Here is a 115,343-nt window from a genome sequence, read left to right as displayed (position 1 = left end):
ATATTTCTTTAAAGAAATTGCATTTTTAAGTTTTACTACCGGAAAACTAATCAAACTCTATTTCAAAATATACAAGAATGGCTTTATAATTATCCTGAGCATTAAGGCATGTATCCAGCAGGTATTCTTTAATATGCCTCCATTCCTGTAATCCCCTGTAATAAAAAAGCTTGAGATCTTCATCTATGATAAAAGGTACAATATTGTTAGCCAGGCATTCTTTAAACATTATTAACCGTCCGACGCGACCATTTCCATCCTGAAAAGGATGAATAATTTCAAATTTATAGTGGAAATCGATAATATCTTCTAAAGTCTTATTTGCAATGCTGTGGTAATTGGAAAGTAAAGCTGACATTTCTGTGGAAACTGCTTTAGGTGGACAAGTTTCATTCCCACCAACTTCGTTTGGAAGTTTTTTGTATTCCCCAACATTAAACCAATCTTTTCGGCTATCAGATGTTCCTGATTTCAGAAGAAAATGTAATTTCTTAATAAAAGATTCCGTTAGTTTGGATTTTGCTTTATCGATGATTAAGTCAATACATCGAAAATGATTGGTGGTTTCGATAATATCATCAATATTAACAACTTCTTTAGATGCTCCTATGGTATTTGTCTCGAATATGTAGCGTGTCTGATCATGAGTTAACTTGCTCCCCTCTATACGATTTGAATTATAGGTGAGATCAATTTGCGTACGGTGGTAAATTCCACCTTTCAGCTTCATCTCTTTTTGCTCTTTAAAGTGATTGAGTAAGACATTATCACTAAATTTCTTCTTATTTCCCTTCTCAGGTAATAACGAATCTTCCGGAATATTCCATGTTTTACCCGTTAAAAAAGCTCCTTTTATTTTTCCGCTAGCACAATAATTCCGGGCGGTTCTTTCCGGAATATTCCATCTTTTCGCAAACTTTCTTACTGAAATATAGTTCATGCTATTTATTATACACTTGCCGTTATCGGCAAATATACGACAAATAACAGTTTTAATTTTACTATTTCTTGCCGATAAAAATATCTTTGAGAATCTGATTCCTTATGAATTTGCTTAAATTCAACTCATAAATTTCTATATCTGTCAATTGAATTCATGTGATCCCATTATTTTTCCTGAAAACTTTAAAATAAATTAACTAATACTGCGTAATAGCTATTATGTTTGCACGATAAATGATACAAGCGCCATGGCGATCAAAAGAGGCAACAAAGTAAAACGAAAATCAAGCTCCAAAGACCTTAAAAATCAAATCCTTAAGTGGACAGGACGTGTAATAGGCGGATTTTTTGCAATCACCATTTTCTGGGTGATCTGCCTGCGTTTTATAGATCCTCCTGTGACTTATCTGATGATCAAACGTGGCTTTGAGCGTAAGGGAATGGGTAAAGAGTGGAAGCTGGAGAAGGACTGGCTAAACTATGATGACATGTCCAATAATCTGAAGCGTGCCGCTATAGCCGGTGAAGATGCTCATTTTATGGAGCACAACGGATTTGATGTCAAAGCTATTCAGAAAGCAATGGAGAAAAATCAAAACGGCAAAAAGCTCAGGGGAGGAAGTACAATCAGCCAGCAGGTGGCCAAAAATGTATTTCTATGGCCGGAGCGTTCGTGGGTACGCAAGGGTTTTGAAACCTACTTTACTTTTCTCATCGAATTATTCTGGAGTAAAAAACGAATTCTCGAAGTATATCTCAATGTCATTGAAATGGGGCAAGGGGTGTATGGAGCTGAGGCCGCAGCACAATATTACTTCAGCAAGTCAGCCAAAAGTTTAACAAAAAAAGAAGCTGCTCTCATCATTGCTATTCTGCCTAGTCCGCAGAAATGGGATGCCCGCAATCCTTCTACATATGTAAATGGCCGGGCAAACCGTATCGTAAGATACATGAGTCATTACAGTATTCCCGAATAAACACATTATTTACGCCGGTATCCGTATCTTTAACCCCGGATGCCGGCATAATTATTAAAAGATTCTAACAGTCAACGCTGGCTTAAAATTAAAATTCGAGCTCCTGCCCTTGTGAAAGCCATTCATTCATACTACCAAGATAGACCTCTACATCATCAATTCCATTTTTCTTCAGTAAAGAAGCAGCTATTGAAGCTCTGTCTCCGCCCTGACAATAGATAATTTTGGTCTTCTGAGGATCAATAGCCGAAAGATTTTTTCCCAGTTTGCCCCACATCAGTGAAATTGCTCCCTTGATATGTCCTCCCTGATACTCGTTCGTATTACGAACATCAATAAGCTGTATGTCAGGATTATTGATTGCAGACTTTACGGCAGCTAGATCCACTACTTTTGTCATCTCTAATGGTATATCCAAATCATCGATGTTAGTGATGTACCCAATAACGTTATCCAATCCTATACGCATAAGTTTACGTGTCTCCTCCTCAATTTCATGTGCTGCTGCAACCAAAATAAAGGGTTTGTCGTACTGCAAAAGCCAGCCGGCCCAGGTAGCAAAAGATTTTTTATGAGGAATATTTAAGGATTGCGGAATATGTCCTTTTACAAACAACTCCTTTGGTCGTGTATCCACGATGGTAACAGCCTCTTGTCTATACTTTAAAAATTGTTCTTTGTTTAATAATGGAACCTCAGGTACATGCAACAACAATGGGCGGTCCACCTTATTTAGCTTTTTCATCATGGCAAAGTAAGCAGGTGGTTCCGGCTGTCCGTCCAGTAATTCAGTGACAAATGCATCTTCTATCTGTTGTTGTAAAGCCCAGTTACGGATACGCTCATATCCTACTGTACTACTTGGAACAGATCCCAGCGCTTTTCCACAGGATGATCCTGCACCATGCCCCGGCCATAGCTGTACAAAATCCGGTAGTGTAAGAAACTTTTGGATTGATCTGAACATATCTTTTGCTCCAACTTCCTTTGTACCGACTAATCCGGCAGCTTTTTCCAATAAATCAGGACGGCCTACATCACCCACAAATACGAAATCTCCGGTGAATACCATAATCGGCTCATCAGAAGCAGGGTGATCAGTCAGCACAAAACTTATACTTTCCGGCGTGTGTCCCGGTGTATGGATGACAGTCAATGTCAGATTACCAACAACCAGCTTATCCCCTTCTTTTAATCCTTCATGTGGAAATTCATACTGCCAGTCTTCGCCTCCTTCATCCGAAAGATAAAGTGTAGCTCCCGTGAGTGCCGCCAGTTCCCGTGAACCACTCAGAAAATCAGCATGAATATGGGTTTCGGTAATCTGGGTAATTTCCAGATTATTGCGTTTCGCAATTTCAAGATAAGTATCCACATCTCTTTTGGGATCGATAACCAGTGCAACTCCTTTTGCCTGACAACCGATCATATAACTCGCCTGAGCTAAACTCTCATCATATATACGTTCAAAAAACATAACTCCATATTTTCTTTAATAACTAAATATCTAATATCTCTCTTACCAGAATCATAATGCCCATAATCAATACAAACCAACCAAAGGAGGTCTTCAGGTTCGAACCGGAGATTTTTCTGGATAATAAAGTGCCGATCAGAATTCCCATAATGGCCGCTATGGAAAACAAGAATAATAATCGCCAATCTACCTCGTGGCCATCAATCTCTACAAAACCAACAAAGCCAATCAGGGAATTGAATGCAATAATCATCAGAGAAGTCCCTATCGCCCTTTTCATCGGCATACCGGCAAAAATAACAAGGGTAGGTATAATCAAAAATCCACCGCCGGCTCCTACCATTCCAGTAATTATCCCCAGAAAAACACCTTTCAGTATAATGCTTTTGTTATCGTAACGATGCTTTTCGACTACTAGTACTTTTTCTTTGGAACGGATCATAGATACAGAAGCAAACAGCATAATAACCGCAAAAAGTACCATTACAAACATGCCTTTTGTCAATACAAAATCTCCGACTGCACCTATTTCCTCCGGAATATGCGGCATGATATACCCTCTTGTAAACAAGACCATAATGATGGAAGGAATTCCAAACAGCAACACCATCCTATAATCCACCTGTTTGCTGATGGTCTGTGAAATACCACCGGCAAGCGATGTCATCCCCACTATAAATAACGAATATGCAGTGGCCAGGATAGGATTGATATCCAGAATGTAGACCAGGATAGGAACCGTAAGGATAGAGCCTCCACTCCCGATCAGGCCTAAAGATATTCCGATCAACACAGCCAGTAAGTAAGCAAGCAACTCCATATTTATGTATTCATATTATAATACTGTAAAAGTATCTTTTGATATTCGTTCAAACGGTAACTTTTGTTACAGCAACGCAAGTTTTGCTCTGTGATTACCCACTACAATAAATCTATTGTACTTCGGTTGAGCCGGACCTTTCCTTCATTTTCATACACCTTCAGGATGCGGGAGACAACAACACGTGAGGTATTCAGAGCATCTGCTATTTCCTGATGCGATTTATGAATGGAACGTGTACTGTTGATTTTCGCAATCTCTTCCAGATAATGCAGAATCCGCACATCCATCTTATGAAAAGCCAGCTGATCTATTGCTCCTAACATTTCTTCCATACGCCTGTTGTAACTGGAAAACACAAAATTGCGCCAGCTGCTATATTTCGCCAGCCACTCTTCCATCTTACTGACGGGTATCATCGCTACTAATGCATCCGTTTCTGCCACAGCTTTGATTTCACTTTTTTTATCTCCCAGACAGCAAGCCAAAGTCATAGCACAGGTATCTCCCTTTTCAAGAAAATAAAGTAACAGTTCTCCTTCCCACGGATCTTCACGCATAATCCGTATAGCACCTTCTACCAGAAGTGGCATCACCTTGATGTATTGTCCGGCATCCAGGAGCACATCTGCTTTTTTAAAGGAAAGAAAACGGGCTGTTTCCTCAATTTCTGTTATCAGACGAGGTTCAAAAACAGTTCCGTAAGCGACTTGTAATGCTGCAGTATACATAAATAAGCACGTTATTAATGAGGAAGTTTATGCCGGATCAGGCCATACAGCCATGTTCCTGCAACAGCACCAAGGATAACAATCAGAATGGGAAAAACTCCTGCTCCGACCAATACAAACATCGGTAATGGACAAGCTCCCGCCAATGCCCAGCCCAGTCCGAAAATAATCCCTCCGAAAAGGTAACGGCTGAAGGTCTTTTCTTTGGGAGTAATCTGTATCTGATGCCCGTCCATGTCTTTGATTTTACGCCGTTTGATCCATTGAATGGCTCCTATTCCTATAATCAGTGCAGAACCTATAAAGCCATACATATGAAAAGACTGAAAATTAAACATTTCATATATTCTGAACCATGAAGCCGCTTCAGCTTTATACATGGTCAATCCTAAAATCAATCCGATAAGGATGAATACTAATTTTCTCATGTTGTCTGCTTTTTAAAATAATACCGGAAAAATAACATGAACCATCAGCAGCCCGCCGATAAAGAATCCAACTACAGCAATCAGTGAAGGTAATTGTAAATCGCTCAAGCCTGAGATAGCATGTCCCGAAGTACAGCCTCCTGCATAGCGCGAACCAAAACCGACAAAAACCCCACCTGCCAGCAATAATGCCAAAGCTTTCAAATCCAAAGTATCATATAGCTCTGCAGGAGCATAAGCATTACCTGCACTCTGAAACCCCAGTTCATGAAGCTTAGTAATGATATCCGGATGAATAGCCGGAATCTGTCCACCATCAGATAAGATATGTGCTCCTATATAGCCTCCTAAAACAGCTCCGATTAATATCAGTAAGTTCCAGCGCTGTGCTTTCCAGTCAAATTTAAAAAAATCAGAAGTTTTGCCGGCTCCACATGCTGCGCATATGGTTCTGAAATTGGAGGAAACACCAAAATTCTTGCCTGCAAGCAGAAGTGCAATCATACAAAGAGCAACTAAAGGACCTCCTATATACCATGGCCAGGGTTCAAATATCCATTCCATATTATTTATTTTTATACAAAGATCAGCTTTTATATTTCGCCGTTTGGTGACTTATGTTACACAACTGCCATAAGCGGTACATGCTTAATCATCCAGCGATTCCCACCAGTCGTTCTGAAGATCTTCGATTTCTCTCCGATCCCGTTTGGTAGGTCTTCCTGCACCTCTGTCCCTTTGCAATACAGGTGCATGAAACACAGATTTGTAAGCATATGTTTCTTCTTCCGGTGTATGATCTTCATAGAACTGTACTGCGGTCCTGGCATCAACCCGTCTTTCCAGTAAACCTACAACCTTGATCACCCGTCGTTCGAGCCCTTTTTGTACAGCATAAGTTTCCCCGACTTTGACCACATAAGAAGGTTTGATATTTTGTCCGTTCAACTTTACGCGACCTGCTTTACAGGCCTCCGTTGCCAGACTCCTTGTCTTAAAAATGCGGATTGACCACAAGTATTTATCAATTCTGAGTTTATCCTTTTCTCCAGCCATATTTTCTCAAAGTAAAAATTTAAAAGTATAAATGCAAAAAAATTATCTGCAGCAATGATTTACAGTACCAAAGATGATCACGACTCTACTCTTATCCTCCTAGACAAACTATATTTTTGCAGCAGTAGCTCTTGCAGTAACACAAATATCCAAAATCAAGATTAATTCCTCTTGAATTATTTGCCATTCGGCTACATCTATAACGATCTTATATCTAATTATCTGCTAATAATATCAACAAAATTTTCCATCTTTGTTAGTCAAATTATCACAATTAATTTCATGGAATTAGAAAACTTGCAAAAACTGATTGAGGACGCTTGGGAAGACAGGCAGTTGTTAGAATATAAAGAATATTCTGAAGCTATCCGCACGATTATTCTTAAACTGGATAATGGTGAAATTCGTGTAGCAGAACCAATCGGCACAAGATGGCATGTCAATGAGTGGATCAAAAAAGCGGTGATCCTTTATTTCCCTATCCGGGAGATGGTAGAAACAGAGGCCGGACCTTTTGTTTATTATGATAAGATGAAGCTGAAGACCAACTACAAACACTTAGGTGTACGTGTAGTTCCCGGTGCTTCTGCCCGCTTAGGCGCATACCTTGCGAAAGGTGTGATTCTAATGCCATCTTATGTCAATATAGGTGCTTATGTAGGCGAAGGAACAATGGTCGACACGTGGGCTACAGTAGGTTCATGTGCACAGATTGGTAAAAATGTGCACCTGAGTGGTGGTGTAGGTATCGGTGGTGTACTGGAACCTGTACAGGCTTCTCCGGTAATTATTGAGGACAACGTATTTGTCGGATCAAGAGTGATCGTAGTAGAAGGTGTACGTGTAGAATCTGAAGCAGTTTTAGGTGCGAATGTAGTATTAACAGCTTCAACTAAAATTATTGATGTAACCGGTCCTGAGCCTATCGAATATAAAGGTCATGTCCCTGCCCGTTCGGTAGTGATCCCTGGATCTTATACTAAAAAATTCCCTGCAGGAGAATATCAGGTGCCATGTGCGTTGATTATCGGAAAGCGTAAGGAATCTACGGATAAGAAAACTTCACTGAATGACGCTTTACGCGATCATAATGTAGCTGTATAAACAGCTCAACCGAAGTATATTTTTATTAAAATGACTGTAATAGACAGAGAAGATATCAATAAAGCCCTCGAAACATTGAAAAATGGAGGGCTTATTCTATACCCTACCGATACCATCTGGGGTATCGGATGCGATGCGACCAATCCGGAAGCAGTAGACCGCATCATTCAGCTAAAAGGGCGTTCAAAAGAAAAAAGCATGATTGTGCTGCTGCACAACGAGAATCAGCTTGCAGGATATGTCAATGATATTCCGGAAGTAGCGTATCAACTGATAGAATATACAGAACATCCGCTGACCATTGTATATTCCAATGCAAAAAATCTGGCTGCTAATGCCATTGCGGAAGATGGTTCTATCGGTATCCGGATTGTCAATCATCCATTCTGTACTCAACTATTACAACGCTTTCGTAAACCGATCATTTCGACATCTGCCAATATCAGCGGAGAACCTTCAGCAAAAACATTCGGAGATATTGACCAAAAAATAAAAGCCGGAGTAGATTATACCGTTCAGTTTGGGCAGAAAGAGCAGGGTGATGGAAAAGCTTCGACTATTATGAAGCTTGACCCCAGCGGTAAATTTGAATTTATCAGGAAATAGTCTGCAGATGGCAGACCAGGTTATTTGTTTAAGTTCATTTTTAAACAGTAAATATCATCTATATGAAAAAAATCACATTATCGTTGCTGTTAGTCCTTATTGGGCTGAGCTACGGATTTGCACAACAATCCAGTATACCATCAGCAAAATCAGGAGTTCAATATGGCAAAAAGATTGATCAGCATCAGGCTATTTCCGTGAGTAAACTGGAAAAATCTTTTGGAAAAGACAGCACTTACAATGGTAAAGTTGAAGGAGTTGTTGTAGAAGTTTGCAAAAAGAAAGGTTGTTTTATGACGCTGAAGCGGGAAGGAAGTAATGAACCGGTAATGGTTCGTTTTACTGATTACACCTATTTTATGCCTCAGGATATTGTTGGTAAAACAGTAGTAGTTGAAGGTAAAGCTAAATTAAATAAAACTTCTGTTGCCTGGCTAAAGCATTATGCTGAAGACATGGGTAAAAGCAAAGAAGAAATTGCTAAAATCACAAAACCAAAAGAATCGATTACGATTGTTGCCGATGGTGTAATCGTAAAATAAACTCTAAAAGCTGATTCAGAATCGTGTTGCATCAGCTTTTTTTATTTCTCTCCTTTATGAAAATAACGGCACTACTTCTCCTCGCAATGCTCTCCATATCCGGATGTGCAAACCAACAGAAAAAACAAGAACCTGCTTACGCTGAGACATTACCTTCTGTTGTCGATACTACCGGCACGGTCAAATTCAATTCAGACAGTTTGCAGATTTCGGAAATAGACTCTGCAGCCTTTACCTACTTAAAAACTTCCGGTCCAAAACAACATGACAGTCTATTCTATATAAAGGACTTCGGAAAAGTAAAGAAGATGCTGAAAGGTCGGGTAGTGTTTTCAGGTTATAATGAAAATGCAGATCTGGACTCTACTATAGACGGAGAATTTGTGAGCAGTATCCGATTCAAAAACGGGAAACTTCATTATTATAAGACCTATGATTCGGTAGATCGGATAAACAGAGTGACGGATGTAGCTTTCATAGCATACTATCCATCAGAAGATATTTTATTCTGTGAGGGTGGCCATTCTTCGGATTACAGTTTTAATCTGACAACAGGTGAACAAGGCGGAGAAGTGGGGAATCCGGGATATATCCGATACAATCCTTCTAAGAACAGCCGGTTAAATGGTTATTTCCCCGGACAGGAATGCGATGAATATTTTATTCAGAAGAAAACAGGTAAGAATTTCAAAACTATATTTAATCTGAGGGATGCCTTTTCATTTCTCGAAAAAGAAAGCCTGTATTTTTGCTTTATGGCCGATGTTTTCTGGTATGATGATCACACCTTATATTTCAAACATGTGTACTTCCCTAATACAGAACCTGTATCTAAATTTTACCGTATCCATATCCGGAAGATATAACGTATCATAAGTCAGTATTACAAAATATACAGAAATCATTCGTATATAAATTATTGTTCCGTAGCCTAAACAGCATTTAAGAATCATTGGTAAATTTGCCTACTATGAATATGATGCACAGCACCCCTGCTCAGTCTGTTAATGCAAAAGGCAGGCTGATCACTTTTGACTATCCGAGAATAATGGGAATCCTCAATGTAACACCGGATTCTTTCTTTGATGGCGGACAACATCAGCATCTCGACGCTGCATTAAAAAAGGCAGAGCAACTGCTGAAGGAAGGTGCAGACATATTAGATATCGGAGCATATTCTTCGCGTCCCGGAGCACCTCTTATCTCTGTACAGGAAGAACTGGACCGTGCTATTCCGGTGATTGACAAGATCAGCCGTATCTTTCCTCATGCAATACTCTCAATAGACACCTTTCGTGCTGAAGTTGCGGAGCAAAGCATTAAAGCCGGTGCACATATTATCAATGATGTATCCGGCGGAACACTGGATGAACAAATGTTTCAAACAGTAGCTAAATTACAAGTACCTTATATCCTTATGCATATGCGTGGCATGCCGGAAAATATGCAGCAAATGACTATATATGATGATATTGTCACGGATATAGCGACTTTTTTAGGAAGCCGGATTTCTGCACTACGCAGTTTAGGAGTAAAGGATATTATCCTCGATCCTGGCTTCGGTTTCGCCAAAAGCATACAACAGAATTACGAATTACTTCATCGGATTGATGAATTACATTACTTTGGTCTTCCTATTCTGGGGGGTCTTTCCCGTAAATCCATGATTTACAAGAAGCTCAATATTACACCGGAGCATGCTTTAAATGGGACAACAGCATTAAATACAGTACTATTAAGCAAAGGTGTCCAACTTCTTCGGGTACATGATGTAAAAGAAGCCCGCCAGATTGCAGATCTTTTATTTCAATAGGAAGTTTATATATTTGCGGTTCAGTCTTTTAGTAAATACCGTAAACTATCCTCATTTTGAGAAAAATAAGTGACATCACAACTCTGGGCTTTGCCTTATTTGCCATGTTCTTCGGAGCTGGCAATTTACTTCTTCCACCTCTTATTGGTCTTGGTGCCGGGCAGTACTGGGGACTTGCTATTTTAGGATTTGGTCTGACCGGTATTTTGCTACCCTTTTTGGGAGTGCTTTCTGTTGTCAATTCGGGAGAAACATTTGAAGATCTTGCAGGCAGGGTTCATAAAACCGTCGCATTAGTTCTCGGTGCTGTGATTATGCTGGGGATAGGCCCATTGATTGCTATTCCACGTACAGCAGCGACAACCTATGAGGTTGGGCTATTACCGACTTTTCCTTCCTTATCTCCAATCTGGGGATCGGTACTGTTTTTTGTGGTTACGTTTGTGCTTTCCATACGTCCTTCGAAAGTGGTAGATGTGATCGGTAATTTTCTCACGCCTGTCCTCCTCATCTTGTTACTTACGCTGATTACTATCGGCATATTGCATCCTATTTCTGATCCAACCGCTGGTACAGCCACTCCGGTGACAGCATTTACATCCGGCTTTACAGAAGGATATCAGACTCTGGATGTATTGGCTTCTGTCATCTTTGCCGGAATCATCATTACAGCAGCCCGAATGAAAGGTTATACCTCATTAAAAGAGAAAAATCAAATCGTCATCAGTGCAGGTCTTATGGCTGCTGTATTTTTATTATTGATCTATGGCGGACTGGTCATATTGGGCGCTACCTCTGGCTATAATACCGGAAATGATATCAAACGGGCCGAACTTCTACTTTTTATCTCCAACACGATTCTGGGCGGATATGGAACTATCGCAATCTCTCTCAGTATTGCCTTAGCCTGTCTGACAACAGCAATCGCACTGACTTGTGCAGTAGGAACATTTTTCAGTACTTTATTTAAGAATAAGATCAGTTATGAGGTTATCGTCACGATATGTTGTCTCCTCTCCGGTATCCTTTCCATCACAGGAGTAGAATATATTATTGAGGTGGCTTATCCGTTTCTTGCCTTTATCTATCCTATTGTGATTACCCTGGTATTATATGTCATTATCTTCGGCAAAAAGATTTCTTCAAAACTACCCTATATCGGGGCGGTAGCCGGAACAACACTGGTGTCTACTGTATATCTGTTAGCCGGATTCGGAATACACCTGGCCGGAGCAGAACGACTTGTACAGGCTATTCCCTTAGCAGAGTATGAACTTTGGTGGGTACTGCCTTCCCTTATTTTCTTTCTGTTGTTTTGGCTTATTGACAGATTCAAATCGAAAACTACAACAGGTACTGTATAAGAAAAAAAGCCTGTCTCATGGTTACTGAGACAGGCTTTTATATATATTAGTCCAGTCACAGGCAAAGTGCGCAGACTGGCTCTACTTTTAATCTGATTACCGTACCGAACTTCCAGGTTTTATCGTTGTGGAAGGTTGTACAAAATCCAAACGACCATCTGCATCCTCAGCCATCAGTATCATTCCCTGTGAAGTAATTCCTTTAATTTCACGGGGCTCCAGATTCACCAGAATAGAAACCTGTCTGCCCACAATTTCTTCAGGAGCGAAAAACTCCGCAATACCAGAAACTACAGTACGTTGGTCAATACCAGTATCGATGGTCAGTTTAAGCAGTTTTTTCGTTTTCGCTACTTTCTCTGCCGTAAGGATCGTTCCGATACGGATATCCATTTTCATAAACTCATCAAAAGTTACATTCTCCTTAGCTGGTACAGACGGAGTAGCTACTTTTACATTATTCACTTTTGCTGCTGCCAGTTTTTCCAATTGAAAATCAATCTGCTCATCGGTAATCTTATCAAATAACAATTGTACTTCTCCGAGTTCATGACCATCTTTCAACAGATCTTCCTCCCCTGCTCTTTCCCAGTCCTGCTGAGGAAGATTTAGCATTTCAAATAGTTTTAATGCTGTTTTAGGTAAGAATGGCTGTGCCAGAATCGCAAGGTTTGCAGCAATCTGCAAAGATACATTAAGGACAGTTTTTACTCTCTCCTCATCTGTTTTGATCACTTTCCATGGCTCGGCATCTGCCAGATATTTATTCCCCAGACGCGCCACATTCATAAACTGGGCCAGAGCCTCCCGGAAACGGTACTGATTAATACTATGGGTGATCTGCTCCGGATATTTTTTCAGTTCAGCAAATACCTGCTTATCTTCTTCCTGTAAATCTGATCCTGACAGGATTTTACCATCAAAATACTTATGTGAAAGTACCATAACCCGATTGATAAAATTACCTAATATCGCTACCAGTTCATTATTGACCCGTGCCTGAAAATCTTTCCATGTAAACTCGCTGTCTGAAGTTTCCGGAAGAATAGAAGTCAGTACATAACGTAATTCATCCTGCTTGCCCGGGAATTCTTCCAGATATTCATGTAACCACACGGCATGATTTCTGGAGGTAGAAAGCTTATCTCCTTCCAGATTAAGAAATTCATTTGCCGGAATATTTTCCGGTAAAATATAATCACCATGCGCATGCAGAATCGCAGGGAAGATGATACAGTGGAATACAATATTATCTTTACCAATGAAATGAATAAGACATGAGTTATCTTCCGGATCAGGCTGTTCTTTCCAATAGTCTTCCCAGTTTTTGCCGTTATCCAGTGCCCACTGTTTTGTAGCTGATATATATCCTATCGGCGCATCCAGCCAGACATACAACTTTTTACCTTCAGCTTCTTCCAGTGGCACATCCACTCCCCAATCCAGATCACGTGTCATCGAACGCGGTTGCAGACCTGACTTCAGCCAGGACAGGCATTGTCCGTAAACATTGGATTTAAGCTCATCCTTTTTCCCTTCGATAAGCCACTTTTCCAGCCATGGCTGGTATTTGTCCAGAGGAAGATACCAGTGTTTCGTTTCCTTTAAAACCGGAGTTTTACCACTTAATGTAGAGATCGGATTGATAAGATCAGTAGGACTTAGTGAAGTTCCGCATTTCTCACACTGATCACCGTAGGCACCTTCAGAATGACAATTAGGACATGTTCCCACAATGTAGCGGTCTGCCAGAAACTGATGAAATTCCTCATCATAATATTGCTCGGAAAACCTTTCTATAAATTCACCTTTTTGGTATAGATTCAGAAAAAACTCCTGAGACAACTGATGGTGAATAGGCTCTGAAGTGCGGTGATAAATATCAAATGAAATACCGAACTCTTCAAAACTTTCTTTGATCTGCTGATTGTACTTATCAATAATTTCACGGGGTGTGATACCTTCTTTTTTCGCTTTTATCGTAATGGCTGCGCCATGCTCGTCGGATCCGCATACATAGACTACATCTTTCTGATTAAGACGTAAGTAACGAACAAAAATATCTCCCGGAATATAAGCACCGGCCAGGTGGCCGATATGTAGAGGCCCATTAGCATACGGCAAAGCCGATGTAATGGTATAGCGTTTTTTATCTGTAATACTCAATGTTATATTTTAAATTAGCTGTAATCAAATATAAAAAAACAGGAAAAATCTTGTTTCTTTGACAAAGATAACTCAATTTGCGCTATTAAAATATAGATATACGTGAAAATGCCTGAATTTCTTAATGCTGGTGATAAAGTCGCAATTGTGGCTCCGGCAAGTTTTATACGGGGGAATATAGACGAAGCTGTTGCAATCCTACAGGGTTGGGGGCTGGAAGTACAATCGGGAAAATCCGTATCCAGTTCCTACCATCAATTTGCCGGAGATGATGACCTGAGAGCTGCGGATCTGCAGGAAGCCCTGAATGATCCGGAGATCAAAGCTGTATTTGCAGCACGAGGTGGTTACGGAACGGTGCGTATTATTGACAAAATCGATTTTACAGCATTTACCAGGCATCCGAAGTGGGTAATCGGTTTCAGTGATATTACCGTTTTACACAGTCATATACAACAGTCTTTTGGAATACCAACTATACATGGTCAGATGCCAAAGTCATTTGCGGATGGCACATCAGCATCTTTGGAAACCCTTCGGACAGCTTTATTCGGTGAGAATACAGACTTCAAATACAAACAGCATACATTCCCCAACCGTCCCGGAAAAGGAGAAGGAATACTAACGGGTGGAAATCTCGCTATCCTGATTAGTGTACTGGGTTCTGTTTCTGATGTTGATTATGACAACAAGATTTTATTTATTGAAGATGTTGGAGAAGCTTACTACAGTATAGACCGTATGCTTTGGGCGTTAAAGAGAGCCGGCAAGCTGGATAAACTTGCAGGTTTGATTATCGGCGGATTTACTTCAATGAAGGATAGCGAACCTCCGTTTGGCCAGACTGTAGAAGAAATTGTAATGGATAAAGTTCGTGAATTTGATTACCCTGTAGCATTCCATTATCCCGCCGGACATATAGACAATAATCATGCTTTGGTATTTGGAAAAAAAGCCGTGCTGGAAACCAAAAAAACAGAAACTAAACTAACATATATAGATTAACATATGGCGATATTATCATCATTATCAAAACAAAAAGATCTGGGATTATTAATACTGCGTATAGGTGTCGGAGCATTTATGATTTCACACGGACTTCCTAAGCTAATGGGCGGACCTGATATGTGGAATGGCGTAGGTCAGGCCATGGGCAATATGGGTATCAAATTCTTTCCTGCCTTCTGGGGATTTATGGCTGCTGCGACAGAAGCTGTAGGCGGACTATTCTTTTTGATCGGACTATGGTACAGACCTGTTTGTTTACTCTTGGCGTTTACCATGGTTGTGGCCGGAGTACATCACCTGAGTGCGGGAGACGGATGGGGTACAGCCTCTCACGCATTTGAACTGCTATTCGTATTCATCGGACTACTTTTTGTAGGTCCGGGAGCGTATAGCGTAGATAAAAAATAAAAAGCAAAGGGCTGTTGATAATCAACAGCCCTTTGCTTTTATAATGTTTGGATGATCTTAGCTGAATACACGGGCATGCCAGCTATCCTTAAACGGCACTTCCCACTTATTCAATAATTCTTCTTCATTACTAATCATATTATTAAATACAATGGTAGACGAATTGATCTGCCCTGATGTGACCAATTGTTCAAATTCCTGACGACCAACTACAGCTATATCTTCCGTTGTGCGGTAAGCTAACTGAAAGCGGTCAAACAGATCCACACCCAGCTCTTGTTGTAAGCCTTTGAGGAAATGTACAGAACTGTCTATTGAACATCCCGAAGCAGCAACTCTTGATTCATCTACCTTCATAATGATAAACAGACCATGACGTATCTCTACGTCTGCAGCCAGGGATTTACCATGTGTATTCCACACGGAAATAAAAGCAGCCAGTTTATCTGCTGCCAACGCTTGTTCACCGGCAGTCAGCTTACGACTTGCCTGATATACCCATACTCTCATATTGCCTGTCTCTTAAAATTCTAAAACTGCCTGCTTGCACAGACTTAATTCTAATGTGTATAATAAGGAGATATCATCAAGTATACGATTACACCTGTCACAGCTACATATAACCACATCGGGTATGTGATACGTGCCAGCTTCTTATGTCTTTCGTATGCTCCTGCAATCCCTCTTACAAAGGTAACAAGTACAAAGGGAATAATGATAATAGACAGGAGTATATGTGAGATCAGGATGACAAAATAGATATAACGCATAGCTCCTTCTCCTCCATACGGTGTAGAGTCAGAAGTCATATGATACGCTACATACATTCCCAGAAATGCTACTGAACATGCAATACAGAGCTTGATCAACCGCTCATGCAAAGCCTTATTACCTCTTTTGATAGCTGATACAGCCCACACCAGTAATATAGCTGTCAAGCCGTTAATCGTTGCGTATATCGGTGGCAAAAAAGATAAAGGCTGAACATCATAGCCTAATTTCCTCAGGTTAACACCAAATAATATTGCTACCACTACAGGAATAGTGACAGACAGCACTACAATCCATTTATTATATTTCTTTTCTTCTACTGTTTGTTGTCCCATATTAATCTTTCTTTTGAACCTTCATCGGGGTATTACGGTATTCTTCTACTAACTGCAGTTTGACTTCATCTTCCAAGCGTTCCAATTCGGTATTCAGATTCAGATCATAGAAGCCTCTGATCCTGCGGTGAGAATCTAATAAGATATACGAACTACCTATAATAATTTTGGAAGAATCCTGCGGGTCCTTCATAGCATCCAACAGGAGTTGCTCTCTTGCAAACTGCAGAATGTCAACCGAAGGATTGGTCAGAAAGAACCATCTTTTTTCGTCTGGACGATATCCTTTTGTATATGCCTGCAATACTTCAGGGGTATCACTTGCAGGATCTGCAGAAATAGAATAAAATCTGACCTTATGATTTCGCTTCAGATTGGTAGCCACCTTATTTAGCCTGTTGATCATCATTCTGGAAAAAGATTTGTCTTTTGTATAGAAAAGATGAACTACGGACACGGTAGTATCGTTATCAATAAAACTGATCTGCTTTCCATCCATATCTGTGAACTGAATGACCGGAACCTGATGATATAGGGTATCTTTTATTTCTCTTCCCATCTTGCGGCTTACTGTTCCGGCAAGCTGCTTTTCACCATAGATCGGAAGCTTTACGTATTCATTGGATGCCCCCATTCGGTTAACCAATATATACAAAAATCCTGGCACAAGTAAGACCATGGCCAGGATTATTAAAGTTGAAATACCCTTCTTACGAGAAGTATTTTGCATGAATATTATTTATTTGGCCACAATGGGTACTCGTGGAAATGGTGTAATAAGTATCCGCCTTCTGTCAGCATTAATATAATGAAGTAGATGATGAATATAAATACAACACCACAGCATACTATGAAACTTGATTTTTCGAACTTCAAGTGCATAAAGTAAGCCACAATGTAGTAAGCTTTTACCAATGTCAATACGATATAGATTGTATTAACCAATGCACCTTTAGCAAGAATCTGCCAGTGGTGAACAAATCCCAAAGCGATCAAAAACTCTAAACAAGTAAGTGCTAAAAGGACAAAGAATATTCTCCAGATTCCTTTTTTATCCATACCCTCGTGATCATGACCATGACCTTCGTGTGCTGCTGTATTATCGTGATGATTTGACATAATCGATTCGTGTTAAAAGTAATTAAACTAAGTAGAAGAATGTAAATACGAATACCCATACTAAGTCGACAAAGTGCCAGTAAAGACCTACTTTCTCAACCATCAGGTATGAACCTCTGTTCTGAAACGTATTGTTCAATGTCATACACAGAATAATGATATTCAAAATAACACCTATTGATACGTGGAATCCGTGGAAACCTGTAATGGTAAAGAATAAGTTAGAGAACTGTAATGCGGACACATATGAAATGTCTTTCGAGAAATATGGAGCAAGAGCTTCAGGAATAGCATTACCTTCTAGTCCTGTAGCCGGATTTTGTCCGAACCAGAAACCAAGGTGATGTAAGTGCGTCCACTCTGTAGCCTGACAACCCAAGAAAGCCAAACCTCCCAGAATAGTCCAAAGCATCCATTTTACAACTTCGTCTTTTTTATTGCGATGACCCGCATCTACCGCTAACACCATTGTTACGGAACTCATGATCAGAATAAAAGTCATGATACCTACGAACACCAACGGTTGTCCGTGATCCGCAATAAGCGGGATAGATTGGAATACCTTATCAGGATCCGGCCATGTGAAATGCGCAAAACGTTGAGCTCCATAATAGATCAGGAAAGCTGAAAATGTAAATGCGTCTGACACAAGGAAAAACCACATCATGATCTTTCCATACTCTAAGTTCCAAGGGGACTTACCGCCACTCCAAGGGCCGTCCTTTACCTTATCCAATTGCGATACAGTTGTACTCATTGTTTAGTATTATTGATTCAAAAGTAAGAAAACATATATATAAATCCATAAAAGATCGAGAAAATGCCAGAAAATAGTGGCAAGTTCCATGCGGAAGAAATTATTGTCATAAGGGATCGGTTTAGCCGCTCCGGTATAACATCTAATCAATACGATCAGTCCCGCAATAATATGCGCTAAGTGCATGCCTGTAAATACATAAATAAATGACTGGGAGGCATTGATATTCAGGAAATAGATTCCTCTTTCAATAAGGACCTGCCATGCATGTACCTGACATACGAAGAAAAGAATTCCGAGCACCACTGTTGCAAGGAGCAATCCTTTCTGTTTAGCAAATTGCTTTTCCTTGACAGCTTTATAAGAGAGGTGTAATGTAACACTACTCAGCAATATAAGCACTGTACTGTAGATAAAAGCATTAGGAAGCGTAGTTTTGATACCTTTATCCACGCCACTGGCTGTATACACAATGAAACCACTGGACAGCGCAGCAAACATCATAAACATACCAATCATTCCTAGCCAGAGATTAAATTTCTTGGCTTTTCGGGATTGTTGCAATTCCTCTTCCTGTAATTCTGTATTAACCATATCTACTACCATTATTTAAATGGAATAAAATTTAACAATAATACCAGCTGTGTAACCGGTAAATAAATAAATGATGTAAACATCACTTTCTTTGCAGAACCAATGCTCTGCTCTACCAAATGCTTATAACCATACCAGGCAAACATCAATCCGCCCAATAAGGAAACAATCGTAAATATCCATCCGCCAAAACCGAAATACATAGGCAGGAAACCTACCGGAATCATCAGTACTGCGGATATAAACAACATCCATGCAGATACGCGGTCACGCTCTTTCGTTGGCAAAAGTCTGAAACCCGCTTTCCTGTAGTCATCATCCGCTACCCAGGCAATTGCCCAGAAATGTGGAAACTGCCATACAAACTGGATAATAAACAATACCAGCGGAGTAATCACAACTGCTGCTTCACTGATTGCTGCATACTCCAAACCAAATCCTGCCGATTTGAAAGCTGCATAGTAACCAATAAGCGGAGGCAATGCTCCCGGAAATGCACCTACAAAAACAGCAATAGGAGATTTTTGCTTCAGAGGGGTATAGACAAAGGCATATAGAAAAATTGAAAAAACAGAAAGTAAACCTGCTATAAAATTCAATTTGACTAAGATCAGGGTTCCGAAGATTCCCATGAAAAGACTTAAGACCAACGCCTGACCTGTAGTCATACGACCTGCAGGAAGCGGACGATCCTCTGTACGTGTCATGAGCTTATCCAGATCTTTTTCAATGATCTCATTAAAGCCATTAGCTGCACCTGTTACAAAAAAACCTCCAATGGTTAACAGTAACCAGTTAAACCAAATTATTTCACCCTGTTGCGTAGCTCCGATCAAAAATGAGATAGAGGCTGAAAATACAACAGTTAACGTTAATCTTAATTTGACAAGTTTGTTAAAATCAGAAATAAACTGTTTCATCTTACATTCCTCCCTTTCTTATCAGAAGTATGGAAGTGAACTCCACTACACGATCTTATATCTAATATTAACATTACGTCTTCTACTATCTTTTAAATTTTGAAAGCAACAACATCAAATAATATTGTGCTCCGAAAAGCAAACTGGCAATCACCAGATGTGTTGTCTGTGCAAAAGCAGGCACATTAAAGCGTGCTAATACAATCCCCGACCCCATCTGTATAAGAACCAGAATAAACATAATCCATGCGTACTTAGCTTGTTTGGATAGTTTACTAAATCTTGATTTGACCAGAAAAAATAATACCAGTACTAAACCAAAGGTAACATATCCGAGCACCCTATGAATATCAAAGTGCGATCCTATCGAACTGATCCATTCATTGCGTGGAACGCCGGTATCTCCTAAGTGATCTATACGCTCCCTTACTTCTGTTCCGAATACAACCTGCACCAGCATGATAATCAGAGAAAAAGCAGCTAACAGCTTAAATCCTTTAAACTGATGGTTGATCAATATATTCTTATTTCGCAGTGTTGTCGCTTTGTAATAGGTATAAATACTTATTCCGACAATCAAAAGAGCTAAAAGCATATGAACAGTAATCACCCAGGGCATCAGATTGGTGGATACCACAATTGATCCCAGCCAGGCCTGCAGTACGACTACAAAAAGATTAAGAACGCTCCAAAAGACTATGGATTTTTTTGACTTGATATAGGTAAAAGAAAAGATTGCAGAAAATAACAGGAAGAAACCGGAAACAACTCCTACGAGACGATTCACATATTCTGTCCATGTCTTGGCAACATTAAACTCCTCGTGAACAAGAATACTTTTATCTGTACGGATTTGTTCTGCCTTATCCGGAAATCCAAAGAATTCAACCATTTTTGCAAACCGCTGGTTCTTCTTGGCTCTGCCTTCCACATAATGCTGCTCGTAACCTGCTGGTAACTGTGAGACATCAGTGGGTGGAATAATCTGATTAAAGCACTTAGGCCAATCCGGACATCCCATTCCAGATCCGGTACTTCTTACAATTCCTCCAGCTGTGATCACCAAAAACAATACTATGATGGTAATCGCATTTGTTCTAATAAAACGCTTTTCAGCAGCTGGATACATATCTATCTTTTAACCTCTATATATTTAAGAGGGTATAGAGGGTTAAGCTTGTGAGCTTAACCTTCTACAATCTCTCTGTTATTCTCTTTATTCCATTGTTCCTGAATACGAACAGCTTCTTCATTACCTTCAAAATCATGAGGTAAGTTAGAGCTCATTGTTTCAGAGAAAGGAACATTCTGAGGAATGAAATCCTGATCATGACCAGGTTTACTGTAATCATATGGCCAACGGTGTACTGTAGGAATTTCTCCAGGCCAGTTACCATGGATATGCTCAACAGGAGTAGTCCATTCCAATGTGTTAGAGTTCCAAGGATTCTGAGTAGCTTTCTTACCAAAAACGATTGAAGAGAAGAAATTCCATAGGAATGCAATCTGTCCAAGACCCGCAATGATAGCAGCCCATGTGATTAACAAGTTAACAGAAACCCATTTCTCCATGAAAGGAAATTCTGTAAAGGCATAGTAACGACGAGGAACACCATCAATACCCATAAAGTGCATCGGGAAGAATACCAGGTAAGCACCAATGAATGTTAACCAGAAGTGTAAATAACCCAATTTTGGGTTCATCATCTTTCCGAACATCTTAGGATACCAGTGGTACACACCACACAACATACCAAAGATAGAAGCAGATCCCATTACCAGGTGGAAGTGGGCAACTACGAAATAGGTATCGTGTAGGTTGATATCTAAAGCAGCGTTACCTAAGAATAATCCTGTCAAACCACCAGAGATAAAGAATGAAACCATTCCGATTGCAAACATCATAGCTGGAGTGAAACGGATGTTACCTCTCCATAATGTAGCCAGGTAGTTGAAGGCTTTTACCGCTGAAGGAACCGCAATAATCAAAGTTGTGATCATAAATACTCCTCCTAAGAACGGATTCATACCTGTCACAAACATGTGGTGACCCCAAACGATAAATGATAATACAGTAATACCTACCAAAGAGTAAACCATCGCATGGTAACCAAAGATTGGTTTACGTGAGTTCGTAGAAATAACTTCAGATGTCAGACCTAATGCAGGCATAACAACGATATATACCTCAGGGTGACCTAAGAACCAGAATAAGTGCTGGAACAAGATCGGAGAACCACCTTCATTAGGTAATACTTCTCCCTGAACAACTAAATCTGAAAGGTAGAATGATGTACCTGCACTACGGTCAAAAATCAGTAACACTACTGCGGATACCAATACCGGGAAAGATAAAAGACCTACGATAGCTGTTAAGAAGAAAGACCATACTGTCAAAGGCATTTTCCAAAGGTCCATACCTTTTGTACGCATGTTCAATACTGTACTGATATAATTTACACCACCCATTACCTGAGAAGCAATAAACAATGTCATACTTACTAACCATAATGTCATACCTAAGCCCGATCCCGGGATCGCTTTAGGAACTGCAGACAATGGCGGGTATACGGTCCATCCTGAAGATGCAGGTCCGCTTTCGATAAAGAAAGAAGCAACCATAATCACACAAGCTACGAAGAAGAACCAGTATGAAAGCATATTCATAAACGGAGATGCCATATCACGGGCACCAATCTGATAAGGAATCAGTAAGTTACTGAATGTACCGGAAAGACCTGCTGTCAATACGAAGAATACCATCATCGTACCGTGGATGGTTACTAAGGATAAGAAAAACTCAGGACGTATACGACCTCCTTCAGCCCATTTACCTAAGAAAACTTCTAAGATTGGAAACTCTTTATCCGGCCAAGCGAGCTGGATACGGAACAATATCGATAATACCATGGCAAAAACTGCCATAATAATACCAGTGATCAAGAATTGCTTAGCAATCATCTTGTGATCCATGCTAAATACATATTTAGACAGGAACGACTCTTGATGATGGCCGTGCGAATCGTGATGGTCTGCGCTATGCGATATAACTGTACTTGACATATTATTTTTTAAAAATTCTTAATACAAATTATTTCAATGAAGCTGTTTTGATAACTTCTTCTTTACTTTCCTTTGAATCTTTTGCAGCAAATTCTTTCTGCAGATCTTCATTAAAGTATTTATTCTGGGTACTCAACCACTCTTTATACTCTTTCTCTGTCACAACTATCACTTTCTTCTGCATATTGTAGTGACCGGAACCACAGATCTTGTTACAAAGCATCACATAGTCATACTTAGGATCATTCATACGTTCGCGCATTTCAGCAGTAGTCACTGTTGGAGTGAACTGGAAATAGTTCGTCATTCCCGGTACAGCATTGATCTGAACACGGAAATCAGGAATAAAGAACGAGTGAATAATATCTTTGGAAATGATATGGAAACGTACGGATTTATTTACCGGAAGAACGATGTCACTTCCCTGAATATCATCCCATGAATTTTTGTCATTGAAGTCGATACCGTATGGATTTGTCGGTGTCGTCATTTTATAATTACGTTTACCGATCTGGCCGTCAGCTCCAGGGTAACGAACAGACCATAAGAACTGCTCACCTAATACTTCTACCTGCAGAGCAGATTTTTGAAGATCTTCAGGAACATTAGTAATGGTTCTCCATGTGAAGAAACCGAACAATACCAATACAGTTAATACCACAGCTGGAACGATTGTCCAGATTTTCTCAATGGTATTGTTATGCGGATAATAGTAAGCCTGACGCTTAACACGCATTCTGTAGATAAATGGAAATGTCAATAATAAAAGGTGCGTAAGTACCAGTACAATCGTGATGATCACTGTAGTGATGATAAACATGTTATCAATCAGCTTACCGTGCTCCGTCACCGCATCACGCCATGCCCAGCTTCCCCATACACTATATCCGTAATACACTCCCCAAAGGAAGAATACCAGAAATATAAGGAATAGAATAGATTGTAAATTATTACCGGCTAATGGGTTGTATTTACCATTCATCTTTTTCACTAACTCATATAGAGATAGCACCTTTCCAACTACAGCTACCACAGTACATATAGCGAAGAAAAGTAAGATGTAATACGTCAGGTTTTTGTAAACCTGAGGATCAATTTTTTTGACCTCTTCTACTGCCGGCTTACTTGAAGACGTAGAAGAAGAAGATACAGCAGCCCCCGCTGCAGTTGAATCTGCTGCTACAGAAGAAGCAGAGTCTACTTTAGCTGAATCCGCAGGAGCAGCTACCGCAGTAGTCTTTGCTGCCGAATCAGCAGCAGTTGTATCTTGACTTGCAAAGGTAGGAGTCGACAGGGACAATCCTAGTGCAAGCACACAACCCATTATGGATCTGAATCTGTTATGTAATTTGAATTTCATTTCTTATTATAACGTTATAACGTAATATCGTGTTGATTAGAAACCTATATCTGATGATTTAAACTCTCTTCTAAGAATGGATGGTGTTTCGGCACCAAGGCATGCTTGCTCAACTTAGACATTACCAAGAAAGTAAATAAGCCCACAAAACCGATTGCTGTTCCCACTTCGATAATACCGAATCCAGGATGATTGTCAACTGTTCCAGGCATGATCATGATATAATAATCTAACCAATGTCCCAAAAGAAGTACAATACATACGAACAACATACTATTTTGCTTACGCTTAGCATCACGATCCATTAATAATAAAACCGGAGATACAAAGTTAATCAATATATTAAGCCAAAACCAAGGTTTGTACTCTGGTTCCCATCTTTTGTAGAAATAAACGGTCTCCTCAGGAATGTTGGAGTACCAGATCAGCATGAACTGTGCAAACCATACATATGTCCAGAAGATAGAAAATCCGAAGATCAGTTTACCCAAATCGTGTAAATGATTTTCATTAACCCATGCCAGGTATCCTGCTTTCTTTAGAAGAATCAGAATAATAGCAATTGTAGCCAGTCCACTCACCCACATTGCTGCGAAATTGTACCAGCCGAACATAGTTGAAAACCAGTGTGCTTCTAAAGACATGATCGTATCAAACGCCCAGATAGGAGTTGTGAATCCGAATACTACCAAAAAGATAGCAGACAATTTGAATGTCTTTTTGTAAGAATTCAAACTACCTTCTAAATCTTCCTTGTATGATAATTTTGTCAAAATAAAGGCAAAGATACTATATGATCCCATAAAAAGGATCTGACGTACCAAAAATAAAGGCACATTTAAGAATGTAGATTTACCGGCAATCAGTGCATCGTAGTTAGGACTTTCCGGATCAGTCAATCCGTGTCCGGCCCAGTGGTGATACAAAGAGTGTGAGTTTAGACCTGCAGCAATGATGATAAACAATACAAGAGCTGCTATTGGCAAAACACTTCCCATAGCCTGAGGAATACGGATAAGACCTGCAGACCAAGCGGATTGTGTAACACTCTGAAGAGCTACGAAAAAAGCTCCTGCAGCGCATACACAGGTAAAATAATAACCCATCAATAATAGGTTGGCATACGTGCGTTCTGTCGTATGTGAATCACCAGCAAACAAACCATAGGCGATTGCCACTAATCCAATAACGATAGCGATAATGCTAAACACCTTTGCTTTCCCGCCGAAAGCAAATCGTTCGCTAAAATTATAATCGTGATGATGACTGTGAGTTCCCATTTAATATATCGATGTTAGATTATTTTTTCTGTAATTCATGAACATACATTACTACCTTCCAACGCTCATCTGGCGAAAGTTGGGAAGCATGTGAGCCCATAGAGTTGTGTCCATAGTAGATGGTATGATAAATTTTTCCATCTGTCAGATCGCTCATCAAACCACCGCGTGAGGAACTCGCTGCATCTGTTTTATGATAAGATGGCGGATTTGGAAAGTTTTCCAATTTACGTGTTCCACGTGAGTCCGTGATCTCTCTGTCTTTGGTGATAGATCCATCCCCTTTACCTTCCGGTCCGTGACATACAGCACAGTATGTATTGAACAACGCTTGTCCATCTGCCAGATTAGCTTTCGTAACAGCCAATGGATTGGTGACTTCTCTTCCTGCACGTTCGTAATCTTCTAACGTATTAGCGTATTCGAATCTCACGAATCCAACAGGATTGGTGTGAGCCGGAGGAGTCTGAGCAGTTTGTTTGTTTTTAAAATTCTCATTTGGTTGATCCGGATTATAACCGATCGGATCATACATATTACGAGAAAATTCCCAACCTGTACTACGTGTGGTGCCATCTCCACAAGCAGAAGCAACTGCTGCAAAAGCTAAGGCTGCACATACAGTTCCAAGAAAATTCTTCTTATTCATAGCTAACATATTTTCTTTCATTGTATTTAACTTCTACTGCTCCTGCTTCTTTCAATAATGAATCGATCAATGCATGGTCTGCATTTTCATGAGCATCAATAGCAATTATAAAACGATCATCTGTTGCTCTCAGATCCATGACACGCGGAGCACGTCCCGGAAACAAATGGTTGCGGTAGAAAAAAGTAGCTACCATACCAAGAGCACATAATAAAATAGTAACCTCAAATGTTACAGGAACAAAGTTAGGAAGAGGCATAGAAGGCTTTCCCCCAATATTCATAGGCCAATCATAAGCCATTGTGTAATACAATAAGCTAAAACCAAGAATGGTACCTGTAATTCCGAAACAAAATGCTGCGATTGGAAGACGTGATGGACGTACACCCAACTTAGCTTCTATACCGTGAATAGGCATAGGTGTAAAGCAATCGTAAATGCTGATATTATTTTTCTGCAATTTGTCTATCCCGTGCATCATATCGTCCGGGTCAGCAAAACTACCTAGTATATATTTTGTATTGCTCATTGCTATTATTTTTGTAACTCTTTAATATCCTGTTCAGTAACTGAATCGTATTTCTCCAATGACTCTCTGAAGAAAGCAACCTGTTCTTCAGGGAATGCACCTTCTTTAACCAGTTTGGTTTTATGTTGTAAGCTGGAGCTTTTCAGTAATAATTTCACCTCTGCTATCGCAATACCCGGTAAGAAACGTAAGAATAATAAGAACAGGGTGAAGAATAGACCGATCGATCCTACGAAAATACCTACGTCTGTCCATGTCGGGTAAAACATTGCCCAGGAAGAAGGAAGGTAATCACGGTGTAAAGAAGTCACGATAATTACAAAACGCTCAAACCACATACCGATGTTCACAACAATCGAAAGTACCCATGAAATAGGAATACTGGTACGGATCTTCTTAAACCAGAATAACTGAGGAGAGATCACGTTACAAGTCATCATCGACCAGTATGCCCAGGCATAAGGACCTGCGATACGGTTTTCAAATGCGTACATCTCAAACTCTGAACCGGAATACCATGCAATAAATAACTCTGTAAGGTAAGCGATACCTACGATAGAACCCGTGATCATGATAATCTTGTTCATAGCCTCGATGTGGAACATCGTGATATAGTCTTCAAAATTCATAACCTTACGAAGGATCAGCAATAATGTCTGTACCATCGCAAAACCTGAGAAGATCGCACCTGCTACGAAATATGGAGGGAAGATCGTTGTATGCCATCCCGGAATAACCGAAGTTGCAAAGTCCATGGATACAATGGTGTGTACCGAAAGTACAAGTGGAGTAGAGATACCTGCAAGGATCAAAGAAATGATCTCAAATCGCTGCCAGGTTTTTACTGATCCATTCCATCCGAAAGATAATACTTTATAGACTTTTTGTTTCATTCCTGTAGCACGGTCACGTACAGTAGCGATATCCGGTAACAAACCACAGTACCAGAATACTAAGGAAACGGTGAAATATGTAGAGATCGCAAATGCATCCCATACTAGCGGAGAGTTAAAGTTAACCCAAAGTGATCCGAATTGATTTGGTAACGGGAAAATCCAGTATGCTAACCATGGACGTCCCATGTGAGCTACGACATAAGTAGCGGCACAGATAACGGCGAAGATAGTCATCGCCTCTGCAGAACGGTTAATCGAGTTACGCCAGTTCTGACGGAAGATTAACAATACTGCTGAAATCAGCGTACCTGCGTGACCGATACCTACCCACCATACGAAGTCGGTGATATCCCATGCCCAACCTACTGTTTTGTTAAGACCCCATGCACCGATACCGGTCCAGAAGGTATAACTTACACTCACTACCCATAATAAAGCACCAAGGGCTGCAACGGTAAAACCGATCCACCATGCTTTATTAGGTTTATTTTCAACTGGCAGTAGAATATCATCCGTGATCTTAGCATAGGTGATATCACGACCAGTCATTAATGGTTCTCTTAATATTGATTCGTTATGCGATGACATAGTTTTTTTTATTTCAAGTATTGAACAAGATTAAGCCTCAAAAGTGTTTCTAACTTTTGTCATATAACCAATACCTGGTTGTACGTTGATTTCTTCAAGAACATAGTAAACGCGTTCGTTACGTAATGCTTTTGAAACTTCTGACTCTGGATCGTTTGCGTCTCCGAAGATGATAGCATTTGCAGAACAAGCCGCCTGACATGCCATTTTAATATCACCATCTTTAACTTTACGGTTTTCCATTTTCGCATGCAATTTACCTGCCTGTATACGTTGGATACACATTGAACATTTCTCCATTACCCCACGTGAACGGGAAGTAACATCAGGATTCAATACTAATTGTGTAAATTCGTTATTCAGGTAATTGTCGAAACGGGAATCATTCCAGTAGTTGAACCAGTTGAAACGACGTACTTTATAAGGACAGTTGTTCGCACAGTAACGCGTACCGAAACAACGGTTATAAGCCATATGGTTAAGACCTTCAGAAGAGTGAACAGTTGCCAGTACCGGACATACCGTCTCACATGGTGCGTGAGCACAGTGCTGACATAACATCGGCTGGTGTACTACTGTTACATTTTCGAAATCTTTGATATGCGCAATTTCTTTCTCTTTTGTATATTCTTTACCTTCTTCTTCAATCGTGTAATAACGGTCAATACGTAACCAATGCATCTCACGACGACGACGTACCTCGTCACGACCTACAACAGGAATATTATTTTCAACGTTACATGCTACGATACATGAGCCACAACCTGTACATGCATTCAGATCGATCGCCATTACCCATTTGTGACCAGGTTGCTCAAATTTGTTCCACAAATCATATGTTTTGTGATTATCTGAGAATTTACCTGATTCAGAAGCCGGGTTTTTAAGGTATTGTGCAAATGAAGTCTCACGGATAATGTTACGACCTTCAATTGTGTGGTGTGTCTGTGTCTGTGCTAATTCGTACGTACCGGATGCTTTGGTAACTTTTGCTTTAGATACAAACTGTACAGTACCGTTGATCAGGCTAGCAAACGGATAAGCGTTCACTCCTACTCCGTTACCTGCTTTACCTACTTTCTCACGTCCGAAACCTATTGCAACAGATACTGTCTTCATCGCCTGTCCAGGTTGAAGAAGAACAGGAAGATCTACTTTGTAACCGTTTGCTTCTACTGTAACAATTCCATTTTCACCTAAGCCTAACTCTTCTGCATATGCAGGGTTAAGTGCAGCATAGTTATCCCATGTTACTTTAGATACCGGATCCGGTAACTCTAACAGGTAAGCATTATTTCCGTAGCGACCATCACGAACTGTAGTAGGTTCGTATAATTTCAACTCTACATCACCTGCAATATTCTTAGCAGCAGCAGCAATTGCTGAAACAGCAGTATTTACGTTACCAGCAAAAGTTGCGGCACTTCCTGAAGCTGTTCCTTTGAATACGAAACCAGTTTGTAAAACATCTTTCCATGTTTTACCTGATCCCGGAAGGATTGCAGATTCCCATGTTTGTTTTACGAAGTCGTAAATATTTGTAGTATCACCAGCCCAGATCAGCAAACTTTGTTCTGCTTGTCTGGTGTTGAATACCGGATTGATTGTCGGTTGTACGATAGTGTAATATCCTTCTGTAGCAGAAGCATCACCCCATGATTCCAGGAATGTACTGTTAGGAGCAATAGCTTTCAATAAAGAAGCAGTTTCGTCAGCACGATCTGAGAAAGAAAGGCTGAATTCGACTTTTGCCAATGCATCTTTTACATCACCTGCTTTGAAATACGTGTAGGCAGGGTTCGTATCCAGGAAGAAGGCTACTCCTACCTGACCAGATTTAGCATCTGTAAGGAATTGCTGGAAAGCAGCATCAGATCCCTGATGTTGTTTGCTGAAGTTATTAAGATCGATAACAGGTCCGTAAGCGTTAAGAGCCGCATTGATCGCATTGACCAACACCTGTACATTCACGTCATTAGATCCTGAAACGACTACAGAAGCACCTTTGTTAGCTAACAATTCTTTTGAAGCTAATTTAATTGCTGTCTGTGCTTTTTGTACTGTTATACCACCTGCAAGATTTGAACCTGTGATCTCATTATACAGCGAGATCAGAACAGCTCCTTCTTCAGAAGGTTTGATTGCAATACGCACATCGGCATTTGTTCCGGTCATACTTAATCCGGATTCAAACTGGATGTGACGTGACATTTTACCATTTTTCAATGATTTGTAGTCACGGTTTTTCATATAGTCCTGTGTATGTTCTTCACCAGCCAACCAGCTTCCTAAGAAGTCTGCAGCTACTGAAACTACGACCTGTGCTTTATCAAAATGATAAGTCGGGATGACAGCTTTACCAAAGCTTTGGTTATTCGCTTCTGAAATACCGTTGTAAGATACTGCATCTACCTGAACAAGGTTAGCAGTAGGATATTTGCCCGTTAATTTTGCGATTGCGGCTAAAGTAGAAGGACTGTTGATCGTGGAAGCAACAATTGTAATTTTCTTGCCAGCAGCAGCAGCTTTATCCAAAGCAGCTTTTACTGTGCTATCCAATTTAGACCATTCAACGTCTTTACCTCCGATTTGAGGATTCTGAACTTTAGACATGTCGTACAGATCCAACACCGATGCTGATGTTGCAGCGTCTGTACCCTGAGTCAAACCGATAGAATTCGGGTTTGCCTCTAATGAGATCGGACGGCCTTCACGTGTTCTTACTAATACACTCTGTCCGTTGAAAGACGAAGCGTAAAAGTTAGGTATACCTGGAGTTACCTCTTCAGGTTTGATCACATAAGGCACAGCCTTATGCACTGGTGTACGGTTACAAGCTGCTAAAGTTACAGCACCTAAACCAAAGCCCAATGCTTTTAAGAAATCACGGCGAGGAGTTTTAGTACTCAAGCCGGCTTCATTCAATACATCTTCTACAGGAATTGATTCGGCAAACTCTCCCTTGCTGTTTTTTACAAAAGCAGGCGTTTGATGCAATTCTTCCAAACCTTTCCAATATTTCTTGTTGCTATCCATTTAAGCTGTATATATAAGATTGCGTATTCCTAAATAATAATTATTAATAGTGACATTTACCACATTCCAGACCACCAATCATCGCTGCAGTCATCTTCTCACCTTTCTTCAATTTCTCGTGAGCTTCAATTAACTGGTCATAGTATTTATTGTCAGTATTTACTTCTGTTTTTCTGTGACAGTCTACACACCATTTCATGGTTAACTGTGAATACTGGTACACTTCTTCCATATCCTGAATAGGACCGTGACATGTCTGACACTCTACTCCTGCTACCACTACGTGTTGCGAGTGATTGAAGTAAGCAAAGTCTGGAAGATTGTGGATACGGATCCACTGAATCGGACTAGGATTATCGCCATACTGACGTGTATCCGGATTGTAATCCAATGCTTTGTAGATTTTCGCGATTTCCGGAGAGATCTCACCATCGTAGTGCTCAGACGCTGTTACTGTATTGTGACAGTTCATACATACATTCGCAGATGGAATAGAAGCATTCTTCGATTTGAAAGCTCCTCCGTGACAATACTGACATTCGATCTTATTCACACCAGCGTGTAGTTGGTGCGAGAATTTAATTGGCTGTACAGGTTTGTACCCTTCATGCACACCGATATTCCACATTGTTTTCCAACCGGCAACTGATAACACAGCTACGATCATCAACACGGCGAAGAACACCAGTTTCTTGTTTTTGACAAAGCTCTTAGCGAATGCCAGGTAACGGCTATCAGTACCTGTACCAAGATTTGCATCTTCAGCGATCTGATTTTTAGCGATTACCTTCTCTAAGGTTTTAGAAACACGATTCAGCAATACAATCACCACCAATGCCAACAGGATAATACCTGCCATACCCAGAATAGACCAGTTAGAAGCTCCTGTATTTTCTACAGCAGCACCTCCTTTAGCACCTCCTTTATCCGGATTGTCAGCTTTTGCACTTTCAGCATCGATGTATGCCAATACACTTTTGATTTGATCGTCAGACAAATCTGTGAAGGCAGTCATCACCGATTTGTTGTACTCTTCAAAAATGGCTATCGCATCCGGATCACCGGAAGCGATTAACGCTTGCGAGTTTCTAACCCATTTGATCAACCATTCCTGATCTTTGGTTTTTGTAATGTCCTTCAAAGCAGGACCAACTAATTTTCTGTTAATCGCGTGACAAGATGTACATTTAGATTTGAAGATAGCTTCACCTTCCTTAGCATCCTGCGCATGCGACACAGTCGTAACGGCAAATAACAATACCAAACTAACTGATATTGACTTCGCAAGTCTTCCCAAAACGGATGAGATATTTCTCATATTTAGCACTTTATACTATTTATTTATGAATATAAAAATTTTTAATCCGACTATATAAGAAGACACTCCTCCCATATAGTGCCACAAAAGTATAACTTATTAAGCAATCGCTGACAATTTCATGACGTAATTTATCAATTTATAATCATTCTAAACAAATTGGATTTTTCGCCCCTCGTGATTCATGGTAGAACAACTGTTTTTATAGCTCTGTTCAACGGATTTAACGTTATTTTTGTTTTTCTGATGACAAATATACCCCAATATATTAGGATATTTACTGCTGGAAACAGACAAATATCCGGCAAAACCAAAGCCCTGAAAAAGCGAATCGCCGTGTCATCATAAACTAAAGTAATGACAGTCATTTTATGCTAAGAAAATTATTTATATCCCTCTCTGTCCTACTGTCTTTATGGATCATTGGCACCACGTTTGCAACCGGTTCATTGTACTCCGGAGAAAATACAAGCGACACTATAAAAAACACATTAAAGATGGACGATAACAGCAAATACAACGAACTGACTCCTGAAGAAGAATACGTAATCTTACGTAAGGGAACAGAATACCCTTTTACCGGGACTTTATTGGAAAACAAGAAAAAAGGCACTTATATCTGTAAAAGATGCAATGCCCCACTCTATCGCTCAGAAGACAAATTTGAATCTCACTGTGGCTGGCCAAGTTTTGACGATGAGATAAAAGGAGCCGTAAAACATGTCCCTGATGCGGATGGCAGACGTACAGAGATCGTCTGTAACGCTTGTGGCGCACATCTGGGACACGTATTTACAGGTGAACAGTTCACCGCTAAGAATACACGTCACTGTGTCAATTCTATATCCATGAAATTCGTGGAAGATTAAAAAATCTCACTCTGATCAGTTCGCACTGATCAGAGAGGATTCTCTTATTTTGAGTTCACAAGGCAATACAACCTGCTTTAGTTTCTTATTTTTTCCTTGTATCTGTCCCAACAGCGCTGTAATAAGCTCATCTGCAATTTCAGCAATAGGCTGAGACACGACGGTAATGGATGGTTCATATAGCTTGAACAGTGTATGATCATCAAATGCAACCATTGCAGGTAGTTTCCGCTGATTGATTTTCACGGCTTTCAGGCCGTCAATAGCCAGATAATTGGTTGCAAAAACGACAGCATCCAGTCTGTTATCCTCAATGAACTCATCGATCTCACGTACCCGCTCCTCTTCCGGAGCATCCTGCTGTACCTTTTTAATAAAAGCCTGCTTCTTATATTTATCTATACCTTTCATATAACCTTCCAACCGGTCTCTCATCTGTGTCTGATCGGAATACAGCGAGACAAATCCAACACGCTTGAATCCCTGTCCGATCAGATGATCAGTAGCATCATATGCACCTTTGAAATTGTCAGTAATCACATAATTGGTTTCCACATTCGCGAGATAACGATCAAAAAGAATAAGAGGTACATTATTCTGTTGTAATTGTGTGATGGTTTCATCCAATCCTTCAGAAGGAGTGATAATAAATCCGTCAATCTGACGATCGTAAAACATCTGGATAAGCTCCTTGGATTTTGTTTCGTCATTGTCCATACTACAATAGATAATATGGTATCCGCTGGCATAAGCTTTTCCTTCGATCAGTTTAGCAATATTGGAAAAGAAAGGGTTCGAAATATCCTCTACCAGCAAGCCTAAAATTTTAGTTTTCCCGGTGCGCAAACTTTTAGCAAGTTGGTTTGGTTTATATCCGACTTTCTTCACGTGATCAAGCACACGCTTCGTCAGACCATCGCTAATTCGCTTTTCTTTGGCTTTATCATTTAAAATAAAAGAAACGGTGGTGACGGAGATGCCCAAGTCTTTAGCAATATCGCTAATTAAAATTCTTTTCTTCATCCTGTAACTGTATAGGTAAAATTGATTGAATAACGAAGCTAAAAAATTTTTAGCATATAATCTATTATAATTTTTACAAAATTGCTAAAAGGTTTTAATAGGCATATTTAAATATTTTTTGTAATATTATCCTTATTTTAATAACAATCTATAAAACAAATACTGAATGAAAAGTGCAGGAATTAAAGTTTTAATCTCCATAGTTGCCTCAGCAGGCCTTAGTCTTTCATGTGCTCAGGCTCAAAATTTCACCCAATATGTGGATCCTCTGATCGGGTCTGCAGGACATGGCCACGTATTCGTCGGTGCCAATGTTCCGTTGGGAGCCGTACAATTAGGTCCGACCCAGATCGCTCAGACCTGGGACAAATTCAACGGATGGGATTGGGTAAGCGGATATAATTTCAAAAGTAAAGATATACTGGGATTTACACATACACATCTCAGCGGAACCGGTATCGGAGATCTGAATGATATTATGATTGTACCGGCTAACGGTAAGCTGCAACTTCAACCTGCTCAATTTGACAAAATGGATACGGGATATGGCTCTCATTTTGCCAAAGAGAATGAAAAAGCTGTCGCCGGACTATACAGTGTGTATCTTGATGATTACAAGGTAAAGGCTAAACTGACGGCATCTGAGCGTGTAGGATATCATCAATACACGTATGAAAAGACAGACAACGCACATATCCTGATTGATCTTGCATTTAAGATGAACTGGGATAAAACTACAGATACTTACATTAAGCAAATCAATGACAGTACATTCGTAGGTTACCGTTTTTCTACAGGATGGGCCAATGATCAGAAAGTATACTTCGCGCTGAAAACTTCTGTTCCAATCCAGAAAGTCGACTTTTATGATGATAAAACCCCAAAATTTGGAAGTCAGGTTGTAAAGGGACTTGGAATCAAAGCCGCACTATACTTTGACGCTGTTAAAAACAAAACTATTGAACTAAAAGTCGGACTTTCTCCTGTCAGTACAGTCAATGCATTAGCCAATATAGATGCCGAAATACCGGGATGGAATTTTGATAAAACAGCGGCTCTTGCAGATACAAAATGGAATAAAACACTTGGAAAAATTGACTTTCAAGGTGACGCAGATACCAAGAAAATATTCTACACTGCTTTGTACCACACCTATTTTGCCCCGACTATTTTTAATGATGCAAACGGTGACTACTTAGGTACAGATAAACAGGTATACGAAAAACAAGACTTTACAAATCATACGGTCTTCTCACTTTGGGACACCTACCGTGCTCTGCACCCTTTGATGACTATTACTGAAGAACCGCAGGTTGTACGTGATTTTATTAAGTCTATGCTTGCTATCTATGAGCAGCAAGGCAAATTACCGGTATGGCATTTACAGGGGAATGAAACAAACACCATGGTAGGCCTTCCGGCTATTCCGATTATTGCTGATGCAGTACTAAAAGGATTTCTAACGAAAGAAGAAGAAGAAATGGCATGGGAAGCTGTCAAAACAACAGCCATGGGCTATGATAACGGCTTACGTTTTGTGCGTGATCTGACTTACATTCCTATCGACAGCATGGATCACGAATCTGTAGCCTGGGCACTGGAATATGCTATCGCTGATTTTGGAGCATATAAAATAGCAGAGAAATTAGGTAAACAGGAAGATGTAGCCTATTTCCAAAAGCGTTATAAACTGTATGAGAAGTACTTTGATAAAGAAGTAGGACATTTTGTTGGCAGACGTGTCAACGGAGAATTCCGCAGACCATTCAATCCTTTAATGGCTAAACACCGTGAAAACGACTATTGTGAGGGAAATGCATGGCAATACACCTGGTTAGTCCCTCAGGATGTAAAAGGCCTGATCAACTTATTCGGCGGAGAAAATAACTTCCTGAAGAAGCTGGATGAATTCACGACTATGTCATCCCAACTGGGTGACGAAGCTTCTCCTGACATATCAGGACTGATTGGTCAATATGCACAGGGTAATGAACCCAATCACCACATCCCTTACCTGTATGCTTATGCGGGCGAACAATGGAAAGGTGCAGCACTGGCAAGAAAAGCGATGACTGAATTTTACACTTCAGCCCCTGATGGCTTATGCGGAAATGATGATGTGGGACAGATGAGTGCCTGGTATGTATTTTCGGCTATGGGCTTCTACCCTCTTAACCCGATGATCGGAACTTATGTGTTCGGATCACCATTAATGGAAAAAGCAACTATTAATCTGCCTAACGGAAGCAAATTTGTTATTAATGTCAAAAATCAGGGCAAAAACAATACGTACATCAAATCAATCAAACTGGACGGAAAACCGTATCACAAAACCTATATCACACACGGTGACATCAGTAAAGGCGGTCAGCTTGAAATCGAAATGAGCAGTACAGCAAATAAAAATTTCGGTAAGAACAAAGACAGCTGGCCATCAGCTATAGAAAACTAAGAAGAAGGGTTGCTTAATGGATTAAGCAACCCTTCTTTTTTGACTGACAGAATGACATCCAAAACACAAAGGAATAGAATTTGTTAATACTATAACGTAACTAAAAAAGGAGATTAAAATGAGTAATTTGAAAAATATAAATATTCAGGACATCGGTGATGGAAACGATAACCAAAAAGATTTCTACACAACTTTCAAAGAAAGATTACAGGATGTAGAAACTTTTCCAAGTGTTTATACCTTCAAATTTATTTTACCAAAAGACGAAGAGCAATTGAATCAGATCAAATCTATTTTTTCAGGAAAAGATGCTCAATTCTCTGTAAAAGAGTCTAAAACCGGAAAATATAATTCCATAACTGTTAATGTAACGGTAAACGATGCGGATGAAGTTGTACACTACTATCAGGAAGTGGCTAAAATAAAAGGTGTTATCATGCTGTAACGAGCAGAATAAGAAACATCATTCAAAAGGCATTCTGAATTAAATCAGAATGCCTTTTTTAGTTACCCCTTCTTTCCTTGTAGAAATTATATTTCCTCTGTTATCCAGCAAAAAAAGACAATAAAAAAGCCCACCAAAGGTGGGCTGTTCTTTATCTAAAGCTCATGAGGATTACGCCTGAGGCGCATCGTTCTGAGGTGCCTGTTCAGCACTTTTTTGCTCTTGCTGAGGTTTATCTTCTCTCGGAGGACGAGGCAATAACGCTTTACGTGAAAGCTTCATTTTACCTTGTTTATCTACATCCAACAATTTGACCGTAACTTTATCTCCTTCTTTGAAGATTCCGTCCATTGTTTCATAACGTTTCCAATCGATTTCTGAGATATGTAACAATCCGTCTTTACCCGGCATGATTTCTACGAAAGCACCAAATGGCATGATAGATTTCACTTTACCTTCGTATGTAGCACCAATCTCTGGTTTAGCAGCGATCGCTCTGATACGAGCTGTAGCTTCATCGATAGCGGCTTTGTTATCGGCAAAGATCTGTACGATACCTTTGTTATCCACCTCTTCGATTGAGATAGTAGCTCCGGTTTCGCGTTGCATCTCCTGAATAATCTTACCACCTGGCCCGATAACAGCACCGATAAATTCTTTATCGATAATGATCTGAATAATGCGTGGTGCATGTGGTTTGTAATCTTCACGAGGAGCAGAAATAGTTTTAGCCATCTCTCCAAGAATATGAAGACGAGCTTCTTTGGCTTGATCCAAAGCTTGTGTCAACACTTCCCATTTAAGACCATTGATCTTAAGGTCCATCTGACAAGCTACGATACCTTTTGAAGTACCTGTTACTTTAAAGTCCATATCACCCAGGTGATCTTCGTCACCAAGGATATCAGATAAGATTGCATATTTACCTGTTTTCTCATCTGTGATCAGACCCATTGCAATACCAGATACAGGAGCTTTCAGTTTCACACCTGCATCCATTAACGCCAATGTTCCGGCACATACAGTCGCCATTGATGACGAACCGTTAGACTCCAGAATATCGGACACTACACGAATCGTATATGGGTTTTCAGCATCTGCTGGTAATACTTGCTTCAATGAACGCATAGCCAGGTTACCATGACCTACTTCACGACGACCAGGGCCTCTGTTAGGTCTGACCTCACCTGTAGAGAATGCAGGGAAGTTATAGTGCAGGATAAATTTGTTGTATCCATTAATAAATGCACCGTCTATCATCTGCTCATCGTCTTTAGCACCCAGAGTAACTGAAGTCAATGATTGTGTTTCACCACGTGTGAATACAGCAGATCCGTGGGCAGCCGGAAGGTAATTCACTTCTGACCAGATCGGACGTACTGTACGTACATCACGACCATCCAGACGGATTCCTTCATCCAGCACTAAATTACGTACTGCATCGTACTGTACATCGTGAAAATATTTTTTAGCCAGGAATTTTGTATCATCATCGATTTCTTCTCCAAGAGTAACGAAGAATTCTTCACCGATCTCAGAAAATTTCTCTCCACGTTCGTGTTTTGTTGAACCTGATTTTGCGATTGCATATACTTTATCGTATGTAGCAGCAAAAATCGCTTCACGTAACTCAGGGTTTGAAGGTTCGTGATTGTATTCACGTTTCACAGTAGCACCGACAAGATTAGCCAATTCTACCTGTGCAGCGATTTGTTTCTTGATAGCTTCGTGAGCGAAAGCAATTGCTTCAACCATTTCAGTCTCCGAAATTTCATTTGCTTCACCTTCCACCATACCGATATCCTGTGCAGAACCTGCTACGATAAATTCTAAAGTAGCACGTTCCAGATCTGATAATTTCGGGTTGATGACCAACTCGCCGTCGATTTTAGCAACACGAACTTCTGAAATAGGACCATTGAAAGGAATATCTGAAACTGCGATAGCAGCTGATGCAGCAAGACCTGCTAATGCATCAGGCATAATATCTTTATCTGCAGAGATCAGACTGATCATTACTTGTGTATCTGCGTGATAGTTTTCAGGGAATAACGGGCGTAAAGCTCTGTCTACCAAACGAGAGATCAACACCTCATAGTCTGACAATCTGGCTTCACGACGTAGAAAACCACCAGGAATACGGCCTGTAGCCGCATATTTTTCTTGATAATCTACGGATAAAGGTAAAAAGTCTACTCCCGGCTTAGCTTCTCTTGCAGAAACAACTGTAGCCAGCAACATCGTATCACCTTGTTTGACGACTACTGAACCATCAGCTTGTTTAGCTAATTTACCAGTAGACAGTTCGATTTGGGTGCCATTACCCATATCGATAATTGTTTTGATTTCGTTATAACTCATTTTTTGTTCATTGCGACACGCTTTTCATCATTTTGGCAGCGCGTCAATATATTAAAACTTTTAAATTCAGCACAAAGGTAAGATAAAATATCTAAAGTGAAACAGTCCTTACGAGGAGTTATCCACCAAAATACCTTACCGGCAGGCAAGACTTTAACCGGAGGTCGGTATATGTTGCAAATTACAGGAGATATCAAGCTTAAAAGAAAGGCTCTATCCCTTTCCAATTAGATCATTAACCATAAAAAAAGGCTGCTTATCTTTCGATGAACAGCCTTTTCATGTGTTTTACTAAAAGCTTATTTGATAATATCACGTAAACCTAAGCCTTTGATGATCGCACGATATCTTTCGATATCTTTCTTGTAAAGATATGCTAACAAAGAACGACGTTTACCTACTAATTTCTGTAGTGAACGTTGTGTTGCGAAGTCTTTTCTGTTGTTTTTCAAATGCCCAGTTAAGTGAGCAATTCTTTTAGTGAATAATGCCACCTGACCTTCAGTAGATCCTGTGTTTGTAGCTGCTCCGGCAAATTCTGCGAAGATATCAGCTTTGTACTCTTTACTTAAATACATCTCTTGAATAATATTAAAGCGTTAAAAATTCTGTTAATTGGCTGCAAAGATAGGTATTAAAACTTAAAATTACACCTTTATATAAATTTTCTTTTTATCCAGTATATAGCAGATCACCCACATAAAAGCAAGAAAGCATAGAGAATACGCAAAAGATCCGACTTCAGGCGGACCTGGCAATTGTGCACAAACATGAGAATAGAACCAGTTGAGCGCATTGGTATAAACCGGCAGACCATCCTCTCCTACTCCGTCCGGTATCCGCCATAATCCGACTAAACGAGGTAACAAACCACTTAACACAAAGATGAACAAAGGATTTTTTCCGAATACATCAAAAAATCGTGTCAGACTATTTTTAACACCTTGAACCTCTATAAACCAGATCATACCTCCTATCGTCATTATACCCAAACCCGTTGTATACAATACATACGAACTCGTCCATATCTTCTTATTGATCGGAAAACCTAAAGACCATACCCATGCCAGAACAACCAAAATAAAACCGGTCACAAACAATCCGGACAATAATTTAAAGTGTGGTTCATGAGATGCAGGAACTTTTTTCCATAACCAATCTACCTGCCCCTGCTTCTTGATATAAGTACCGGCAAGATACCCCAGTACAACTTGTACAATTGCAGGCAATGTACTCATCAACCCCTCCGGATCAAAAGGAACTCCCTCTCCTTTATACACATGGGCAACTCCTAAAATCTGAATGTCGTATGCGGTACCGAACCAGCCTTGTAAACTGTATGGATCTCCGGATGTTCCCATAAATGCACAGATAGCCCAGTACAACACTAAAATCAAGGCTGAAATCCAGATAATAGCCTTTTCCCTGAAATAGTAAGCAATGATAGAGGCAAAACAATACGCTAATGCTATCCGCTGTAATACACCTAATATACGCACTCCACGCATCGGATCATCTGCATAACTCCATTGCTTAAAGACAAGCGTATCCTGCGCCCATTGCACAAAAGGCCACCAGTTGATAAACAGACCTATTAAAAATATAAGAACTGTTCTCTTCAATACTTTTTGCCAGAAAACAGCAGGTCCAGCCTCCTGTAACCGCGGAATAACAAAAGACATTGCGTTTCCGACTGCAAACAGAAAAAATGGAAAAACAAGATCTGTAGGTGTACAGCCATGCCATTCCGCATGTTTAAGAGGCGCAAACATATGCCCCCATGATCCAGGATTATTAACCATGATCATAAGTGCGACAGTAGCTCCTCTAAATACATCCAGAGAATAATAACGTTGTTTCATGGGACAATGTGTGTGTTCTTATTTTGAAGTAAGAAGTTGTTTGATATAAAATAGGATTACAGGAGCTAATATAGAAAATATTTGAATTGCTCTCGTACAATTTAATAAAAACATATTTTTTGAAGCATTTTTAATACTAAAACACGCACAAAGATGCGCGCACACTTATCCTTCCCGCTAACAGAATACAAACGAGCATTTCTATTAACAACAAGTTAATTTCTAAAAGTAAAGAAAATTTATAAATGTTATTCAAAATTTAATACTGAAAGTAACTTTCAGAATAAAACCTAAAAAAATGAATAAAACAAAATCAAAACTGCAGAAATTCAATAAAAATTAACATAAAGAGATTATTTGTTAATTTCAATAAAAAATACTTTATAATTTTTGTGTAAAATATTTTGAAGTTAAAAAATATTTATATTAACTTTATCTTAATCACAACAAAGTAAACTAACTACATTAACCTAAAATGGACAAATCAAACTTAAGCCACAAAGAGCTTATAATGAATATATTATACTACAATAAAGCTCATTCCATTGCAGAACTGAGTGCTAAGACAAAAAAAAGCATTCCCAGTATAAGTAAAATTATTAACGAACTTTACTATGATCAGTTGATTATAGATGATGGCCTGGCTCCCAGTACAGGAGGGCGCAGACCAACCCGATACAGTATTAATCCGAAACTAAACAAATTCATTCTTTCCGTGGCAGTGGATCAGCATTACATTCGGACTGTAATCTATAATATGTCCAATGAGGAGCAAACCCCCATTCTTACACTTGAAAATAACTTAAACAACCCCGACCTTACTTTTCAAAACATTGTTGAATCAATAGAAAATATACTTAATCAAGGCAATTACAATCAGCATAATATTCTAGGCATCGGAATAAGCATGCCGGGTTTTGTTGATAATATACTTGGCACCAATGGTTCATACGCAGATAAAAATGAGAATTTATTCCATATCAAACGTAATATCGGGCATAAGTTTCAGATACCTACATTTTTAGAAAATGATTCATCGGCAATAGCAATCGCAGAGCAATATTTTGGAAAAGCCAAAGACACGTCACATGCGCTCATTATAAATATTGGTTGGGGTGTAGGATTGGGAATTATTGTTGATAATAAATTATTCAGAGGATACAGCGGGTATGCCGGAGAGTTTAGCCATATTCCATTATCTGACAGCAACAAGCTATGCTCTTGTGGAAAAAGAGGATGCTTAGAAGTCGAAGCGTCCCTGCCCGCTGCAGTGGAATTTGCAGAGGAAAAGCTTAAAAGCGGAGAGAAATCTATATTAGCACATCAACTAACCAATAACAAACCTGGAAATAGTCATCTATTAATTCAATCCTCCCTCGAAGGTGATCAGCTGGCTATTTCCGCACTGGCTAAGTCCGGTTATATGCTTGGCAAAGGAATAGCAACACTTATACATATTTTAAATCCGGAAAAAATTATACTAAGTGGCAGAGGTGCGCAGGCCGGATCTATTCTGATGCCGCAAATCCAAACCGCCATTAATGAATTCTGTATTCCCAAAATAGCACAAAAGACAACCATTATTATATCAAATATGACAGACAGGGCGCAGTTGATAGGCTCAGCTTGCATAGTTCTGGAATACTCACTCGAAAATCTTGTAAACTCACTACTAAATCAATAACTAACATGAAACAGTTCTATCAAACATGTTGCACAATCATGCTACTATCGATCTTCTCGATAACAAGTGTATGTGCACAGCAGATCGTTACAGGAAAAGTAACGAATGCGAATGGAAATTTACCGGGAGTAAACATTGCTGTAAAAGGCACTTCCAGAGGTACCCAATCCGGATCGGATGGAAGTTATTCCATTCAGGCTTCATCAGGAGAAAAATTACGTTTTTCTATGGTAGGATACATTTCTCAGGAAATTTCAGTGGGTTCCACTAAAACGATTAATGTAACCTTAACCGCAGATGAAGGAGCTTTGGAGGAAGTCGTAGTCACAGCGATGGGGATTAAACGCGATCAAAGAAAATTAGGCTATGCCGTCAGTACTGTTAAAGCAGAGGATATACAGGAAGGATCTCCCAGTATTGGTGCCTCTCTGTACGGTAAGGCTCCGGGAGTACGTATACAGACCTCACCCGGCGGTCAGATCGCAGCGAGTGGCATTACTATTCGGGGACAAAACTCTATCAGTTTTGCAAGACAACCTTTAATTATTCTGGATGGGATTCCTATCCGAAACGGAGAAGCCAATACCCAAGGCATGTGGGATGAATCTCGGATTATGGGAAATGGATTGCTTGATGTAAATCCCAACGACATAGAATCTATCTCCATATTAAAAGGAGCTCCTGCCTCCGCACTGTATGGTTCTGAAGCCGTAGGTGGAGTCTTAGTTATTACAACTAAAAAAGGATCACAAAAAACGGGCCTTGGGATTGACTTCAATATGAATATGCAGTCTGAAAGACTTGCCTTTTTGCCTGAATTTCAACATGAATTTGGCCCTGGCTATGGCTGGACTGGTCCCAATGGTTTGTTAACTGCCGGCTCAGATGCAGATGGCTTCTTCAAAACCACCGGAAGAGATGGCAAATCATACATCAGACCTTCAATGGGATCATGGGGCAACTACGGACCTAAGTTTGACAACAGAGATGTCATGTGGTGGGACGGTGAAATCCGGCAATACAGTGCACAACCCAATGGCATGAAGAAGCTGTATGATAATGGGGGTACAAACAACTACAGTTTATCCCTGTCCAATGCCGGAGATCTGGGGTCGTTTCGTTTTTCTTATAACAGAAATGATTTCAAAGGCATATCACCAGGCACCAAACAAAACCGTAACAACTTCAACTTCAATGGAACACTGAATGTTTCCAAAAAGATCACATTTGACCTTACCACTTCCTATATCAATACATATACGCTTAACCGGCCTTATCTCATTAACAACGTGAATGCTTATGGTTACAACCTTGCAGAAAAGGCTGAAGTAGTAAGAAGTAAGTACAAAACTGCCAAAGGATACCAGTTTACTAACAACAAAACCTGGGATCCGGAAGAATATATATTATATGGAACATCTGCAACTCAATACATGCAGAATATTTTATGGAACAACCTGGTAAACAAAGACATGACAAGAGAAAACAGGTTTATCACTTCCGCCACATTAAACTATAAACCCATTGATCCGCTATCCTTTCGTATCAGACTAGGAAATGACCTTACTTCGAATAATAATGAAACAGAGAATCCAAATACGCAAAACGTTGCCTTTGCAAATAGCGGATATTATGGGACAAGAAATGGCAATCAGCGTGTTACTTACGGTGACTTCCTTAGCAGTTACAATAAATCCTTTAATGACTTTGAAGTAGGGATTTCCTTAGGAGCAATGCTAAAGCAAGAAAAAAATCAATACACATCCATAGCTACTGCCGGAGGTTTGGTACAGGAAAACTTTTTCAGTCTCAATAATTCCCTAGACAGAGTTAACACAGGGTTTGGAAGAGGAAAAGTAACACGGACAGGTATTTTCGGAATAGCAACTTTGGGATATAAAAATCTGTTGTTTGGAGAATTTTCTGTAAGAAGGGAAAGCTCATCTACACTTCCTCCCGCAAATAATAGTTTTACATATCCATCTATGAGCCTAAGTTGGATTATATCCGAATCTTTAGCTAATAGACCAGATTGGCTAAACTATTCCAAATTACGTACGGCTTACGGATTTGTAGGTAATGATCTATCTGCCTATGCCGCAAACAATGCCTACAAACAGGAAACAATCAACGGTGTCATTGTCAATTTCTGGCCCACAGTCTATGGGAATGATTATATCAGACCTGAGCGTAAAAGAGAATTTGAAGTCGGCTTGGAATCTAAACTTTTCGACAACAGAATCGGAGTGGACATAACTTACTATAACAATGCAATTAAAGATCAGATAACCTATATTGATGTACCGGGATCTTCAGGTGTGACATCGATGTTGTCAAATCTCGCAAAAATGACAAACTATGGATTAGAGATCGGACTGAATGCTAATCCGGTTAAAAATGAAGTCTGGAATTACAATGTCGGAGTGAACTTTTCCTTTAACCGGAATCGCATTTCTGAATTACCGACCGGAGGACAATACGTGAAATTAGCAGATATAGATAACAATGCCGTAATGGTCGTGGCATCACCAAATGCTGCATATGGAGATATTATGACCTATTCTTACAAGCTTGACCAAAATGGTAATAAACTGGTCGATGATGAAGGATATTATATAAAAGATAATACACCATCAGTAAGAGGAAATGTGACTCCAAAGGGAATTGGGGGAATCACTAACAATATTTCTTTTGATACCGGAAGCGGAAAAATCGGATTAACAGCCTTAATAGATTATCGTATAGGCGGAGATATCTTTTCATTATCCAATTATCAGAATACAGCTTCGGGAAAACTAGCATCCACCCTACAGGGGCGCGACGCTGCTCGTGGAGGAATAAGTTATTATGTGGCTGCTGATGGTAAAAATGTTGCTGTTCAACCTGGAACACCTGTCCCTGGTGATGCCAAATTTGGTGGACGTATCTTTGATGACGGGATTATTTCAGATGGATACAAAGAGGATGGTACCAAGAATAATACAATAATGTTGGCCTCTTATTACTATTTATTTAATAATTACTGGAATTCAGGAATTTACGACAATCAAATCTATGATAATTCATATGTAAAACTTCGTGAGGTTACTCTTTCGTATACCCTTCCAGCCCGACTTGCGACCAGATTAAAAGCCCGCAATGTGACGCTCTCTCTGATCGGCAGAAATCTATTTTACATTTACAAAAACGTACCGAATATAGACCCTGAGTCTGCAATCGGAACAACTCCACGTGAAATGGGATTAGACCGCTATGGAATACCAACTAGCAGATCATACGGATTCTCGCTAAAATTCGGAATTTAAATCACAACTAAAAGCAGATAACATGAAAACGACATTAAAACTATCCTATTTGATAATTGCATTACTTCCCATTTTTATAACAGGATGTAAAGAGCAGTTAAAAGAGGATTACTATAATCCGGACAACAGTCAGACAGCAAGTGTAGAAACACTTTTTGGAAAATTCTCTACATTAAGCAGGTACCATATGCAATATTGGGATCTGACTACCTTACAGAAAAGTACAGTTGGTGTCTACACCCAAATAGTAGGTTATCAAAACGGGCTAAACCGTTACAATCCAACAGACACCTATGTATTGGATCACTGGAACAGATTTTATACTGAAATCCTGCAATTATACAGAGAAATAGAAACTAAATACAATGCATTAGATGAAACAAAAAAAGCCGACTACAAACATATGATGATTGCTTCAGATGCTATACTAATTAACGAATTGGTCAAGAAAACGGATATGTGGGGAGACATTCCTTTTAGTGAAGCAGGCTATATCCGCAGCAGTAATCAGATTGTATTTCCAAAATATGACACACAGCAGGATATATATAATTTTATGCTGACCCGTCTTCGTGAAAACGCAGCATTTCTGGTTACCACGCCTCAACCTACTTCACTGGGCAGCACTATGTTAACCAAATTTGATTTTATCTATGCAGGAAAATCATCTCAATGGCAGAAATTAACAAATTCACTGCGCTTACGTCTTTTAGTAAGGGTAAAAGGAACTCCGGAAATGGGTACTTCGGCAAATCAGGAAATTTCTACTATACTGAATAATCCTGCGCAAAACCCATTGATTGAAAGTAATGCCGATAATGCACTTATTGCCTCAAAGGGACCAAATCTTTTTGCCATCGACAATCAGCATGAAGGAGGACCACGAGGCGGATTCTCCGGAGTAGTAGCAGGAAAGGCCATGCTGGATATTCTAAAAAAAGGTAGTTTTTCAGATCCCAGATTACGTGTCATGTTTGCAAAGAACATAAACGGAAACTATGCAGGAATAAACCCCTTATCAACAGCCACACAGGACGTTTCGGATTCTTTGAACAACAATTTGTATTCCTTCATTGACTCCACAACAATGCGTTTCAATAACTTTTTACCCGGTGTATTGTTTACAGCAGCAGAAACTCAATTTTTGAAAGCAGAAGTTTTACAAGGAGCTGCCGCAGAAACCGCATTCAAAACCGGCATTAAACAATCTATCGATTGGTATTACTATGTAAGAAATCTCAACACTAAAAATAATGGTGTAGAAGTAGGTACTTTAACCCCTCCTACTGATGCTCAGAAAGAAGATGTAGCGAATTACTACTTTACCAATTACTATCAAAATCCCGGTATTGGTAAGGACGAAGCAATCGGAATACAACGCTGGATTCATTTTGGTCCGCTGCAGATGTATGAAGCATGGGCTGATATAAGACGGTACAATCATCCTGTATTACGATATATAGAGGACTCAGGGCAGACTCCAAAACCGTTAGACCGATTCAAATATCCGAGTAAAGAATATGCTGATAATATGAACATGTCTCAGCAGATTAAGGATAACGATAAATTCTATAATAAAGTTTGGTGGGATAAATAGATTTAATCCGATCGTAATTACAATGAACAGAATGGACTTCATGTCTATTCTGTTTTTTTATTTGTACTTCAGGGAAACCTTCCCAAACATTATTAAAAAATTAAAATACTTTTTATTTTTTTTTAAAAAGATTTTGAAGTTACAATTTCTTTATATTAACTTTATTCAAATATTACAAACCAGTTAATAACCCTAAGTCAAAATGGAAAAGACCAATTACGGACTTAAAGAGCTTATTATAAGCTTATTATATTATGAAAAATCGTATTCTATTGCCGATCTAAGTTTATTAATTGGCAAAAGCATTCCGAGTACTACAAAAATTATTAATGAATTAGCGGATTACAACCTCATTATAGAAGATGGTTTAGCTCCTTCTACAGGAGGCCGCAGACCTATAAAATATACCATAAATTCGAATCTAAATAAATTTATACTTTCTGTAGCTATTGACCAGCATTACTCTACTGCTGTAATCTATGATCTCTCCAACGAAGAACGCACACCCGTATTTACTATAGAAAATCATCTGGACAACCACGATGAAGTCTTTGATAATATTGTAGGGCTTATGGAAAAGACGCTGCAACATGGAGAATTTAATCAAAATAATATTCTGGGAATAGGTATCAGTATGCCGGGTTTTGTAGACAACAAACAAGGCACAAATGGCTCTTACAAAGATAAAAGTGCCAAATTGTATCATATTAAGCGCGAAATAGAAAACCGTTTTCAGCTTCCCACTTTTATTGAGAATGACTCCACTGCGATTGCAATAGCCGAACAGAATTTTGGAAAAGCCAGAAATATCTCCCATTCTCTTATCATTAATATTGGATGGGGAGTAGGATTGGGGATAATAGTGGATAATAAACTGTTCAGAGGATACAGCGGGTATGCCGGAGAATTCAGTCATATTCCCCTTTCAGACAGCAACAAACTATGTTCATGTGGAAAGAAAGGCTGCCTGGAAGTAGAAGCATCGTTATCTGCTGCTGTTGAATTTGCAGAAGAGAGACTGCAAAATGGTGAAAAATCCAAATTAGCAAATCATTTGACCAACGATCGGTTAGAGAGCAGTAATTCCCTTATACAATCAGCCCTTAACGGAGACCAGCTTGCTATTTCAGCACTCACCAAATCCGGCTATATGCTTGGAAAAGGGGTAGCCACTCTCATCCACATTATGAATCCGGAAAAGATTATCCTAAGCGGTCGCGGATCTCAGGCTGGTCAGATTCTGATGCCTCAGATACAAACTGCAATCAATGAATTCTGTATACCAAGAATAGCACAAAAAACAAGTGTAGAGATATCCGATCTGAAAAACAAGGCACAATTGATAGGTTCTGCCTGTATCGTATTGGAATATTCACTATCCAAATTTGTAAACCTTAATTAATCATCAATAAAACATGAAACAATTCTATCAAACATGTTGCACAATCATGCTGCTATCGATCTTCTCGATAACAAGCGTATTTGCACAGCAGACCGTTACAGGAAAGGTAACGGATGCAAGTGGAAATGTTCCCGGAGTAACTGTTTCCGTAAAAGGAACTTCCCGAGGAACACAAACAGGTGCGGACGGAAATTACTCCATTCAGGCTGCACAAGGAGAGACCTTACGTTTCTCCATGGTTGGTTACACTTCACAAGAAATTGCAGTGGGATCAACTAAAACGATTAATGTAACTTTGAAAGCAGACGAAGGAGCATTAGAAGAAGTCGTAATTACAGCTATGGGCATCAAAAGAGCTCCAAAAGAGCTTGGTTATGCCATGAGCACAGTTGATTCTAAAGAACTGACTAAAACCGGTTCACCTAACTTTGCAGGAGCCTTATATGGTAAAGCTCCCGGAGTAAGAATCTCTGCAGCACCAGGCGGAGCAACTTCAGGTATCAACATCAACATTCGCGGTACCAACTCTATTACCGGAAATTCTCAGCCTCTGGTTATTATTGACGGGGTGCCGATGCGTCAAACAACTTTTAACAACTCTGACTACTGGGGTGATCAACGCGCAAGAGGTAATGGTTTGGAAGATTTAAACCCTGAAGATATTGAATCTATCAGCGTTCTAAAAGGAGCTTCTGCAGCGGCACTATATGGCTCCGAAGCGATGAACGGGGTAGTATTAGTGACAACAAAGTCAGGCAAAGGCGGTAAAGGTTTTGCGATTGATTTCAACGCAACTTACACGCATGATCAAATTGCATATTTACCACGCTTTCAAGACGTAAGAGGTCCAGGATATACGACCGCATATCAGAACGATGGTCAGGCAGATGATATGTTTTACTATTACCCTAATAGTAGCGCTATCAACGGAGTAAACAGAGGTTTGTTAGCTGCAACAGTAAATTTCGGTCCAAAATTCGACGGAAAAGATGTAATCTCATGGGATGGACAAGTAAGACCTTATGTCGCACAAAATGCGTATAATAAATTATTTAATAATCCGAATAATACAATCTTCAATTTAGCCCTTAGCAACACCACTGAAAACTCTAACACCAGATTTTCCGTTACACGTCAGGATAATCAGATGACTTCCTTAGACTCTTATAATAAGAAAAATATAGCGAATTTAAATTCAACTATTAAGCTTTGGGACAAACTGACTACGGATGTAGTTGTAAACTATGTAAATCAACATACCCATAATAGACCTTTTTTAACGGATCGTCTGATAAACAACTTTACCGGTATGATCTCGACGTTTGATAATCCGGAGTGGTATCTGAATAAGTATCAAACCAGTTTAGGATACAAATATGTTGTACAATCTGCTGATGCACAAAGTTTAACTCCAGATGAAAACATCAGATACAACGGTGCTAAAACAGATGTATTAGATTATATCTGGAATACCAAAGCAAAACAATATGATGAATATTCAAATCGTGTAATTGGTTCCGTCACGAACACTTATCAGATTACCAGTGATTTATCCGTAAGAGCCAGATTTTCTGCTGATATGACCTCTGTAAAAACAGAAGACAAAGAGCCGAATGCTGTTCCACTTCAATTCAATAATAGCGGATATTTCGGGTTGGGCAATCAGAATGCGAACATCTATTACACCGATCTATTGGCAACTTACAACAAACAAATCAATAAAGATATCAAATTGGGTGTGATGGCCGGGTATACTGGAACAAAAAGTCAGGATACCTATGTACAAAGAGAGACCGCAGGCGGTCTTAGTGTACGTAACTGGTATGACATCAATGCTTCAGTAAATACAATTGGCGGTAATACACGTTACAATTACCGCAGAAATATGTTAAGAGATGCTGTATTCGGAACCTTAAACTTCAATCTGAAAGAATTCTGGTTTGTAGAAGGAACATTACGTCGTGAGCGCATTTCCACTATGAATCCTGATAACAATGTATTGTATTATCCATCTGTTAATTCCAGTTTGATCTTAAGTGATGCATTCCAACTTCCTGAAATATTTAATTATGCAAAATTAAGAGGATCATGGGGTATTGTAGGTAATTATCCGGACATCTATAAGAGTGCTTTAAGCTATACTCAACAAAGCTTAGGTGTTCAGATTCCAAATGGTGCTTCCGTAATTTATAATAATGTTCCGACAACAGGATTTGGAAATGAGAACATTAAGCCGGAGAGAAAGAAAGAGATCGAATTTGGTTTAGAAACCCGCTTACTGAACAATCGTTTAGGATTTGACATTACCTATTACAATGGTCTTATTCAAGATCAGATTCTGGATTATACTCTTCCTATTTCTATGGGAGCAAGTTCTATCATTGCAAATGTCGGAACTTTACGTAATAAAGGTTGGGAATTTGCAATAACCGGTACACCTGTTCAACACGAAAACTTCAAATGGAATACAATTTTGAATTTTTCTATGAACAAAAATATAGTTGAAGAATTACCAGGTGGAGTTCAGGAATTACTACACAGAGATTATGACGGTGCTGCTGCACAATTGGTATCTAAAGTAGGTCAACCTATGGGAGATATTATGGTTCACCCTATCAAGACAGATGCTAGTGGCAATAAAATTGTTCAGGAAAATGGTATTTATCAATTAGATGCAGATAAGTGGATTAAAGCAGGAAATGCAATGCCAAAAGCTGTTGGGGGTTTTATTAACACCTTTACGTATAAAAACTTCACTTTAGATGCTTTGATTGACTTTCGTTGGGGTGGTCATGCTATGCCTACCGGTATCAACTGGATGACCAGCAGAGGATTGACAGAAGAAAGTTTAACAGCAATGGATGCAGAAAATGGTGGACTAAGTTACTATAGAGTGGGAACACAAGGTATTGCAACGAACTCTGCAACCGGTCCCAACGGCGAAAAAGTTTATCATGATGGTATGTTGATGGATGGGGTATTAGCTGATGGAAGCCGTAATAATAATATCATTTCTCAAGCTACATACTACAACCAGACTTACAACTGGGGTGGTCCTCAATATTCGAACTCCAGATATGAATTGTATGTGCAGAAAAATAATTATATCAAGATGCGCGAGATATCATTAGGTTATAGAATTCCTGCACATCTGGCATCTAAACTTAGAGCAAAAAATGTACAGATATCAGCTTTCGGACGTAACCTTTTCTTCTTATACAGAAGTATTAAAGACTTAGATCCGGAACAAATGACTGGTGGATCCAACTGGGTGAATAATGTATCAAATGCAGGAACAAGTCCGGCAACTAGAACAATTGGTTTAATGCTACGTGCTAGCTTTTAAAAACAAATAATATGAAACGATATTTTTTAATAATGGGGCTAGGCTTTGCTTCATTAATATATACAAGCTCCTGTAAAAAGAGCGATTTTGATGAACTTTACAGAGATCCGTCTAAAGTGACTGAGATAACTATTGAACGACAGTTTACCGGAATAATATACAGCTATCGTCAATTAGTTGTGCCTGATTACAGAAATCTATTTGTAACCTTGAGACCTACAATCTTCAGGTATTTACATACAACAGGCTGGATCAATGAACAGAATCACCTGTTGCCAGGAGCTGCTGCGATTGAAGACAGATGGACACGCTATTATGAAGGACTTGCGCAGTACAGAGAACTGGAAACAGCTTATAACAAGTCCATAGATGTCGAAAAAGAAGAAAAGAAAATTTTCTTCCTGGCAGCCAAGGTATTATTCTATGATCAAACACAGCAAACTGTAGACTTACATGGAGATATTCCATGGAGTAAGGCAGGGATGTTGAGTACAAATAATAGTGATTATCAAAATTCTTACCCGGCTTATGACAAAGCAGAGGATATCTACAAAACAATGTTAGATGATCTGAAAGTAATAAGCACTTCACTTAATAGTATAACATTAAGTAAATCTATTCAGGAAAAATTCAAAACACAGGATCTTGTAAACAATGGAGATGTAACGCTATGGAAAAAATACTGTAACTCTCTTCGTCTACGCTTACTGACAAGAGTATCCGAAAGCCCGACATTTGCTTCCCGTGCTACTCAGGAAATAGCAGAGATTATTAACGATCAAACTACGTATCCACTTATCTTAACAAATAGTGATAATGCACAGGTTGACATCTTCAATCTAGATGATAATAATATCAACACTAAAGGTATTAAAGATGCATTTGAAGCTACTGGATGGTATGCAAATATGGCGAGTAAGGCAATGATTGATCATATGGTCGGCAAAAGTGACCCGCGTTTACCTTTCTTCTTTGAGGCCGGATCTGATGGTCAATTCAGAGGTTTGGATCAATCATTAACAAGCGGGGCCCAATCTGATTTAGCAAGAGGAGGCACTATCTCCATTTTCAATCGTTCTACGTTTTCACGCAATCAGTATTTCCCTGGAATTTTATTTTCTGCAACTGAAACAAATCTTTTGCTGGCGGAATATTACCAGAAAAATGGAAATTCCGGATCTGCTAAAACTGCGTTTGAAAACAGTGTAAAGGAATCTGTAGATCTTTACCGCGCTATCAGAAGCAAAAGTAATGATAATACAGTAGCAGCTCCAGCCACCCCTACTCCTGCACAGATCAATACGTATATAACAAACCTGAACTGGGATGGTGCAAGTAATAAAATAGAATTAATTGCTACTCAGAAATGGCTACATTTCAATGTTCTTCAGACAGTTCAAGCATGGTCAGAAGCAAGAAGATTTGACTATCCAACATTTAGTTTTGTTGTTCAAAATTCGGATATTCAGAAAACTGTGCCTGTCAAATTTAACCTGCCTCCATCAGAAAGCGTCTACAATTCTGCTAACTATGAGGCTGTAAAAGCTCAGGACAATGTAAACACAAAACTCTTCTGGGACGTTAAGTAACAGATAGTTAATGAATTTTGAAAAGGAGAGCAATTATGCTCTCCTTTTTCTATTATATACTATCCTGCGACCAATCTACTTAATAAAATAGCATATCCTTTTCAAGAAAACATATTAAATCAAAATCTATTTTATAGCAATACTTATTGTTAAATTTTAAAAAGTATTTGAAGTTTATATCTTTTTAACATACCTTTAACGCCAAATCTATATTATTTTAACAATTAATGGATATGGAAAAGACCGTTTTAGGCCTTAAAGAATTGCTTTTGAATCTGCTTTATTTCAATAGTACCTACACTATTGCGGAATTAAGCGGACTGACCAACAAGAGTATTCCCAGTATTTCAAAGATTGTTAATGAATTGCTGGAAGATGGATTACTTGTCGAGGATGGCCTCGCCCCTTCTACCGGAGGACGAAGAGCAATCCATTATGCCCTAAACGCAAAATTAAATTGTTACATTCTTACTGTTGCCATAGATCAACATTATACTTCCGTCATTGTCTACGATCTCCATAATAAAGAAGTAACTCCCGTCCATACAATTGAAAATCATCTTGATCATCCGGAAGCAGCTTTTAGCAACATTGTCAGTCTGATTAATGAGTTGCTCACAAAACATCATTTATCTGCAGACAACATTCTTGGGATTGGTGTAAGTATGCCGGGATTTGTCGATAATGTATCCGGAACAAATGGATCTTTCAAAGATTTTCAACTGTTCAATATTAAGAAAGAGTTTGAACGGGTATTTGCTATCCCCACATTTATAGAGAATGATTCAACAGCTATTGCTATAGCAGAGCAGAATTTTGGAAAAGCAAAAGAAATCTCCCACGCCCTGATTATCAATGTAGGCTGGGGAGTCGGTCTGGGAATCATAGTGGACAACAAACTATTCAGAGGTTTTAGTGGATATGCCGGTGAATTCAGCCATATTCCCTTATCAAAAAGCAATAAAATGTGCTCCTGTGGTAAGACCGGCTGTCTCGAGGTAGAAGCTTCCCTGTCTGCAGCAGTAGCGTATCTCGAAGAGAGACTTACAGCCGGTGAAAAATCCGTACTTCAATACGAGGATTCCCAAAATCAGCTTCAAAAAGCACAACTTCTTATCAATGCTGCACTGAGCGGTGACCAGTTGGCTATATCAGCATTAAACAAGTCGGCATACATGCTAGGTAAAGGAATCGCAACCCTGATCCACATTATGAATCCACAGAAGATAATTATCAGCGGCAGAGGTGCTGAGGCAGGAAAAATTCTGATGCCGCAGATTCAGACTGCAATTCATGAATTCTGTATACCTAAAATATCCAATAAAACAGTTCTGGAGATTTCAGACATGAAAAATGCACAGCTTATCGGCACCGCATCTATCGTATTCGAATATTCACTTACCAAATTTGCAAACCTTAATAAATCATTAATAAAATGAAACAAATCTATCAATCATGTTGCATGATAGTAATGGTCTCGATCCTGTCGGTGACTAATCTATTTGCACAACAAAATGTTACAGGAAAAGTAACAGATGCACAAGGAGCCGTTCCCGGAGTAACCGTATCTGTAAAAGGTACCGCCCGTGGTACACAGACCGGTACAGACGGAAGCTACAGCATTCAGGCCAATGCAGGTGAAACTATTCGTTTCTCTATCGTAGGCTATACTGCACAGGAATTTACGGTATCTGCAGCTAAAACGATTAATGTAATTTTAAAAGAGGATGCCGGAGCATTGGAGGAAGTCGTTGTTACAGCGATGGGTATCAAAAGAGAGGCTAAAGCATTAGGTTACGCTGTTTCCAACATCAAAGCTGATGAAATTACAAAAGCAGGAAATACTAACTTCGGATCAGCACTATATGGTAAAGCTCCGGGTGTGAAAATTACAACCGCTCCGGGTGGTGCCTCAAGTGCTGTAAACGTGCAAATACGTGGTATCAACTCCCTGAATTATCAAAGACAACCGCTGTACGTTGTAGACGGTATCGTAATCAGAAATGATCAGCAAAACGGAAGCTCAGGTGCCAATAATAACAATTACTGGGGTGATCAGCGTATCAGAGGTAACGGTATGCTCGACATCAATCCTGCTGACATCGACAACATCTCTATCTTAAAAGGAGCTGCTGCAAGTGCACTGTATGGATCGGATGCAGCGAGTGGTGTTATTGTTATTACTACGAAGAAAGGAACAAAAGGCAAAGGATTAGGTATTGATTTCAATTACAACGGATCTATCGAAAGAGCGGCTTTCTTACCTAAATTCCAGAATGAATATGGTCCGGGTTATGATGCAGGAACTAACACTGCAAATGGTGCATCAGCGGAAGGATGGATTCCTGCAGCAGATTCTCCATCAGGAAGACGCCCATACTTCCGTGCATACGGTAACTTTGGACCGAAATTCACAGGTGAGGAAGTGATGTGGTGGGATGGACAGGTACGTACCTATTCTGCAAGACCAAACAACTACTATGATGTATTTGATAAAGGTTACAACTCCAATATCAATGTGGGTATCTCTAACCAGACAGACAATATCAATTACAGATTGAGTGCTACCCGTATGGACTATAAGAGTACAAGTCCGGGCAGTAAGCAAAATAAAAACACATTCAACTTAAACAGTTCAATTAAATTAAGTGACAAATTATCTACAGACATTGTAGCTAACTACATTAACACGAACACCCATAACCGTTCTCATTTATTAGGACAGGTTTTGAGTTCATTTGACGGATTCTTTAGCAGAACTGAGGATATGTCTGCATTAAAAAATGCATACGAAACTGCAGACGGATATAAATATTCAAGATTCGGAACAGGAAGACCGGGAGACTTAAAATATACCATCCGTCCATACAATCTGATGGACTACTTCTGGACACAGTACAAAAACAACTACGATGAGACAGAAAACCGTCTCTTAACAAGTGCTACATTAAACTGGGATATCATCAAAAACCTAAGATTCCGTGGAAGAATTGGTAATGACTTAACTTCTGCTACCAGTCGGTACGAACAGTACAATGAGTATCCTACAGCCTATAATTCGACTACAGAAAGTACTGGTGGTTATACTACGACAAAAGGAGTCTATTCTATTCTGTACGGAGATGCCATGTTAACCTATTCCAACAAGATCAACGAAGATTTTGATTACTCTGCCAGCGTGGGTTTCCAATCCCGTTCAGAAAAATATGATGACCAGTCATCTGGCACAAATGCAGGTTTGGTAACTGAAAACTGGTTTAGTCTGAGCAACAGTTATGCAATTCCTAACACTTCTAATTTAAGAAAGGAAATGTTAAAGTATGCATACTTCGGATCATTGAATATTGGCTATAAAGGTTACCTGTACCTGGACGGAACATACAGATCGGAGTATTCCTCTACCCTACCTGTACAGAATAATAATTACAAGTACGGTTCAGTCAGTGGAAGTTTTATCTTTTCGGATGCTTTCAATCTGACAAATGATACATTCAGCTATGGTAAACTAAGAGCTTCATACGGTATCGTAGGTAATGATGCAGGTATTTATCTGGCAAATATTGCTTACAACCAGACGTCATTACAAACTATCAACGGATCCGTTCCTTCTCTGACTTACGGAAATTCATATGGTAACTTAAACCTGAAACCAGAGCGTAAGTACGAAACAGAATTCGGGGTAGAGTTGAAATTCCTGAGAAACAGACTTGGATTGGATGCAAGTTACTACACCAACCGCATCGAGGATCAGATCCTTCCGTTAGCAGCGCCTGCTTCATCCGGAGCAACTTCTCAGGTACTGAACGTCGGAGAAATTGCTAATAACGGGGTTGAGATCTCGCTGTCAGGCACACCTATTCAGAATGAAGTATTTACCTGGACATCCCGTATCAACTACGCTTTCAACCAGTCCAAAGTTAAATCATTGGCAGAAGGGGTAGACGAACTGGTATTCTATGATTCTGATCAAAGTTCATTGAGAATTGTAGCCAGACCTGGTGAAAAATTAGGAAATATCTATGTATATCCTTTGGCAACAGATGCAAACGGTAATAACCTCATCACAGACGAAGGTTATTATGTAGTTGACAAGACACAGTACAAAAATGTAGGCAACATTCTTCCTAAAGCAATAGGCGGATGGACCAATACATTTACATACAAAAACTTTATGCTGGATTTCACAGCGGATTATCGTTTTGGCGGAAAAATGGTTTCTCAGAACCTGAAATACGGTATGAGTGCCGGTCAGTATGAAAACACACTTCCGTACAGAGATGGTGGTGTAACACTTCAGGGAGTAAACGAAAAAACAGGTGCACCTAACACGGTCAACCTGAGTGCGGCCGAGTATTATATGAATACTTTCGGTTGGGGAGCTGATTCATGGAATGAAAAAGGTGCGGTATATGACAACAGCTTTATCAAACTAAGAGAGCTTTCCATCGGATATAAAATTCCGGATGCATTCACAAGCAAGCTTAAAATCAACAATCTTCGTGTGTCTCTGATCGGAAGAAACTTATTCTATTTCTACAGAACATTAGAAAACCTGGATCCGGAATCTCCTGTTGGAAATCAATGGTGGTCACAAGGAGTAGACGTTGGTTCTACAGCAGCTACACGTAGCTTCGGATTCTCTTTGAATGCTAATTTCTAATCAATCAATCCTTTACAAAATGAAAAAATCACTATTATATATTTTATTTTCAGGACTTACCCTTCTATCCTTCACGGGATGTAAGAAAGATCTGGAAGATAAATTTCAGAACCCAGATGCCTCTACACAGCCAAACATTCCGGCTTTTTTCACGGATATGCTCAATAATGACCGGGTAAGACCATCTTACTGGCATTACAGAACATTCATCCTTTCTAATCAGGCAATATATACACAGACTGCATCCTTCTATCCGTCTAATACAATGTATCAGCCAAATGACGGATATGCATATAATTACTGGACAGATTTCTATGCGCCAGGTGTATTAGGTATCTACCGTTCAATGGAAGTGGCCTATGCAAATCTTCCGGAGACAGAAAGAGCAACGAAAGAAGTATTCCTGAATGCAGGTAAAGTTGTTCTATTTGATGAAGCATCAAAAATGATTGATAACTTCGGCGATATTCCTTTCAGTGAAGCGGGTAGTTTACCAACAAACAGTACCATCATCAAACCAAAATTTGATGATCAGAAAGAGTTATACTACTCGTTTATCGACGAACTGAAAGCACTGAACCTTTATTTTGAAAAAGCCAGCACCAATGCCGATTTTTCAAAGTATGACATTCTGAATAGCGGAAACATCCAGAAATGGAGAAAATACACCAATTCATTACGTCTTCGTCTGTTAATGAGAATTTCTAATGTGGATGAAACCAAAGCCAGAACAGAGATTATGGAAATGCTGGGCAATGCGACTCTATATCCGTTAGTTGACGGATCTGCTAATCCAAATTACTCTCCGAAGGCAGATGATATCTTATTGTATCCATTGACCAACAACACAACCAGTCTGAGACAGGCCTTATTAGAAGGACCGAATCACTATGCAACGGACTATATGTTGAATAAAGTGATGCTCCCTTCAAATGACCCGAGAATCCCTGTGTTCTATGATAAATTCGGAAGAACGGTAGACGGAAAATTTGTACAAAACAAAGAGTACAAAGCAATGCCTATTGAGTTTACATCAACAGACATGGAAAACAACTTTCAGGATTATGCAGTGCTGGACTCTGCTACATTCTTTGATAACGTATCCACTCCGGGTATTGTGATCAATGCTTCAGAAGTCAATTTCATCAAAGCGGAGGCGCACCTGAGATGGGGTAACGAGGCAGATGCAAAGACGGCTTACGACCTGGGAGTTAAACAATCCATTACGTTCTATTACTACCTTAATAATCTGAATACTTCCGGATTAAAAACAGAACAAAAACCAACAGAAGAAATTATCTCTGAATTTGTCGATAATTCTGCAGCTGCCTTTACCGGAGATGCAACAAAGAAATTAGAACTTATTATCACGCAAAAATGGTTACATTTCGGTTATTTACAGGCACAGCAAGCCTGGTCTGAATACAGAAGAACTGAACTTCCAAAACTGACATTCCAGACGGCAGGTCTTGTTAACTATGCTAATCCTCCAAAAAGATTAACATATCCAAGTACTGAAGTTTCAAACAACAATGTAAACTATCAGGCTGTTAAAAGTAAAGATACCAGAGACACGAAGATATTCTGGGATATTAAGTAATAAATCTATTTCAATTCATAAAAAAGCTGCCAATTGGCAGCTTTTTTTGTTAAAAATCAGTATTTTTAAAGTTGATAAAAAATCACCCCTAAGCATTTATATGAAATGAAATTACGTACACTATTATTAACCGCTTTCCTGAGCAGTAAATTGCTAAATGGTTTCAGCCAGGAGCATAATGTATCAGCAGGATACCAACAGCCCACAGATCCACAGGTTATCCAGAATCTGGATAGCTGGCAGGACATGAAATTCGGACTTTTTATGCATTGGGGTACCTATAGCCAATGGGGGATTGTAGAGAGCTGGTCTCTATGTCCGGAAGATGAAGGATGGACACAACGTAAACCTGAACACGGATCGTCTTATTACGAATATGTGAAGAATTATGAAAATCTTCAAAAGACGTTTAATCCGACTGCCTTCAATCCTGAAAAGTGGGCCGCAGCAGCTAAAGGTGCAGGTATGAAATATGTGGTGTTTACTACCAAACATCATGACGGATTTGCGATGTTTGATACCAAACAATCCGATTATAAAATCACAGACTCTAAAACTCCATTTTCAAGCAATCCTAAAGCTGATGTAACAAAAGAAATTTTTAACACATTCCGCAAAGACGGATTCAAGATCGGAGCTTATTTTTCTAAACCGGATTGGCATACCGAATACTACTGGTGGTCCTATTTTCCACCGAAAGACAGAAATGTAAATTACGATCCGACCAAATATCCGGAACGTTGGAAACAATACAAAGATTTCACCTTTAATCAGATTAACGAGCTGACGTCTAACTACGGAAAAGTAGATATACTCTGGCTGGACGGAGGATGGGTACGTCCATTCAAAACGATAGATCAATCTGTTGAATGGCAGCGCACGATCAAGGTAGAGCAAGATATTGACATGGATCGGATCGGGACTATGGCTCGTAAAAACCAGCCGGGTATTATCGTAGTGGACCGGACTGTACCGGGAGCCTGGGAAAATTATGTAACGCCGGAACAGGCTATACCTGACCATAAAATGGATATTCCATGGGAGAGCTGTATCACGATGGGGAATTCGTTCAGCTATGTCCCTAATGATCAGTATAAGCCAACCAAAAAGATCGTAGAAACTTTGGTCAAAATTATATCTCGTGGTGGCAATTATTTGCTGAATATAGCACCCGGACCAAACGGTGACTTTGATCAGGCGGCATATGACCGTTTAAAAGACTTATCAGCATGGATGCAGATTAATGAAAGTGCTGTCTTTGCAACCCGTCCGGTTGCACCTTACCATGAGGGAGATTATTATTATACTAAAAGCAAAGACAATAAAACCGTCAATGTATTTCACCTGTCTGACAACACAGCCTATACCATGCCGGAGGAATTTACATTTACACTTCCCGAAAACTTCAATCCCAGATCGGTTGAAATCTTAGGTTATAAAGGCAAATTAAAATGGACGAAAACAGCAGATAAAATCACTATCAAAAAACCAAACAGCAGCCTGAATTATGCGGCCGTTATCCGTTTAGTTTCAAAATAAAAAACCCATAAGCAATTGGGTTGCCCATCTATGCAACCCGTTGCTTTTCACCTATCAACTACTTATGAAAAAACAAACAGTTTTGCTTTCAGCAGCTTTATTACTTCAATCATTTGTAAGCTTCGGACAGCAAAAACCAATTTACAAAGATCCGGCTCAACCTGTCGAAAAAAGGGTACAGGATCTCTTAAGCCGAATGACTCCGGAAGAAAAATTCTGGCAATGCTTTATGATTCCGGGAGATTTAGACCATGTAAGTAAAGATCAGTATAAGCACGGCATCTTCGGTTTTCAGGTGAGTGCCGGTACAAAAGGCGGAGGTGCTTCCGGACAACTGTTACAGTACAACGCCAATGAAGGCGCAGAACAACTAGTACGTAAGATTAATGCTATCCAAAAATATTTCGTAGAACAGTCCCGTCTTGGGATTCCTATTATTCCGTTTGACGAGGCTCTTCACGGACTCATGCGCGAAGGCGCTACAGCTTTTCCGCAGGCCATAGGTCTGGCTTCCACATTTGATCCCGCTCTGATGCATGAGGTAGCAACAGCAATCGCTACCGAATCGCGCCTTCGCGGCATCAGACAGATTCTGACACCCGTTGTCAATCTGGCCAATGATGTAAGATGGGGAAGGACAGAGGAGACTTATGGTGAAGATCCTTATCTCAGCTCATTAATGGGTGTCGCTTTTGTGAGCGCTTTCGAAAAACAGGATATTATTACAACACCTAAACACTTTCTGGCCAATGTCGGAGATGGAGGACGTGACTCCTACCCTATTTTCTGGAATAAACGCTTTTTAGAAGAAACACATCTGGTCCCTTTTAAAAAAGCATTTCAGCAGGGAAAAAGCCGCTCCGTAATGACAGCTTACAACCTGATCGACGGCCGTCCTTCCACAGCAAGTAAGTGGTTATTGACAGATAAACTGAAAGGCGAATGGAAATTTGATGGATTTATTATCTCGGATGCCAGCGCAGTTGGTGGATCTACTGTATTGCATTACACTGCCAAAGATTATCCGGATGCATCAGCACAAGCTATCAATGCAGGATTAGATGTCATTTTCCAGACAGAATACGATCATTACAAACTGTTCATGCCTCCCTTTCTGGACGGAAGAATTTCCAAAACCCGTATTGATGATGCTGTGTCACGCGTATTGAAAGCTAAATTTGAACTGGGTCTTTTTGAACAACCTTATGTCAGCGAAAAAGATATTCAAAAATTAGTACAGCAAATCAACAACAAACCTATTGCACAGCAAGCCGCTGAAGGATCTTTTGTCTTGCTTCAAAATCAGCATCATACGCTTCCTGTTGATGCTTCCTATAAGAAAATCCTGGTTGTGGGAGAAGAGGCGACTGCAGCACGGCTAGGCGGATATAGCGGTCCCGGCAATGGTAAAGTCAGTATACTGCAGGGGATACAGGAGTATGGCAAAGGAAAAGGACTCGATATCCAATATGCCAAAGGTATTACTATGAAACTGCTTTCCACGAGTGTTGTGGCTCCTTCTTACCTGACTTCGGGAAATATTAAAGGACTTAAAGGCGAGTATTTTAACAATGCATCCGTATCAGGAACACCAGCATTCACACGTACAGATGAAAAAATAGACTTTAGCTGGACATTAGGTTCTCCGGATGACAAACAGCTTAAAATGGATCAATACAGCATCCGCTGGACAGGTCAGATCAGTTCTCCTGCATCCGGCACCTATGAAATCGGATTAAAAGGAAATGATGGTTACCGTCTCTATGTGGACAATAAGCTGATCGTGGATAAGTGGGAAAAAGAAAGTTACTCGACCACCACAGCTTCGTTTACATTTGAAAAAGGTAAAAGCTACCCTATCCGCGTAGAGTTTCGCGAAATGCGTGGCAATGCCCATATTGAATTAGTGTGGAGTTACGGATTGCCGGATTACAAAAAAGATTATGACGAAGCATTAGCGAAAGCGAAAGAAGCGGATTATATTATTGTCACCACCGGAATACACGAAGGTGAATTTCAGGATCGTGCTCTTCTAAATCTGGAGGGTAATCAGGAACAATTTATTCAGGAAGTATCTTTATTAAATAAACCGACAACGGTAGTCCTTGTCGGTGGTTCTGCAATTAAAACGACTGCCTGGAAGGATAAAGTAGGTGCTATTCTTAATGTATGGTATCCGGGTGAAGAAGGAGGTCATGCAGTAGCTAATACCTTATTCGGGAAGGTAAGCCCTTCGGGTAAACTACCGATAACATACCCCGTTCATGAAGGTCAGTTGCCGCTGGTATACAATCATCATCCGACAGGACGTGGTGATGATTACCATCACCTGAGCGGTGAGCCTCTGTATCCTTTTGGTTTCGGACTAAGTTACAGTACATTTGACTTTACAAATCTTACTTTGGAAACTCCTGCAGTCTCAAATAAGGAACTTATTCATTTTTCGGTAGATGTAACCAACACCGGGAATATAGATGCTGCTGAAGTAACACAGGTATACGTAAGAGATCTGCTCAGTTCTGTATCCCGGCCGATACTGGAACTCAAAGCATTCAAAAAGGAATTTATAAAAGCCGGAGAAACAAAGAAGATACATTTTACTTTGGACCCTCAGGAACTGGCTTTCTTTGATGAACAGATGAACTGGACAACTGAACCCGGAGAATACCGGATACTTATTGGCAATTCGTCTAAAAATCTTCCTTTAAAAGCTACCGTTTCTATCCGATAAGCTATGAACAGATTTATTTTATACTGTGGAGTTCTCCTGTTATTCGGTTCCCTGTATAGGTATACAGCCGACAGTGGTGAAAACGGGTTTTCTATTTGAAGAAAACAGATATTTTGCGCAATGTCATGCTTCTACTCTTGCAGAAACAGCTTCCGGGGAGATACTAGCCTCCTGGTTCGGAGGCACACACGAAGGAAATAAAGATGTGGTCATCTGGAGTTCAGCATTCGACGGCCAGAAATGGTCCGTTCCTAAACAGATAGCTGATGGAATCAGTAATGACACCGTACAATATGCCTGTTGGAATCCTGTACTATTTAAAGCAAAAGAAGACAATACCCTGTATCTCTATTATAAAGTAGGACCGAATCCACGTGAATGGTGGGGTGCAGTAAAGACTTCAGCAGATAATGGCAAGACGTGGTCATCTGCCAGTCTGTTGCCAAAGGGTATTTTAGGCCCGGTTAAAAATAAGCCATTGGAACTCTCCAATGGCATTATTCTGTCTCCATCCAGTGTAGAGGTCACTGAAGACCGTTGGATAGGTCATGTGGAGCGCAGCGATGATCAGCAGAAGTCATGGTCCAGTTATCCTATTGATCATAACTCGCCGTTCAACATTATTCAACCCAGTATCGTACAGCATGCTGATGGAAGGCTCCAGGTACTTTGCCGCAGCAAGGAAGGGTTTGTTATGACTTCATGGTCTTCGGATGAAGGGAAAAACTGGTCTGCATTATCCAAAACAAATCTGATCAATCCCAATTCAGCTACAGATGCTATCCGCATCAAAAATGGTTTCCTGATTGTTTATAATCCTGACATTCCGGGAAAAGACTGGTGGGAAGGCAGAGCCAAACTCCGGGTTGCCTATTCAAAAGATGGTATCAGCTGGAAAGATATTCTGGTATTGGAAGACGAGGATAAAGGAGAATTCAGTTATCCTACGATTATACAGGATATTAAAGGCCTGGTGCATATTACGTATACATACAACCGTAGGAATATTAAACATATTATCTTAAAAATCTGATATGAATTAACTAAATTTAAATCTTAATCCTAATCCCCGATCTGATGAAAAAACTATTTCTTATCCTTTTCATATTTATAGGCTTATCGTTTAGCTCCTTTGCCCAGCTCAGTCCGGAAAAGCGGACAGAATGGTTCAAGCAGGACCGGTTTGGAATGTTTATTCATTGGGGGCTTTACAGTGCTGCAGAAGGTTTATGGAAGGGAGAAAAACTGCGTTATGTAAATAATTATGCCGAATGGATCCGGTACCGCAACCGAATCTCCAAAGAGGAATATGGTACACTTGCTACCCGGTTTGACTGGGATAAGATCAACCCGGAACAATGGGTATTACTGGCAAAAGAAGCCGGAATGAAGTACATCATTATCACCACCAAACACCACGACGGAGTAGCCATATGGGATACCAAAATAGGTGATTACAGCCTGCCTAAACTTAGTGGAAGCAAGCGCGATGTCATCAAAGAACTGGCAGATGCCTGTCGTAAACATGGCATGAAACTGGGGTTTTATTATTCACACTGGATTGACTGGGAACATCCATATGCCTGGAATCATATGCAGGAATTGACCGGACGTGTTACTGATGCGCAATTCAATCAGTACTGGCAGGAAAAAGCTTTACCTCAGTTAAGAGAGCTACTCACCAATTACGGGGATATCGCGATTATGTGGTTTGACATGTGGATACCGTATCAAAAAACTATTTTCAAAAAAGAGCAGCTGGATCAGGCTATTGCTTTAATACGTGAGCTTCAGCCCGATTGTCTTATCAATTCCCGACTTGGGCTACCTGCTTCTGACCCGAATATTGATTTTGAAACATTGGGAGATAATCAGTTCGGAACAGCCTATACAACTCACCCCTGGGAAACTCCGGGTACTATAGCACATTCCTGGGGATATAATGCACAGGAAAATGAATGGAAATCTACAACGCAGTTGTTCAATTCCCTGATCAGTAATGTCAGTATGAATGGAGATTTCACACTGAATATCGGTCCCCGTGCTGATGGAACAGTTCCTTATGAGAGCATAAGCCGCCTCCGTGATTTAGGAAACTGGCTGACAAAAAACGGAGAAGCATTATATGGCAATACAGGTCTGGAGCTCCGTACAGATCAGCATGACTGGGGCAAACTGACAACCAAAATGGTTAACGGCAAACAAATGGTATATGCTCATGTCTTTAACTGGCCTTTGGATCATATTCTCCGCATCAGTGGCATCAGCTCACCCCCTTCCGGTGTAGAATTGTGGAAAGAAGATGGCAGCAAAGAAAAGTTAGCATTCGATCAGACAGGACCTTTGATCCACGTGAAATTACCTTCTTCTCAAAGTAATCCTTTTGTTTCTGTTGTCGCTTTTGAATTTCCTCAGGCTGTTACATTAGAAAAGGATATTGCTGGTGAGTCGACATTCGGAGGATTTTCATTAAACAGTATCAATACGATCAATAAGGATTTTAAAGTAGTTCGTTATGATGGTCTCAGACCTACTCATCTGATCGTTGATCAACTTAAAGAAATCCGCTGGAAAGTATATATTCCAAAAGCAGGAACGTATTCAGTAGCCGTCTCCGCTCATAACCCGAATAAAGAAAACGTAGAAATTAAAGTGGCTGAAGGCAGCCGTCAACTGGAAGGAAAAATTACCCCAACTGGTAAAATGGTTGCCGAACCAAACGAAAATAACTATGTCGATGAATTTGTAGACAACAATACCGGAACACTTCAATTTTCAAACGCCGGAGCCTATGAAATCCGATTTCAAATCAAAGGAAACAAACCTCTTTGGCTAAACAGAATCTGGCTGGAAGAGAAGTAAAATATCTTATAAAAAAGGCGATGCCCCGAATGTTAACATTCGGGGCATCGCCTTTTTTATATCCTAAATTATCTCAAAATCTCGTTAAGTTAGCGATATACTTTAGCAGTTCGTTTACCCAATAATCCTATATTATAAGATCACGAAACAAGTATATGAAAGCAGCTTTCATATAAAAAGAAGTGCTGGAAGTAATTCTTGTGAGTACTTCTTTTTACAATATCAACACTATTCTATTCACTTACTGAAAAGCATGATAAAATCTTTGTTAAATCTTTATTTATTAACCAAGATTAAATCAAAAAATACATAAACAACACTCATCTTATTATTTTTTTTTAAAAAGATTTGGAAGTTATATATCCATTGTGTTAAATTTATGTAATTATTATTACCTGAAAATAACCTAATTCACATGAAGCAATTCTACACATCATGCTGTATGATAGTCATGGTATCTGTTTTTTCGATATCCAGTCTATTTGCACAACAATCCGTCACAGGGAAAGTGACGAGTACGACCGGGAATGTAGGCGGAGTAACGGTAGCCGTTAAAGGCACCTCCCGCGCAACCCAAACAAAAGAAGATGGTACCTATACCATTCAAGCCCAGAAGGGAGAAACCATACGATTTTCTATTGTAGGTTATATCGCCCAGGAAATCCAAGTGGCCAACAGCAGCACCATCAACGTGACTCTGACTCCTGAAGAAGGGGCTTTGGATGAAGTTGTAGTAACAGGTTTTGCTGAGCGCAAAAGAAGCCAGATCGGTTCAGCTGTTACAACAGTGTCAGGAGAAGACATTCGCAGAACAGGAGCAATTAATCCTATTACAGCATTACAAGGTTTGGTACCGGGACTTCAGGTCCAGCCGGGAGTTGGTGGACCACAATCCACACCTATCTTTCGTATTCGCGGCAGTGCCTCTTTGGATCCTTACAACAACCAACCTTTGATCGTTATTGATAATATTATCATGGATCAGGATATGGTATTACCAAATCGTGGTGGAAATCAAGATTTCGGAAATATCTTAAAAGATCTAAATCCGGATGACATTGAGAATATCACCGTATTAAGAGGTGGTGCAGTTACTGCATTGTATGGTAGCCGGGCGCAAAGTGGTGTTATCTTAATAACAACTAAAACCGGATATGCACAAAGAGGGCTGGGTGTAACAATCACTCAAAACACGCAATGGGATCAAGCATATAAAACGCTGGATTTTCAAAATGAATTTGGCCCGGGTACAACAGGTGGAGACAGAGACTTTGTCCAAACACCAAGCGGTCAACTTCAGGTGCCAGCTACAGCATTCAATTTCGGTCCAAGATTTAATGGACAGACATTATTAGATTATGATGGTCGTGAAATTGTTTTTTCAGCTAAACCTAATAATATGCTGGATGCCTACAGAACAGCTATAAGTAACAATACTACTGTGGGTATTTCCGGTGGTAACGCTCAGGGATCTTTCCGTCTATCCTATTCTAGAAACGGTTCCCAAGGTATTACACCAAACAATGATTTCACTAGAAATAGTGTTAATTTCCGTGGAACTCAGCGTTTATTAGGAAAAGTAATTGTTGATGCAAATGTTTCCTATGTAAAAAGTGAGGCTCGCAATGCGGCTGATGTTGGTGGTGGCAATGCAATGTTATCGGGTAATACATCCGCCGGAAGTGTGTTAGTCAATTTTGTCTCCGGTATTCCTCGTTATTACGATACAAAATATTGGATGGATAACTATAAATCTGCTACAGGAGGTTGGAACAGAGCCGATGAGACAGGTTTTTCTAGTGTACTATACAATTTGTATGAGAATAATCGTGTTACTAATGATGATAACGTTCGTGGTTCCATTGATGTACAAGTTCCTTTTACAGATTATTTGAAATTTCAAGGTTTTGTAAATATAAATTACCTTGGAAGTAACTATGAAAACAGAACCAGAGGTCGTGACTCAGCTTATGCAAATCCGGAATACTCAACCAGCATGAGCAGTAGATTTACTTCACAATTTAGAGGAGCGTTACACTACACCAAAAAAATAAATGATTTTAATGTGATGTTATTGGGAGGTGGAGAATATTATAGTTTCCGATCAAAAGGACAAAACGCTCGTATTGACGGAGCAATCTACCCAGACATCTACCGTCTCAGCAATTCCCGTAATCTTGTAATTGCAGGCGAAGACAAACCAAATGCAAGACATTTAGGATCGCTCTTTTATCAGGCTTCCTTTGACTATCGTGATGATGTAACATTAAATATTTATGGCCGTAATGACTGGAATTCTTCTTTAGTTTACAATGACGGACACGGAACCTATTCCTATTTCTATCCAGGAGCCGATGTTATCTGGAAGTTTAATGAAACATTCAAGGAGAAACTGTCTATATTCAATTATGGTGCACTAAGATTATCGTATGTACAAACTGGTAATGGAACAGGTGCATATACGACAAATACCGGAGCATATTCTACAGGTGGGGCTTACAACGACTACTTAGGAAGATCTGTTCTTAACTATGGTTACCAAAGTAACACATTACCTAATCAAAATTTACGCCCTGAACGCACAACCAAATACGAAGCTGGTCTTGAAGTCAGAATGCTGAACAATAGATTAGGAACAAACATTTCATACTATTCTCAAGATTCAAAAGACCAGATTATCAGTTTCGTCACAGAAACTACATCGGGTGTCAGCGCCGCATTATTAAATGGTGGTAAAGTTCGTAACAAAGGAATTGAGCTCGTCTTATTTGGTATTCCGGTTAAAACAGATAACTTTTCTTGGGATACCCGTTTCAATTATACTCGTAACCGCAATACTATTTTATCTCTTCCTTTCGGATTGGAATACATCGGAGTTGGTGGAGGGGATGGCTATCAAGCTGTTGCTAAAGTAGGAGGAGATTACGGAACTGTTATAGCACCATATGCATATGCAAAATATCAGGCTGTAGATGGAAATGGAAATCCTACAGAAAGTGCGCTTAACGGTAAGCGTGTACTTTCTTCTCCTAACGGAACTTCTACAATATATGAACGCGCAGCTAATTACACTCAAGGAATTGATAAAGCTCCTGTTTTAGGTTCTATTCTTCCTAAATTCTTAGGTAACTGGAGAAATACATTCAACTATAAAACATTCCAATTGGTAGTAGCAGTAGATGCTAAATATGGTGGAATGGTTTATTCTTCAACGAAAGACTTTGGTTCATGGTTGGGAACATTGAAAAGTACACTACCAGGTCGTTCAGAAGAATTCGGAGGTGTAGCATTTACAACAGCAGCAGGTGTTGCAAGAAATGACGGAGTTATTCTTGATGGTATATATAAACAAGGTACTACAGTGAATTTCGGTGGTAAAGTTGTAGACATCTCAGGTATGTCACATCAAGAAGCAGTAGATGCTGGTTATATGCGTCCGGCTAGTGCGGCAGCATATTACAGTAATTCGCACTCTTGGTTTAGTGGTATCCGGGAACGTTCAATGTATGAGTCCTCATGGGTTTCGGTACAACAAGTTAGTTTAAACTATGACCTTCCATCAACATTCGCTAAAAAATTAAAAATGAACGGGTTACGAGTTGGTGTATATGGTAATGATTTATTCTTCATTTACAATAGTGCTCCTGACAATTTTAATCCTTATAGTATTAATGACAGTAGTTCAGGTGCCATGAATGAAGGATCGGCAATGCCTTATGTACGTCGGTTTGGTTTTAGTATCAATGGTAGTTTTTAGTGTGTAGGTAACTAAAATTTAATTTTACAGAAATGAAAAATACAATCAAAATATTAACTCTCTTTTTTGTGATAGCAATCACAGCCTCATGTGGAAGAGATAAATTTTCGGATTTGAATACAGATCCGGATGCTGTACTGAATATTCCACCAGAATATGAACTTCCCACGGGATTGTTATCCATCCATAACAATGGAAGAGAACGTTATTATGATCTTTACTTAGGTATTTACTACTGGTCACAAACATTTTCTATTGGTGCAGGTAATACTGAAGGCTCTTATCAGGCGTCTGGTAATATTGGTGTCCGCTGGAATATGTTTTACAACGGTGTAGGTAACAGATTGTTCGATATCAAAGAAGTTATTAAAAAACTTCCAGCGGATAAACAAGCTTCATATACACACCTTAATGCCATTGTAGATATTCCTCTCGCTTACTTTGCATGGTACACCTCAGATGTATATGGTAGTATAGCTTATTCTGAAGCATTTAGAGCCCGTTATACAACTCCTCCTCTATTAACCCCTAAGTATGATACACAGGAGCAGCTTTATGATATTTTGGATGCACAATTAAAAGCTGCTGTAGAAAAACTGAAGGCTCCTACTTCTGCTCCACAGGCAAATCTGGTCGGCTATGATATCTATTATGATGGAAACGCTACAAAATGGATTAAAGCGGCAAACAGTCTTCGTTTAAAAATAGCTATGCGCTTGATGAAACGTAATCCTGAAAAGCTACGTGCAATCGCAGCAGAAGTGCTGGGCGACCCTGCCGGAGTTATCAGTAATGACAGTGAGTCGTGGAAATTTATTGCCAGAAGTGGATTCACAGGAGCTGAAGATAATCCAACTAACCAACGGACAGTTTCGGGTTCGAAAAATATGGTTGATTTTATGTGGAAAACAAGTGATCCGCGTATAAGAATTTACTACGAACCATCTCACTTTACAAAAGAGCGTTTCGAAGCAGCTCAGGCGCAGGGAAAAATTCCAGCCAGTTTTGTTTGGGATGGACAGTTATATCGCGGACAGTATATCAGTCCTGATGCATCACTTGATCCGGCTAATGCGACATACTTTACAGCAATAACATACAAATTCAATAATCAGGATGTGACAGGAGCAAGATTACCGTCATCTATCCGCTCAAGCTATTTTAATAGTACTCCGAACAATGGAAACATGACATTTCCTATTATCAATTATTCTGATGTATTGTTTATGAGAGCTGAGCTGGCTCAGCGCAATATCTATGGAACACCAGCAGATGTCCAAAGTTTGTATTATCAGGGTATCGATGCTGCATTGGCAGAACATGATAAGGCGGCATCAACCGCAAAAATAACAGGTTATCAGGCATTGACTCCTGCCGAAGTAACAACGTACAAAGCAAGTCCAGGCGTTGTATTCAATCAGGCAAATGCTCTTGAACAAATATGTATTCAGCAATACATCAATTATTTCAAAAATAACAATGAAGCCTGGGCATTGGTGAAACGTACCGGTTACCCTTCTGTCAATGGAAACCTCTTCAAAGCTGAAATCTTTACCAGCTCAGGTTCTGTTTTAGAAATGCCAAGAAGATTCTCTATTGCACGTCCATTCCCGACAAATATGAATGCTGAAAACATCAATAAAGCTATTGATGATATGGCTAGTATTCCTGGATTTGGTACACCAAACGACATTAGAGGTCGTATCTGGTGGGATGTTCAATAGTAAATACGTAAATTAGCTTGATAAAATTGATGAATATAAATATAGCAGGATAAATAAGGTGAGATACATTGTAATAGTAATCTTTCTTCTTTTCGGAAAAAGTTTGACAAGTGCCCAATTAAGTTTGGATTATTCGTCCATAAATTCTGTGAAGACATTACAAGGTAAGGATTATGACTTTTTAAATCTCAGCGATAAACCACATGTCTTTATATTTTATTCAACGGATTGCCCGCTAAGCCAAAAATATACGTTAACAATATCCAATATTTACAATAAATACACCGACAAAATTAATTTTGTCGGTGTATTTCCCGGAAGGGAGCAGCATGTTGAAGAATATAAAAACTTCAAAAAAAAATACAATATCAACTATATGTTGATAAAGGATGAAAAGTTCAGCCTTACCTCGCACCTAAAGGCAACAGTCACTCCGGAGGTGTTTCTCCTTGACAAATCAGGAAAAATCATGTACCACGGAGCTATAGACGACTGGGCAGTCAAACTTGGAAAAACTAAACAACAGCCCACCATCAACTATCTGGAAAATGCTATAGAAAGCTTATTGAACAATAAAAATATTCAATCTGACTATATAAAACCTATTGGATGCTACATCGAACAATGAAACTAAAATTTCCCTACTTTTTAAGCCTTTTCCTCTTAGCTTTACTCTCTGTACAAAATATAAGCGCTCAGACTTATCAGGATGTCAGACAAATTTTAATAACTAAATGTGCTTCCTGCCACAAATCCACCGATAGTGAAGCCCCGTTCTCTCTTGAAACTTATCAGGATGTCAAAAAGAGAACCCGCATGATCAAAGAAGTTATTCAATCTAATTACATGCCTCCATGGATGCCGGATTCACATTATCAGGATTTTGCGAATAACAGACAGTTATCCGGAGAGGAAAAAGATAAAATAATCAAATGGATTGACAAAGGAGCCCCACAAGGAAATAAGAAACAACAAAATACGCTATCAAAAACAACTTCTCCCATTGATAGAAAACCTGACCTGACGCTAAAAATAAGCAAACCTTTTGTTGTCAAAGGTAATAACAAAGAAAGATTTGTCCTTTTTAAAGTTCCATTTGAATTACTGGAAGACAAAAATATTGAAGGAGTAGAATTCTACAGCGATAATAAAAAAGTAGTTCATCACGTCAACTATATGTTCAGCTCAGTTCCAGATATGTCCGTAGATCTGTATCAGGGGGATTCCTATATTGATAATGCAGAAGAAACGGACATGAAAAAGCTTATGCAATATGAGCCCTTTCAAAACAGACCTGTATTTTATACAGGATGGATACCCGGTGCCTCTGTTGAATACTATCCTAAGGATTTTGGATGGACCCTCCCCAAAAGAGGAGTTGTAATTTTTACAGTCCATTATTCTGCTACTGCTGCTGATGAGCAATCAACAATTGGTGTTAATCTGTATTTTAAGAAAACACCTGCTAAAAGACCCGTTCGTATCATAAGTCTGGGTTCCGGAGGAATTGGTGAAAAAGACATTTATCCTCGTTTTGTAATCCCACCTGATCAGGAATCTACCTTTTCATTAAAAATCAGAACACCTGAAGATCAATCCTTATTATATGTATGGCCACACATGCATTATCTGGGGAAAGATTTTAAAGCTTTTGCTGTTACTTTACACAATGACACCATACCACTTATACATATTCCTAAATGGAATTTTGAATGGCAGGAAATGTATAGAATGAAAAAATTGGTTAAAGTACCTGCTGGCTCTACAATTAATATCATTGGTACGTTTGATAACACAGCCAACAATCCACAAAATCCGAATTCACCACCAAAATATGTATACTCTACAGGCAACATGACATCCACCGATGAAATGCTTACATTCCTGCTTATTTATGCTCCTTATCAATCCGGTGATGAAGAAATTTTATTGGAATAAGCTAACCCCAAAAGTTTATTAAATATTTTTATAAATTTTGGTTGATATAATATTAAGTAGATATGAAAATAGAAAAGAATGGAAATCTTTTAGGTCAGATATTTCTATGTATTGTATTAATCTTTGCATTTGCATTTAACCCTCTAATAAGTCATTGGAAGGCTCAATCTTATGTATATTTATTTTTTTTTGCTTCCTTAATATTTTCAGTTCCACTTATTCTTTTACAATTTAAGAAAGCACAAAAACTGAATTCAATAGATATAGCAATACTCGTTTTATTCCTACTTATAAATATAAGTTCAATTACGAATATTAAAGATTATAGAATTAGCATTAATGATTCCACATTATCATTAAGTTTCATTTTACTACTCTATTTTCCTTTAAAATATATGATAAGCAGGGATTACTATTCTGTATCGCAAGTTTTCATTGCTATTTTTGATTTAAATCTCCTTGTTGCCATAGTCCAATGTGCCTATTGCTACTATTACGATTCTGATATTTCATTAGGGATTAAAGGAGGCTTTGGCCATTCAGGCATATATTCAATTTATTTAGCCTCATTTATTCCGATAAGGCTTTATAATACTAAAAAAACAGATAAAAATATCCTATTTAGGGCTCGAACCTACTTTTTACTTTCGCTCATATTGATATTGTTAGTATTAAGTCAATCCCGCACAGGCATTATGTTATATACTTTGTGCTTGATTATAATTTATTATGATTTCATCAAAAGATTTTTTACTCATAATAAATTTAAAAATACACTGCTTTTTCTAACGATTATATTGCTGATAACGATTTGTTCAGCATTAATTTATATAAAATTACCATCTGCAACGGGTAGACTATTTATCTGGAAAAATGGGTTGGACATGTTCATACAAAAACCTATTATGGGATGGGGGTCTGGTGGCTTTGAAAAGCATTATTTAACTCAGCAAGCTATTTACTTTAAAAACCATAATTATTCAAATCTTTATAAAAGCATAGCCGAAGGAGTTACATCCCCTTTTAATGAGTACCTAAGGATACTTATAGAATTTGGTTTGTTAGGCTTTACATTAATAACACTTGCTATTTATGCTCTATACTCTTTTTCAAAAAATAATAAAAAACAGGATTATTCATATTTCCTAACCCTTTTTTTAATATTGTTATCAGCTGTTTTTTATTTTACATTTCAATCTACAGGAATACTATTAGTAATTCTCTTATGTGTAACCTACATATCAACAATAAAAAACAAATTTAAAGTGCACATATCACTGAATTCAAAAACTGCTGGTATAGTTAGAATTTTTATGTTTGCTATATGTTGCTCTTTATTTTATTATAACTTGGAACAGTATACGGCGACTAAACAATGGGAAAAAGCTATAAAGCATGTTGAATCATACCCTGAAATATCTTTAAAAGTTTATAAAGATATTAATATTCAATTAGGTCACAGACCAGCGTTCATTTACAATTATGGGGTCGAGCTTTTTGAAAGTCGTAATTATAAAGATTGCCTTGAAATCTTCAAAAACTTAAAGGACAAAATTATTACTTTAGATGGAATGCTTTATTTAGGCAGATCATATCAAGCTTTAAAGAATTATGAAGAAGCTAAGGTAATTTTTTTAGAAGCTTCGAATATGGTTCCTAATAGATTTTTACCAAAATATCACTTGTATAAACTTTATCTAGAAATGAATAATCATTTACAAGCCGGTATCATTGCCAGAGAAATATTGAGAATGCCAATAAAGGTTCCGTCAACAGAAGTAAATGATATAAAGAAAGAAGCAGAAAGGTTTGTTAATAAAATTAAATAATAATATTTTTAAGAATTAGCAAACCTTAATTTTTAAAAATTATGAAAAGAAAAAACTATCTTTTAAGTTGTACATTTACTTTTGTTGTTTTTGCAATTATTGCTTTCACAGTGGCTTGTCAAAAATCAAATGATCCTTTTGCTGGCTTAAGTGAAAGTGAAGAACTGGTAATAAGTAAAAAGGCTGCAAATTCAACATTTAAAGGATGCCTTGAAACATATGACTTATGGCAGTGGTCTGTATCCTACGCCTGTCCCCAAAATCATGTGGAACTGGAGCTTAATAAATTAGATATTAAAAGAGCAAAACGTATTGACTCTATAATAAAAGCTAACAGTTTTAAGTATCCTACAACTACTCCTGTACAAGTAAATCCCGATACTGGAACTCCAAGTTATCTGATTCCCTTAATGAAGTATGGAACCGCAACAACCAGTATGATTGATGAGGTGGCAGGGACACCGGAAATGGGTGGATCAACAATTACTTTATATGTATTAGAATATGGACCATATGGGGGAGTGATATCATTAGGTATTGAGAGCTCAGGTTATAACAGGGCTGTGGCATTCTATCCTAATACCAACTCTGTTATGAAATACACAAACTATCCAGGGGTATTTACAAATACTGGTGGACTTGCATACACTTATAGTATTTCAAAAACAGCATCTTTTTTAGGACCATTTTTAAATTATCTAACCAACAGACAAACTCCTTGGGTAAATCATTCCTATAGTTATGGCTCATTTGAAGGATACCATCTTTTCAAAGAAGCGGTTAGTAAAATAGGACTTCAACTACCAGTCATCGCTACTGGTGGAGATTTCGCTCATAATTTAGCACAATCAATAAGAACTTGGAATCCTCCAGCAGGTGTTACTGTAAATAAAGAAGGTGGAATTATTCCTATGAGACAAGGAACTGGAGGTGATGGACCTTTATAAAAATTGATAGGGATTAAAATGAAAAAGTATTTATTACTTTAATTTACAATAGTTGCTAATGAAAAGCTGGCTGATAATTTCATAAATATTGTCAGCCAGCTTTTGTTTCAAATCATGTATTAACACATCTTGATATATTCTTTCCGCAAGAAAACAATTTCTCTTTCAAAATGTTCTTTCATAAGAATCAATTTATTAAAACTTAAATATTATGAAAAATCATTTTGTTTTGTATGCAATCTATTATGTATTATCCTTTGTGTTAATCCTTGTAACAGTATCCTGTAAAGAAGACAGTAATATCACTGAAAAAGAAACTCTGCCGCTTAACGCTGCAAAGGCCACTTATCCTCCTGAAGAAATAAACGTATCATGTAGAAATACAGAGCGTAAAATAATGTATGGTTTAGATGATCAGGGCTGTGTCAGTGTTTGGCAAACGTCCTATTGGTATGTAGCAAATTTTAAATGTCCGGGAAACTCCTATTTAATGAACCTTAAAAATAAAGAAACCATTAAATTATATCATGAAAAACTTTTCTGTAAACAGAATAATTCATACCCCGTGGTACAGAGAGGAGTTTACGATCCATATGAATCTGAGCCAGTATTAATTCTTAATGTATTCGGTGTCAATTCCATCTCCAGTTTGGAGAGCGAACTGAGTGTATTTAATCAATATAGTTCTACAAACTTTACAGTATACATCCTGCTGAGTGACGGAGCTAACAGAATGAACGGGGCGTGTTTTTTTGGTTTTGAGAGTAATGGTAAAAGCAGAACAGTTGGTTTTTATCCGGCCAATATACCGATTTATACACATCAGTCTGTTCCTTCCGTATATTTTGACAACAGCGAAATGCTGTATGTCTTAAAAGTGAAGTTTACATTACCGAAACTTATACTGAACAGTGTTATCCACACATTATATAATAACGGAACTCCTCATCAATTTTCAATTGATAATTATAACAGTGCACATTTAACAAAAGACATATTTGAACAATTAGATATCTATTTACCAAATACCATTTCTTCTCCTTACGAACTGGCTACATATATCAGACAATCAGGATTACCTTCAATGATGATTTCACCTGAAATCGACCTAACTCTCGGTACAGCTCCTATAAGAAATTAATAAGATTTGCTTAAATTCTTTAGCAGAAATAATCCGCTCAAGCTGATATAGCTTGAGCGGATTATTTTTTCGACTACTTATTAAACTGATCCAGTCCAGCCTGCAGGAATTTGATATAGTTATCTATGTTATAGTCCGCTCCGGTCGGAGGTATCAATACCTTTCCATTCGGATCGACGATAACATACAAGGGTTGTGAATTACTATTAAATGTGGATGCCTGAAAATCGCTGTTTTTCCCACCAATCGTTTTGATGGATTTACCACTAAATTTAGAAACATATTGTTCTTCTGCAGCCAGTTCTGTTTTATCGTCCACAAAAAGTTCTGCCATTACAAATTCTTCTTTAAGCAACTTTGCAACACGCAGATCCGTCCACACGTTTGCTTCCATTTTCCTGCAATTGACACAGTTCCAACCTGTAAAATCAATTAGTACAGGTTTATTAATCTCTTTTGCTGTTTCTAATGCCTGTGTATAGTCGTAGTAGGGATCAAAACCTTTTGGTGTACCTCTTTCATGAAAGATCTCTGCATATTTCTTGACTTTGCCGTCATGTGCCGCAGCAGAGGTACCGGAAGAAATACCTGTTGTCAGATCAAAATCCTGGGTGGCAGAAGGGGGCAGAAATGCCGAGATCGACTTCAGAGGAGCACCCCATAATCCAGGAACCATATACATCACAAAAGAAAATACGATAACGGCAATCAGCGTTCTGGGAACGGAAAGAAAGCGGAGATCACTGTCATGTGAAAATTTAATCTTTCCGATCAGATATAATCCCATGAGTCCGAAGATCACAATCCACAAGGACAGGAATACTTCTCTGTCAAGCCAGTTCCAGTGATAAGCCAGGTCCACATTTGATAAAAATTTCAGCGCAAAAGCCAGTTCCAAAAATCCCAATACCACCTTGACACTGTTGAGCCAGCCACCTGACTTAGGCATTGATTTTAACAGGGACGGAAACATGGCAAAGAGTGCAAACGGAATAGCCAGAGCAACTGAAAAACCCAACATACCTATAGCCGGGCCAATACGGTCTCCTTTAGACGCTGCGTCTACCAGTAATGTCCCGATGATAGGTCCGGTACAGGAGAAGGAAACTACAGCCAGACTGAATGCCATAAAGAATAGACCTACTAATCCACCTTTATCTGATTTAGCATCAATTTTATTGACAAATGAACTGGGTAATGTTATTTCAAATGCACCCAGGAAAGATGCTGCAAAGACAACCAGCATAAGGAAAAAGAAGAAATTAAATATTCCGTTTGTGGAAAGAGCATTCAGTGCATCCGAACCAAACACGATGGACACTATCATTCCTAATGCTACATAAATGATAATGATAAAAAGTCCATAAAGTAGTGCCTGTGCGATTCCCTTCGCTCTGCTTCCCGACTTTTTGGTAAAGAAACTAACCGTGAGTGGAACCATCGGAAAAATGCAGGGCATCAGGAATGCCGTAAAACCTCCGATCAGTCCGGCGATAAATATACTCCACAATGAGTCTCCAGCCTCTGGAGTCTGAGATAAAGGTAACGTATCTTTGGATTTAGTCGTGTCGGAAGCTGCTACAGAAGTAGTATCAATTGTCGATTCCATTTCCACAAATTCCAGCCCCTCCAGTGATACAGAATCCAGTTCCTGTGCAAGTGAAGCCACAGGTACCAAAAGCATGATCCACATGGTCCATTTAAAAATATTTTTCATTTGTGATGTAATTAAGTTAATAATTTAGGTTGATTATATCAGTTGGTCTATTCATCAGATTCGCTCAGGATGACAATGTCACCCTGAGTTGAATCCTTTAATAAACATTACATATTGTATTCTTTTACCCTGTTACCAAATAGAGGTTTTTCTAAACGGCATACCGGATGAAATCCGGTAAAGCTAAGGTCAGTAGAGAGATATCCTTCTTTAACAGGTTCCTCACGTACCAGATCAGTACTCAGGTATTTCTTGTTATCATCACACAATAGTGTAACTACCGTAGCAGCCTGTCCCATTTCTTCTTTCAGTTTGATTGCGCCGATTACGTTGGCTCCGGAAGAGATACCAACGGCAAGTCCAAGTTCCCGAGCCAACTTCTGAGCCATTATAATTGCATCTCCGTCACAGGCATTAATAACATGGTCTAGATGATTAAGCTTAACAATAGCCGGAATAAATTCATCTGAAATTCCCTGAATGCGGTGTGATCCAACTTTATGGCCTGTAGACAAAGTAGGACTTTCAGCGGGTTCTAAAGGATGTATGCGCACATTGGGATTCTGTACGCGCAGGTAATTCCCTACTCCCATCACCGTACCACCCGTACCAACACCTGCAACAAAAGCATCTGCCACCAGTCCGAGTGATGAGAGTTGCAAAGCAATTTCCTTTCCTGTTGTCAGTTCATGCGCTTCTGCATTAAACTGGTTTTCGAATTGTCTCGGAAGAAATACCCCTCCGCCCGCAGCCAGTTCCTCACTGATACGTATACTACCCAGAAAACCTCCTTCCTCCTTACTCACAAGCTGAATATCCGCACCCATACTCTTTATAATATCAATACGTTCCTTACTTAACCAATTAGGCATAATGATTTTGACCTGATGTCCCAGTGCCTTTCCAATGGCTGAAAATGCAATACCTGTATTCCCACTTGTTGCTTCTACAATCACATCATCCGGACGAATCTGACAATTCATATAGGCCTTATAAAGAATATACAAAGCCATACGATCTTTAATACTACCTGTCAGGTTGTAATTTTCGCACTTTACATAAATCTTGTCCTCTTTTCCTTTATAGGTGTAATGCAATTCCAGCATAGGTGTGTTACCTACCAGGTGCCATAAATGTGTAAATCTACTATCCAGTTCAGGTGAAAGACATTCACTTATTGATTTTAACTTCATTTGCTTTGTATTGTTTAATTTTATTTTACAGACCAACCTTTTTGATTATTAAGGATCGAAAAATCATAATTTATATCAGCATCAGCTGATTTCTAAAACATAAGCAAAATTGAGGTTAAACAATATATTATTCAATAGATAGTATAAAAAACGATAAAATTTAAGGAATATTTAAATAAAATAGTTTTTTATTCAGAAACTATACATATATTGGTGTCAAATCAATAAAAAGAAAAGATGTCAGCTCTTGATGATACCGACCTAAAGCTTCTTCGCATCCTTCAGAAGGACAGCACACTGAGTAATAAGGAATTAGCCTTCCGGCTTCATAAATCCATTCCGGCCATACACGAACGTGTCAAAAAATTAAAAGCACAGGGCTATATAAAGCGAACCGTAGCGATTCTTGACAGACATCGGATCGGGATGGGATTAATTTCTTTTTCACAGGTTTTTCTGAAGGCACATACTGCAGATGTACTCAATGAGTTTGAGCGGGAAGTTGTCAAATTTCCGGAAGTGATGGAGTGTTATCAGATGGCAGGTTCTTATGACTTTATGCTTCGGATAGCGACACGGGACATGGACGCTTATCATCAGTTCTTAAGACATAAACTTTCGGTTCTGCCACATGTCAGCACCGTTCAAACCTACTTTGTGCTTTCAGAAACTAAAAGCGAAACCGCTTATCCGCTTTAGAATAATTGAACCTGATTGTGCTTATGTTGTCTGAATCCGGAACAACATGCTGTAAAATAAAAAAGAAAACCCTGATCCGGGTATGATTTGCCGGATCAGGGTTATTATCGTATAGTAATCTTTATTATCCTTCAGACTATTCAGTTACAAACGTGTATATTCCATTCGCTTTAGTATCAAAATCCAGAAGTGTTGTAGATGGCACCTGTATCCCTTTAAGAGTTGCTTTCTCCGACTTTAAAGGTGATTTGATTTCATTAACAAAATAGTAAGAATTGGTATTTTCACCTTTTGCAGGAATAAGCTTAGCATTCCCGGAGAGATGAGTATCACTATTTAATCTTAGCCGGCAATTACCGCCCAAAGTCGATTTCACCACCAGCTTTTGAATTTTGCTGTCCTTCCATTCCATATCCACTTCAAATCCTCCACGGGCTTTCAATCCGGTTACCTTCCCATTTGCAAGAGCTCGGGGCAAAGCCGGAAGAAGGTAAATATTACCATCGTAAGACTGAAGCAGCATCTCGGCAATACCCGAAGTACAACCAAAATTACCATCAATCTGAAAAGGCGGATGTGCATCCAGCAGATTCGGATATGTACCTCCCGATTGTCCGCTATCTTCCATTGGAGCAGGGCTGAGCTGATCTTTTATCAGCTTATACGCCTGATCACCATCCAGCAGTCTGGCCCACCAGTTGACTTTCCATCCCATAGACCATCCTGTAGATTTATCCCCTCTGTAGATCATGGAGTTTTTGGCGGCTTCCAGCAATTCCGGATTTCGGAAGGGGGATATCTGACCGGAAGGAAACAAACCGTATAGATGAGAAATATGTCTGTGCTTATCTGTAGGTTTATCCAGATCCTGCAACCATTCCTGCAACTGGTTGTGCTGTCCGATCTGCATAGGAGGAAGCCTGTCTAATGCCAATTGTACAGAATCCCTCAAAGCGACGTCTTCCTTCAGAACTGCAGCAGCCTGAATAAAATGATGAAAAACATCAGCCACCAGTTGATTGTCCATTGTAGTCCCTGCGCTTATCCCGACTCCCGGCTGGTAAGAGTTTTCCGGAGACATAGAAGGAGCGACTACCAGCCATTTATGTGTAGGTTCTTCCTGCAAAACATCCAGATAGAATAAGGCTTTCCCTTTCAGTACAGGGTAATACTCCTTTAAAAATGATTTGTCACCTGAATAGAGAAAATGTTGCCAGAGATGCTGACTCATCCACGCGCCGCCCATAGGCCACATACCGTAAAAACCACCGTCTACTACTCCCGTAATACGCCAAAGATCCGTGTTGTGATGAATATTCCATCCTCTGGCATGATAGAGTTTTTTTGCACTTTCCCGGCCTGTCACAGACAGGTCTTTGAGCATCGTAAACAAAGGTTCGTGCAATTCGCCCAGATTTGTCACCTCAGCAGGCCAGTAATTCATTTCTGTATTAATATTAACCGTGTACTTACTATCCCACGGCGGACTGAGCTTGTCATTCCAGATTCCTTGCAGGTTGGCAGGTTGGCCTCCCGGTTGCGAACTACTGATAAGCAGATAACGGCCAAATTGAAAATACAGCGCCACCAACTCGGGATCATCAGTTCCCGCAAATTCCCGGATGCGGATATCTGTCATTTTTTTAGATTGCGGACTTTCACCTAGGTAAAGGCTCACTCTGTTAAAATACTGCTGGTATTTCTGAATATGATCCGCTTTTGCCTTTTCATACTTTCTGGCGGCAGCTTTGTTCAGGATATCCAGTGCCTTTGCAGCTGCATTCCCGCTTATATCGTTGTATTTTTTAAAATTAGTACCTATCGAAATGTACAGGATAACTTCATCGGCATTGGTTATTTCCAGTTGATTATCCTTTTGAATCAATTTTCCCCCTTTGAGTACAGGCCGGACGATACCTTTAAATTGAATCCGACCCGTCTTACCTTCGTGAGAGCCACTAACGCCACTTAATGCCAGTTGGTTGTTTTCAATTTCGGTTTTACTGTTTTGATGCGGACTGCTTAATCCTATGGAAAAGGAAAGACTATTTTTAGCATCAGCACTAAGTTTTACAATAACCACATCATCTTTTAAAGCCGCAAATACTTCTCTGGTAAAGGTAACAGCCCCTACTTTGTAACTTGTCCGGGTAATTGCATCCTGAATATCCAGCTCCCTGCTGTACGAAGTATACTGCTTGTGGTCCGGAAATTTTATCCACAAATCGCCAAATGGCTGATATGGCATGCCGTAGTCAATACCTGAGGGTGCAGGTCTTGGAAAAGTAGCATTGGAAAGTTCCTGTGCTTCTTTGGATTTCCCGGCAAAGAGTAGCTTTCTGATCTCCTGAATCTTATCATAAGCATCTTTAGGTACATTATTCCCGGGTTCACCCGCCCATATTGTTTCTTCATTCAGCTGGATCTGTTCCTGATCAGGCTGTCCGAAAACCATAGCACCCAACCGTCCGTTTCCAATGGGAAGTGCCTCATTCCAGTTTGAGGCAGGTTGATTATACTGTAATCTGTAAGTGTTCTGCGCATGAACAGAAGCAGCAAATCCTATAAAGAGTAACGTTAATAACCGTATATATCTTCTGTAATGGTTCTTTTTCATTTCATTTTTAATGTATAATGATGAACTAATAAAAAGGGAACACCATTGTGTTCCCTTTTCTATTTTATATCTTCAGCTATCTACCAATAGATGGTATAGAGTGCTGCGGTGACCATAATTACAATCAGCGCTCCTACTAGGAAACCTGAATGAACTTTAAACATTTTGGTATCAATCTCCAGTCCTTTCGGAACAATTCCTCTTGCATTTTCAATCTTACTGATGATATACATTCCAATAATACAGATCACAAAAACGAATCCCATACGATCTATAAATGGTATTTCATATACACCGGATGCTTTATTCAGTATCGCAAAATTAGATGCACTTAAGAAAGATAAGTCTGCAAAGTTTGGCAGGAATTTAAAAAAGACAGAGAAGAAGAATCCTCCGATTGTAGCGAAAAGAGCTGCATTGGATGTGGTTTTTTTCCAGAAAAATCCCAGAATAAACATGGCAAATATACCCGGAGATACGAAACCAGTGTATTCCTGAATATATTGAAAACCACCTTTTTTATCAATTCCTAAATGCGGGGCAATAATTACTGCCAGAATCATAGAGACAATGATGGTTATCTTCCCTACACTTATCAGTTTTTTCTCGGAAGCATTCTTATCGAATATCTTTTTATATACATCGAGCGAAAAAATAGTGGCAATACTATTTGCTTTTCCAGCCAGCGACGCCACAACTGCAGCTGTTAATGCCGCAAAAGACAATCCTTTCAAACCGGAAGGAAGCAAATTAAGCAATACCGGATATGCTCTGTCCGGATTCACTTCTCCGCCCTGCATCATTTCATTCTGAAACAACCCGTCTTTCCACATGACATAAGCTGCGATTCCCGGTAATACGACAATTACCGGCATCAGTAACTTCAGGAAAGCAGCAAACAGAATTCCGCTACGTGCTGTTTTAAGATCGGCTCCTAAAGCCCGCTGCGTGATATACTGATTACATCCCCAATAGTTAAGGTTCACAATCCACATCCCGCCTATCAATACCGATAAACCCGGAAGATCAAGATAACTCTCATTGTCAGGTTTCAGCACCATATGAAAATGTTCAGAGGCCTTTGTTGTCATCATATGATAACCGTGTAATATACCCTGACCGTTACCATAATGCTCTGAAACCAGATTTAAGGCCAGATAAGTCGTGGCCAGACCACCCAGAATAAGAAAAAAGACTTGTATAACATCCGTGTAGCCGATTACCTTCATTCCCCCCAATGTGATAATAATCGCAAATACAGCAATGGCATACATACAAAAGGTGATGCTCAATCCTGATATACTACTTACAGCCAGGGCTCCGAGATAGAGGATAGATGTAAGATTTACGACAACATACAGCAGAAGCCAGAAAACAGCCATAATCATGGCTACGGTACTGTTGTAGCGTTGATTCAAAAACTGCGGCATCGTAAATATCTTGTTTTTAAGATAGACCGGAATAAAGAATACCGCAACCACGATCAATGTAATCGCAGCCATCCATTCGTATGTGGCAATGGCAAGCCCCATCTTAAAACCGGAGCCACTCATACCGATAAATTGCTCAGCTGAGATATTAGAAGCAATCAGAGATGCACCTATTGCCCACCATGTTAATGAACCCTCCGCCAGGAAATAATCTTTGGATTCTCCACCTGCCGTCTTAGCCCTTTTCCGGTAAAACACCCAAAGACCGTACGATGCAACGATGATAAAATAAATAAAGAATACAATGTAATCTTTTGTTGATAGTATATTGCTCATAAATTTATAATGGTTTAGATTTAAAAAGCGCAATATCAGATATATCTGTTAATCAGATTTTCCAGATACTCCTGCTTACCTGACCTCACTTCAGGCTCTCCGTTTGCTGCAGCGAAATCGCGTAAATCTTCCAAAGATAGATTTCCTTTTTCAAATTCAGCACCCTTACCTGTATCAAATGACTGATAACGCTCTTTTCGAAGCTGAAGATAAGAAGATTTTTCTAAAATCTTATCCGCGGTTAAGAGTGCTCTTGCAAACAGGTCCATTCCTCCTATATGTGCAAAAAACAAATCTTCTCTATCTGTTGAATTTCTGCGAATCTTCGCATCAAAATTGACACCGCCTCCCTGCAATCCGCCAGCTTCTAAAATAATGAGCATAGACTCTGTCAGTTCATTGATATTATACGGAAACTGATCCGTATCCCATCCATTCTGCTCATCTCCTCTGTTAGCATCTATAGAACCTAATAAACCTGCATCTGCTGCAACCTGCAATTCGTGCTGGAAAGTATGCCCGGCAAGCGTAGCGTGGTTGACCTCAAGATTGAGTTTGAAATCATCAAGCAGGTTATACTGACGTAAGAAACTGATAACAGTAGCGGAGTCATAGTCATATTGATGTTTAGTAGGTTCACAAGGTTTAGGTTCAATAAAGAAGGTACCTTTAAATCCGTTTTTGCGGGCGTAATCTTTCGCCAGATGTAAAAATTTAGCCAGATGCTCCTGCTCTCTCTTCATGTCTGTATTCAAAAGAGACATGTATCCTTCACGCCCACCCCAGAATACATAATTCTGGCCACCCAGAGCAATTGTAGCATCCAGAGCTGCCTTTACCTGAGCAGCACCATGAGCCAGGACATGAAAGTCCGGATTGGTAGCAGCCCCATTCATATAGCGTTCGTGGCTGAACAGATTAGCTGTACCCCACAGTAGTTTGATTCCGCTATCCTGTTGCTTATCCAGAGCATACGCTGTAATAGCCTGCAGTCTTCTTTCATTTTCAGCGATATCATTCGTGTAATCCACCAGATCCACATCGTGAAAGCAGTAATAAGGAAGTTGCATTTTACTCATAAATTCAAATGCTGCATCCATCTTATCTTTCGCACGATCTATAGCGTCTGATTTCTGATCCCATGGGAATACATGTGTAGCTCCCCCAAAAGGATCGGCTCCGTTACCATTGAAAGAGTGCCAGTATGCACAGGCAAATTTTAAGTGTTCAGCCATGCTCTTTCCACGTACGATACGAGTAGGATCATACCAACGGAATGCAAGCGGATTGTCACTTTCCAGACCTTCATATTGTATCTGTCCGATACCTGCGAAAAATTCTTTTTGTCCTTTAATATAGTTCATATTTTTTTTATTTAGATATAATTATTTTTATACGATATTAATGAGAGCAACAAAGCCTCAGTGAATTTATCACCCCTATAAACCTTATCAACTTTATAAACCCTATAAACTTTATAAATCCTATAACCCCACCAGTCTATTCAACAGCATCTTCCATTCCTGATAAAGCTCCTCATATACAGCCGTCTGCACAGGTTCTATGGTCCGGATCTTCTTCATATTCTGAAAAGCTTCCTTAGGTTCCGTATAATATCCCACTCCTATTCCCGCTCCCAGTGCAGCTCCCACACTTCCGTCATTATTGAACAGCTCAACAGGCGTATCCGTTACATTTACAAAGGAATCACAGAATAAAGGACTAAGGAAAAGATTTGCATATCCTGCACGAATAACAGAAGGATGAAGTCCGTTTTCACGTAAGATATCCAGTCCGTAGCGAAAGGCAAAAGCTATTCCCTCCTGACTCGCACGTATCAGCTCGGCTTTGCCGTGTTTATTAAAATCAATATGATGAATATGACTGTGGATGAGCTTATTACCCAGCATTCGTTCAGCACCATTTCCAAAAGGAAGTATTCTTAATCCTTTACTTCCTGCAGGAGCCTGCTGACCTAGTGTATTCAATTCATTATACGACATGTCCGCTCCTATCATTCTCCTGATCCAGCTGTTCTGTATTCCGGTACCATTAATACAAAGCAGAATACCCGTACGGATATCATCAGGTAAGTAGTTGACATGGGCAAATGTATTGATACGGGATTGCGGATCAAATATCAGCTCATCACTGACCGCGTAGATAACCCCGGAAGTACCGGCTGTAGCCGCCACTTCTCCTGCATTCAGCACATTGAGAGAAAGTGCATTATTGGGTTGGTCGCCGGCTTTGTAGGAAACAACCGTATCTGATGAAAGCTTAAGCAATTCTGCAATTTCGGGTTTTAACGTTCCGTGACGACTAAAAACAGGATTTATATCCGGAATCAATTCCCTGTCAAATCCAAAGTAATCAAGTATAGCAGTGGAAACATCATTTTTTTCGAAATTCCAGAATATCCCTTCAGAAAGTGCACTCACCGTTGTATTAATTTCTCCGGTAAGCTTCATGGTCAGAAAATCTCCGGGTAGCAGTATTTTTGCGATCCGACTGTAAAGATCAGGTTCATTATTTTTAATCCAGGCAAGTTTGGAAGCTGTAAAATTGCCTGGTGAGTTAAGATGCTGTCTCAGCGTTTGTGCTTTCCCCATATCTTCCCATGCGCGTTCTCCGATAGCTACACTTCTGCTATCACACCAAATAATAGCATTACGCAACACCTTATCCTCTTTATCGACCACGATGAGACCGTGCATCTGATAAGATAATCCGATTGCTTTGATTTCACGGGGATCGTATTTTTCACTGCTGTGCGCTTTGTGTACAGCCTTAACGGTATACTCCCACCACACATCGGGAGATTGTTCTGCCCAGCCTGCCTGTGGTGAGATGATCTCCGCTTCCTGCTCCGGATAGCTGACCGATACTAATGTCTCCTGTGTATCAGCAGACACAACCGATACTTTTATTGAGGAGGTTCCTAAATCAATTCCTAATAATAACATATAATTTATAACTGGTTAATGCAACCGCTTGCATAAAAGTATTTATATTTTTTTATATTTACAAAAAGAGTTTAATCAAAGTGGAAAAAAAACCTACTATATACGATATAGCCAAGGCGCTTAATATCACGACGTCTACTGTATCAAGAGCCCTGAACAACAGCACATTAATAAGCAAAGAGACTAAAGAAGCTGTTTGGAAATTCGCAAAGAAAATAAACTATCGTCCCAATAAACTTGCTTCCTCTTTAAGTTCGGGAAAGACCCACATTATAGGAGTGGTTATTCCAAGTGCGCAAATTCAATTTTTCTCAGCAGTAATCAATAGTCTGGAACAGACGCTCCAGAAAGAGGGCTATAACATATTATTGTATCAGACCAATGAATCTTATAAATCAGAAATAAGCGGCATCAGCACACTTCTGGAGGCTCAGGTAGATGGCATCATTATTTCGCCTTCACTGGAAACCTATGATTTCACTCATCTGGACAAAGCGCATCAGGAAGGAATGCCTGTTATTTTATTTGACCGTGTACACGATACCTTAGATCTTCCCTCTGTATCCATAGATGATGAAAAAGCCGGCTATATGGCAACAACTCACCTTCTGGAAAATGGCTATAAAAGAATCGGTTATATCTCAACGGATTCCAGTATACAGATTTTCAAAGCTCGTTTTGAAGGCTATAAAAAAGCTTTAAAAGAGCATAACCTACCTTACCTTGAAGAACTTATTATTCTGGATCAGATGTCCATCAAAGGCGGTATGGAAGGCGCCCGAAAAATGATGCAACTAAAACAAAAACCGGATGCTATAATCGGAGGTGATGATTTTACGGCATTAGGAATAATAAAGGAATTATCTCAACTGGGTGTAACTCCCCCAAAAATGGGAGTCATCGGATTTGCAAATCAGACATTCTCCGAATTTATAACGCCTAGCTTATCTACTATAGATCAACAGGCTGTAAATATGGGTAAAGAATGTGCTAATCTGTTTTTAAAAATTGTCCATAAGAAATCTCCTAAAAATAAAATTGAAAAGATTGTGCTTCCGCCTATACTGGTTACAAGAGATTCTTCCCAACCTGCACAAAATAAAAAATAACCGTTTAAACACGCATTAAAAAAAACACACAACTCGTTAAAAAACAAACACATAAACCAAAGTAAAAATTATTTTATACAATTTTCTTTCATCAGTTATTTGGAATCAATATAAATAAGAGTGTACATTTGCCAGCATTAGTATGCATCAGCACTGGGAAAGAATACGGAAGGATGACAGTCAAAGTTTTAAATTGCTCTATGATGAGCTTTATAAAGCTTTGTTCAGCTATGGTATGCATATCCGTCCGGACAGAGAACTGGTAAAAGAATGTCTACATGAATTGTTCTGCGAGCTATGGAGCAACCGCAACCGTCTTCCTGCTGTCACTAATCCGCAATACTATCTTTTCACCTGGCTGAAAAGGATTATCCTCAGAACTGCACACCATCAGGAGCAGCTCTATGTACAGGATCCCTCTCTACCCTCTTTTGCAGACTCGCCTGAAGAGGAACATATCGAATTTGAACAACTTAAGGAGAGAAATCACAGATTGCAACTGGCTCTTGAGAAACTAACACCCACGCAGTCAGAAATCATCAGCCTTCGTTTCTTTGAAAACAAATCGTACGAAGAGATTGCCGAACTTCATCAGTCATCTACACGAACCGTATATAATACGGTTTATGAAGCTATAAAAATACTCAAAAAATATACGCTCACCATCTTAATAGTTATTCTATTTCTATAGATAAAAAAACAAAATACTGACATATAGTCATTTACACAAAATCTTATTTTTAATTAAAATAAATCCGGTAAAAACTACCGAATCTGTACACTATACCTGAAAGTACCCATAAATGAATATCGAAGAGTATACTTTAGAAGATTTTATTGCAGATCCTACATTTGTCAGCTATTGTCTGCACCAAAATCCAACAGATGTTGCCTATTGGACAACTATTATTCAGGCAAATCCCCATAAGTCACAACTAATACAGAATGCAAAGGAACAGATAACGCTTTTATCGCATCAGCTATCAGACCATGAATTAGCAGAAGAAAGAACCAGAACATTCGATCATCTTTTTGAGCGCGAAGAACAAATATCAAAACTTAAAAAATCAACTTTACCTATACGCTGGCTGGCAGCTGCATGTCTGCTGATCATAGCATCTGCAACCTATTTTTTTACAAAGAATCAGCAGAACAACGTCTCTACGTCTACCGCAATGATTACACAAGTAGTTCCTGCACAAAAATTTATGACCATCACATTGAGTGACGGGACTAAAGTACGTCTTGCCCCTGCATCTACCTTTATCTATCCACAGAAATTCACAGGTAATACCCGGGTTGTAGAACTTAACGGAGATGCTTATTTCGAAGTTAGCCACAACCCGGAAAAACCGTTTACTGTCCATACGGCTGATCTGGATGTACAAGTACTCGGAACATCCTTTAATGTAAATGCATTTAAAGAAGACCCGTATACTAAAGTTGCTTTGTTCGAAGGCAAAGTACAGGTATCTACCAATACAGGCAGGCAAGATTTGCGCCCAGGTCAATTATTTACATACAACAAAAAAGAGAACAAGAATGCAGTAAACAAGTTTGATCCGGTAGCAGAAAGGGATCAGATGAAAGGATTGATAACCTTTGATCATGCGTCTTATGATGAATTGCGACTCAAATTATCCCGTAAATACGGCATAGTGACAAAAGCGGATCCTTCTGTCAAATTGCAGTTTACAGGCACAATATTCAATGAATCTCTAGCTGATGTATTAGACAAATTAAGTTTTACGACTGCTTATCATTTCCATCTACAATCAGACAGCCTATTAACCGTCACCTCTAAATAACAAATGAACACACCTATCCATTACCGGCTCAAAAAAGCATTTGCAATCTTGTTTTTTTTGAGTTCCGCGACCTGTATGTATTTTGCTCAGGGGCAGCAAAACATACAACTTCACTTTCAAAATAAGCCTCTGAAAGAAATCTTTTCAGCTATAGAACAACAAACGGATTACAGCTTTCTGTTCGACGTAAATGTGGTTAATATAAATCGCAAGATTAGTATCCGTTCCACCGCAACTATCACAGCTACGCTGAATCAGCTGGAGAATTTGACTTTTCTTGATTTTCAGATTTCAGGCAGAAATATTCTAGTAAAACGTGCAGGTATTGCCCGCCTTAGCGGAAAAGTACTGGATGAAACAGGGGAACCTCTGTCATCCGTTTCCGTTTATCTGAGAGAGTTTAATCAATACTTTTTTACGGATAAAGAAGGACAGTTTACCTTCACCTATCCTGTTTCAAGAGCACAGGAAATAAACCTGAGTTTTACCATGCTTGGCCGTCAGGCGCAAAACAAAAAGGTAACTTTGAGCAATTCAGATATCCGTTTACCGCATATTACCTTACCTGTACTGAGTGTGGGACTGGAAGAGATCGCTATTAATCCAAAGGTCAATCAGAATCTGCAAAGTAATTCGTCCCTGTTTATCAATCGGGAAGTGATCGAACAGTCCGGAGCACTAAGTCTCGGAGATCTACTGAATCTTATCCCGGGTCAGAAAATAGCACCTCCTTCCCTTCAGCAGGTTCAGCAGGCGACATTACGCAGTTCTGTTCTGCAAACCAACTCTGCTTCTACACGTGATCCTTTTTCATTGAACAGCTCGTTTGGAGTTGCCATCATTATGGATGGTATTGCCATCTCCAACAATGCAAATATGCAAACCCGCAATCCCGGAATCTCCGGAATGGGAGAATCGTACGTTAATGGATTTATTTCATCTCTGACGGGAAGTGCGGACCGCCAGAGAAGATATACAGGTGATTATACTTTTGGAGGTACAGATCTCCGGCAGATCGCCACAGATAATATTGAAAGTGTGGAAATTGTTGCCGGTGTACCCTCAGTACGCTACGGAGATATGACAGATGGCGCTATTATCGTTAACCGAATTGCCGGAAATACGCCACTCAATTTCAGTCTGCAACTCCGGGATAATGCAACTTCATATGGTCTATCGAAAGGTTTCAGTACAAAAAAAATAGGTTCGTTTAGTTTTGGAGCCAATTTCATCCGCTCCTTTATGGATAACAGGGATAAGCTAAAATCCTATGACCGCCTGGGGACAAATATGATGTGGAGCACCGCTGCTGGTAAAGAACGTGCTTTTACCAATACCTTTTCACTGGATTACGGACGCAACCTGGACAATATCAGACGTGATGCTGATGACCCTACAGGCACCTTTATTAAATTCAGATCGTACAATTTTTCTGTTGGTAACAGAAGTAACTACCGTGTAGACAACAGTTTTATTACCAATATCGGGCTCAACTTACGTTATAGCCAGAATTATCAAAACACCTATCAGGAACAGGAAAAGAACGAACTTTTCACCATTTACACAGATGCAACAGAACCCGGAATTACACAGGGCACCTACGGTCCGGGGATATACACAGCTGTAACTAACATCGAAGGTAAGCCTATAGATTTTAGCGGAAGGCTGGATCTTACCGGACAAATCAAAACCGGAGCCATTGAGCATCAGATCAATTTCGGGGCCAGCTACAACTATTCCAAGAATAATGGTAAAGGGCAGATTATTGATCCTACCAGACCACGCAACAATACCACCACAGCAAATGGTGACAACCGCTCTGAGCGATATTATGATTTTTCAAGGATTCATGCACAGAATAATTTCGGTCTTTATGCGGAAGATTTCTTCCGTGCAAAGATTGCAGACCGCAATTTAAATGTAAGAGCTGGATTACGTATGGATGTATTTGAAGGATATACAACCTTTTCGCCACGCACAAATGTGAACTATGAAATATTACCAAATCTCCGGTTGGGCGCTGCATTAGGACTAAGCTCAAAGGCTCCGGCCCTTGCCCAGCTTTACCCGGGACCTGTTTTCTACGAAATCCCGCTTTTCCAGAAAACAGCTCTTACTCCAAACGGAAGTATTGACGAAGCCAACAGTCTTTATCTGCTTTACGTAGACAAATATACTCCTGACAATGCAAATCTTAAACCTTCAACATCCCGTCAGTTAGAGTTTTCTTTGCTGTATGAATTAAAAGAGTTCAGCATGTCCATGAACGTATATAAAAAGAATACGGACAGAGGAATTACAACAATTAATGAAGTAGAGCGCATTACGCTTGCACAATATATTAACAATCCGGATCCGAATGCAGACTTACCTTATGTCATCTCCGGAACCAAAAACTACAGTCTGTCCAGAAATCTGTTTGTCAACGGTAACCGTACGGAAAGCAGAGGGGTAGAATTACTCCTAAGCACGCCAAAATGGAAAGCTATACAGACTTCTTTTAATGTACGCGGAGGATATGTAGAAACCAGTTACAATCCCATTCAGAACAGAAGGTCGTTCACAAACACAACTACGAACACCGAATATGCTACAACAGGTGTATATCCTGCAATGAAAAGGATCACTTCTTCGAGCAACGCTGCATTTACAAGTAGTACACATATTCCAAAAGCAAAACTGCTTATCAACTTTATTGCAGAATTCAATCTGCTGCGAAGAACAAATACAGAAGCTTCTGATGGTATCCCTGTAGGCTATTACACAGAAGACGGACGTTACTTTACCATTGAAAACTTCGATGTAACCAATCTTAACTACGGCCACCTTTTGGTGCCGGAAGCAGAGGTAAAAAATGAAAATCAGCCGGGAGTATATACCAATTTTCATTTAAATCTCTCTAAAGAAATCAGTAAACGACTGGTACTGGCATTCAATGTTTACAATGTATTTAATTACAGACCTCAATTCAAACGTGCAGACAATAGTATGGTGATCCCGAATGGCAAACCGACCTATGGCGCACAGCTCAGACTAAAACTCTAACACTATGAAAATCGTTCTTTGTACTACATATCTGCTAATTGCATCCATGGGTCTCGTTTCCTGTCGTAAAGACTGGATTCCGGAAAACCATCCCGTCGATATCGGGATCGATGTAAAGTTTTACAGCACGGAATATGACGAAAAATTATCACCCGCAGGAGCTGAAGTGAAGATCATGAGCATAAAAGGAGATCTTATATTCAGTGGCAAAACGGATCAAAAGGGTCATTTAAGCATACCACAACTGGCCCCGGACAATTACCGTGTACAGGCCACCAAGCTATACAATTTTGCTGAATTCAATACCTTACTGAAGAGAGCAGAGGAATCTGACATTGCTTTCAGCAGTCTGATCACAGACTATACGGTCAATCCAAATAACCCTACCAGTCTGAATCTTTCTTTGCAGGCGGGACAGTATAGTCCATTAGTTATCAAACAGCTTTATTATGCCGGATCCAGCACCACTCAGGGAGCCAGCTTCAGAGATCAGTTTATTGAGATCTATAACAACTCGGCTGAAGTACAATATGCAGATAGTCTGTATATAGGAGAAGCAATGGGGACACTGAATGCAAGCACCACATATGCATACCAGCCTGTTAGTAAACAATACGACTGGAGTAAATCATATGGTATGCCTGCAAATATCAATGCCAATGAGGATTATGTATATGCACGTACGGTGCTGATGATTCCGGGAACAGGAAAACAATATCCTATAAATCCCGGTGAAAGTATCGTGATCGCAGCAACAGCTATCAATCACAAAAGTCCTTATTCAGGTACTGATGGAAAAGAAATTTCTGTTAAAGATCCAAGTCTGACAATCGATCTGAGCAATGCAGATTTTGAAGCACACTACGCACCCTATCTGGGAACTGTACGTCCTCTGGCGTCTGATGTGGATAATCCGAATGTCCCAAATCTGACCGTTTTCAAGTTTAGTGGTACAGATCTTATAATGAGTGTCGCTGCACAGCAGAGTTGGTTTATTTTCAGAAATGGAAATTTAGGTGAATTTGACAAATGGCCTAGCTATGATTATCCGTTTGCGGATGGCCGTGTGAAAACAGGAGTATATTTACAAATTCCGGTGGCAAATATTCTGGATGCAGTAGACTTGCAATCGGCTATTACGAACACTAACTATCCTAAAAAGTTCAATGCTGAAATTGATGCTGGACAAAAATCCGTAACCGGAGGACAGAACTCTTCCAACTCCATTATCCGGAAAACAAAAGAAATCATTAACGGCAGGAAAGTTCTTTCGGATACCAATAACTCTACTGAAGATTTTATAACGATCAAAGCCGAACCGCGGGCTTTTGCTAATTAATTACATCTATAAAATGAAATCCAACATATACATCTATATTCTTTCCTTTGGATTTGTCTTCCTCCCCTATTTCTGTAAAGCACAGCAGCATACATCAGAAATAGATACGGTACAGCAAACCTTACGTTATTTCTCCATTGAGAGTCCTATGTGGCTCCAGGAAATGACGACTCCCCGCTTCACAAAACTTGCCATACAGTATGCCGGAGAACAGGGATCCTATCGGACTGCGCAGGACGCACAAAAAGCAAGAAATATAAACTTTGACAGTGAGGGAACTATCACTTTACAGGATGTACGTCTGTGGGGAAGGTTTGCCTATTCCAATATAGCAGAAGACAGTACCCGGTTTGGGCATCAGACGCGCCGCAATCTTTCTGCTCCTTTATATTTTGCATCTTACGGTTTTAACCATTACGAACGTACCCTCTATACTATTCAGGCCAGAGGCCAGCGTTATTGGTCTGATCGCAAATTCTCCGTATTCGGGGGCTTGGATTATAACGTTGGTGATCATTTCAGCAACAATGATCCACGTGGAAGCATCGATGAAATCCGTCTCGATGCAAGCCTGGGCGGAAGTATCCGGATAGCTAAAGGTTTGGATGCAGGAACAGAAGCCTTATACGGTTACGGACAGGAAAATGTGGAAGTAGCTTTTAAGAACGAAAATTATAACTCAAGTCCTGTTAAATCTCCATATCTCAACTATATCGTCAAAGGGTACGGCTGGCAGGTAAGAGATTACCTGACCAATATGTTCTACCAGAATGATTACCATCATATCGGAGCGAATGCCTATCTCTCCGCACAGACTGCAGCTGGAAAATTTTACGCTAAAAGTGGATACAGATACGACCAGCAGAAGTACAGACAGGTATTGCGAAGTGAACAGCGCACTAATGAGCTGAATAATTATAAACTATACACCTGGTCTAACCAACTCATGTGGTTCCTCGCAAAAGATAACCGCTCATACAGGTTCACACTCCATACTAAAATCACAGATGGTAAAGACTTTGATGTTCAGAATAACATCAATAATTATATATACAGAAGTGAGGATTATACGGCTTCAATGGCTTATAGCATTAGAGGTAAAAAATGGAATCAATACTATGAGCTGACATCAGGATGGAATGCGGAGAAACGTCATGACGGCGGCTCCGGAACGCTTTTGGATTATGGTATTTTCAGCTCTTCTGCTTCCGCAAACTACGCGTACAAACTAGCGGAAAACCAAAGTATAGAACTTGGCCTCACAGGACTATTAAGCCGGCCTACCAGGACAGTATGGGAACTTCCTGAGATCAATGAGAATGTATTCCACGAGTATGTTTTTTACCATGATATCCTTTTCAGAAGTGCCGAAACATGGGGTGGTAGAGCAAGAATAGCCTACAAACATCCTATTTACAAACATTATACAGGTCGTTTGTCATTGGAGGGAGGAATGCGTAAAGCCTCGCATTTTAAAACCATCGACAGAGCAAGTTTATCTATTCCCGGGAACAGAAGAACTGATTTTAAAATAAAAATGGAACTGATTTTCTAATAGACAAAAAAGAGTGAGAAGATACATTACTATTGCTGTTATATTAACAATACCGCTTCTGATAGCGGCATTCGATATACAATATCAACAAAAGGATTACAGTATTGCTGAATTACGGCAACTGTACAGCAGCGGTGATATGACCCGGTGGCCACAGCCTCATATTGACGAGTCTGTCCGGACAGATTTTAAAGATATAGGTGTTTTGCCAAAGATGGTCTATCCCGAACAGAATCCTTACACTAAGGCCAAAGAAACATTGGGAAAGAAACTATTCTTCGACCCCAGAATGTCTGCTTCTATGCAGATCTCCTGCGCCAATTGTCATGAGCCGCAATTAGGATTCGGAGATGGTAAAAGTCTTGCAAACGGCCACGGGAGAAGAATAGGAAAGCGCAATGCCATGACGCTATACAATGTCGGATATTACACTAGTTTTATGTGGGATGGCCGTGCAAAATCGTTGGAAGATCAGGTATTGCTCCCGACTCAGGATCATGTGGAAATGAACACCTCTTTGGAGATCCTGATCAAAAATTTAAAAAATATCAAAGGATATTACCCCCTTTTCAGGGACGCTTTTGGTGACGATCAGATCACACTGGATCGGGTACAGATGGCACTGGCTACTTTTGAGCGAAGTATAGTGAGTTATCCGAGCCGTTTTGACCGCTTCGTATCCGGAGACAGTACGGCTCTGAATGATGCGCAACTGAAAGGACTTCACTTATTCCGGACGAAAGCCCGCTGTATAAATTGTCACAACACACCGCTGTTCTCGGATAATAAATTTCACAATGACGGACAGACATTGTATGGAACTAAACAAGAGGATTTCGGGCACTACCATATCAGCGGAAAACAGGAAGATATTGGTGCTTTCCGGACACCATCTTTGCGGGAAACGAATCTGACAGGTCCATGGATGCACCACGGTAACTTCCCGACCTTAAGGGATGTCGTAGAGTTGTATAATCTTGGTAATCCTGCTCCTATACAACGCAGAGTAGTCGTAGACGAAAAAACACGCCCAATCCATTCTCCTTTATTAAAAAAACTCAACCTTACAAAAGGAGAGGTAGATGAACTGATTGCCTTTTTACAAGCCATCAGCTCCTCTACACAGCGAAGAGTAACCATACCGGAACTTCCGGAATAATGGAAACATTGTCTTTACAATCCCTCTAAAAAAGATAGCCCCAGAACGTTGTTCAGGGGCTATCTTTTTTATTATAAGAAAATTTATCTCTGATAGTATGGACACGCATCAAACACTTGTCCCGATTAAAAATTTCTAAAAAATTGGTTTTCCGTATTTGTCAACACATATAATATGTCGACAACAACCCTAACAGATAATCTTAATATCCGAAGATCTCTTCTAGAGTCAGTTTCTTAACTTCTCCCAATTTCTTTAGATCTTCATCCTTCATACTATCTTCCTGAGCCACTATACAATACACATATGGTTTATGACTCATTTCTTTAGCATGGAAAGCTTTCAGATCCGAATAATTCAGTAAAGGAGCTTTTTCATAAATAGCTTTACGGATATCTGTTGTATTACCCAGGCGCTGAGCAGAAAGGTAACTCATCAGAATACCGGAATTGGTAATGCGATCACTTGCCAGAGATTTCGTCAGACTGACTTTCGCAATTTCCAATGCTTTGGAAGACTCCGGAAGATCATTAAGCAATTCATTCATTCCGATTACAGCTTCATTAAATTTATCAGCTTGTGTACCTACGTAAGCACCCACCATATAATGATTTTCCTTTTTGTAAGGTTGTCCATAATAGGCGTAAGTGGAATAAGCCAATGCTTTCGATTCACGGATCGTCTGGAAGACAATACTACCCATACCGCCACCAAAATAGTTATTAAATAATGCTACAGTCGGTGATAATGCACTGTTGTACAGTTCCGAACTTCTGTGCCAGAATACTTCGGCTTGTTTCATATTGAAATTTGCAAACAGTACCTGATTACGGTCAGTTGGCAGCTCTGTAAATTTGGTTCCTTCCTGCACTTCTGTATATGCTCTGCGGTCCACTTTCAGCGGTTTCAATTCAGCCACCAGACTTGTTGAAGGTTTAGGTCCGAAATACAGAATAGTGTGTCTCATGTTTGCAAAATCATGCAGCAGGCGAACCAGTTCTTCCGCTTTAACAGCATCCAGTTCAGCATCCGTAAAAGTATAGTTAAACGGATTTTTAGCGCCGTATTTAGCGTACGATTTCAGCCCTTCCATAATCGCTCCCTTATTCTCCTTCGCATTAATACGGGATTTCTTTAATCTTGCTATATAAGAATCAAAAGCAGCCTGATCAACGACACAATTTTTCACAAGATCCTGAATCAGAGATACTGTCTTATCAAAATTTGTATTCAATCCGGATATAGAAATATTCGTTTCTTCATTTCCGGAAGACACCGAAAAGCTGGATGCCAACTTGTAGAATTCTTTACTAAAGTCTTCACTGCTTCTGTCTTTCGTGCCCAGAAACTCCAGATAACCAGCAGCAAGAGAGAGGAGTTTATTATTCCATTTCCCTATTTTATACTGATAAGTAAGGCTGAACAACTCATTGTCTTTATTCTGAACTGCTAATACTTCCGTATCAAATAACTTTGCTTTCTGCACATCTTTACTGTAATCCAACCATACAGGCTGAATAGCATTCTCCGGCATCATATCCACTTTTTTCAAAAAATCGGATTGATCTTCTCTGTTTACGGAGACAGGCGTAATTGCAGGTTTCACGACTTTCACTACTTTGTCATCCACACCCTGACGTTTGTAAACGGCAACATAGTTCTGGTCATTCAAATACTTGTTAGCGAAGTCTACAATATCTTTTTTAGTAATCTTCGATAAATTATCCAGATAGCTTACCTCAGAAGTCCAGTCTACATCAGTTACGAAAGCATCCACCAACTCCTCTGCCCGTGCAGTATAATTGTCATTTTGGGATATCTGAGACTTCTTCGCATTGTTGATAATAGAAGTAATCAGATCATCTGAAAAATCACCTTTCTTTAATTTCGTCAATTCCGCCAACACCAGTTGCTTTACATCATCCAGAGACTGGCCCTGAGCAGGATTTGCCTGCAGGATCAACATGGAATAATCCTTCAGGGAATACACAAAAGCTCCGGCTCCCAATAGTTTTTGGGATTTGACAAGGTCTAAGTCGATCAGACCTGCAGAACCGTTTGCCAGAATATCGCCCATCAGATTTAACATCTGCGCATCTTTAGTGGCTGCTCCCGGGAAACGAAAACCCAGCCACAGGAATTCTGCATTTGGCCCCTTCACTTCGCGGATAATCGGCTGTGTAATTGGTTTCTCAGGCGCAAATGTATAAGCCGGCACCTTCTTAGGCTGCATATATCCAAATGTAGCATCTATTTTTTTGACAATATCTGTAGGGTTAAAATCACCAGACATAATCACACCCATGTTATTCGGAACGTAGTAAGTATCGAAATATTCACGTATTGCTGTCAGGGAAGGATTTTTCAGGTGTTCGACTGTACCGATAACGGTCTGCTTGCCATAGTTATTATTGGCAAACATCGCTTCAAACATGGCCTCCATAGTTTTGCGGCCATCGTTGTCAAGCCCTATATTTTTTTCTTCATATACAGCTTCCAGTTCGGTGTGAAAAAGCCGGAATACAGGATTTCGGAATCGTTCTCCCTGCACCGCCAGAAATTTGTCTACGACATTATTCGGAATATCTTCCACGTATACCGTTTGTTCAAATGAAGTGTATGCATTCGTACCGTCAGCCCCCATCCCACTCATCATCTTATCGTATTCATTGGCTATCGCAAACTTTGCAGCTTCTCCTGATACCTGATCAATCTCTTTGTAAATTTCTTTACGTTGGGTTTCATCTGTTGTAGAATTATATTTTTCATACAGCGCACTGATTTTATCCAGCAGTGGTTTTTCCTGAGCCCAATCCTTAGATCCGTACTTATCCGTACCTTTGAAAAGAAGATGTTCCAGATAATGCGCCAATCCGGTATGATCCTTAGGATCTGTTTTGCTTCCGGCTTTCGTAACGACATAGGTTTGTATACGAGGCACTTTCTTACTTGGACTCAGTATAACGGTCAACCCGTTTTTTAAGGTATAAAAACGGGACTGTGTAGGATCGTTTGTTACATAACGGTATTTGTATCCACCTTCTGTATTTTCCTTCCACTGATATTTTTGTGATTGTGCAAAGCCAGCACTGCCGGACAGAGCAACAAACACAACTAGTGTAATTGATTTTAAGGTTTTTATCATGGTTCCTTATTTATTAGTTTGGTCGACACAATAGTTACTTAATGGCTATTTTAAATGCAATTTCTTCCGGAGGAAGACACTGCTTATCATCGCATACCATAAATTCGACCGTACCTTGTACGACAGGTGATTTTGTATTGAGTTTGATTTTCTGTTGAAAAACAACTTCATTTTCAAAATAACTGACAGTCATTTTAAAAGTGTCTTCAAATTTTGCTATTGCCTTTGGTTCAAGTGTCTTTCCGATCAAACTGTATTCTTTGCCTGGCTTGAAAGTAAATTTAGTCTTCACAGGACCTCCCTCGGCCATATTCTGAGAGTAGATATGCCAGCCTTTATCAATTTGGGCTTTCATATACAGCATAGCTTCTTTGTCATTGATTTTTTTGGCAGCATAAGTCCATTTTACAGGATTCAGAATCTGTGCCTCAGCCACTCCTCCCAAAAAGAGAATAGCCAACAAAGTGAAAAATACGTGTTTCATCTTGATTTGTTATTAATGTTAATGTGAGACTTTTGCCGGGTAGGCGTCAAAGTGAGTTTATAATTATTATCAAATATTAAAGCACTAAATTAAAGCAAAGACCTTAATACTCAATAGGATTACAAAATTTCCGTAAAATTTATTGAAATAATGCTTTTTTCAATAAATTTTACAGGCAAAAGCCAGATAAAACACTGTACACCAGTAAATCTTAAATAAACAACAAGCTCCTGCGAAATACAGGAGCTTGTTGTTACCTTCAATTAGATAGCTTTACATTTTTCAGCTAACCATACTTTTTCCTCTTCAGTCAGTCTTGGAGAGACCTGAGCATATACCCATTGGTTATATTGATTCAACCAGTCTACATGCGATTGATCCAGCAAAGATTTTTCGATGAGATCAGTAGCGATATAACAGATGGTTAACGTCTCAAAATTCAGAAAATCTCCAAATTCACTGGACTCCAAACTCTTAGTAAGCACCAGATTTTCTATTCGTATGCCGTGTTTCCCTACTCTGTACAATCCGGGCTCGATAGAAGTAATGGTTCCCGGATCTACTGCTACATCAATATTAGAAGGGTTGAAAGTATGAGGCCCTTCGTGTACATTTAAGAAAAATCCGACCCCATGTCCTGTTCCGTGACCATAATTACGCAACGTTTGCCAGATCGGGCGACGTGTAATCGCATCGATCTGATATCCACGGGTACCAACGGGGAATATGGCTTGTGAACCTTCGATTGTCCCTTTCAATACAATTGTATAATCCTCTTTCTCTTCCTGCGTAATATGTCCCAGAGAGATTACCCGAGTTATATCCGTAGTACCTGTTTTGTATTGACCACCCGAGTCTACAAGTAAAAGCCCTCTTGACTCCAACCTCGAACTGCTTTTTTCCGTTGCGGAATAATGAGGAAGAGCACCATGTTCCAGATATCCGGCTATGGTATTGAAACTCACATCTACAAATCCTTCCTGAGCTTCTCTGAAACCTCTCAGCTTATCTGCAATCGAAAGTTCGGTCAGTGTTCCCGAAGCAACATTCTCTTCTACCCATTTAAAGAATTTTGTCATCGCAACACCGTCATTGATCATGGTCTGGCGGGTATGTACTATTTCCGTATTATTCTTGATCGCTTTGAGAGACGTTGATGGATTCAGTTTTTCGATAATCTTAACCGTATCCGGAATACGATCATAGATTGCAAAACAAGTACGCTTAGGATCAATAAGAATAGTCGTATCTGCCAGAGAATCTATGGCGCTGAATATTTCTTCGTATGGGTTAACTTCAACACCTGACTGTGCCAGAGAAGAGACTGCGTCTTCATTCAGTTTAGATGGTTCAATAAATAAGGTCGCCTTTGAGGCTGATATCAGCGCAAATCCAAGTACTACCGGATTACAAGGCACGTCCTGACCCCGGACATTAAACAGCCATGCCAGATCATCAAGCGAAGAAACCAGATGATATTCAGCTCTGTTTTTCTGCAATACCTTACGTACTTCTTCCAGCTTGGATGCAGTAGACTGCCCGGTGATCCCTTCATCAAGCAAGTAAGCCGGAGCCAGCGGCAAAGAAGGACGATCAGCCCAAAGTGGAGACAGCAAATCGGCATGACCATTCACATGGATTCCTACAGGCGTCAAGGTCTGTTGTACAGCCTGAGCGACCTGCAGAGAGGCCAGATTACCATCAAACGCAACAGTATCCCCGACCATAAGCTTATCAGCCATCCAATCGGCATACTCCGCACTACCTTGTACCTTTAATTTAACAAGTTCAAATCCAGTACCTGACAATTGTTCATTGGCCTGTACAAAATAACGGGAGTCAGTCCACAACCCAGCAAAATCCTGAGTAATCGCTAATGTACCTGCAGAACCGGTAAAACCCGATACCCAGGCGATGCATTTATATCTTTCCGGTAAATATTCGCTGATATGCGGATCAGAAGAAGGAATAATGTAGCCATCAATTCCCTGCTCTTTCATTAGTCCACGGATTGCAGCCAATTTTTCTAGATGATTCATGGTATGTATATTTTAAGGAGGCAAGTTAGGCAATTCAACAATAACTCACGAAACGGGTAATCAAGTTTTGACAATTTAAAAACGAATGAAAATCATACCCATCAATTTTCAATATGCTATATTTGTCTTACATTCTATTGATTTATGAAGAGACTATTTTTTCAAACACTACTACTGACACTCTGTGCAAATACATTCATGATCAATATTTTTGCACAGGATTCGAAGGCAATTCAACAGGCTTACAGCAATTTTGAACAGCAAGCCAATCTCAAATATGGCATAGCATCATTAACGGTACTAGATTCCAAAACAGGAAATGTGCTCTTTTCCAAAAATGGTCAGACCGGACTTCCTACAGCTTCCACGCTCAAAGTCATTACCTCAGCTACTGCTTTAGATCTTTTGGGTCCAAATTTTACCTTTAAAACAAAGCTGTATTATACAGGTGAGATTGACAGCCTGGGCACTTTAAAAGGAAATATAATTATTGAAGGTGGAGGCGATCCTACTCTGGCCAGTTCGAGGTTTGAAGGAATGAACGAAGAGACCTTATTGAATAAATGGGTCTACGCCATCCAGAATGCAGGGATCAAATGCGTAGAAGGAAGTATTATCGGTGATGACCGCTTTTTCAATGGCAATACCGTTCCGGGAGGATGGATATGGACAGACATCGGCAATTACTATGGAGCAGGGGTTTCCGGACTCAACTGGCGAGAGAACAGTATTGGTGTGCAATTTAAAGCGGGAAATACAGCAGGCTCAAAGGCAACACTAACCGCGATGACTGTAGACTCCTCTTACCTGGACATTCACAATGAAACATTAACAGGTGTGAAGGGATCCGGAGATAATGTATATGCCTATTCTGCCCCGTATTCAACCCGGATTTATATCAGAGGAACATATGGTCTGGATCTTAAAAAAACAATCGAAATTGCAGTTCCCGATCCGGCATTCGATGCTGCTTTTCAACTGCAAAAATCTTTGCGAAGAGCCGGCATATTGACAGAAAACGAACCTCTAACCGGCAAACAACTGACAGAAAGAGGCGAAACTATAGCGAAAGACAGAAAAGAACTGGATGTGCACGAATCTCCGAAGATGCAGGATATTGTATACTGGTTCAACCAGAAAAGTATCAATCTCTACGGGGAGACATTATTGAAGACGATCGGTATGTACAGCGGGCAAAAGATCGAAACAGCAGATGCGGCTGATATGGTGAAAAAATTCTGGAAGGCAAAACTGAATATCCCGGAAGGCGAACTTAACATCGTTGACGGTTCGGGTCTGTCTCCGCAAAACAGAGTGACCTCTCTCGCAATGGCAAAAATAATGAACTACGCCCGATCACGTAACTGGTATAATATTTTCTACAAGAGTCTGCCCACATACAATGAGATGAAGATGAAAAGCGGAACTATAGGAGGCGTACTGGGCTATACCGGATATCAGACTTCTAAGGCAGGTCAGGAATATACTTTTACCTTATTAGTCAATAACTACGAGGGGACGGGATCTGCTATGCGCAAGTCTATGTTCGGCTTACTCGACATCCTGAAGTAAAAAATTCGTTCAAATGCCAGATTTTTTGAAGTTTAATACCTTAAAAATATTGTTCTCCGAAAAAGAAGATTACATTTGTAGCCTTAAATAAGTAAATAACTGAAATAAGTATAGTGTATAATGAGTAAAATTAATCGCAAGCAGGAAGCCTTAAACTACCATTCAAAAGGACGTCCGGGCAAGATCGAGGTAGTGCCTACAAAACCTACTAATTCACAGAGAGACCTATCATTAGCATATTCTCCGGGTGTAGCTGAGCCATGTCTGGCTATCGCTGCTAACAAAGAAGATGCGTATAAATATACAGCAAAAGGAAACCTTGTTGCGGTTATCAGCAATGGTACTGCAGTATTAGGTCTGGGAGACATCGGAGCACAAGCCGGAAAACCAGTAATGGAAGGTAAAGGACTGTTGTTCAAGATATTTGCTGACATTGATGTTTTTGACATCGAGCTGGACACCAAAAATGTAGATGAGTTTGTCAATATCGTAAAAGCACTGGAACCTACTTTCGGAGGTATCAATCTGGAAGATATCAAAGCACCTGAATGTTTTGAGATCGAAAGACGCCTGAAAGCAGAAATGTCAATTCCTGTTATGCATGATGATCAACACGGTACAGCCATCATTTCAGGTGCAGCTCTGATCAATGCTTGTGAATTACAGCATAAAGATATTTCAGAAGTAAAAATCGTGGTTAACGGAGCCGGAGCAGCAGCTATCTCTTGTACAGGTATGTATATGTCTGTAGGGGCTAAGAAAGAGAACATCGTGATGCTGGACAGTAAAGGTGTAATCCGCAGCGATCGTGAAAATCTGGATAAAATGAAAGCAGAATTTGCTACAGACCGTGATATCCATACATTAGCAGATGCATTAAAAGATGCGGATGTATTTATCGGTCTTTCTGCAGCAGATGTGATGACAGAAGAAATGCTGTTATCCATGGCAGATAAACCGATCGTATTGGCAATGGCTAACCCGAATCCGGAAATCGCATATGATCTGGCTGTAGCGACACGCTCAGATATTATCATGGGTACAGGCCGTTCGGATTATCCTAATCAGGTAAACAATGTACTTGGATTCCCTTATATCTTCCGTGGCGCACTGGACGTAAGAGCAACAGGCATCAATGAAGCAATGAAAATTGCCGCTGTAAAAGCGATTGCTGATCTGGCAAAACAGTCTGTTCCGGAAGCAGTAAACCAGGCGTACAATGCTAATAATTTGAAATTTGGTATAGACTATATCATTCCAAAACCAAACGATCCGAGATTGATTACAGAAGTTTCGGTAGCTGTGGCAAAAGCAGCAATCGAATCAGGTGTAGCCCGTTTGCCAATCACCGACTGGGATAAATATAAAGAAGATTTGCGTCAGCGCATGGGTAAAGATGACCGCATTATGCGCGATCTGACCATGGTGGCCAAACGTGATGCTAAACGCGTTGTATTTGCTGAAGCAGATAATTACAAAATTCTTCGTGCAGCACAGATCGTCAAAGAAGAAGGTATTGCAATTCCGATCTTATTAGGTAAAAAAGCAAAAATCAACAAATTGATTGATGATTATGCATTGGAACTGGAAGGTGTGGAAATCATAGACCCTGTAGAAGAAATCGAATCGGAGCGTTATCAGAAATTTGCGGATCACCTGTATAAGAAAAGACAACGTCGCGGTCTTTCCAGACTGGATGCTGAAAAAATGTTACTGGATCGCAATTACTTCGGAGCAAGTCTGGTCGAATTTGGAGAAGCAGATACGCTTATCTCGGGTATGACTAAGAATTATGCGAAGACCATCAGACCTGCTCTTCATGTTATTGGTGCACAGCCTGGCAGCAAGATCGCAGGGATGTATATGATGCTGACTGAAAAAGGACCTGTTTTCTTCGGAGATACGACTGTAAATGTAGATCCTTGTGCGGAAGAATTAGTGGATATCACGGTATTACTGGACAAAGCTATCCGTAAGATGGGTATTGAGCCACGTATCGCATTATTATCATACTCTAACTTTGGGTCTAACGATGGCAAAACGCCTCAGAAAGTTCGTAAAGCAGCACAGTTACTTCACGACCAATATCCGTCCATCATCGTAGATGGTGACTTACAGGCCAACTTTGCTATGAATCCGGAAATGCTCACAGCAAATTTCCCGTTCAGCAATTTAAACGGTCATGCAGCTAATACCTTGGTTTTCCCTAATCTGGAATCCGGAAACATCGCTTACAAACTGCTTCAGGAGATTGGAAATGCAGAAGCGGTCGGTCCTATTTTATTAGGAATGAACAAACCAGTACATGTATTACAACTGGACAGTTCTGTCCGTGAGATTGTTAATATGGTGACTATTGCTGTAGTAGATGTACAGTCTTACCAGAAAGGCAGACAATAATATAACAGATGGAGACTGCCTGCTGTGAGGATTTACAAATGGCAGGCAGACTCCATTCCTTTTGAATATGGAAGATTAAAAACATACCTTTAGGTTTTTACTTTTGAATCTTACTTGAATATGTACGAATATTTTAACGGTAAATTAGTTTTTAAAGCCCCTACCCATGTCGTTTTGGACGTAAACGGGATCGGCTACTATATCCATATTTCACTCAACACCTTTTCACTGATCAAAGATCAGGAAAACTGTAAATTATTTATTTCATTCCAGGTACGTGAAGATTCGCAGACCCTTTTTGGTTTTGCAACCGAAGGCGAACGCCAGCTTTTCGAACATCTTATATCCGTATCCGGGATCGGTCCCAATACAGGCCGTATGATCCTCTCCTCTATTACCCCCGAAGAAATTCAGTCTGCCATTATCAACGGACAGGTAGCAGTGATCCAGAAAATAAAAGGAATCGGTCCCAAAACAGCACAACGCCTCATTCTGGAATTACAGGATAAACTCAAAAAACAAGGCCCGGACGCACTTATCTCCCCTGTGATAAGTAAACAATCCGTTCCGGAAGAAGCACTCAGCGCACTCGTTATGCTGGGATTTGTTAAAAACCAGGCAGAGAAGGTTTTAAACACCATTATTAATACTGAACCTGACTTATCCGTCGAGCAACTTATAAAACTTGCCTTAAAGCGTTTGTAGAGCTATCTCTACACTTAATTAAACCCACATACCTATTATTCATTATGTTTCTCATAACTAAGAATATAATGGTTGTTTTGTTATACAAAATAGTTGATATTTGCATAATAGTTATATAACGAAATCAATTAATCTGTTGTGAAAAATTTAACGGCTGCCATTTGAAGACAAACATTTACGCTTTAATCTTTGCTATTTCCCTGATTTTTTTATGCGGGCAAACAAATGGGCAAACCATTCGTCCTGCGCAAAAAGAGCAGGATTCTACTGCTATTCCTTACCGTTTTAAGGACCATCCGTTTTTGAATATTCATAAACAATACAATCCGTTTTCTCTGGAGCATCCCAACAATATCAAAAGGGAAATTATTTATGACACCAAGTCAGGCCAGTATATCATCAAGGAAAATCTGGGAGCCAAACAATATCGTCCCCCACTTTATCTGACATTGCCTGAATTTCGTGATTATGAAGCCAAGCGATCACAGAAAAATTATTGGGAAGAGTTAGCCGATAAGAATCTTGCAGAAGAACGCCGCCGCCGTCTGTTTCCGGTTATCGAAATCGAAAGTCCGGCTTTTGAACGTATTTTCGGAGGAAACAAAATCGATCTTATCCCACGTGGAAGCGCAGATATTACCCTGATGGGGCAATATAATAACAATGCGAATCCCATGTTTGATGAGACAAGACGCAAACAGTGGGGATTTGATTTTGACCAGCAGATCAATATGAACCTTACAGGTCATATCGGTACACGCGTAAAGATCAATGCCAACTTTAACTCAACAGCACAGTTCGACTTTGAAAATCAGATTCGTTTTGACTATGTTGCTAAAGACGATGATATCTTACGCCGGCTGGAAATTGGTAACGTCTCCATGCCCTTGAATTCGACATTGATTCAGGGGGTACAATCCTTATTCGGGGTCAAGGCACAGCTTCAGTTCGGACGCCTCAACTTCACCGGATTACTCTCACAGCAACGTTCCAGACAAAAAGAGATAACCATTACAAACGGTGCACAGGAAAGCGAATATACTTTACAGGCTGACAACTACGAAGCCAATCAGCACTATTTCTTGTCGCAATATTTCAGAGAAAACTATAACCGTACACTGGCGCTTGCTCCTATTATCAATACCAACATCAATATATCACAGGTAGAGGTATGGTTAAGCAACCGTTCCAATTCCTATGAAGATGCCCGTGATGTCATGGCCCTGATGGATTTAGGAGAATATCAACCCTATAACAATCTCATCAGCCCCGGAAGTTCCAGACTTCCCTCCACTGGTATTCCTAATGAAAACAATGCAACCGTATCCAACAACCTGTTGTCTCTTTTAGGCGATAACGGACGTCAATCTAATGGTACATTTGTACAGAGTTTCTTTGCCGGCTCGGGAGCGAACGACAACTATGCCAAGATGACTTACGCCCGTAAGCTGATTGAGAACCGAGACTTTACTATAGACAGAAAACTCGGATACATTTCCTTAAATCTTCCGCTTAATGCCGATCAGGTGCTCTCCGTAGCTTACCGCTATACGGCTAATGGCAGAGAGTATCAGGTGGGTGAATTCAGTACAGATATTCCGGTGACGCCTTCCGATCCCAAGATGCTGTATACAAAACTATTAAAGAATGAGACCTTAAAACCCAAACTGCCTATATGGGATCTGATGATGAAAAACATCTATGCTCTGGGTGCTTACAATGTCTCCAATTCCAACTTTATTCTGCAGATCTACCGTACAGAAGACGAAACCGGAACAGAGCGACCGGCTATATATGAAGGTCAGCGAACCGCTGAAAAAACATGGCTGGAACTGACAGGCCTTGACCGCCTCAATCAGCAGCAGGCACAATCTCCTGACGGATACTTTGATTATCTGGAAAACATTACCATTGAACCTAAAAAAGGAAAACTGATATTTCCGGTGGTCGAACCTTTCGGCAGAGACCTGGCCAGTCAGTTTATTACCGGATCTGAACAAGCCCTGATTGATAAATATACATATCCGGAATTATACGATTCCACCAAGGTCATAGCTCAACAGCAATTCCCGAATAAAAACAGGTACCGTATAAAAGGCAGATACAATTCAGCAATGGGTACCGAATACCAGATCGGAGCCTATAATATTACAAGAGGATCCATTCAGGTCATGGCCGGCGGAGCTCTTCTGCAGGAAGGTGTAGACTATACGATCGATTATGAGATTGGGCGTCTGCGTATTCTGAATGAAGCACTGATGCTTTCGGGTCAACCCATACGGGTGACGGTGGAAGATGATGCCATGTTCAATCTGCAGCAGAAGACACTGATGGGCGGACGGTTTGATTATCTCGTGAATGACCAGCTTCAGGTAGGTGCCACGATTATGAATCTGACGGAAAAACCTTTGACAGAAAAAGTGAATATCGGTGAAGAGCCAATGTCCAACACCATGTTGGGAGCCGATCTGACCTATAATGCACCTTCAAGATGGCTGACCCGAATGGTGGATAAACTCCCATTCCTGAGTACCAAAGAGGAATCAAACATCTCCTTCTACGGGGAATTTGCAAAATTGATACCCGGACATCCGAAAGGGCTTGATACCCAAAACGGAACAACAGGAACTACTTATATAGATGATTTTGAAAACAGTGTATCTTACATTGATCTCAAAAACCAATATAGCTGGCAAATATCCGGAACTCCACGCCTGTTTACAGAATCTAATCTCAGTGATGACCTCCGTTACGGATACAATCGTGCATTACTGGCCGTGTATAATATTGACCCTATTTTTTACCGTAATAATAGTCTGACTCCAACCAATATTACAACGGCAGAACTCAGCGACCACCGTGTACGTGAAGTTGGAGAAAAAGAGGTCTTTCCAAATAAAGATACACGCTCCGGTCAGAATGACTGGTTACAGACTCTGGATTTTGCCTATTATCCTAATCTGAGAGGTCCGTATAACTATACAACTTCAGGGGTAAATGCTGACGGAACATTAGCCAATCCGAAAAGCCGTTGGGGAGGCATGTTCAGAAAGATTGATAATACCGATTTCGAAGCACAGAATATTGAATTCTTGGAAATGTGGATGATGGATCCTGTTCTGACAAACCCGAATAAAGATGGGGGTGACATTTACTTTAACTTAGGAAATATTTCAGAAGATATTCTAAAAGATGGCCGCAAGTCCCTTGAGAATGCGTTATCTCCGGTAGGAGATCTGTCACAGGTAGATCAGACCAACTGGGGACGTGTTACGAAAAATCAGCCGGTTATTCAGGCATTCGACAGCGATAATGAAAGTCGTGAACGTCAGGATGTGGGTCTGGATGGACTGAGTGATGCGGACGAGTCTTCCTTCCATGGCAGTTTCTTATCTCAGCTTCAGGGGGTATTAAATCCTGCTGCTTTAGCGGAGATACAGAATGACCCTTCCAGTGACAACTATATGTACTTCCGCAGCCAGCAAATGGATCAGCAATCGGCAGGTATATTGAAAAGATATCAACGCTACAACGGTGTAGACGGTAACTCCAAAACAAATGAACAGTCACAACGTGACTTTGGCGTGCCTACCTCTGCCAGTACATTACTTCCTGATGGCGAAGATGTAAACCGTGACAACAATATGAATGAGATCGACGAATACTACCAGTACCGTATCTCTATCAGACAACAGGATATGATCGTAGGACAAAATCATATCGTAGATGAACAGACGACAAAAGTAACTCTGGCGAATGGCCAGCAGCAGGATATCAAATGGTATAAATTCCGTATACCCTTGACACAATATGAAAGCAAATTCGGAGATGTACAGGATTTCAAATCAATCCGTTTCATCCGTACTTTCATGACCAATTTTACAGATACCGCGATAGTACGTCTTGCTAAACTACAGTTTGTAAAAGGAGAATGGAGAAGATACAATCCTGAGAATAATCCTTCCAAAGTCATCAGCGATTATTCCATGGGTGTCGTTGCTTCTGATAATTCTATTTTTGATGTGGCGAATATCAATGTCGAAGAAAACGGGAAAAGAGATCCTATTCCTTATATACAGCCTCCGGGAATCAACAGACAAGTCGACTGGAGTAACAATAACTATAATGTAAGATTGAATGAACAGGCACTTAGTTTAGACGTCATCAATCTACGTGACGGATACGGGCGCGGGACATTCAAGACAACTTCTCATGACTTCAGACCATATGGCCGTATTGAGATGTTTATTCATGCGGAAGGAATGAACCTCAAGAATGGAGATGCACGCGCGTTTCTGCGGGTAGGTACTGATGATAAATACAACTATTACGAATACGACATGCCTTTAGCGGTCACTCCATACGGTGCGACCTCTCCGGATCTGATCTGGCCAAATGAAAACCGGATGAACATTCAGATTCGTTTATTTCAGGATGCCAAGATGGCGCGCAGCAAAGCTACGCTAAACGGTCAGCCATGGCCGCTGGATGTTCCATTTGAATATATGGATGGCAACAATCGTATTGTCGTATTGGGAGCTCCGGACATCAGTAAAGTCCGCTATTATATGATGGGGGTACGAAATCCTCTAAAAGGCAGCTCGACCAGTAACTCCGCCGATGATGGAAGCAACATTACAGGATCATTCTGGTTTAATGAACTTCGTCTAACAGACTTTGATGATAAAGGAGGCTGGGCGGCAAC

At 39.8% G+C, this 115,343-nt stretch carries 81 protein-coding genes (1 of these 81 cut by a window edge); 44 read left to right on the top strand and 37 right to left on the bottom strand.

Annotated elements, in window-relative coordinates; translation table 11 throughout:
* Positions 1–46: 46 nt before the first annotated feature.
* On the bottom strand, positions 47–940 hold the full coding sequence (locus I6J02_RS10440; RefSeq protein WP_201681607.1) for a Fic family protein: 894 nt from the start codon (positions 938–940) through the stop codon (positions 47–49).
* Between the two features lie 250 nt (positions 941–1,190).
* Here I6J02_RS10440 and mtgA point away from each other — a divergent pair, with 250 nt between their 5' ends.
* On the top strand, positions 1,191–1,919 hold the full coding sequence (gene mtgA, locus I6J02_RS10435) for a monofunctional biosynthetic peptidoglycan transglycosylase (RefSeq protein WP_201681606.1): 729 nt from the start codon (positions 1,191–1,193) through the stop codon (positions 1,917–1,919).
* A gap of 88 nt (positions 1,920–2,007) precedes the next feature.
* On the opposite strand, the gene I6J02_RS10430 is transcribed toward mtgA, so the two are convergent.
* From I6J02_RS10430 to I6J02_RS10405, 6 genes are all read right to left on the bottom strand, one after another.
* Positions 2,008–3,396 (bottom strand): MBL fold metallo-hydrolase, encoded by a 1,389-nt coding sequence (locus I6J02_RS10430; RefSeq protein ID WP_201681605.1) that lies wholly within the window; start codon positions 3,394–3,396, stop codon positions 2,008–2,010.
* A 22-nt stretch (positions 3,397–3,418) separates the two neighbouring features.
* Positions 3,419–4,216, bottom strand: a complete 798-nt coding sequence (locus I6J02_RS10425; RefSeq protein WP_201681604.1) for a sulfite exporter TauE/SafE family protein — start codon at positions 4,214–4,216, stop codon at positions 3,419–3,421.
* 101 nt (positions 4,217–4,317) lie between these two features.
* The gene (locus I6J02_RS10420; protein ID WP_201681603.1) at positions 4,318–4,947 is read right to left on the bottom strand and encodes a Crp/Fnr family transcriptional regulator; all 630 of its coding nucleotides are present in this window, start codon (positions 4,945–4,947) and stop codon (positions 4,318–4,320) included.
* 14 nt (positions 4,948–4,961) lie between these two features.
* Positions 4,962–5,375 (bottom strand): DUF6691 family protein, encoded by a 414-nt coding sequence (locus tag I6J02_RS10415; RefSeq protein ID WP_201681602.1) that lies wholly within the window; start codon positions 5,373–5,375, stop codon positions 4,962–4,964.
* A 12-nt stretch (positions 5,376–5,387) separates the two neighbouring features.
* Positions 5,388–5,939 (bottom strand): YeeE/YedE family protein, encoded by a 552-nt coding sequence (locus I6J02_RS10410; protein WP_201681601.1) that lies wholly within the window; start codon positions 5,937–5,939, stop codon positions 5,388–5,390.
* Between the two features lie 84 nt (positions 5,940–6,023).
* Positions 6,024–6,431 carry an RNA-binding S4 domain-containing protein gene (locus I6J02_RS10405; protein WP_201681600.1) on the bottom strand — a complete coding sequence of 136 codons (408 nt, stop codon included), beginning with the start codon at positions 6,429–6,431 and terminating at the stop codon, positions 6,024–6,026.
* Between the two features lie 282 nt (positions 6,432–6,713).
* Here I6J02_RS10405 and I6J02_RS10400 point away from each other — a divergent pair, with 282 nt between their 5' ends.
* From I6J02_RS10400 to brnQ, 6 genes are all read left to right on the top strand, one after another.
* Positions 6,714–7,535, top strand: coding sequence for a 2,3,4,5-tetrahydropyridine-2,6-dicarboxylate N-succinyltransferase (locus tag I6J02_RS10400; protein ID WP_201681599.1), 822 nt, complete (start codon positions 6,714–6,716; stop codon positions 7,533–7,535).
* A 30-nt stretch (positions 7,536–7,565) separates the two neighbouring features.
* The gene (locus I6J02_RS10395; protein ID WP_201681598.1) at positions 7,566–8,141 is read left to right on the top strand and encodes an L-threonylcarbamoyladenylate synthase; all 576 of its coding nucleotides are present in this window, start codon (positions 7,566–7,568) and stop codon (positions 8,139–8,141) included.
* Between the two features lie 62 nt (positions 8,142–8,203).
* Positions 8,204–8,683, top strand: a complete 480-nt coding sequence (locus I6J02_RS10390; protein ID WP_201681597.1) for a DUF4920 domain-containing protein — start codon at positions 8,204–8,206, stop codon at positions 8,681–8,683.
* Positions 8,684–8,739: 56 nt separating this feature from the next.
* Entirely contained in the window at positions 8,740–9,549 is an 810-nt protein-coding gene (locus I6J02_RS10385) for a hypothetical protein (RefSeq protein ID WP_201681596.1), read from the top strand.
* Between the two features lie 104 nt (positions 9,550–9,653).
* Complete coding sequence (folP, locus tag I6J02_RS10380; protein WP_201681595.1) at positions 9,654–10,496, top strand: dihydropteroate synthase; 843 nt, start codon at positions 9,654–9,656, stop codon at positions 10,494–10,496.
* Positions 10,497–10,552: 56 nt separating this feature from the next.
* Positions 10,553–11,860 carry a branched-chain amino acid transport system II carrier protein gene (gene brnQ / locus I6J02_RS10375; protein WP_201681594.1) on the top strand — a complete coding sequence of 436 codons (1,308 nt, stop codon included), beginning with the start codon at positions 10,553–10,555 and terminating at the stop codon, positions 11,858–11,860.
* A 96-nt stretch (positions 11,861–11,956) separates the two neighbouring features.
* Here the strand turns inward: brnQ and metG are convergent, their stop codons facing one another.
* Positions 11,957–14,026: a methionine--tRNA ligase gene (gene metG, locus I6J02_RS10370; protein WP_201681593.1), complete on the bottom strand. Its 2,070-nt coding sequence runs from the start codon at positions 14,024–14,026 to the stop codon at positions 11,957–11,959.
* 108 nt (positions 14,027–14,134) lie between these two features.
* Here metG and I6J02_RS10365 point away from each other — a divergent pair, with 108 nt between their 5' ends.
* Both I6J02_RS10365 and I6J02_RS10360 read left to right on the top strand, forming a co-directional pair.
* The gene (locus I6J02_RS10365) at positions 14,135–15,031 is read left to right on the top strand and encodes an LD-carboxypeptidase (protein WP_201681592.1); all 897 of its coding nucleotides are present in this window, start codon (positions 14,135–14,137) and stop codon (positions 15,029–15,031) included.
* Positions 15,032–15,034: 3 nt separating this feature from the next.
* The gene (locus tag I6J02_RS10360; protein WP_201681591.1) at positions 15,035–15,442 is read left to right on the top strand and encodes a DoxX family protein; all 408 of its coding nucleotides are present in this window, start codon (positions 15,035–15,037) and stop codon (positions 15,440–15,442) included.
* Between the two features lie 57 nt (positions 15,443–15,499).
* On the opposite strand, the gene I6J02_RS10355 is transcribed toward I6J02_RS10360, so the two are convergent.
* From I6J02_RS10355 to I6J02_RS10280, 16 genes are all read right to left on the bottom strand, one after another.
* The gene (locus I6J02_RS10355) at positions 15,500–15,952 is read right to left on the bottom strand and encodes an ABC transporter ATPase (RefSeq protein ID WP_201681590.1); all 453 of its coding nucleotides are present in this window, start codon (positions 15,950–15,952) and stop codon (positions 15,500–15,502) included.
* Between the two features lie 50 nt (positions 15,953–16,002).
* Complete coding sequence (locus I6J02_RS10350; protein ID WP_201681589.1) at positions 16,003–16,548, bottom strand: DUF420 domain-containing protein; 546 nt, start codon at positions 16,546–16,548, stop codon at positions 16,003–16,005.
* A gap of 1 nt (position 16,549) precedes the next feature.
* Entirely contained in the window at positions 16,550–17,278 is a 729-nt protein-coding gene (locus I6J02_RS10345; protein ID WP_201681588.1) for an SCO family protein, read from the bottom strand.
* Positions 17,279–17,283: 5 nt separating this feature from the next.
* On the bottom strand, positions 17,284–17,667 hold the full coding sequence (locus I6J02_RS10340; RefSeq protein WP_201681587.1) for a cytochrome C oxidase subunit IV family protein: 384 nt from the start codon (positions 17,665–17,667) through the stop codon (positions 17,284–17,286).
* 22 nt (positions 17,668–17,689) lie between these two features.
* Complete coding sequence (locus tag I6J02_RS10335) at positions 17,690–18,424, bottom strand: cytochrome c oxidase subunit 3 (RefSeq protein ID WP_003008054.1); 735 nt, start codon at positions 18,422–18,424, stop codon at positions 17,690–17,692.
* Positions 18,425–18,433: 9 nt separating this feature from the next.
* Entirely contained in the window at positions 18,434–19,018 is a 585-nt protein-coding gene (locus I6J02_RS10330; protein WP_236582403.1) for a heme-copper oxidase subunit III, read from the bottom strand.
* A gap of 11 nt (positions 19,019–19,029) precedes the next feature.
* Positions 19,030–19,938, bottom strand: coding sequence for a heme o synthase (cyoE, locus tag I6J02_RS10325; protein ID WP_201681585.1), 909 nt, complete (start codon positions 19,936–19,938; stop codon positions 19,030–19,032).
* Between the two features lie 85 nt (positions 19,939–20,023).
* Positions 20,024–21,067 (bottom strand): COX15/CtaA family protein, encoded by a 1,044-nt coding sequence (locus tag I6J02_RS10320; RefSeq protein ID WP_201681584.1) that lies wholly within the window; start codon positions 21,065–21,067, stop codon positions 20,024–20,026.
* A 56-nt stretch (positions 21,068–21,123) separates the two neighbouring features.
* Positions 21,124–22,911 (bottom strand): cbb3-type cytochrome c oxidase subunit I, encoded by a 1,788-nt coding sequence (locus tag I6J02_RS10315; RefSeq protein ID WP_236582413.1) that lies wholly within the window; start codon positions 22,909–22,911, stop codon positions 21,124–21,126.
* A 118-nt stretch (positions 22,912–23,029) separates the two neighbouring features.
* A complete protein-coding gene (locus tag I6J02_RS10310) occupies positions 23,030–24,361 on the bottom strand; it encodes a cytochrome c oxidase subunit II (RefSeq protein WP_232279732.1) in 1,332 nt (443 codons plus the stop codon).
* A gap of 44 nt (positions 24,362–24,405) precedes the next feature.
* Entirely contained in the window at positions 24,406–25,641 is a 1,236-nt protein-coding gene (locus I6J02_RS10305) for a quinol:cytochrome C oxidoreductase (protein ID WP_201681582.1), read from the bottom strand.
* A 19-nt stretch (positions 25,642–25,660) separates the two neighbouring features.
* Positions 25,661–26,311, bottom strand: coding sequence for a c-type cytochrome (locus I6J02_RS10300; RefSeq protein ID WP_002997014.1), 651 nt, complete (start codon positions 26,309–26,311; stop codon positions 25,661–25,663).
* On the bottom strand, positions 26,283–26,819 hold the full coding sequence (locus tag I6J02_RS10295; RefSeq protein ID WP_002997017.1) for a DUF3341 domain-containing protein: 537 nt from the start codon (positions 26,817–26,819) through the stop codon (positions 26,283–26,285). Before I6J02_RS10295 ends, I6J02_RS10300 begins: the two co-directional genes overlap by 29 nt.
* 5 nt (positions 26,820–26,824) lie before the next feature.
* Positions 26,825–28,303, bottom strand: a complete 1,479-nt coding sequence (nrfD, locus tag I6J02_RS10290) for an NrfD/PsrC family molybdoenzyme membrane anchor subunit (protein WP_037460200.1) — start codon at positions 28,301–28,303, stop codon at positions 26,825–26,827.
* A 30-nt stretch (positions 28,304–28,333) separates the two neighbouring features.
* On the bottom strand, positions 28,334–31,339 hold the full coding sequence (locus tag I6J02_RS10285) for a TAT-variant-translocated molybdopterin oxidoreductase (RefSeq protein ID WP_201681581.1): 3,006 nt from the start codon (positions 31,337–31,339) through the stop codon (positions 28,334–28,336).
* Between the two features lie 43 nt (positions 31,340–31,382).
* Complete coding sequence (locus I6J02_RS10280; protein WP_201681580.1) at positions 31,383–32,657, bottom strand: cytochrome c3 family protein; 1,275 nt, start codon at positions 32,655–32,657, stop codon at positions 31,383–31,385.
* 371 nt (positions 32,658–33,028) lie between these two features.
* Here I6J02_RS10280 and I6J02_RS10275 point away from each other — a divergent pair, with 371 nt between their 5' ends.
* Positions 33,029–33,526, top strand: a complete 498-nt coding sequence (locus I6J02_RS10275; protein ID WP_201681579.1) for a methionine-R-sulfoxide reductase — start codon at positions 33,029–33,031, stop codon at positions 33,524–33,526.
* Positions 33,527–33,541: 15 nt separating this feature from the next.
* On the opposite strand, the gene I6J02_RS10270 is transcribed toward I6J02_RS10275, so the two are convergent.
* Positions 33,542–34,549: a LacI family DNA-binding transcriptional regulator gene (locus tag I6J02_RS10270; RefSeq protein ID WP_201681578.1), complete on the bottom strand. Its 1,008-nt coding sequence runs from the start codon at positions 34,547–34,549 to the stop codon at positions 33,542–33,544.
* A 166-nt stretch (positions 34,550–34,715) separates the two neighbouring features.
* Between I6J02_RS10270 and I6J02_RS10265 the strand changes: the two genes are divergently transcribed.
* Positions 34,716–37,001 carry a GH92 family glycosyl hydrolase gene (locus tag I6J02_RS10265; protein ID WP_201681577.1) on the top strand — a complete coding sequence of 762 codons (2,286 nt, stop codon included), beginning with the start codon at positions 34,716–34,718 and terminating at the stop codon, positions 36,999–37,001.
* A gap of 118 nt (positions 37,002–37,119) precedes the next feature.
* Positions 37,120–37,446 carry a DUF493 domain-containing protein gene (locus I6J02_RS10260; protein ID WP_115169861.1) on the top strand — a complete coding sequence of 109 codons (327 nt, stop codon included), beginning with the start codon at positions 37,120–37,122 and terminating at the stop codon, positions 37,444–37,446.
* A gap of 171 nt (positions 37,447–37,617) precedes the next feature.
* Here I6J02_RS10260 and pnp read toward each other — a convergent pair whose 3' ends face one another.
* The 3 genes from pnp to I6J02_RS10245 all read right to left on the bottom strand — a co-directional run bounded on the left by pnp (position 37,618) and on the right by I6J02_RS10245 (position 41,669).
* A complete protein-coding gene (pnp, locus tag I6J02_RS10255) occupies positions 37,618–39,807 on the bottom strand; it encodes a polyribonucleotide nucleotidyltransferase (protein ID WP_201681576.1) in 2,190 nt (729 codons plus the stop codon).
* Positions 39,808–40,106: 299 nt separating this feature from the next.
* Complete coding sequence (gene rpsO / locus I6J02_RS10250; protein WP_003008102.1) at positions 40,107–40,385, bottom strand: 30S ribosomal protein S15; 279 nt, start codon at positions 40,383–40,385, stop codon at positions 40,107–40,109.
* A gap of 69 nt (positions 40,386–40,454) precedes the next feature.
* On the bottom strand, positions 40,455–41,669 hold the full coding sequence (locus I6J02_RS10245) for an acyltransferase family protein (protein WP_201681575.1): 1,215 nt from the start codon (positions 41,667–41,669) through the stop codon (positions 40,455–40,457).
* A gap of 511 nt (positions 41,670–42,180) precedes the next feature.
* On the opposite strand from I6J02_RS10245, the gene I6J02_RS10240 reads away from it, so the two are divergent.
* From I6J02_RS10240 to I6J02_RS10145, 20 genes are all read left to right on the top strand, one after another.
* Entirely contained in the window at positions 42,181–43,353 is a 1,173-nt protein-coding gene (locus tag I6J02_RS10240) for an ROK family protein (RefSeq protein ID WP_236582402.1), read from the top strand.
* 38 nt (positions 43,354–43,391) lie between these two features.
* On the top strand, positions 43,392–46,658 hold the full coding sequence (locus I6J02_RS10235; RefSeq protein WP_201681573.1) for a SusC/RagA family TonB-linked outer membrane protein: 3,267 nt from the start codon (positions 43,392–43,394) through the stop codon (positions 46,656–46,658).
* 22 nt (positions 46,659–46,680) lie between these two features.
* Entirely contained in the window at positions 46,681–48,255 is a 1,575-nt protein-coding gene (locus tag I6J02_RS10230; protein WP_201681572.1) for a SusD/RagB family nutrient-binding outer membrane lipoprotein, read from the top strand.
* A 202-nt stretch (positions 48,256–48,457) separates the two neighbouring features.
* Entirely contained in the window at positions 48,458–49,657 is a 1,200-nt protein-coding gene (locus I6J02_RS10225; RefSeq protein WP_201681571.1) for an ROK family protein, read from the top strand.
* A gap of 13 nt (positions 49,658–49,670) precedes the next feature.
* The gene (locus I6J02_RS10220; protein ID WP_201681570.1) at positions 49,671–53,003 is read left to right on the top strand and encodes a SusC/RagA family TonB-linked outer membrane protein; all 3,333 of its coding nucleotides are present in this window, start codon (positions 49,671–49,673) and stop codon (positions 53,001–53,003) included.
* An 11-nt stretch (positions 53,004–53,014) separates the two neighbouring features.
* On the top strand, positions 53,015–54,592 hold the full coding sequence (locus I6J02_RS10215) for a SusD/RagB family nutrient-binding outer membrane lipoprotein (protein WP_201681569.1): 1,578 nt from the start codon (positions 53,015–53,017) through the stop codon (positions 54,590–54,592).
* Between the two features lie 233 nt (positions 54,593–54,825).
* Positions 54,826–56,031 carry an ROK family protein gene (locus I6J02_RS10210; RefSeq protein ID WP_236582401.1) on the top strand — a complete coding sequence of 402 codons (1,206 nt, stop codon included), beginning with the start codon at positions 54,826–54,828 and terminating at the stop codon, positions 56,029–56,031.
* On the top strand, positions 56,028–59,252 hold the full coding sequence (locus tag I6J02_RS10205) for a SusC/RagA family TonB-linked outer membrane protein (RefSeq protein ID WP_201681567.1): 3,225 nt from the start codon (positions 56,028–56,030) through the stop codon (positions 59,250–59,252). The genes I6J02_RS10210 and I6J02_RS10205 overlap by 4 nt, the downstream gene beginning before the upstream one ends.
* Positions 59,253–59,271: 19 nt before the next feature.
* Positions 59,272–60,852: a SusD/RagB family nutrient-binding outer membrane lipoprotein gene (locus I6J02_RS10200; protein WP_236582400.1), complete on the top strand. Its 1,581-nt coding sequence runs from the start codon at positions 59,272–59,274 to the stop codon at positions 60,850–60,852.
* Positions 60,853–60,957: 105 nt separating this feature from the next.
* A complete protein-coding gene (locus I6J02_RS10195; RefSeq protein ID WP_201681565.1) occupies positions 60,958–62,391 on the top strand; it encodes an alpha-L-fucosidase in 1,434 nt (477 codons plus the stop codon).
* 64 nt (positions 62,392–62,455) lie between these two features.
* Entirely contained in the window at positions 62,456–65,122 is a 2,667-nt protein-coding gene (locus I6J02_RS10190) for a glycoside hydrolase family 3 N-terminal domain-containing protein (protein ID WP_201681564.1), read from the top strand.
* A 25-nt stretch (positions 65,123–65,147) separates the two neighbouring features.
* A complete protein-coding gene (locus tag I6J02_RS10185; protein ID WP_236582399.1) occupies positions 65,148–66,155 on the top strand; it encodes a sialidase family protein in 1,008 nt (335 codons plus the stop codon).
* 44 nt (positions 66,156–66,199) lie between these two features.
* Entirely contained in the window at positions 66,200–67,984 is a 1,785-nt protein-coding gene (locus I6J02_RS10180; RefSeq protein WP_201681562.1) for an alpha-L-fucosidase, read from the top strand.
* Positions 67,985–68,399: 415 nt separating this feature from the next.
* Positions 68,400–71,741: a SusC/RagA family TonB-linked outer membrane protein gene (locus I6J02_RS10175; protein ID WP_236582398.1), complete on the top strand. Its 3,342-nt coding sequence runs from the start codon at positions 68,400–68,402 to the stop codon at positions 71,739–71,741.
* A 32-nt stretch (positions 71,742–71,773) separates the two neighbouring features.
* On the top strand, positions 71,774–73,465 hold the full coding sequence (locus I6J02_RS10170; RefSeq protein WP_201681561.1) for a SusD/RagB family nutrient-binding outer membrane lipoprotein: 1,692 nt from the start codon (positions 71,774–71,776) through the stop codon (positions 73,463–73,465).
* Positions 73,466–73,613: 148 nt separating this feature from the next.
* Entirely contained in the window at positions 73,614–74,093 is a 480-nt protein-coding gene (locus I6J02_RS10165) for a redoxin domain-containing protein (protein WP_236582397.1), read from the top strand.
* Entirely contained in the window at positions 74,090–75,403 is a 1,314-nt protein-coding gene (locus I6J02_RS10160) for a cytochrome c (protein ID WP_201681559.1), read from the top strand. The genes I6J02_RS10165 and I6J02_RS10160 overlap by 4 nt, the downstream gene beginning before the upstream one ends.
* A gap of 62 nt (positions 75,404–75,465) precedes the next feature.
* Positions 75,466–77,232, top strand: a complete 1,767-nt coding sequence (locus tag I6J02_RS10155; RefSeq protein WP_201681558.1) for an O-antigen ligase family protein — start codon at positions 75,466–75,468, stop codon at positions 77,230–77,232.
* A gap of 41 nt (positions 77,233–77,273) precedes the next feature.
* A complete protein-coding gene (locus tag I6J02_RS10150; RefSeq protein WP_201681557.1) occupies positions 77,274–78,179 on the top strand; it encodes a hypothetical protein in 906 nt (301 codons plus the stop codon).
* A 211-nt stretch (positions 78,180–78,390) separates the two neighbouring features.
* The gene (locus tag I6J02_RS10145; RefSeq protein ID WP_201681556.1) at positions 78,391–79,320 is read left to right on the top strand and encodes a hypothetical protein; all 930 of its coding nucleotides are present in this window, start codon (positions 78,391–78,393) and stop codon (positions 79,318–79,320) included.
* Between the two features lie 73 nt (positions 79,321–79,393).
* Here the strand turns inward: I6J02_RS10145 and I6J02_RS10140 are convergent, their stop codons facing one another.
* Both I6J02_RS10140 and I6J02_RS10135 read right to left on the bottom strand, forming a co-directional pair.
* On the bottom strand, positions 79,394–81,037 hold the full coding sequence (locus I6J02_RS10140; RefSeq protein ID WP_201681555.1) for a protein-disulfide reductase DsbD family protein: 1,644 nt from the start codon (positions 81,035–81,037) through the stop codon (positions 79,394–79,396).
* 107 nt (positions 81,038–81,144) lie between these two features.
* Positions 81,145–82,230, bottom strand: a complete 1,086-nt coding sequence (locus I6J02_RS10135) for a PLP-dependent cysteine synthase family protein (protein ID WP_201681554.1) — start codon at positions 82,228–82,230, stop codon at positions 81,145–81,147.
* Positions 82,231–82,467: 237 nt separating this feature from the next.
* Between I6J02_RS10135 and I6J02_RS10130 the strand changes: the two genes are divergently transcribed.
* The gene (locus tag I6J02_RS10130) at positions 82,468–82,929 is read left to right on the top strand and encodes an Lrp/AsnC family transcriptional regulator (protein ID WP_201681553.1); all 462 of its coding nucleotides are present in this window, start codon (positions 82,468–82,470) and stop codon (positions 82,927–82,929) included.
* Positions 82,930–83,065: 136 nt separating this feature from the next.
* On the opposite strand, the gene I6J02_RS10125 is transcribed toward I6J02_RS10130, so the two are convergent.
* The 4 genes from I6J02_RS10125 to I6J02_RS10110 form a co-directional block, all read right to left on the bottom strand.
* Entirely contained in the window at positions 83,066–85,546 is a 2,481-nt protein-coding gene (locus I6J02_RS10125) for a glycosyl hydrolase family 95 catalytic domain-containing protein (RefSeq protein WP_201681552.1), read from the bottom strand.
* Positions 85,547–85,626: 80 nt separating this feature from the next.
* On the bottom strand, positions 85,627–87,312 hold the full coding sequence (locus I6J02_RS10120; RefSeq protein WP_201681551.1) for a sodium/sugar symporter: 1,686 nt from the start codon (positions 87,310–87,312) through the stop codon (positions 85,627–85,629).
* Positions 87,313–87,347: 35 nt separating this feature from the next.
* Complete coding sequence (gene xylA, locus I6J02_RS10115) at positions 87,348–88,676, bottom strand: xylose isomerase (RefSeq protein WP_201681550.1); 1,329 nt, start codon at positions 88,674–88,676, stop codon at positions 87,348–87,350.
* Between the two features lie 120 nt (positions 88,677–88,796).
* Positions 88,797–90,278 (bottom strand): xylulokinase, encoded by a 1,482-nt coding sequence (locus I6J02_RS10110; RefSeq protein ID WP_201681549.1) that lies wholly within the window; start codon positions 90,276–90,278, stop codon positions 88,797–88,799.
* 80 nt (positions 90,279–90,358) lie between these two features.
* Here I6J02_RS10110 and I6J02_RS10105 point away from each other — a divergent pair, with 80 nt between their 5' ends.
* The 7 genes from I6J02_RS10105 to I6J02_RS10075 all read left to right on the top strand — a co-directional run bounded on the left by I6J02_RS10105 (position 90,359) and on the right by I6J02_RS10075 (position 100,293).
* Entirely contained in the window at positions 90,359–91,387 is a 1,029-nt protein-coding gene (locus I6J02_RS10105) for a LacI family DNA-binding transcriptional regulator (protein ID WP_236582396.1), read from the top strand.
* A gap of 142 nt (positions 91,388–91,529) precedes the next feature.
* On the top strand, positions 91,530–92,078 hold the full coding sequence (locus I6J02_RS10100; RefSeq protein ID WP_201681548.1) for an RNA polymerase sigma factor: 549 nt from the start codon (positions 91,530–91,532) through the stop codon (positions 92,076–92,078).
* A 112-nt stretch (positions 92,079–92,190) separates the two neighbouring features.
* Positions 92,191–93,195, top strand: a complete 1,005-nt coding sequence (locus I6J02_RS10095) for a FecR family protein (protein ID WP_201681547.1) — start codon at positions 92,191–92,193, stop codon at positions 93,193–93,195.
* A gap of 3 nt (positions 93,196–93,198) precedes the next feature.
* Complete coding sequence (locus I6J02_RS10090) at positions 93,199–96,240, top strand: TonB-dependent receptor domain-containing protein (protein ID WP_201681546.1); 3,042 nt, start codon at positions 93,199–93,201, stop codon at positions 96,238–96,240.
* A 4-nt stretch (positions 96,241–96,244) separates the two neighbouring features.
* On the top strand, positions 96,245–97,579 hold the full coding sequence (locus I6J02_RS10085; protein WP_201681545.1) for a DUF4876 domain-containing protein: 1,335 nt from the start codon (positions 96,245–96,247) through the stop codon (positions 97,577–97,579).
* Positions 97,580–97,592: 13 nt separating this feature from the next.
* Positions 97,593–99,134 carry a DUF6850 family outer membrane beta-barrel protein gene (locus I6J02_RS10080; protein ID WP_201681544.1) on the top strand — a complete coding sequence of 514 codons (1,542 nt, stop codon included), beginning with the start codon at positions 97,593–97,595 and terminating at the stop codon, positions 99,132–99,134.
* 13 nt (positions 99,135–99,147) lie between these two features.
* A complete protein-coding gene (locus I6J02_RS10075) occupies positions 99,148–100,293 on the top strand; it encodes a cytochrome-c peroxidase (protein ID WP_236582395.1) in 1,146 nt (381 codons plus the stop codon).
* A gap of 202 nt (positions 100,294–100,495) precedes the next feature.
* Here I6J02_RS10075 and I6J02_RS10070 read toward each other — a convergent pair whose 3' ends face one another.
* From I6J02_RS10070 to I6J02_RS10060, 3 genes are all read right to left on the bottom strand, one after another.
* A complete protein-coding gene (locus tag I6J02_RS10070; RefSeq protein ID WP_201681543.1) occupies positions 100,496–103,438 on the bottom strand; it encodes a M16 family metallopeptidase in 2,943 nt (980 codons plus the stop codon).
* Between the two features lie 34 nt (positions 103,439–103,472).
* Positions 103,473–103,922 (bottom strand): protein-disulfide reductase DsbD domain-containing protein, encoded by a 450-nt coding sequence (locus I6J02_RS10065; RefSeq protein WP_201681542.1) that lies wholly within the window; start codon positions 103,920–103,922, stop codon positions 103,473–103,475.
* Positions 103,923–104,185: 263 nt separating this feature from the next.
* Positions 104,186–105,961, bottom strand: coding sequence for an aminopeptidase P family protein (locus I6J02_RS10060; protein ID WP_201681541.1), 1,776 nt, complete (start codon positions 105,959–105,961; stop codon positions 104,186–104,188).
* A 144-nt stretch (positions 105,962–106,105) separates the two neighbouring features.
* Here I6J02_RS10060 and dacB point away from each other — a divergent pair, with 144 nt between their 5' ends.
* The 4 genes from dacB to sprA form a co-directional block, all read left to right on the top strand.
* A complete protein-coding gene (gene dacB, locus I6J02_RS10055) occupies positions 106,106–107,533 on the top strand; it encodes a D-alanyl-D-alanine carboxypeptidase/D-alanyl-D-alanine-endopeptidase (RefSeq protein WP_236582394.1) in 1,428 nt (475 codons plus the stop codon).
* A gap of 120 nt (positions 107,534–107,653) precedes the next feature.
* Positions 107,654–109,933 carry an NADP-dependent malic enzyme gene (locus I6J02_RS10050; RefSeq protein ID WP_201681540.1) on the top strand — a complete coding sequence of 760 codons (2,280 nt, stop codon included), beginning with the start codon at positions 107,654–107,656 and terminating at the stop codon, positions 109,931–109,933.
* A 120-nt stretch (positions 109,934–110,053) separates the two neighbouring features.
* On the top strand, positions 110,054–110,638 hold the full coding sequence (gene ruvA, locus I6J02_RS10045; protein ID WP_201681539.1) for a Holliday junction branch migration protein RuvA: 585 nt from the start codon (positions 110,054–110,056) through the stop codon (positions 110,636–110,638).
* Positions 110,639–110,799: 161 nt separating this feature from the next.
* Positions 110,800–115,343: the 5' portion of a cell surface protein SprA gene (gene sprA, locus I6J02_RS10040; protein ID WP_201681538.1), read on the top strand. 2,482 nt of this gene lie beyond the right edge of the window; the window shows 4,544 of its 7,026 coding nt (coding positions 1–4,544); its start codon is at positions 110,800–110,802; its stop codon lies off the right edge, out of view.

The organism is Sphingobacterium spiritivorum, from assembly GCF_016725325.1.
In the GTDB taxonomy this organism is placed as follows: Bacteria; Bacteroidota; Bacteroidia; order Sphingobacteriales; family Sphingobacteriaceae; genus Sphingobacterium.
This window is presented reverse-complemented; position numbering and strand designations above follow the sequence as displayed.

Coding starts and splice junctions, on each gene's coding strand:
- I6J02_RS10365 (WP_201681592.1), top strand. CDS start 14,135: ATGCCTGAATTTCTTAATGCTGGTGATAAAGTCGCAATTGTGGCTCCG.
- I6J02_RS10340 (WP_201681587.1), bottom strand. CDS start 17,667: ATGTCAAATCATCACGATAATACAGCAGCACACGAAGGTCATGGTCAT.
- I6J02_RS10330 (WP_236582403.1), bottom strand. CDS start 19,018: ATGGTTAATACAGAATTACAGGAAGAGGAATTGCAACAATCCCGAAAA.
- I6J02_RS10265 (WP_201681577.1), top strand. CDS start 34,716: ATGAAAAGTGCAGGAATTAAAGTTTTAATCTCCATAGTTGCCTCAGCA.
- I6J02_RS10070 (WP_201681543.1), bottom strand. CDS start 103,438: ATGATAAAAACCTTAAAATCAATTACACTAGTTGTGTTTGTTGCTCTG.
- I6J02_RS10280 (WP_201681580.1), bottom strand. CDS start 32,657: ATGAGAAATATCTCATCCGTTTTGGGAAGACTTGCGAAGTCAATATCA.
- I6J02_RS10225 (WP_201681571.1), top strand. CDS start 48,458: ATGGAAAAGACCAATTACGGACTTAAAGAGCTTATTATAAGCTTATTA.
- I6J02_RS10360 (WP_201681591.1), top strand. CDS start 15,035: ATGGCGATATTATCATCATTATCAAAACAAAAAGATCTGGGATTATTA.
- I6J02_RS10090 (WP_201681546.1), top strand. CDS start 93,199: ATGAACACACCTATCCATTACCGGCTCAAAAAAGCATTTGCAATCTTG.
- I6J02_RS10420 (WP_201681603.1), bottom strand. CDS start 4,947: ATGTATACTGCAGCATTACAAGTCGCTTACGGAACTGTTTTTGAACCT.
- I6J02_RS10130 (WP_201681553.1), top strand. CDS start 82,468: ATGTCAGCTCTTGATGATACCGACCTAAAGCTTCTTCGCATCCTTCAG.
- I6J02_RS10400 (WP_201681599.1), top strand. CDS start 6,714: ATGGAATTAGAAAACTTGCAAAAACTGATTGAGGACGCTTGGGAAGAC.
- I6J02_RS10145 (WP_201681556.1), top strand. CDS start 78,391: ATGAAAAATCATTTTGTTTTGTATGCAATCTATTATGTATTATCCTTT.
- cyoE (WP_201681585.1), bottom strand. CDS start 19,938: ATGAAACAGTTTATTTCTGATTTTAACAAACTTGTCAAATTAAGATTA.
- mtgA (WP_201681606.1), top strand. CDS start 1,191: ATGGCGATCAAAAGAGGCAACAAAGTAAAACGAAAATCAAGCTCCAAA.
- I6J02_RS10080 (WP_201681544.1), top strand. CDS start 97,593: ATGAAATCCAACATATACATCTATATTCTTTCCTTTGGATTTGTCTTC.
- I6J02_RS10120 (WP_201681551.1), bottom strand. CDS start 87,312: ATGAGCAATATACTATCAACAAAAGATTACATTGTATTCTTTATTTAT.
- I6J02_RS10335 (WP_003008054.1), bottom strand. CDS start 18,424: ATGAGTACAACTGTATCGCAATTGGATAAGGTAAAGGACGGCCCTTGG.
- I6J02_RS10140 (WP_201681555.1), bottom strand. CDS start 81,037: ATGAAAAATATTTTTAAATGGACCATGTGGATCATGCTTTTGGTACCT.
- I6J02_RS10160 (WP_201681559.1), top strand. CDS start 74,090: ATGAAACTAAAATTTCCCTACTTTTTAAGCCTTTTCCTCTTAGCTTTA.
- I6J02_RS10210 (WP_236582401.1), top strand. CDS start 54,826: ATGGAAAAGACCGTTTTAGGCCTTAAAGAATTGCTTTTGAATCTGCTT.
- I6J02_RS10220 (WP_201681570.1), top strand. CDS start 49,671: ATGAAACAATTCTATCAAACATGTTGCACAATCATGCTGCTATCGATC.
- I6J02_RS10390 (WP_201681597.1), top strand. CDS start 8,204: ATGAAAAAAATCACATTATCGTTGCTGTTAGTCCTTATTGGGCTGAGC.
- I6J02_RS10150 (WP_201681557.1), top strand. CDS start 77,274: ATGAAAAGAAAAAACTATCTTTTAAGTTGTACATTTACTTTTGTTGTT.
- I6J02_RS10320 (WP_201681584.1), bottom strand. CDS start 21,067: ATGTATCCAGCTGCTGAAAAGCGTTTTATTAGAACAAATGCGATTACC.
- I6J02_RS10430 (WP_201681605.1), bottom strand. CDS start 3,396: ATGTTTTTTGAACGTATATATGATGAGAGTTTAGCTCAGGCGAGTTAT.
- I6J02_RS10215 (WP_201681569.1), top strand. CDS start 53,015: ATGAAACGATATTTTTTAATAATGGGGCTAGGCTTTGCTTCATTAATA.
- I6J02_RS10295 (WP_002997017.1), bottom strand. CDS start 26,819: ATGAGCAATACAAAATATATACTAGGTAGTTTTGCTGACCCGGACGAT.
- I6J02_RS10095 (WP_201681547.1), top strand. CDS start 92,191: ATGAATATCGAAGAGTATACTTTAGAAGATTTTATTGCAGATCCTACA.
- I6J02_RS10310 (WP_232279732.1), bottom strand. CDS start 24,361: ATGAAATTCAAATTACATAACAGATTCAGATCCATAATGGGTTGTGTG.
- I6J02_RS10175 (WP_236582398.1), top strand. CDS start 68,400: ATGAAGCAATTCTACACATCATGCTGTATGATAGTCATGGTATCTGTT.
- I6J02_RS10100 (WP_201681548.1), top strand. CDS start 91,530: ATGCATCAGCACTGGGAAAGAATACGGAAGGATGACAGTCAAAGTTTT.
- I6J02_RS10300 (WP_002997014.1), bottom strand. CDS start 26,311: ATGAAAGAAAATATGTTAGCTATGAATAAGAAGAATTTTCTTGGAACT.
- folP (WP_201681595.1), top strand. CDS start 9,654: ATGAATATGATGCACAGCACCCCTGCTCAGTCTGTTAATGCAAAAGGC.
- I6J02_RS10285 (WP_201681581.1), bottom strand. CDS start 31,339: ATGGATAGCAACAAGAAATATTGGAAAGGTTTGGAAGAATTGCATCAA.
- nrfD (WP_037460200.1), bottom strand. CDS start 28,303: ATGTCATCGCATAACGAATCAATATTAAGAGAACCATTAATGACTGGT.
- I6J02_RS10125 (WP_201681552.1), bottom strand. CDS start 85,546: ATGAAAAAGAACCATTACAGAAGATATATACGGTTATTAACGTTACTC.
- I6J02_RS10170 (WP_201681561.1), top strand. CDS start 71,774: ATGAAAAATACAATCAAAATATTAACTCTCTTTTTTGTGATAGCAATC.
- xylA (WP_201681550.1), bottom strand. CDS start 88,676: ATGAACTATATTAAAGGACAAAAAGAATTTTTCGCAGGTATCGGACAG.
- I6J02_RS10245 (WP_201681575.1), bottom strand. CDS start 41,669: ATGAAACAACGTTATTATTCTCTGGATGTATTTAGAGGAGCTACTGTC.
- pnp (WP_201681576.1), bottom strand. CDS start 39,807: ATGAGTTATAACGAAATCAAAACAATTATCGATATGGGTAATGGCACC.
- I6J02_RS10155 (WP_201681558.1), top strand. CDS start 75,466: ATGAAAATAGAAAAGAATGGAAATCTTTTAGGTCAGATATTTCTATGT.
- I6J02_RS10410 (WP_201681601.1), bottom strand. CDS start 5,939: ATGGAATGGATATTTGAACCCTGGCCATGGTATATAGGAGGTCCTTTA.
- I6J02_RS10305 (WP_201681582.1), bottom strand. CDS start 25,641: ATGGGAACTCACAGTCATCATCACGATTATAATTTTAGCGAACGATTT.
- I6J02_RS10205 (WP_201681567.1), top strand. CDS start 56,028: ATGAAACAAATCTATCAATCATGTTGCATGATAGTAATGGTCTCGATC.
- I6J02_RS10355 (WP_201681590.1), bottom strand. CDS start 15,952: ATGAGAGTATGGGTATATCAGGCAAGTCGTAAGCTGACTGCCGGTGAA.
- I6J02_RS10060 (WP_201681541.1), bottom strand. CDS start 105,961: ATGAATCATCTAGAAAAATTGGCTGCAATCCGTGGACTAATGAAAGAG.
- I6J02_RS10270 (WP_201681578.1), bottom strand. CDS start 34,549: ATGAAGAAAAGAATTTTAATTAGCGATATTGCTAAAGACTTGGGCATC.
- I6J02_RS10425 (WP_201681604.1), bottom strand. CDS start 4,216: ATGGAGTTGCTTGCTTACTTACTGGCTGTGTTGATCGGAATATCTTTA.
- I6J02_RS10440 (WP_201681607.1), bottom strand. CDS start 940: ATGAACTATATTTCAGTAAGAAAGTTTGCGAAAAGATGGAATATTCCG.
- dacB (WP_236582394.1), top strand. CDS start 106,106: ATGAAGAGACTATTTTTTCAAACACTACTACTGACACTCTGTGCAAAT.
- I6J02_RS10275 (WP_201681579.1), top strand. CDS start 33,029: ATGCTAAGAAAATTATTTATATCCCTCTCTGTCCTACTGTCTTTATGG.
- I6J02_RS10110 (WP_201681549.1), bottom strand. CDS start 90,278: ATGTTATTATTAGGAATTGATTTAGGAACCTCCTCAATAAAAGTATCG.
- I6J02_RS10135 (WP_201681554.1), bottom strand. CDS start 82,230: ATGAAGTTAAAATCAATAAGTGAATGTCTTTCACCTGAACTGGATAGT.
- I6J02_RS10235 (WP_201681573.1), top strand. CDS start 43,392: ATGCTACTATCGATCTTCTCGATAACAAGTGTATGTGCACAGCAGATC.
- I6J02_RS10260 (WP_115169861.1), top strand. CDS start 37,120: ATGAGTAATTTGAAAAATATAAATATTCAGGACATCGGTGATGGAAAC.
- I6J02_RS10405 (WP_201681600.1), bottom strand. CDS start 6,431: ATGGCTGGAGAAAAGGATAAACTCAGAATTGATAAATACTTGTGGTCA.
- I6J02_RS10085 (WP_201681545.1), top strand. CDS start 96,245: ATGAAAATCGTTCTTTGTACTACATATCTGCTAATTGCATCCATGGGT.
- I6J02_RS10315 (WP_236582413.1), bottom strand. CDS start 22,911: ATGGATCACAAGATGATTGCTAAGCAATTCTTGATCACTGGTATTATT.
- I6J02_RS10415 (WP_201681602.1), bottom strand. CDS start 5,375: ATGAGAAAATTAGTATTCATCCTTATCGGATTGATTTTAGGATTGACC.
- I6J02_RS10350 (WP_201681589.1), bottom strand. CDS start 16,548: ATGGGACAACAAACAGTAGAAGAAAAGAAATATAATAAATGGATTGTA.
- I6J02_RS10065 (WP_201681542.1), bottom strand. CDS start 103,922: ATGAAACACGTATTTTTCACTTTGTTGGCTATTCTCTTTTTGGGAGGA.
- I6J02_RS10240 (WP_236582402.1), top strand. CDS start 42,181: ATGAATATATTATACTACAATAAAGCTCATTCCATTGCAGAACTGAGT.
- ruvA (WP_201681539.1), top strand. CDS start 110,054: ATGTACGAATATTTTAACGGTAAATTAGTTTTTAAAGCCCCTACCCAT.
- I6J02_RS10385 (WP_201681596.1), top strand. CDS start 8,740: ATGAAAATAACGGCACTACTTCTCCTCGCAATGCTCTCCATATCCGGA.
- rpsO (WP_003008102.1), bottom strand. CDS start 40,385: ATGTATTTAAGTAAAGAGTACAAAGCTGATATCTTCGCAGAATTTGCC.
- I6J02_RS10180 (WP_201681562.1), top strand. CDS start 66,200: ATGAAAAAACTATTTCTTATCCTTTTCATATTTATAGGCTTATCGTTT.
- I6J02_RS10050 (WP_201681540.1), top strand. CDS start 107,654: ATGAGTAAAATTAATCGCAAGCAGGAAGCCTTAAACTACCATTCAAAA.
- I6J02_RS10200 (WP_236582400.1), top strand. CDS start 59,272: ATGAAAAAATCACTATTATATATTTTATTTTCAGGACTTACCCTTCTA.
- I6J02_RS10345 (WP_201681588.1), bottom strand. CDS start 17,278: ATGCAAAATACTTCTCGTAAGAAGGGTATTTCAACTTTAATAATCCTG.
- I6J02_RS10230 (WP_201681572.1), top strand. CDS start 46,681: ATGAAAACGACATTAAAACTATCCTATTTGATAATTGCATTACTTCCC.
- I6J02_RS10395 (WP_201681598.1), top strand. CDS start 7,566: ATGACTGTAATAGACAGAGAAGATATCAATAAAGCCCTCGAAACATTG.
- I6J02_RS10195 (WP_201681565.1), top strand. CDS start 60,958: ATGAAATTACGTACACTATTATTAACCGCTTTCCTGAGCAGTAAATTG.
- I6J02_RS10190 (WP_201681564.1), top strand. CDS start 62,456: ATGAAAAAACAAACAGTTTTGCTTTCAGCAGCTTTATTACTTCAATCA.